Genomic DNA, 112,456 nt, shown 5'->3' on the forward strand with positions numbered 1-112,456 from the left:
TCATCCCTCAGATCGAACCCCGTCAGCTCGCCCAGATGCAACTCATCCCAAGCCGCATGCCCCGCCTCAATCATCTGAGGGATGACCCTCACCGGCCTGTCACGCGATTCGCTTTGTTCCACCTTCGTTCTGCTTTGTCAAGTATACAATGTCCAGGGTGCTTGACGCCCGCTGCGATGGATGACAAGGTGGCTTTACCAATTTGAAGGGGAGCTTGACTAATGTCATCCATCATCCAGGCGATCTGCTGGGCCGCCCTCATCCTCGGGGTGGCCTTCGTGGGCCGTGCCGAACTCCTGCCGCCGGAATCGGCACGAACCTTGACCATCGTTCTCCCCGCTCTGGCGGTGGTGACGATTCTCAAATCTCGCGACTGCGCCAAGCTCTCTGCGCAGCGAGACCGCGCATGACCAGCCCGGCAGACAGGGCTTCGGGCCGATCGCCGGGGTTCTGGGCGGGCCTCCTGCTCGGAAGCCTGGCTGCAATCGCCGGTCTCGCTCTGAGCGACGCGATCGGTCCGGATACGACGCTGCTGCTCATGCTGCTGCCGGTCGCCCTCACCGTCCCGCTGATGCGCGCCGCCGGACGCCGAGCTCCCGGCGGGTCATGCGTGGGCAAGGGCGCGGCGCAGAAGCGCTATGTTAAGCGCATTGCGCTGTTCACGGCCCTCTATCTGCTGTCCTTCGGCGTTCTCACCTTCGTCACCGCCGAAAGCGAGCCGGCGTTTGCGCTGCGCTCGGTGCTGGCGGTGCTGCCCGGGCTGGCGGTGATCGGAATATTCTGGGCGGTCGGGCGCCTGATCGTCGAAGAGCAGGACGAATTCATCCGGATGCTGGTGGTGCGTCAGTCGCTTATCGCCACCGGACTGGCACTGAGCGCCGCGACCGTCTGGGGCTTCCTCGAGTCGGCCGATGTGGCGCCGCATCTCGATGCCTATTGGGTCGCAGTGGCGTGGTTTCTCGGCCTCTTCGTCGGGGGACTGTCCAACCGGATCGAATACGGCTCGTGGGGTGCGGTATGAAGAACCGCCTCAAGGTCCTGCGCGCCGAGCGCGGCTGGAGCCAGCAGGCGCTCGCCGACCGGCTCGAGGTCAGCCGCCAGAGCGTCAACGCGATCGAGACCGGGCGCTACGATCCCTCGCTGCCGCTCGCCTTCCGGATTGCCGATGTCTTCGAGATGCCGATCGAGGCGATCTTCCTGCGCGATTGACTCATTGGCGCGGTCGGCTTGACTTGGCCGGGGCGCACATCGACAATCATCCCCGCGAACGGATCGGGGGGTCGGACAATTTCAAACTATCGAGGGGCGCAGCAAGCCGAAAGCGCCTTCGGCTTCGACGGCAGCTGGCGCGAATTCGCGCCGATCGCATTCACCAATCTCCTGCTCACCATAGTGACATTGGGCATCTATCGCTTCTGGGCGACCACCCGCGAGCGGCGCTATCTGTGGTCGCGCAGCCGCTTCGTCGACGAGCGGCTGGAATGGGCAGGCACCGGAATGGAGCTGTTCATCGGCTTCCTGCTGGTGCTGGTGCTGTTCGCGCTGCCGTTCTTCGCTCTGGGTCTGATAGCGGAATCGCTGGTCCTGCGCGGACAGGAGGCGCTGGCGGGGGTACTGACGCTCCTGTCCTTTGTCGTTCTGTTCTATCTCACCGGCCTCGCGCGCTTCCGGGCCTTGCGTTATCGCCTGTCGCGGACCCGCTGGCGGGGGATTCGGGGCGGCTCCGACGACAAGGGCTTCCGCTTCGGCCTGTCCTATCTGGGTAAGACCTTTCTCGGCTATCTGCCCGCCGGCCTGTTGATTCCCTGGTCGATGACCAGCCTGTGGAACGAACGCTGGGGCAAGATGAGCTTCGGGCCGCACGCCTTCGCCGCCGAGGCCAAGTCGGGTCCGGTGTTCGGGCGTTTCCTGCTGTTCTACCTGGCGCCCGTCGTGATCTTCATCGGCGGTGTCGCGCTGGCGGCGACCGGCGCGTTGGTCGGTTATGGCATTGGCGGCGAGAACGGCGGAATGATCGGCGGGTTCATCGGCATCATCGGCTTGCTGCTCTTTTTCTATCTCGGCCTCGGACTGATCGCGGTGGCCTTTTTCGCCGCCTTTTATCGCGAAGCGGTCGGATCGACGCGGTGGGGCGACATTGGCTTTTCGTTCGAGGCGTCCACCCCGGACTGGATCCGCCTGCTGCTCGGCGATGCCGCTCTGGTCGTTCTGACGCTTGGCATCGGGCTGATCTTCCTCTCCTACCGCCACTGGAAGTTCTTCATGATCCACCTCGAGGCGCGGGGCGAGATCCTGCTCGACGAGCTGACCCAATCCACCACCGCGACGGCCGGGCATGGCGAAGGACTGCTCGATGCCTTCGACATCGGCGCGATCTGACGTGACCGACGAGGCGTTTCGAGTGCCCGTCACCTGGTATGACGGGATGACCGCACTGCGGCGCGAGGGCGCGGCTTCCTGGAGCGGCGATCGACTGATTCTGGATGAAGCCGACGGCGCGCAGCACGCGGTGCCGTTCGTCGATCTGCGGTTCGTGGAAAGCCTTCCGGGCGAGCGGGTCTACGGTCGCGACAGCGTGCCAGATTTTCGCCTGCGCCTGCCCATCGCCCTGCCGCCCGGATTCGAACGTCACCTCCCTGAGCAGGGTCGCTACGGGGGATGGATAGATCGCCTCGGTCTGGGCAAGGCCGTGGTGATCTTCGGGATCGCAAGCGCGGCGGCGGTGGCGCTGTTCATGACCGCGCCCAATTGGCTGGGGCCGCGCGTACCCGAAAGCTGGGAAGCCCGTATCGGCGAGGCGATGGTCGGCAATTTCGGGAACCGGCTGTGCTCGACGCCGCAAGGCGATGCCGCCCTCGCCAAACTGCTCGATGCGGTCGATCCCGCAGGCCGCCAGGTGCTTGCGGGCATCGCCAATATCGACATGGTCAATGCGGTGGCGCTACCGGGCGGGCGGGTGTTGCTGTTCGACGGTCTGGTGCAACAGGCGGAAAGCCCCGATGAGCTGGCCGGCGTGCTCGCTCACGAGATCGGCCATGTCCGCGAACGCCATGTGATGACCGCGCTGCTGCGTCAGTTCGGCCTTTCCATCCTGCTGTCGGGCGCCAATTCGGGGTTCGGAGACACCGTTTTCGGGCTCGCCGCGATGAGCTATTCGCGCGATGCCGAGCGCGAGGCGGACGAGTTTGCGCGCGAAAGGCTGGCGCAGAGTAGGGTTTCGCCGCTGGGCGCGGCGCGGTTCTTCGAACGGATGGCGGAAGAGTCCGGCTCGGATGCGGAGGCCGGAAGCGATATCACCGGCTGGATCGCCAGCCATCCCTCCGCCGGCGAACGCGCCCGCGCCTATCGCGAGGCCGCCCGAGCGGGGGCGGATTACGCTCCCGTTCTATCCCCGCAAGAGTTCGCGGATTTGAAGGCGATGTGCGAGGCAGACCCCGATGTCGAGGAATTCGAACTGTTCTGACGGTTGCATTCGCCGCCAGCGAGCCCGAAATGGGAATGGCAATGACCAGCGCCACCCAATTCCACGAACTACCCGATGGCCGGCGGATCGCCTATCGCCTGCATCGCGGCAGCGGGCCGGCACTGGTCTTCCTACCCGGTTACATGTCCGACATGAGCGGCAGCAAGGCGACCGCGCTATATCAATGGGCGAGTAGCCGGGGGCGCAGTTGTCTGCTGCTCGACTATTCCGGCTGTGGGCAAAGCTCGGGCAGTTTCGCCGCGGGAACGCTCTCGCGCTGGCGCGACGAGGTCATCGGCCTCATCGAAGCTCTGCTCGAGGATCAGGTGATTGTGATAGGATCCTCGATGGGCGGCTGGCTGATGCTGCTGGTCGGCAAAGCGTTGGGGGCGCGTCTCGCGGGGCTGGTCGGCATCGCTGCGGCGCCCGACTTCACCGAGTGGGGCCGTTCCGCATCGGACAAGGTCCGCCTCGGCGCCGGCGAGACCCTGTTCGATCCCAATCCCTACGGTCCGGAGCCGACGCCGCTGCATCCCGGTTTCTTCGCCGACGGGCAGGCCAATCGGCTGCTCGACGCTGAGATACCGCTCGATTGCCCGGTCCGTCTGTTGCACGGTCAGCGCGATCCGGATGTACCGTGGGAGATCAGCCTTCGGCTGGCCGAAGCGCTGCGTTCGGACGACGTACAGGTCACCTTCGTCAAGGATGGCGATCACCGCCTGTCCCGCGATACCGACGTCGCACTACTGCTGGAACAGGTGGCAACACTGCCAGCCGAAGGGACTTAATCGTGAGCATCGCCGCCGCATTCCTGCTTGCCATGCAGGTGGGACCCAACCCCGCCGCAACCCCGCCGAGTTCCGTTCCACCGGAGCTCGAAGAGCAGCGCGCGCGCACCGCGGCTTCCGCCGCAAGCCAGAGCCCGAGCCCGGCTTCGCGGCTGATCGAATGCCTGCGGCTCGCAGCGAAGGATGCCGAGGCGGCCTATGACAGCGCGGCCAGCTGGCGCGCCAATGCGCGTGACGCGGAACGCCCGCAGGCGGCGCATTGCCAGGGCCTCGCGCTGGTGCGGATGGAGCGCTATGCTGAGGCGCGGGACACCTTCGCGGTCGCGCGCGGCGAGGTGGGCGACGACAATCCGACCTATCGCGCGCGGCTCGGCGCCATGGCGGGCAACGCCGCGCTGGCGGGCCGCGAGGCCGCCGCCGCCATTCCGCATTTCGAGCTGGCGATCGCCGATGCCAACGAGGCGGGGCAGGGCGACATCGCCGCGGGGCTGGAAATCGACCTCGCGCGGGCCTTGGTCGCCGCAGAGCGTCCCGAGGAAGCCGACGCGGCGCTCGACCGGGCGCGCGAGGCTGCCCCCGGCGATTCCCGCGCCTGGCTGCTTTCCGCCAAGCTGTCGCGGCAATTGGGGCGGTTGATGGAGGCCCAGCGACAGGTCGAACAGGCTGCTGCATTGGCCCCGCGCGACCCCGCTGTCGGGCTCGAGGCGGGGGTAATCGCCGCGCTCGCCAACCGGCCGGAAGACGCACGACGCAGTTTCGAATCGGTCCTGCTGGTGGCACCCGATGGCCCCGAGGCGGACCGCGCGCGCGCCTATCTCGCACAATTGTCCGATGTCGGGGCACCGCAACAATGACCGATTTTTCCATTCTCGATCTTGTGCCCGTTCGCGAGGGGGGATCGCTCGAGGAGGCCTTTTCCGCCGCCGTCGATCTGGCGCGCACCGCCGAGAAGACGGGCTGCACCCGATTCTGGGTCGCCGAACATCACGCCATGCCTGGGATCGCCGGGGGTGCGACCTCGGTCGTCCTCGCGCATATCGGCAACGGGACGTCGACGATTCGGATCGGCTCGGGAGGGATCATGCTCCCCAACCACACCCCCTTCCAGATCGCCGAGCAGTTCGGCACGCTCGCGGCGCTGTTTCCGGGGCGGGTGGATCTAGGGCTGGGCCGCGCGCCCGGTGCGGGTCCCGAACTCCAGCGCGCCTTGCGCAAGGATCTCCACCGCGCCGCGGAGATGTTCCCGCAGGACGTGGTCGAATTGCGCGCCTATCTGGACGGGGATCCTGGTCTGCCGATCCAGGCGACCCCCGGGCAGAATGCCGATGTCGAGCTGTGGATGCTGGGCTCCAGCCTGTTCGGCGCGCAGCTCGCCGCGCGTCTCGGGCTGCCCTACGCCTTCGCCAGCCACTTCGCGCCGGATCATCTCGATGCCGCGCTCGAACTCTACCGCAGCAGGTTCGAGCCTTCCGCCAGTCTCGACCGGCCGCATGTGATGGCGGCGATGAACCTCTTCTGTGCGGAAAGCGAAGCCGAGGCCGAGCGCATCGCCAGCTCGCAATTGCAGGCCTTCGTTCGGTTGCGCACCGGTTCGCCGGGCAAGCTGCCGCCGCCGATCGAGGGCTATCGCGACACGCTGCCCGCCAATGCGCGCGCGATGCTCGATCATATCGGGCAGGCGAGCGCGGTGGGCACGCCGGTGCAGGTGCGCGAAGCGATCCGCGGCTTTGTCGATCGCACCGGTGCCGACGAGATCATGCTGGCCGGCGCGACTTACGATCCCGCCGCGCGCACCCGTTCGCTGGAACTCGCGATGGATGCGCTGAACGGCTGAGATGCCTCAGCGGGCGCTGGCGCAACCCGTCTCGTTTGGCGAACGCCGCGCCCCTTTCCCGCAAGCGACCGGCCAAGCCCCTGTCTGGGCCGCTTGCGGCAGCACGAGGAGAGGACTAGGGGCGACTGGTCGGACGCGGCGAACACCCGCGCAGCAGTCATTCCGGGCCGATGAGAGAGGGCCCGCTGAGAGGATACATGGGTTCGAACAAAGCTGCCGCAGGGCAGAAACCCGCCATTCCCGCCGGAGTGGTCGAATCGCTCGCCGCGCGCATGGAGGAATCGCTCCTCCCCGGCGACGGAGACCTGTCCCGCGAGCGGCTCGTCGAAGCCGCCCGTTTCGTGGCCGAGACCGGTCTCCAGCGCCAGCCCGGGCGCGCTTCGATCGTACTCGAATCGGCCAACGAAGAGCGTCGGTTCATGCGCATCGCGCTGGTCAACGACGACATGCCCTTTCTGGTCGATTCGACCGCGAACGCCATCGCCGCAACCGGACTGGCGATCGATCGGCTGGTTCACCCGGTGGTTCCGGTCGAGCGCGACAGCGACCATCAGCTGACGACCATCCTCGATAGCGATCCCGACGACGCGGCTTACGAGTCGATGATCTACATCGAGACCTCGCGCGTCGATGCCCGCCAGCGCCGCGAATTGCTGGCGACCCTGCGCGAGACGCTCACCGATGTGCGCGCTGCGGTGAACGACTGGCCGCAATTGCAGGATGCGATGCTCGCCGACGCCGGGCAGCTGAAGGACGCGGAATCCACCGCGCTGCTCGAATGGCTCAACAACGGCATGCTGACCCAGCTCGGCCATCTCGAGCGCCACCGCGACGGGACCGCCAGCGCCGCGTTTGGGATATGCCGCAAGAGTGCGCAGGACCTGCTCGCCGACACCTCCTACGACCGCGCCTTCGCCTGGTTCGACGATCCCGATGAAGCTAGGGCGCTGCTGATCATCAAGGCCAATCGGCTGGCGCACGTCCATCGCCGGGTGCCGCTCGATCTGTTTATCGTTCCTCGCCGCGAAGGCGGCAAAACCGTTGCGCTGTCGATCCATGCCGGTGTCTGGACCAGCGCCGCGCTGGCCGCGCCGCCGCGGACGGTCCCGCGGCTGCGGTCGCAGGTCGAGGCGATCATGGAGCGGCTCGATTTCGATGCCGGCGGCCATGCCGGCAAGGCGCTCGTCCATGCGCTGACGACCCTGCCGCACGATCTGCTGATCGGGTTCTCCGATCACGATGTCGAACGCATTGCCACCACGATGATGGCGCTGGTCGATCGCCCCCGCCCCCGCCTCGCGCTGGTCGAAGCCCCGCTCGCGAGACACCTGTTCGCCTTCGTCTGGCTGCCACGCGACATGCTGGCCACGCAGGTCCGGCTGCAAATCCAAGCACTGCTCGAAGAAGGCGCTGGCGCGAAACTGCTCGACTGGAGCCTCGAGGTCGAAGGCGGCAATCTCGCGATGCTGCGCTTCGTGCTCGACATCCGCGACGGCAGCGAAACTCCCGACGAGAAGGCGCTCGACGAGCGCTTGCAGACGATGCTGCGCGGCTGGGGCGAAGGCGTCGAGAGCGAGCTGTCGGCTCTGGGGGAATCAAGCCGCGCGGCTGCCATCGCATCGCGTTGGGCCGAAGCTTTTCCGACCGCCTTTCGCGCCCAGTTCGGAGCCGCCGAGGCGGCGATCGACATAACCCGCTTGCGCGCGCTTGGCGTCCACGCCGAGGGCGGCGATCAGCGGCAGCGGGATGCGCGCATCTATCTGTGCCAGAACAGCGACGAGCAGTGCCTGCGGTTGAAGCTCTATCAGGCCGAAGGCAGCATGCCGTTGTCCGATGCGGTGCCGGCGCTGGAGAATTTCGGGTTCCACGTCGACACAGAAATGCCCACCGTGCTCGATCAGGGTCGGCTCGGCACGATTCACGATTTCGCGCTCAAGCTGTCCTCGTCCGTCGAGGCGGAAGCGCTGGTCGAGCGAGCGGAGGAGATCGAAAGGGCCGTCGCCGCCGTGCTCAATGGCGAGGCCGAGAGCGATCCTTTCAACCGCTTGGTACCCGAAGCCACACTGACCGCGCGCGAGGCGGATTGGCTGCGTGCCTTCTACCGCTATCTGCGGCAGGCGGGCATGGGCTTTACCATCTATACCGTGGTCGATGCCCTCCGCGGCGCACCCGATGTCACCCGCGCGTTGATCGCGCTGTTCACCGCCCGCCACGACCCCGGCTTCGGCACGGGACGAGAGCAGGCGACTGAGGAGGCCCGCGAGGCGATCAGGCTCGGGCTCGCCAAGGTCAAGGCGATCAACGACGATCGGCTGCTGCGGCTCTACCAGTCGCTCGCGGATGCAATCCTGCGCACCAATGCCTTCGCTCCGGCGGGGGGTGAGGCGCTCGCCTTCAAGATCGAATCGGCGCTGGTCCCCAACCTGCCGCGGCCCATTCCCTGGCGCGAGATCTTCGTCTATTCTCGCCGTCTCGAGGGTATTCATCTGCGCGCCGGCGCGATCGCCCGCGGCGGCTTGCGCTGGTCCGACCGGCGCGACGATTTCCGCACCGAGATCCTCGGCCTGATGAAGGCCCAGCGGGTCAAGAACGCCGTGATCGTCCCGACCGGCGCCAAGGGCGGCTTCTATCCCAAGCAATTGCCCGATCCGGTCACCGACCGCGACGGCTGGGCCGCGGAAGGCCAGGCCAGCTACGAAGTCTTCATCCGCACGCTGCTCTCGATCACCGACAATATCGTCGACGACGAGGTGGTCCATCCCGAAGGCGTGATGATCCTCGACGGCGAAGATCCCTATTTCGTCGTCGCCGCCGACAAGGGCACCGCGCGGTTCTCCGATGTCGCCAACGCGATCGCCGAAGAGCGCGGTTTCTGGCTCGACGACGCTTTCGCCAGCGGCGGCTCGCACGGCTATGACCACAAGGCGATGGGGATCACCGCGCGCGGCGCATGGGTTTCGGTCCAGCGCCATTTCCGCGAGATGGGCATCGACGTCCAGACCGACCCAATCGATGTGGTCGGCTGCGGCGACATGTCGGGGGATGTGTTCGGCAACGGCATGCTGCTGTCGAAGACCATCAAGCTGATCGCGGCCTTCGACCACCGGCACATTTTCATCGATCCCGATCCCGATGCGGCGGCAAGCTGGCAGGAGCGCCAGCGCCTGTTCGACCTGCCGCGGTCGAGCTGGGATGATTACGACAAGGACATAATCTCGCGCGGCGGCGGCGTGTTCCGGCGCGATGCCAAGAGCCTCAAGCTGTCCAAGGCGGCGCAAAAGGCGCTCGGCATAGATCAGAAGGAGATCGACCCCGAAGCGCTGATCTCGGCGATCCTCAAGGCTCCGGTCGATCTGATCTGGTTCGGCGGGATCGGAACCTATCTCAAGGCTACGTCCGAGAACAACGTCCAGGTCGGCGACCCGGCCAACGACGCGGTCCGCGTCGATGCGCGGGAGGTCCGCGCGCGGGTGATCGGCGAAGGCGCCAATCTGGGGGTGACGCAGGCGGCGCGGATCGAGTTTTCGCTCAAGGGCGGGCGGATCAACACCGATTTCATCGACAATTCGGCCGGGGTCGATTGTTCGGACAATGAGGTCAACATCAAGATCGCGCTGGCCGCGGCACGCCGCGCCGGACGGATTTCCGAAGCCAAGCGCAATGCCCTGCTCGAGGACATGACCGAGGAAGTCGCGCGCCTGGTGCTCGAGGACAACCGCCTCCAGGCGCTCGCGCTGTCGGTGGCGGAGATCGGCGGCGCGCGCTCGGCCGAAGCGCAACTGCGGCTAATCGAGACGCTTGAGGAAAGCGGTAAGCTCGACCGCAAGACCGAAGGGCTGGCCGATCACGAGGTGCTCGGTCGCCGTGCCGGCGAGGGACTGGGGCTCACCCGCCCCGAACTCGCTGTCCTGCTGTCCTCGACCAAGCTGGCTCTGCAGGACGCACTCGAAACGGGGCCGCTGACCGAAAATGAGGCGCTCGAGCCGATGCTGCTCGAAGCGTTTCCGGCGCCGATGCGCGAACGCTACAAAGCGCAGATACTAACCCATCGACTGCGCCGCGAACTGATCGCGACCAAGCTCGCCAATCGCATCGTCAACCGCATCGGCCTCGTCCACCCCTTCGAGCTTGCCGAAGAAGAGGGCGCTACGCTGGACCAGGTCGCCAGCGCTTTCGTGGTTGCCGAGCGGCTGTTCGAACTCGATTCGCTATGGGCGGCCATCGATGCTGCGGACATGCCCGAAAGCGCGCGGCTGCTGCTGCTAGACCGCACCGCCAAGGGGATGCGGATGCAGATGGCGGATCTGCTGACAGCGGGTGTCGGCACCGCCGATCCCGCAGCAAGCCTCGACGCCTTCGGTCCGGGTGTGCGCAAGCTGTCGGGGGCGACCGCGACCCTGCTGGCCGAAGAAAGCAAGCAGCAATCGGTGCGGCTGACGGACGAGCTTTCCGATGCCGGTGCGCCTGCGGATCTCGCCGCGCGAGTTGCGCATCTGTTCGAGCTGGATGGCGCAGTCGGACTCGCCAAGCTCGCGCGCGAGCATGAGATCGATCCACTCGACCTGACTAAGGCTTTCACCGGACTGGGTGCCTCGCTCGGACTCGACTGGGCACAGGCGACTTCGGCGATGATGAACCCTGCAGACGTCTGGGAGCGCCTACTGGTCGCGGGTCTCGCGCGCGACTTCCAGCAGATGCGGCTCGATTTCCTGCGCAAGCTTTCGCGACGCAAGGGTGCCAAGGACGACATGCCGGCGATGGTCGAGAAATGGGCGGCGGAGAATGCAGTCGCGGTGCGTCAGTTCCGGACGATGATCGGTCGTGCGCAGGCGCAGACCCCGGTCGCGCCCGCCGTGCTCGCCCAGGTGGCGAGCATGGCGCGCAACCTGCTGTGCCGGTAGGCTCGGCTTGACCGACCTGCGCATAACCGCGAAGCGTTGCGGTCATGGATAGCGCCGATATCGTTATCGTGGGATCGGGCCATGGCGCCGCGCAAGCGGCCGTCGCCTTGCGCCAGCATGGCCACGACCAGTCGATCCTGATGATCAGCCGCGACCGGACCCCGCCCTACGAGCGTCCGCCGCTGTCGAAGGAATATCTCGCGGGCGAAAAGCCGCTCGAGCGGATCATGATCCGCAAGCCGGAATTCTGGGCCGAGCGCGGGATTGCGCTCGAACTCGGTGCGAATGTTTCCGAGGTCGATCCGCTGGCGCATGAGGTCGTGCTCGGCGATGGACGCCGGATCGGCTACCGCAAATTGATCTGGGCGGCGGGGGGCGATCCGCGTCGCCTGTCCTGCCCGGGTGCGGATCTGGCCGGGATTCACGCCATTCGCAGCCGCACCGATGTCGACACACTCCGCGGACAGATCGAGAAGGGCGCGCGGCGCGCAGTGGTGGTCGGGGGCGGCTATATCGGGCTCGAGGTGGCGGCGGTGCTGCGCAAGCTGGGTTGTTCGGTGACGTTGCTGGAAAATCAGGACCGGGTGCTGGGACGCGTCGCGGGAGAGGCGCTGAGCGCTTTCTATCTCGACGAACATCGCCGGCAGGGCGTCGATCTGCGGCTCTCGACCGGGGTCGAGCGGATCGAGGGCGAGGACGGTCGGGTGACCTCGGTGCTGGCCGACAATGGCGAGAGCTTCCCCTGCGAGATCGTGGTGGTGGGCATCGGCATCGTCGCGGCGGTCGGCCCGCTGATCGTTGCGGGTGCCGCAGGGACCAATGGGGTCGATGTCGACGAATTCTGTCGCACCTCGCTCGACGACGTCTACGCCATTGGCGACTGCGCGGCGCATGCCAATCCCTATGCGGAGAACGCGGTCATCCGGCTCGAATCGGTTCAGAACGCCAACGATATGGCCTCCACGGCGGCCAAGGCGATTATGGGCGACAAGCAGCCCTACGAAGCGGTGCCGTGGTTCTGGTCCAACCAATACGATCTGCGGCTCCAGACCGTGGGGCTGTCGATCGATCACGATGCGGCGGTCGTCCGCGGCGATCCGGCACAGCGCAAGTTTTCGGTCGTCTATCTGCGCGAAGGCCGGGTGATCGCGCTCGATTGCGTCAACGCCACCCGCGACTACGTCCAGGGGCGCAAGCTGATCGAAGCGCGCGCGTCGGTCGATCCTGCACAATTGGCCGACACCGAAATTCCGCTCAAGGACATGCTCTGAGACGCGCGGCAGCCCAATCGGCTGCCTCGGCGACCACCGCGTCCGGATCGGCGCGCAATTCTTCCACTCGCGCCAGCAATTCGCGCCGCCCGCTGTTGCCCGCCGCATAGAGGCAGTTGCGCACGAAACGGTCGCGTCCAATCCGCTTGATCGGGCTGCCCGAGAACAGCTGGCGAAACGAAGGGTCGTCGAGTTCGAGCAGCCGCGCCAGATCCGGCGCGACCAGCTCCTCGCGCGGCAGCAGTCTGGCGTGGGCTTGTGCGGTCTGGGCGAATTTGTTCCACGGGCACACCGCCAGGCAATCGTCGCAGCCGTAGATGCGATTGCCCAGCGCGGCGCGGAATTCTTCCGGTATCGGCCCCTTGTGCTCGATGGTGAGGTAGGAAATGCACCGCCGCGCATCCAGCCGATAGGGTTCGGGGAAGGCATCCGTCGGGCAGGCGTCCTGACAGGCGCGGCACGAACCGCAAGCGTCGCGATGCGCCGCATCGGCGGTGAAGGGCAGCGTCGAATAGATCGACCCCAGGAACAGCCAGCTGCCATGCTCGCGACTGACCAGATTGGTGTGCTTGCCCTGCCAGCCGATCCCCGCCGCTTGCCCGAGCGGTTTCTCCATCACGGGTGCGGTATCGACGAAGACCTTGAGCTCGCTCTCGGGTTCGCGCGCGATCAGCCAGCGCGCCAGCGCCTTGAGCGCTTTCTTGACGACGTCGTGATAGTCGCGCCCCTGCGCATAGACCGAGATCCGCGCCTTGTCTGGTACATCGGCAAGCGCCAGCGGATCGTTGGGCGGGGCGTAGCTCATGCCCAGGGCGATCACGCTGCGCGCCTCGGGCCACAGGCCCTGCGGCGAGACCCGCTGCGCCTTTCGCGCCTCCATCCAGTCCATCGAGCCGTGGCGGCCCTCGTTCAGCCATTGCTCCAGCCGCTCGGCGCGAAACGGCTCCCCGGCCGCTCCCGTAAAGCCGCAGGCGACGAAGCCCAGCCGCCGCGCCTCGACCCGCAGATCCTCCTGCAGGGCGGCGATATGCTCGGGCTGGGACAAAACTAGCTGTTGCTCCTGTTGACGGGTCGCGGGTAACCCATGGTCATGCTTACCCAGACCGAGGCGCCCCCGCGAGGCGGAACTTCTGCGATTGCGCAGCGCCCGCCCCGCGAACGCCCGCTGGCGATCGAGGCCAATGGGCTGGTCAAACGGTTCGACGGCACGCTGGCGGTGGATGGGGTCGACATAGCGGTTCCCGAGGGTGCGATCTACGGCATTCTCGGGCCCAATGGCGCGGGCAAGACGACCACCTTGCGGATGCTGCTCGGCATCATCGATCCCGACGAGGGCGTGCGGCGCGTCTTCGGGCATGACCGTCCGCACGATATCGCCCGGCTGATCGGCTATCTTCCGGAAGAGCGTGGACTTTATCCGACGATGAAATGCGACGAGGCGATCGCCTTCATGGGCGCGCTGCGAGGACTGTCGCTCGAGGAAGGGCGCCGGCGCGGTCGCGAACTGCTCGAGACGCACGGGCTTGGTTACGCGGTCGATCGTCAGATCCGGCAATTGTCCAAGGGCATGGCGCAGACGGTTCAACTGCTCGGCACCCTGGTGCACCGACCCCGGCTCGTGGTTCTCGACGAGCCCTTTTCGGGCCTCGACGCGATCAATCAGGGCAAGTTGGAAGCGATGATCCGCGATCTCGCGGCCGAGGGGACGACGGTGATCTTCTCGACCCATGTCATCCACCACGCCGAGCGCCTGTGCGACGATGTCGCGATCATCGCCGGCGGGCGCGTGCCCTATGCCGGCTCGGTCGATGCCGCACGCGACAGCATCCCCGCGCAGGTCCGGCTCGAAACGCGCCATGGCGACGGGCACTGGCGACGCGCCCTGCCCGATGATGCACGGCACGATATCAAGGCCAATGGCGCGCATTTCTGGTTCTTCCCCGTTCCCGCCAGCGGTATCGAGGCGCTGCTCGAGCAACTGATCGAAGGCGGGGCAGGCGTCCTATCGCTGTCGATCGAACGCGCCGGGCTGCACGACGCCTTCGTCGAGATCGCCGGAGCCGCCGCCGCTCGCGCACTCGAGGAAGACAATGAGGCCGGAGCCGAGGCATGAACACTACCGACAAGAGCCGCTTGTCCTTGTGGCAGGCCGCTTGGGTGGTGGCGCGCCGCGATTTCCAGGCGATCCTGTTCAGCAAGGCCTTCCTGCTATTCCTGCTCGGTCCCATCTTCTTCGGCGCGATCAGCATCGGGGCGGGCATGCTCGGCGCCAAAGCGGCCGACAGCGCCGAGCCGCCGCGGCTGGCGGTGATGCTGCCCGCCGCGCAAGCCGACGCGCTCGTTCGTGCGCATCGCGAACTCGACGCCTTGATTTCAGTCCCCCCGATCGAGCGCGTCACCATCGGCGCATCCGAACCCGCAGCCTTGCTGTCGGATCGGACGCGCAATTTCGGTGCGGTGCTGACCGGCACACTTGCGCAGCCGCGGCTGATCGGCACCGGTGAACAGATCGAACGCTGGCAGGGCCGGGTGGCGGTGATAGTCGCGCGGGCACAGGGACCCGACACGACCTACCCCGCAGTCGCCCTCGAGCAGACCCGATCGAGCATGGCGAGCACCCGCAGCGCGCAGACCGGGACCGCCACCGCCGGGATCACCCTGCTGTTCCTGCTGACCATGCTGCTGGCGGGAATGGTCCTTTCCAATCTGGTCGAGGAGAAAGCCAACAAGATCATCGAGATCCTCGCGGCGGCAATCCCGATGGATGCGGTGTTCGTCGGCAAGCTGTTCGCCATGCTCGCCATCAGCTTCGTCGGGATCGCGGTGTGGGGCAGCCTGGCGCTGATCGGGCTGACGTTCGGTCCGGGGACGGGTGCCTCGCTGCCGATGCCCGCAGTCGGCTGGCCGCTGTTCGTCGCGCTGTTCGTGCTTTATTTCGCGCTGGCCTATCTGCTGATCGGCTCGGTGTTCCTGACCGTGGGATCGATGGCGGCGACGGTGCGCGACGTGCAGACCCTGTCGATGCCGGCCACGATACTACAGCTCGCGGTGTTCTTCCTCGCGACCTTTGCGATGACCGACGTCGGCTCTGCGGTGGAGCTGTTCGCGGCGATCTTTCCGCTGTCCTCGCCTTACGCCATGGTCGGGCGCGCCGCCCAGTCGCCCGAACTGTTGCCGCATCTGTTCGCCATCGCCTGGCAAGTCGCCTGGGTGGCGATCTTCGTGCGCAGCGGCGCTTCGCTGTTCCGCCGACGGGTGATGAAGTCCGGCCCGGCCAAGAGGCAGGGCAAAAGCAGATTCGCCTTGGTCCGGCGGTCGATCCGGCAATAGCGGAACGGTTCGGTCCCTTTTTGCAACGCACTATTGACACACTTGTCAGTTAGGCGGGATAGTGAAGTATGACGGAGGCGACCGGAACGAGTCGCCCCAAGCGGGAGAGTACCATGGCCACCATCGCCGCCGAAAAGCCCCAGTTCCGTACGGCGCCCAGCGCTCACGAGGCACTCAAGGAGCATTTCGAGAAGCATCCCGACCAGCGGATGAGCCATCCGCACAAATGGGACGTCAGCCGCTCGGATATTTATGCCGAAGATCGCTGGCAGCCGATCTTCCGCGAAATGCGCGAGGCCGGGCCGCTGCATTACATCCCCGAGAGCCCCTTCGGACCCTATTGGGCGGTGGTCCAGCACAAGGCGATCCAGCATATCGAGGCGCTGCCCGATCTGTTCTCGTCGAGCTGGGAACATGGCGGGATCACCATTCTCGAACGCGCCGAGGACATCCCGGAGGAGGAACGGCTCGAACTGCCGATGTTCATCGCCATGGACCGGCCCAAGCATACTGGGCAGCGGCGCACGGTCGCGCCTGCCTTCACTCCGGGCGAAATGAAGCGGATGGAAGCGGATATCCGGCAGCGGACGGGTGAATTGCTCGATTCGCTGCCGCGCGGCGAGGTCTTCGACTGGGTCGACAAGGTCTCGATCGAACTGACCACCGGAATGCTCGCGCTGCTGTTCGGCTTTCCCTGGGAAGATCGCCGGCTGCTGACGCTGTGGTCGGACTGGTCGGGCGATACCGAGCTCGCCAGCGTGCGCGAACTCGACCAGCTGCGGCGCAGTTTCCTGCACGAGATGGCGGCCTATTTCCAGATGCTGTGGGCCGAGCGCGCGCAGCAGGATCCGCAGCCCGATCTGATCTCGATGATGATCCATTCCGAGGCGATGAACCAGCAGAGCCCCGAAGAATTCATGGGCAACCTGATCCTGCTGATCGTCGGCGGCAACGACACAACCCGCAACACGATGAGCGGGATCATCCACGGCTTCGACACCTTCCCCGACCAGCGAAAGCTGTTCGAGCAGAACCCCGAGCTCATCCCCAATGCGGTCCAGGAATGCATCCGCTTCCAGACCCCGCTGGCGCATATGCGGCGGACCTGCACCGAGGATACCGAGCAGTTCGGTCAGCAGATCAAGAAGGGCGACAAGGTCGTGCTGTGGTATCTGTCGGCCAACCGCGACGAGCAGGTGTTCGAGAACCCCGACAAGCTCGACATCACCCGCGAGAACGCCAGGCGCCACCTCGCTTTCGGCTACGGCATCCACCGCTGCGTCGGCGCCCGTTTGGCCGAATTGCAGCTGCGCATCTTGCTCGAAGAGATGCACAAGCGTCGAATGCGCGTCCATGTGGCAGGCGATGTCGAGCGGGTCCGGGCAAACTTCGTCCACGGCTTCCGCAAGCTAGAGGTCGAGATCACGGCATTCTGATGCCGCAGCGATAGAGGCCGGGTGCCGTTCCGGTCCTATTCAGGGGATGCCAGCTAATGCGGCCGGCATGGAACATCGTCACGCTTCGCCCGGCCCGTGTGCGCTCGACCGCAGAGGTTTGCTGGGGCTGTTGGGTGCAGGCGTCGCCTTTTCCGCGCTCACCGCCTGCGGTCCCGGTGTGGCGGAGGCCAGGGCCAAGTCCTTCCCGATCAAGCGGACGCAGGCAGAGTGGCGCAAGGCGCTGAGCCCCGCGGAGTTCAACGTGCTGCGGCAGGAGGGGACCGAGCGCCCCTACTCCAGCTCACTCAACAAGGAAAATCGCAAGGGCCTGTTCGCCTGTGCCGGTTGCGGCAACAAGCTTTACGCCTCGCGGACCAAATTCGACAGCGGCACCGGTTGGCCCAGCTTCTGGGCGGCTTTGCCAGGTGCGGTCGGGACGAGCCGAGACCGCAAGCTGGGCTATGCCCGCACCGAAGTGCATTGCGCCGATTGCGGCGGGCATCTGGGGCATATCTTCGACGATGGTCCCAAGCCGACCGGCAAGCGCCACTGCATCAACGGCGTGGCGATGGACTTCCATCCGGCATGATCCGCCAGACCCGAAGCGGTCCTTTGGTGAACCCGGCGATCGGTTGCAGCCAGCCGGGCGTTTCGCCGCGCATCAGCCGCGCTGCCAGCCCCTTCGGGCGCGCCTGCGCATAAGCCTCCGCTTCGGAAATATCCGTACAGATCAGCAGATAATCCGCCCCGCGGCTTTGCGCCACCATCCGCGCTTCTTCGGGGTCCGAAAGATAGGTATTGAGTGCATCGGCCATCGCCGGTCCGGCGCGGTGATGGCCGGTGGCGGTGACCCTATGGTGGGTGTGCATCAGGATGGCGGGCCCCCGATCGAAGAGCGACAAGATTTCACCACGGGGTAGCCCATTCAAACGCGCCAGTTCGCGAGAATCGCTGCAATCGTTCTTCGCCCCGGCCTGCAGGGGGCCCGTTGCACCAGCTTGCACCACGTAGGCCGGCTCTGGCCGGAGCCGCTCGGCAACCGCGAAGCCGAGCGAGGGCATCAGCACGAGCACCAGGCCGGCCAGCGTGACGAGTTTCGGGACAAGACCCTCGAACCGTTCCAGCCGTGCGAGCACATGCGCGACGAACCACCCGAGCGGCAGCGTCGCCAGGATACCCGCGAATCCCATTGATCTCCAGGTGATGAGGCCGAGCACGAGGCTTGCCGTGAGCAGAACAGCGTAATGTCGCCAGAACCATCGGCTCGCGCCCGACCCGCGGGTCGCGAGCAGACCGGTCGCCGCCAGGGCAAGGGCGATCTGGATAAGCGGCGGCACCGCAACCTCCGCAGACTGTTCCCACGCCGGGCGTCCTTCGAGGACGAGCAGGTACCAATAGTCGCGAACGACCGGATCGAGCGATGCGAAGGGCGAACCGAGGCATTGCGGCGCAAGACCGGCAAATATGGCGACACCTCCCGCTCCGGCCACGCCGAGGAGTGCGCCCAGCACGAGCGGGGAGAGCAGCGGGAATCTCGCTACGGCCGTAACCGCCAGAGCAACGAAAGCGAAGAACGCCAGATACGCCGGGCCGATTGCATCGCAATACTGCTTCAAATTGGGGCCGAGTGCGATGGCGAAGGCGAGGATCAATCCACCGGCCAGCGCCTGCAGATAGCCGACCAGTTCCCAGCGCTGCGCAGAATCCTCGAGCCAGCGCAGAGCGAAATAGCCAGCAAAGGCGGCGGAAAGCGGCACCATCTCGAGCGAGATGGTGCACCCCAGCGCCATCGCCATCCCCGCCAGCCAGGCGCCTTTGCGGGTGCGCAGCGCCAGACCCAGAACCGCGGCCGCCGTAGCCGCCAATTGCCAGCCGTGATGGTCGAGCCGGGTCGGCTGAAGCTGAAACAGCACCGGCGAGAGCAGACCGATCGTTAGCGCCGCGAAGCCTGCCGTCCGCAGGTCAAAGAGCCGCGAAGCCGCGCATCCCACGAAGGCGATCGTCGCTGCGAGAGTCAGGAGCGGGACGATCACCATGGCAGCGATCTCAGCGTTTGTCGCACCGAGGAGCGGCGTCAGCACGAGCAGCACCGCCGCGATAGGCCCATCGACAAGCCGCGACCAATGCATCGGCACCCCTTGCGGCGGGTCGATCCGGTACTGGTGGAGGTCGAACCACGGCTGGCCACCGATCAGGTCGCGCACCTGGACCAGCCGGAGCGCGTCGTCGCCGCGGAGTTCGAGCGAGAGCAGCCGCTCGAGCGTGAAAGCCAGCGTCAGGGCCGCGAGCATCGCCCAGACGAGCAGCAGCCGCCGCGCGAGCGGGCCAGAGTGGACCCTATCCGGCAACTGCATTGCGCGCAGTCCGCCTGATGAAGACGATCCGGCTGCGGATCATCCATGTCGCGAAGAAGCTGGCGGCGATTGCCACAGATTTGGCGACATGGGGGTCGATACCGACATTCGCACCCAGGCCGACGATAGCTGCGGTAATCCCCAGGCCGACCAGCGCCGAAACGGCGAAGAGACTCTTCTGCCACATCCGCGCGCGCCCCGCTGGAGCGACCGTGCCGGTGAAAACTTGGCGGCTGGACAAAAACCAATGGACGAGAATGCCCGCTGCGTATCCGATCGTCGCCGCCAGCATTCCCGGGATTTCCAGCGCCAGCAGAGCGGTGAAGCAGACGATATCGACCACCAGGGCGCCGCCGCTGGCAAGCGCGTAGCGCAGGAAGCGAAAACCTCCGATCCTGGCGAGCAGCAGGGCCATTTCCGTTCCGCGTCCTCCGCCGCGTCAGGCCGCTTCGCGATCCGGCTTTGCGAGGCGCCGGGGTACGGCACGGATCGAGGAGAGCGCCGCCTCCTGATCCTCGTTCAGCGGTTCGGCGTCTTTGGGTGGCAGGCTCTCGTACGCGCCCTCGGCGCCAGCCTCGTGATATTCGGCATCCTCATTGACGCACCAGGTGTCGTAAACCCGCTCACCGGCGAGGATGTTTTCGACCGTCAGCATGGCGGTCATCATGGCGTGATCCTGATTGTTGTAGCGATGCATGCCGTTGCGACCCACCAGATGGAGCGTCGGATGCCGGTCTTCCAGCTCGAGACGCATCGCCCGCGCGTTGGCGGCATAGTCCTCGTCATACACGGGATACGCCTTCTCCTGCCGCACCACGGTGCCGCCGATCACGTCGGCGGGATCGCAAAGGCCGAGGATCGCCATTTCCTCCTTCGCGAGTTCCACCAGATCGTCGTCCGCCATCGACCACAGCCCGTCCCCTTCGAAGCAGAAATATTCCAGTCCGACGCAGGCGACATCCGCTTGCGGGACCATTTCGGGTGACCAGCTGCGGAAATTCTGCACCCGGCCGACCTTCACCTTGCTGTCGTGAATGTAGATCCAATTGTCGGGGAACAGTTCATCCGATCGAATCTTCAGGGCGACGGTGAGAAAGTCGCGATAGTTGAGCGCGCTCGCCTGCAGCGCTGAGGCAGGAAGCGGATGCAGCCTCCGCGCCAGCTCGCGCATCGGGGCCGAACTGATCGCGTGATCCGCCTCGATCGTCAGATCGCCCTCGGCGCCCGAAGCGGTCATGCGCCATCCGGTCCTACCATCGGAGGCAAGCTGCTTGAGATCGTGCCCCATGACGATGTGGCCCTTGCCGGTGGCGAGAATCCGGTCTCGCGCGGCTTCCCACATCATCCCGGGCCCGAACCGCGGATAGCGAAAGGTTTCGAGCAGGGTCTTGGCGGCCATGCCGTCGTTGGGCTTGCGAAGGAGGCCGAGCGACCGCTTGAGCCCATCGCTCACCGCGCCCCACAGCGACAGCCCCTTGATCCGCTGCGCCGCCCAGTCCGCGCTCATCTCGTCGCAGGGCATGCCCCAGACTTTCTCGGTATAGGTTTTGAAAAAGATCGAATACAGGCGCCTGCCGAACTGATTGGTGGTCCAGTCCTCGAAGCTTTTCACCTCGCGAATGGGAGAGAGCCGCGCGCGCAGATAGCTGATCATGCACGCCGTCGAGCGCAGCACGCCCAAATTGCGCAACGCCTCGAAAGCGCGCAGCGGATAGCTGTAGAATTTGCCTTCGTAGTAGATGCGACTCATCCGCGGGCGCTGGATGAAATCGTCGGGCAGGAGCTCGTTCCACAGATCGACCACCTGCCGGCTCTTCGAGAAGAAGCGATGTCCCCCGATATCGAACCGGAAGCCTTCGTGCTCCACAGTTCGACTGATGCCGCCGACATAGACCGGGTCTTTCTCGATGACGGCGACCGATTTGCCCTGCTTGGTCAGGAGATAGGCGGCCGTAAGACCGGCCGGACCGGCTCCGATGATCGCCACATCGACTTTGAGATTGACCGGCCTGGAGATGGTCATTCTTTCCCCCCGTTTGTCGTCCTGACCACGGGTGAAGGAAAATGGTTAGACAGGAGTTAACGGCTGGCGGCCGAACGACTGGCGCAAGCCGGAGTCAGGCAGTCTCGTCACGCACAAGCGCCGGACATTGCATCTTTGCGGCCATGATCGCGAAGTCGCGCAGGGTGAAGGTGTTGTCGAACACCAGGCCATAGCTATTGTCTTTGCGCCAGCGCACCTTGGCGCGAAGTTCGGGCATCTGCGGAGCCTGGATACGGACCGTCTGGTCGAGCGCGAAGCGCGCGTCGCATTCGATTGATGCGCCCTGTTGCGAGAGGTTGAAGGTAATCGCCTCGCTCTTGCCGGTCAGGCTCGCGACGCTCAGCGGGATGGTGAGATTGAGGCGCAGCTGCCGCTTGGGATAATTCCAGTTCTCGCGGATCAACTGCTCGACTTCGACCTCATCGGCAAAGGTAAAGCTTGCCTCCCGGCCCTCGGCACGCACCATGCGCAGCTCGAAGCTGTCGCCGTTCTGGAGCTCCAGCCCCATCGCCTCGTCCGACGGAACGTCGTGGAACATGCGCAGCGAAATGCCCTGGCTCGAGACGTCGCGGATCACGCACACGAACTCACCATGCGCGGACACCAGTTTGGCCGCACGGATGAGCGACGTATAGCGTTTTGCCGCGCGCTGATCGGCATGGGCGGCTTCGCCGCACCCAGCCTCGCTGTCGACCGACAGTGCATCCATCGCGAACCACCTTCCAAGCGCAGACGGGGCCCGTCCTCATGGTTTCCGACGCCCAATCGCAGCATGCAGCTACAAGCCCAAGGGTTAAAGGCACCCTAATCGGCCCCAGAGAGCGCCGATTTTCGCACGGGTGGCTTGGGTTTGGTGCGGGTGGCGGGACTCGAACCCGCACGATCAAGGATCAGGGGATTTTAAGTCCCCGGCGTCTACCATTCCGCCACACCCGCTCGGCGCCAAGCGAGTTAGCCAGAGGCGGGCCGGGCGGCAATAGCGTCGCTGGTCGGACCGGCGGATCGCCTGCTGCGTGTGCGGGGGCTTCAGTCCTCGGCGTTGAGCAACCGCCGCATTTCCTTGCCGGGACGGAAGTAGGGTACCCGCTTGGCCGGGACGTCGACCTGCTCGCCGGTACGCGGATTGCGGCCGTTGCGAGCTTCGCGCTCGCGAGTCGAGAACGCCCCGAAACCGCGCAGCTCGACGCGGCCACCCTCTGCGAGTCGCTGACTGATCTCGTCGAAAAAGATGTCGACCACCTGTTCGACCTCCTCGGCGCGGAGGTCCGGATTGTCCTTCGCCAGCGCTGCCAGCAGTTCGGATCGTATCATGTTGCTCTCCCGATCGCCGGTCCGGCAGATCAGCTGAATTCCAGTGGCGCGAACCCGTGGTTATTCGGCGCGACCCCTATCCTGAACCAGATCCCTGCGTGCCAGAAAGCGCCTATCGCAGCAAGTTAACAAAAGAAAGGAAATCAGACAAAGGCCAAGGGGGCAGGTCCGTCATACGCGCGCGAGCAAGTCCCCGGCATCGAGACCGAGACGGGCGATCCGCTCGCGGATCATGGGCCATTCGTCGCGAACGAACTGTTCGCGCTCCCGGTGGCGCAGGCGCTCCGCGGCACCTTTGACCACATACATACCCACCCCGCGCTGCACCGCGACCAGGCCATCGGTCTGGAATTGCTGGTAGGCCTTTGCCACCGTCAGCGGATTGGCGCCCTGTTCCGCTGCGAGTGCTCGCACCGAGGGGAGCATCTCGCCTTCGGGATAACGTCCGTCGATGATGGCCGCGGCAATCATGTCGCGCAGCTTGAGATAGACGGGCTTGGACTGTTGGCTCATGGATTTCCTCGCAGACTACTGCGTCAGTGTCATAATACGGCGCGGCGCGCAAGGTTCCCCCTGCGCGCGCTTCCGGCCCGGTCGAAGCGGTCGCGCATGTAACTAATGCTTCACATGAGCGCCCGACTCGCTAGGGTACGCGGCTTCGGGAGACCTGACGCGGGAGATCAGGTCAGCATGCAAACGGTTGGGGTTTATCCATGGTCGAGGGTCTCTTCTTCACATACGGTTCCGCATTCGAGATGTGGGCCTTCAGGGTAGCGGTGATCGCGCTTGTGTCGTTCCTGATCGGGGGAATGGTGCTCGTCACCCGTCCCCAGGCGGAAGTGATCGGGCATCCCAAGGGCCTGTTCCTGCTGTTCATGGCCGAGATGTGGGAGCGCTTCTCCTATTACGGCATGCGCGCCCTGCTGATCTTCTATCTGGTCCAGCACTGGCTGTTTTCCGATAGCGAGGCTTCAATCATATACGGGGCCTATACCGCGCTGGTTTATATCACCCCTGTCGTCGGCGGCTATCTGGCCGACCAGTATATCGGGCAGCGCAAGGCGGTGCTGTTCGGCGCCGTGCTGCTGACCTTCGGCCACTTCTTCATGGCGTTCGAAGGCGGCGGCGGTCAGGGCGATCCGATGATCAACGTATTCTGGCTGGCATTGGCCTTGATCATCGTCGGTTCGGGTTTCCTCAAGGCGAATATCTCGGTCATCGTTGGGCAACTCTATTCGCGGACCGATGTTCGCCGCGATCCTGCCTACACCATCTTCTACATGGGCATTAACGTCGGCGCAGCGACCGCCTCCATCATCTGCGGTTATCTCGGGCAGACATACGGCTGGCAGTACGGTTTCGGGCTCGCCGGTTTCGGCATGCTGATCGGTCTGGTGTTCTTCGTCATCGGCAAACCGCTCCTGCTCGGCAAGGGCGAGCCCAAGGATCCTGAGAAGATCAAGGGTTTGAAAGAGTGGGGCATCTATGGCGCAGGGCTAGCGATGGTCCTGCTGTGCTGGGCGGCGATCCAGTACCAGGCGCTGGTCGGCTACGTCGTTGGCGGGTTCGGCGGCGGCCTCGTGCTCTATGTGCTGTTCACGGCAGTGACCAAGCTGTCTCCCGAAGAGCGCGACCGTATATTTGCGGCGATGTTCCTCATCCTGACCTCGATCGTGTTCTGGGCGCTGTTCGAACAGGCCGGTTCATCGCTCAATCTGTTTACCGACCGACATGTCGATACCCAGGGCGTGAACGCTTCGATGTTCCAGTCGATCAATGCGATCTACATCGTCCTGCTCGCGCCGGTCTTTGCCTTCGCCTGGCAGAAGCTTGCGCAAAAAGGCGCAGAGCCTTCCACGCCGCTGAAGTTCGGGCTTGCCGTCATCCAGGTGGGGCTGGGCTTTCTCGTGCTGGTCTGGGGTGCGGAAAGCGCAGGGGTGAACGTTCCGACCCCGGTCTTGTTCATCTTCCTCGTCTATCTGCTGCACACCACCGGCGAGCTATGCCTGTCGCCCGTTGGTCTGTCGGCCATGAACAGGTTGAGCCCGGCGCACATGGCCTCGCTCATCATGGGCACATGGTTCTTCGCTTCGGCGACCGGCAATTTCGCCGCTGGCCTGATCGCCTCGGCGACGGGCGGCGAGGGGGTCGGTGAAGAGGCCGGCAAGCAGGTCGTGCTCGACGTCTACAGCACGGTCGGCTGGTATGCGGTGGGTATCGGTGTCGCGGTCATGGTGGTCAGCCCGCTGATCAAGAAGCTGATGCATCTCGACACGCTGGCGGACGATGATGTCGGCGATGATCTCGAAGGTCAGTCGCAGGCGGGGATCGAGGCGCAGGAAGCGGGCGTTCACCCGGCCACCTCGCCGCAGGCTCCCGGCAAGCACGAACAGAACCGCTGAGCACCAATCCAACCGGAGGCCGGGGCGCATCGCTCCGGCCTTTGTCTTTCGAATACGACTGCCACATCCCAAGAATGAGGGGCACGATGCGACTTCCAGCCAAATTGACGGCATGTATTCTGGCGACCGGGGCGCTCGCCGCCTGCGCCACGACCGATAGCGCTGCCGACCGCAGCACCGCTTCCGCCGGTTCGGCGACCGAGCTCGGGACGCCCTATGCGTCGACCTACCGTCCCTATCCCGGACGCCCCACGGCGCTGGTCGGCGCGACGGTGTTCGACGGCACGGGCGGTCGGATCGACAACGGCACCGTGCTGTTTCGCGATGGCAAGCTGGTCGCGGTTGGCGATGCCTCGCTCTCGACCGAGGGTTACGACCGGATCGACGGCACCGGCAAGTTCGTCACGCCTGGCGTGATCGACATCCACTCGCACCTCGGCGATTATCCGACCCCGAGCGTGGACGCGCATTCCGACGGGAACGAGGCGACCAGCCCGACGACTCCCGAAGTCTGGGCCGAACATTCGGTCTGGCCGCAGGACCCCGGCTTCTCCCGTGCGCTCGCCAATGGCGGGGTGACCAGCCTGCAAATCCTGCCGGGTTCGGCCAACCTGACCGGCGGCCGCTCGGTAACGCTCAAGAACGTCGCAGCGCGGACGGTGCAGGGGATGAAGTTCCCCGGCGCGCCCTATGGCATGAAGATGGCCTGCGGCGAGAACCCCAAGCGCGTCTACGGCGGCAGGGGCAGGATGCCCTCGACCCGCATGGGCAATTTCGCGGTCAACCGGCAGATGTGGCTCGATGCCAAGGCCTATGACGGCGAAAAGCGGGACCTCGGCAAGGAAACGCTCAAGGGCGTGCTCGACGGCGAAATCCTCATCCACAATCATTGCTACCGCGCCGACGAGATGGCGCTGGTGATGGATATGGCCAAGGAGATGGGCTACAAGGTCACCGCCTTCCACCACGCCGTGGAAGCCTACAAGATAGGCGATCTGCTGCGCGAGAACGACGTCTGCAGCGCGATCTGGGCAGATTGGTACGGCTTCAAGATGGAGGCCTATGACGGCATCCTCGAGAACGCCGCGCTGCTCGACCAGGCTGGCGCCTGCGTGGTCATTCATTCCGACGACGAGAACGGTATCCAGCGGCTCAACCAGGAAGCCGCCAAGGCGCAAGCCGCCGGCCGCCGGATGGGTATGGAGATTTCCGATGGCGACGTGATCGGCTGGATTACGCTCAACGCCGCCAAGGCGATGGGTATCGCCGATCAGACCGGCAGCCTGGAAGCGGGTAAGATGGCCGATGTGGTATTGTGGAACGGCGATCCGCTGTCGGTCTATTCGCGTCCCGAAAAAGTCTGGATCGACGGCGCGCTGATGTTCGACGCGCTGGACCGCAAGCATCGGCCGGTAAGCGATTTCGAGCTTGGCCAGCCGGGCGAAGGAGACGTGAAATGATCAAGCGCACTCTGCTCGCCGCTGCGGCTGCCTGCGCCTTCGCCGCTCCTGCCGCCGGGCAGGATTTCACCATCACCAACGCCACCGTGGCAACCGGCGACGGTAGCGAGCCGATCGAGAACGGCCATGTCGTCGTGCGCGGGGGCAAGGTCGTGGCGGTCGGCGCCGGAGCTCCTCCTGCGGGTGGAACCGCGATCGACGCAGAAGGCCGCTGGGTCACCCCGGGGCTGTTTGCCACGGTGACCTCGCTTGGCCTGTGGGATGTCGGTGCGGTCGAAGAATCGAACGACACAAGCGCTCGAACTTCCACGTTCGGCGCCGCGCTCGACGCTGCTCCTGCAATCAATCCCAATTCGCAGCACATCCTGGTCCATCGCGCCGCCGGCGTAACTCGGGCGGCGAGCGTCACCATGCCGGCCAGCTCGATCTTCGGCGGGCAAGGCGCGGTCATTGATCTGGGCGCCGATCCGCAGGCGGTGGTCCGACCGCGCGCCTTCCAGGTGGTCGCGCTCGGCGAAAGCGGAGCCAGGCTGGCGGGCGGCAGCCGCACCGCGACGCATGCGCTGCTGCGCAATGCGCTGCGCGAGGCCAGCCAGTTCGGCGACGACGCCAGCATCCCCGGTCGCTCCTCCCGGCCCGCCGAATTGCGGACCGGCGACGATCTCCCGATCGATCCCCGCCTAGTCGGCGAGAATGCGATGCGCGGCGACGATGCTCTGCTGACCCGGTTCGATGCCGCCGCGCTGGTTCCGGTCGTGCGCGGCGAGCAGCCGCTGTATGTCGCGGTGGAGCGGGCATCGGACATTCGCAGCGTGCTTGCCCTGCGCAGCGAGTTTCTCGGTCTCGACCTGGTCCTCATCGGTGCCAGCGAGGGCTGGCTGGTGGCGCGCGAGATCGCCGCGGCGGGGGTCCCGGTCATCGCCGATGGGCTCGACGATCTGCCCGAAAGATTCGAGCAATTGGCCAGCACGCAGTCGAACATCGGTCGGCTCGTCGCTGCCGGGGTCAAAGTGGCGATCAACGCTTCCGCGATGGAGAATCCGCGCAATCTCAACCAATATGCCGGCAATCTGGTGGCTCTGAGACGCATCCCGGGTGCCGACGGACTGAGCTGGGGCCAAGCCTTCGCGGCGATCAGCTCCATTCCGGCCGAGATCAGCGGGATGGGCGGACGCGCCGGTGTTCTCGCACCCCATGCCGCTGGCGATGTGGTGATCTGGGACAATGATCCGCTCGAGCTGGGCGCCATGCCGGTGCGGGTGTTCATCGACGGCGTCGAGCAGCCGCTCGACAACCATCAGAGCCGCCTCAAGGAACGCTATCGCGACCTCGACGAGAGCTCTCTGCCGAAAGCCTACGATTGGTGACGGCGTGAAAGAGATGCGGACCACCTTTGTCGCCCTCGGCATGGCCTTTGCGGCGGTCGGCTTCTACGCCGCGACCGCGCAGGACCAAGCACCGGACCGGTCGAACGACCTCGCCTGGCACAGCGCGCAGCAGGCCTATCTCGGTGGGCTCAAGGCCGCGGACGGGTGGCACTGGATGGATGGTGGCCTGCGCTGGCGCCGCATCGCGGGCGAGGGTGCCGGTGCGAAGCCGACCGTGGCCGATACGGTCACGGTGCATTACGAAGGCCGGTTCATCGATGGCGGTGTGTTCGACAGTTCCTACGAACGCGGCGAGCCGGCGAGCTTTCCGCTGGGACGGCTGATCCCCGGCTGGCAGGTGGCGATCCCCCAGATGGGTGTGGGCGATACGATCGAGATCGCGGTTCCGGCCGATCTGGGGTATGGTCCCGTCGGCAAGGGACCAATCCCGGGGGGAGCGACACTGCTGTTCAAGGTCGAGCTGATCGATATCGAAGGACGCTGACGAGAACACGATAGACGCGGAGGGAACGGGCTATGGCAGGTGAGCTGGTCTTGCACGGAGCGGCGTCCGAGCCGCTCGATCCCGCCCTTCTCTCGCTGATCGCCGCCAGCCTGGCGTTCGTGGGCTTCCACCTGGTGATGTCGCATCCGCTGCGGCCCTGGCTGGCCAGGCTGGGGCAGGGCGGCTTCATGCTGGTCTACAATCTTGTGATCATCGCCGCCTTCGTGTGGATGATCATCGCCTTCCGCGCCGCGCCCACGGGCGATCTGGGCGGCAGCGGCGAGCTCGGCTGGCTGCTGGCCAGCGCGCTCACCCTGCCGGCGCTCGTCCTGTTTCTCGGCTCGCTGACGCCGCGCAATCCCTCGATGCCGAGCCCGGGAGCCGAGGCCGCTGCGCGCGCCGGGCCGGGCGGCGTGTTTATCGTCACCCGCCACCCCATGATGTGGGGCTTCGCGCTGTGGGCGATCGCGCATCTTATCCTGTGGTGGAGCTGGCGAACGACCATACTGGGGTTCGCGATCCTGGTGATGGCGCTGCTCGGATCGCATCTGCAGGATCGCAAAAAACGCCGCCTGATGGGCGAGGCGTGGCTGCAGTGGGAGGCGCAGACGAGCTATTGGCCGCGCTGGAGCAGGCTTGGGGCGGCGGGCTGGAGAGGCTGGCTGGCGGCGTTGCTAGCCTGGGCGGTGTTGACTTGGGTCCATCTACCGTTGGCCGGAATCCCCGCGGGGATCTGGCGCTGGATCGGCTAGCCTAGCGGCCGGTAAACCGCGGCGAGCGTTTGTCGAGCAGGGCGTCGACGCCTTCCATGTGATCCTCGGTCAGGTGCATCAGCGCCTGTGTGTTGGCGGCCATCTCGAGCGCGGTGTCGTAGCTGGTGTCGCGCCCCTGCCGCATCAGGTTCTTGGCATGGCGCAGCGCGTGCGGGGGCATGGCGGCAATCCTCCCGGCAAGCGCGTTCGCTTCGTCCATCAACGCTTCGGGTTCGACCACCCGGCTGACCAGCCCCCAGGCGCAGGCGGTCTCGGCGTCGATCACCTCGCCGGTGTAGAACAGCTCCGCCGCGCGCGCCTCGCCGATGATCCGCGGGAGCAGCCAGGTGCCGCCATCGCCGGGAATGATGCCCAGCTTGAGGAAGGTGACCCCGAACTTCGCCTTGGCCGAAGCAATCCGAATATCGCCCAGGCAGGCGAGATCGCAGCCCAGCCCGATCGCGGGGCCGTTGACCGCGGCGATCAGCGGCACCCGCAAGCCGTAGAGTGCGCGCAGGATACGGTGGATATTGTTGCGGTAATTGTCCGAGAGGCCAGGCGCGGTTCCGCCGAAGGAGCCGCTGCGCTGCTTCATCGCCTTGATGTCGCCGCCCGCCGAAAACGCCCGCCCGGCGCCGGTCAGGATGACACAGCGGATATCGAGATCGCGGTCGATCACATCGCAGGCGGCGACGAAGGCATCGCCATCGCCCGCGGCGCCCAGCGGGTTCATCGTCTCGGCGCGATCGATCGTCAGAGTCGCGACATGGCCTGCGCGTTCGATCTTCAGCAGGTCCACCGGGTTCAGGCCCGCGCTTCTTCCACGCCGGTGCTGTTGTGCTGCAGCGCACTCAGGACCTTTTCGACGATATGTGGGGCGTTGAGTCCGGCTTCGTCGTATTGCTTGCCGGGATCGTCCTGATCCTGAAACACATCGGGCAGGCGCATCGTGCGAATCCGCAGCCCGCTGTCGGTCAGACCGGTATCGCTGGCATGGGTGAGCACATGCGCGCCAAGGCCGCCCACGGCGCCTTCCTCGATAGTGACGACGACATCGTGGCTGCGCATCAGCCGATCGATCAGATCGGTGTCGAGCGGCTTGGCGAAGCGCATGTCGGCCACGGTGGTGGAGAGGCCGCGCGCGTCGAGCTGGTCGGCGGCCTTTCTGGCTTCCGCAAGCCTTGCTCCGAGCGAGAGGATGGCAACCTTGCTGCCTTCGCGGACGATCCGGCCCTTGCCGATCTCGAGCTTCTCCGGGGTTTCCGGCAGATCGACGCCCACGCCATTGCCGCGCGGATAGCGGAAGGCGATCGGGCCGTCGTCATACTCGGCCGCCGTGTAGGTCATGTGCACCAGCTCGGCTTCGTCCGCTGCCGCCATCACGACGAAATTGGGGAGGGTGGCGAGATAGGTGACATCGAAGCTGCCGGCGTGGGTCGCCCCGTCGGCGCCGACCAGCCCCGCGCGGTCTATCGCAAAGCGCACCGGCAGGTTCTGGATCGCGACATCGTGGACCACTTGGTCGTAGGCGCGCTGGAGAAAGGTGGAATAGATCGCGGCGAAGGGCCGCATGCCCTGCGCGGCCAGCCCGGCAGCGAAGGTCACCCCGTGCTGTTCGGCAATGCCGACGTCGAAGGTGCGTTTGGGATGCGCCTTGGCGAAGCGATCGATGCCCGTGCCGCTGGGCATGGCGGCGGTGATCGCGCAGATCCGCGGATCGCCCTCCGCCAGCTTGGCGAGCGTATCGCCGAAGACGTTCTGATAGGCGGGCGGACCTTTTGCGGATTTCGCCTTCTCGCCGGTCACGACGTCGAACTTGGGGACGCCGTGATATTTGTCGGCGCTGTTCTCCGCCGGGGCGTAGCCCTTGCCCTTCTGCGTCACGACGTGAACCAGCACCGGCCCTTGATCGCTGTCGCGGACATTTTCCAGCACGGGGATAAGGTGATCGAGGTTGTGTCCGTCGATCGGGCCGACGTAATAGAAGCCCAGTTCCTCGAACAGCGTTCCGCCGGTGACCATGCCGCGAGTGTATTCCTCCGCCTTCTCGAGGCTGGAATGCACCCGCTTGCTCATCTTGCGCACCACTTTGGAGGCTAGGCTGCGCAGGCCGAGATACTCGCTGCTCGACACCATCCGCGCGAGATAGGCGGACAGTCCTCCCACCGGCGGGGCGATCGACATGTCGTTGTCGTTGAGGATCACCACCAGGCGATTGCCGGCCTGTTCGGCGTTGTTCATCGCCTCATAGGCCATTCCGGCGCTCATCGCGCCATCGCCGATCACCGCGATGCCGCGGCCTTTGCGGCCCTGCATCTTGTTGGCCATGGCGAAGCCCAGAGCGGCACTGATCGAGGTCGAGCTGTGCGCTGCGCCGAAGGGATCGTATTCGCTTTCGGTGCGCTTGGTGAAGCCCGACAGCCCGCCACCCTGACGCAGGGTGCGAATCCGGTCGCGTCTCCCGGTCAGGATCTTGTGCGGATAGCACTGGTGGCCCACGTCCCAGACCAGCCGGTCGGTCGGGGTGTCGAAGACGTAGTGGATCGCCACGGTGAGCTCGACCACGCCGAGCCCGGAGCCGAGATGTCCGCCGGTCGATCCCACCGCGTCGATCACCTCGTCGCGGAGCTCGTCCGAGAGCTGGCGCAATTGTTCCTTGCCGAGTTTGCGAAGATCGACAGGAAGATCGACCGTATCGAGCAGCGGCGTCGTGGGTTTCTGGCTCATAGGCTTAATGCCTTACACGCGGTTTCCACGCGTGTCGATGAACGGCTCAACCCATTCAGGCGGCGCAACTTTCGCACAATCCGCGCAGTTCCACCACTGGGCGCACCGCAGCGAAACCGGCGTCATGTCCTGCGGCGCGCAAGGCATCTGTCACGCGGCGGTCGTCGAGATGGCTGGCCTTCCCGCAATCGTCGCAGATCAGGAAGATGCAATCGTGGCGGCAGCCCGGATGGGTGTTGACCAGATAGGCGTTGGCGCTCTCGATCCGATTGGCGAGATTGGTGCGCACGAACAGGTCGAGAATGCGATAGACGCTGTTGGGGGCGACCCGCTTGCCGCGCGAGGCCGAGAGATTGTCGGCGATGTCATAGGCGGATGCGGGGCGTTCGTGGCTGGCGAGTTCCTCGAACACCGAGGCGCGCATTCCGGTCCATTGCTCGCCAGCGTCGGTCAGCGTCCGCTGCGCCGCAGCGGTCAGATCCTCGCCCGAATGCTCGGCGTGCTGATGTATCTGAGTGGCCATGCCGCCAAGGTAAGCCGGGCGGTTCCGGCTTGCAAGCTGGCAGGCGGTTCAGCCGGTCCTGAACTGCTTGCGGAACACGCCGGGATAGAGCCGCTCGAGCGCTGCCACCTTGGGCGCATCCCAGCGCTGGATATAAGGATGGCGCGGGTTCTTGGCTGCGAAATCCTGATGCGCGGCTTCGGCGGGGTAGAAGGTTTTCGCCGCCGCAATAACGGTCACGATCGGCGCGTCCCATTTGCCGCTCTGCTTCATCTGCGCGAGATAGGCCTTTGCCACCGCGCGCTGTTCGGCGGAGAGCGGCACGAGTTCGGCATTGTAATGCGCGCCGCGGTCGGGACCCTGGCGATTTTTTAGCGTCGGATCGGCGACGACCGAGAAGAAGATGCGCAACAGCTGGTCGTAGCGGATGACCTTGGGATCGTAGACCACCTTCACCGCTTCGACGTGGTCGGTGATCCCGCTCGACACCAGCTTGTAGCTCGCCTGGCGCTTGGTGCCGCCGTGATAGCCGGAAACGGCACTGCTGACGCCCTTCACATGGCTGAACACCGCCTCCACGCCCCAGAAGCAGCCGCCCGCGAAGATTGCGGTCTTGAGCCCCGAGCCTTCCTCTGCGGCGCGCGCGGCAGACGGGGCGGAAACCACCCGTTCGGCGGCGACCAGCGGCTGCTGGCAGGCCGAGACGGTGAAAACGAGTGCGGCGGCGAAGGGGAGTATCTTCCGCAAGTTACGCGAGCACGCTGGTGAGCGTTGCGTTGAGCTCTGGGTTGCTCAGCACCACGGCGAGGCCGCCGATCAGGAAGCCGAGTGCGAAGTTCAGGTAGATATTGCTGGAGGAGAGGGTCATGGCGAAGCTTTCTTCTGCTGCTTTCCCGATGGCCTACACCACTCCGGTTTGCCCCGGGGTTAATGCGGCTGTTGCCCTGCGTTCAGGCCCGGTATCAGTGGCGGAAGTGGCGCATTCCGGTGAAGACCATCGCGAGGCCCGCCTCGTCGGCCGCCGCGATGACCTCGTCGTCGCGGATCGAGCCGCCGGGCTGGATCACCGCGCTGGCGCCCGCCTCGACCGCGGCGAGCAGCCCGTCGGCGAAGGGGAAGAACGCGTCCGAGGCCACGGCGGAACCCTGCGTGCGCGGCTCGGCCCAGCCGTAGGTCTCCGCCGCCTCGCGCGCCTTGAGCGCCGCGATGCGCGCCGAATCGCGGCGGTTCATCTGGCCCGCGCCGATCCCCGCGGTCGCGCCGTCCTTGGCATAGACGATGGCGTTGGACTTGACGTGCTTGGCCACGGTCCAGGCGAAGAGGCAGTCGGCGAGCTCCCGCTCGGTCGGCGCGCGCCTGGTCACGGTCTTGAGCTGCGCCGCGGTGATCAGCCCGTCGTCGCGCGACTGCAGCAGCGCGCCCCCGGCGATGGTACGCAAGCTCATCCCGCCGCGCGCCGCGTCGGGCAGATCGCCGGTCAGGATCAGCCGCAGGTTCTTCTTCTTCGCGAACACCGCTTTCGCCGCATCATCGGCAGCGGGCGCGCAGACGACTTCGGTGAACACCTCGCCGATCGCCTCGGCGGTCGGCCCGTCGAGCGCGCGGTTGACCGCGATGATCCCGCCGAAGGCCGAGACGCTGTCGCATTGCAGCGCGGCCTCATAGGCCTCGATCAGGCTCTCGCCGCTCGCCACGCCGCAGGGGTTGGCGTGCTTGACGATCACCACCGTGGGCGGGCCGTCGCGAAACTCGGCGACCAGTTCGAGCGCGGCATCGGCGTCGTTGAGATTGTTGAACGACAGCTCCTTGCCCTGCACCTGCTCGTGATCCGCGAGCGAACCGTTGGGCGCGAAGGCGGGCAGGTAGAGCGCCGCCTTCTGATGCGGGTTCTCGCCATAGCGCAGCGCCTGGCCCTTGCGGAACGGCACGGTGATCCGCTCGGGGAACATCTCGCCCTGATCGGCGAGCGCGAACCAGCTGGCGATCATCGAATCGTATTCGGCGGTGGCGGCATAGGCCTTGGCGGCCATGCGGCGACGGAAGGCGAAGGAGGTCGCACCTTTCCTGGTTTCGAGCTCCGCGGTCAGCGCATCGTAATCCGTGGGATCGGTGACGATGGTAACGAAAGCGTGGTTCTTGGCCGCCGAGCGCACCATCGAGGGCCCGCCGATATCGATATTCTCGATGATCTCGGGACGCTCGGCGCCCTTGGCGACGGTGGCGGCGAAGGGGTAGAGATTGACCACCACCAGATCGATCGCGCCGATCCCGTGCGCGGCCATCGCCGCGGCGTGTTCGGGATTGTCGCGCACCGCGAGCAGCCCGCCATGGACCTTGGGGTGCAGCGTCTTGACCCGCCCGTCCATCATCTCGGGAAAATCGGTCAGATCGGAGATGTCGCGCACTTCCAGCCCCGCATCGCGCAGCGCCTTGGCGGTGCCGCCGGTCGAAACCAACTCGACCCCGCGCTGCGCCAGCGCGCGGCCCAGTTCGACCAATCCGCTCTTGTCGGACACCGACAGCAGCGCCCGTTCGATTTTCACTTCGCTCAACGCACTTATCCCATTTGTTTGAGCAGCCAGGGGAATCGTCCCCCGCTGCGCGATGCCAGGCCCTCGACGACCAATTGCTGGATCGGTTGCGGGCGACCCTGCCCGTCGACCCAGAGGCTTTCCTCGATCGCGAGTTCGCCTTCCTCGCCGCCCAGCCGCAGCTGCCAGTAGCTGCCGTCGGGAAGCGCGAGCCCCGCACCGCGGCGGTCTTCCGAAAGCCCCAGCTCAATCCCGGGACCGATGTGGAAGCGAATCGCAAAGCCGATCTTGCCGCGCTGGCCGCGCTTGCCCGCCGGGTCGAGCACATCCTCGCCACGCAATTCGCGGCCATCGTCGGAGAGCACCAGAATACGGCGGTGGATCAGCGCGAAACGCGAGGCATAGCCATCGTGACACGCTTCGAGCCGTGTGCCCTTGCGCCCCGCCTGGCCGCTGCGGCGCGCGGGCTGTTCTATCACCGCGCGGGTGATGTCGACTTCCTCGACCCCCTTGCCGATCTCGCCCTTAATCAGCACCGCGGTGGAATTGGCATCGTCGAGCACCAGCGTCGAATGCGCAGCAGTCGCGCGCAGCCCCTGTTCGATCCGCGCCGGCACCTGCCCGCCGGCGAGCGCTGCGCCGCCGCAATTGACGATGATCCGGTGCTCCCCTTGCGAGAATTCGAACGCAAGCGTCGAGGCGCAGCCGAAGCGTGCATGGCGACGGCGCGGCGGCGGCGCGGCGTCGAACTGGAGTACCGATTTGCCGTGCGCAACATGCTGATAGCCCCATTGGCGCATGTCCTTGCCCGGACGCGCGCGGACCCCGCTGGCCTCGACCAGCGCAGCCAGAGTGGCGGCTGATGTGGCGCCGGCACCCTGCCACGACCCCAACCCGCCGTCGCCGTGACGCAGCGCCAGCAGCGGCGGCATCAGCAGCGTCAGCATCGTCTCGAGCGCGCGAGGCGGGGTGCGGTCGACCGCTTCGTAGCAGGCGCGCAGATCGATCAGCAGCGCGATCGTTTCCATCTGCGCCAGCGGGCTGCGCGACAGCACCCCGCCATCGTCGCTGACCGCTTCGCCGAGCGCGCGCAGCAGCCCGGCCTCGCCGAACAGGCGACGCGGGCGACCGTCGGGAAGCAGCAGTCCCGCCGCGACGATGGCGCACCAGCCGGCGAGCGCGCCGAGCCCGTCCTCGGCGCCTTCGACATGGCGATCGAGCCAGCGCGCGGTGGCGGCGATCGCTTCGAGCACCCGCGGCCGCAGGCTCTCGTTCTCGCCCGACAACACCAGCGGCGCATGGACCAGCCAGGCGAGCAAGCGGTGGCCTGCGTTTTCCACGCTCCAGGCGGGACCGCGGCCCGTGTTGAGGAAGGGTGCGCCGAAATCCGCCACCGCGCCAACCCCGCGGGGCGCGGAATTGGCGTCGAGCCAGGCATGGATCACGCGTTCCGCGGCGGGGACGCCCTGTTCGCGGGAGGCCGCGCTCGACAGGTCGCGCAGCCAGGAAAAGCCGTGAACGACGCGCGCAAAGGGCGGGGTCAGTCGGGCCGAAGAAGCGAATTCCATCTGCGCGATCGGCGCGCGCACGCCATGGACCAGGAAATGCCCTGCACGCAGCGCCATTCCCGCGGCGCGGTCGCCCTCGAGCGGCGATTCTACGGTGGCGAGCAGCCGCAGCTTCGCAGGCTTGCGAAACGGTGCGGCAAGCAGCGAGCCGGGCACGCCGATGCGATAGGCCCAGCGCAGCGCGGCATCCACCGGGCCCGAGGAGACCGGCGCAAAATCGGCCAGCGCCAGCGCCCGCGAATTGTCGAGCGGAGCGGTTTCGGTCAGCGTTCCCTCGTCCGCCGGAAGCACCGTGGGCTCCTGCTCGGCGCCCAGCGGGAAGATGCTGCCCGCCCCCCGCACTTCGCCGTGCTCCCGCTCATCGGACTGCGCCGAAGAGGTCCCGAGCGTGCGCAGTCCGCTCTCCATCAGGCGCCCCTCAGCGCGGCGATGTTCGCCGCATAGCGATCGGGGCCGCCCTTGAAGGTCGCCGAGCCGGCCACCAGCACATCGGCTCCGGCCTCGACGCATTGGCGCGCGGTTTCGGAATTGATGCCGCCATCGACCTCGAGATGGATCGCCCGGCCGGTGGCATCGATGCGCTTGCGGATCGCCTCGACCTTGGCGAGCTGCGAGGCGATGAAGCTCTGCCCGCCGAAGCCGGGGTTGACGCTCATCACCAGCACGAGATCGACCAATTCCATGAGGTTGTCGAGCGCCTCGACCGGGGTGCCCGGGTTGAGCACCACGCCAGCCTTTTTGCCCAGCGCGCGGATCGCCTGCAGCGTGCGGTGGATATGCGGCCCCGCCTCGGGGTGCACGGTGATGTGATCCGCGCCGGCTTCCGCGAAGGCTTCGAGATAGGGATCGATCGGCGCGATCATCAGATGGACGTCGAACGGTTTGGCGCTGTGCGGGCGCAGCGCCTTGATCACCTGCGGCCCGATGGTGATATTGGGGACGAAATGGCCGTCCATCACATCGACATGGATCCAGTCCGCGCCCGCGGCGTCGATCGCACGCACCTCTTCGCCCAGCCGGGCGAAATCGGCGGAAAGGATGGAGGGGGCAATCAGCGGTGTGGTCATGGGCAAGGGTGGACCGTGGCGTGGGACCGTAGCGAGGGTCGACGTCGCCGCGTTACCGCCCCCATAGCGCGGTTAACAAGGCGGGGGGCACGTGTTTTCCCCGATTCCCCGACGCCGTGTTCCGCAGCGGGACAGGCATCGACGCAAGCAAGCGCCCCACTACACTGTTCGGCATCTACAGGCCGTCAGCTCGGCGAACTCTCCAATTCAGACGCAATTCAGGCCGAAGATCGTATCGGGAATGCAAATCGGGAGGCGAGCCTTCCGCACGAAACGGGACACAATCGACATGAACAGGACTTTCATCGCTCTTGGCGGCACGCTTGCTATCGCGTTGGGCGCGACGGCCGGTGCCGCGCAGGCGCAATATCGCCAATCCATCGCGCACAACCCGGCGCAATGCGCCGCGGGTGCAGGGCCCGCAGTGATGGTGACGATCAACGGCGTTTCGCAGAGTCGCGGAATCCTGCGGGTGCAAAGCTATCGCGCGACGGATCAGGATTGGCTGCAGAAGGGCCGCTGGATCAACCGCCTCGAGATGCCGGCACGCGCGGGCACTATGCGGGTCTGCATGCCGCTACCCGCTGCGGGTCATTACGGCATCGCGGTGCGCCACGACGTCAACAACAACGGCAAGACCGATCTATCGACCGATGGCGGCGCTATGTCGAACAATCCCAGCATCAATATCTGGAACCTGGGCAAGCCCAGTTACAAGAAGGTCGGCTTCGACGTCGGCTCCGGGGTCGAGCGAATCTCGATCGACATGCTCTATCGCTGAGCCGCACAGCCTGGGGCAAGGCTAGCCGCGCCGCGCCCGTTGCGACGAACGGCGGCGTGCACGCCATAGCGCCCAGGCTGCGCCGGGCATCGCAAGCAGCGGGTGCCGCTTGCGAAACGGGGTAACTTCCAGCGTCAGCCCGGTGTGCCGTTCCAGCTTCCACGCACCATAGGATGCCGCGCCCTCGAAAGTGGTGGTCGCTTTGGCAAGCCGCAGGATGTTAAGCGGCTTGCCTGCGCGGCGACGCAGGCTCCACCAGCGCAGTAGGCTGCGGCGTTCGGACTCCGGGAGATGCGGGCGCAGCAGCGTGCCTTCGCGGGTAAATTCCAGCCCCTGCGCCTCCCACACCAGCGGCAGCAAGCCTTCGAAATGCGCCGGATCGGCGGTGAGGATCGAATTCTCGCGGCCGGGCTTCTCGATCCGGAACTCGGCGCGATAGGTGGCGCGGAACAGCGCGCGCCAGAACTCCTCCGCCGTGCCGGAATCGGGACCCAGCGCCGCCGCCAGCCGGGCGGCAGTCTTCGCTGCTTCGGCAATCGCCGCCCATACCTGCAACCGCGCGGCATCGTCGGCCGACCAGACCAGCGCGCTCGGCTGGACGAAGCGGGCCCAGATCGTCGTGTCGCGCGAGCGCCCGGCGGCCGCGCGGGCGAATTGCTCCAGCGACAGCGCGGCGATCTTGGCGCGCAGCACGATCCCACCATGCGTCCATTCGCGATAGCTCACCCGCGGCCAGATCCGCTCGCGCTGCGGCCCCGGCAGCAGCAGGTAGAAATCTAGTACGCCCTCGAGCGATCCGGTCCGCAAATTGGAGCCGTAGAACAGCACCGCATCCGCCCCGGCCTCAGCCGCCAGCATCCGCGCGAAAGCGACCACCTCCGCGCGGGGCGATTGCCCGGCCATGGCGGCCACGCGATCTGAGAGCGTCGCGCTCACGCGGTGACGAAGGTGAGTTCCGGCCCCTGCGAGACGAGATAGCTGCCCGCGGGAAAGGCCTCGCCATCGAGGATGAACTGGTCGTCGATGATCATCTCGAAAGCGTCGGCCTGACGCCGATGGAGCCCCGCCTGCTCGAGCCAGCGCGGCTGCCAGCCGGCCAGGATCGCGGGCATGCAGGCCATCAACCGGCGCGCGGGGCGATCCATGACCGCCAGCTTGAGACCAACGCGCAGATCCCCGAACAGCTTGATCCCCAGCGGCATCCGGCGCAGCGTGGAAGCCAGCAGCAGTTCGCGGCGCGCGGGATCCCCGTGTCCGGAGTGCGGCAGGCTTCGCCCCTCGGGAAGCAGGCGCAGATCCATGCCGACGCCGCGCCGCCAGGGGTTTCGATCGCTCCCGAAAACCACTTGCAGCACTCCCCAGGCTGCGGTCATTCCCACAGCGAAACTGTCGAAGAAGCCGTATCGGTGCGCATCCTGTCCGGCGCGGATGCCCAGCGTGAAGGCGCCCGCGCCGAGGATGAAACCCCGCAACGGTGCGCTCTGGCCGTCGAGTGCGGCAATCTCGACCGGACGGCGGGTGACGGTGGTTCCGCTGGTGAAGGCGTCGATCGCATCGCGCAGCGACCAGTCCGCGGGCGCGCCGAGATCGACGTTGAGCGCATTGGTCTTGCCCTTGGGCAGCACCGCCAGCAGCGGCCAGTCGTCGCCGAAAACGCCGTGCCCGCAAGTGAGGACGTCGCGCACCGTCCCGTCGCCGCCGTTGATGATCAGATAGTCGATCCCGCTCGAGGCGAAATCGGCCAGCGCCGCAGCGATCTGGCTGCGCTTCTCGGGCGTCGCCACCATCACGTGATGGCGCTCGCCCAGCGCCAGATCCTGGCCCTTGTTGCGATGGCTTCGCGGGTTGTAGATCACTCCGATCCGCGCCCGGCGCGAACTCAGCCGCCGCGAATCCGAACGCTGTCGACGCCCTGCACCCGATCGCGACGCGGGTTTGGACGCAGGCAGATCGGCGAATTCGTATATCGAGCTGTTCATACGCGCCTCGACGCTGACCCTTTCCGCTGGCTGGTGGCCACGCGATATAAGAGCGCTGTAGGCGATTGCGAGGCGGTTTGTAACCCAATCGTCATGAGCAGCCATCGATGGCGGCGAGGCCACGGTCCGTCGTGAATCGGGTTGGCTGAGCGAACTCGCCTGCTAGCGGGGGGCGTTCAACCGATAACCCACCATGACAGAGAGAATTGTGATGAAATATCAGATTGCCACCGCCGCAGCTCTGGCCCTTGGCGTGGCTGCCCCCGCGCTGGCACAGCAGCCCGCCACTCCTGCGGCCACCGCTCCCGCGCCCGCCGAGATCGCAGTGGGGACGCAGATCTTCGGTTCCGATGGCGCGGTGATCGGAACCGTGGCACGTATCGAGGGCGATGTTGCGCTGGTTGCCGTGGGCGAGCGCGGCATTCCGATCCCCGCCGCCGCCATCGTCGCCGCGCAAGCCGGTCCGACGGTCAACATCACGCGCAGCGATCTGGTTACCCAATTCGACCGGCAGATGGCGCAGATGGAAGCCCAGCTCGAAGCTGAACTGGTTGCGGGCGCAGCTGTCCAGACCGCCGACGGTCAGCCGCTCGGCACGATCCAGTCCCGCGAAGCCGATGCTATCGTCGTCGCCGGGGACATCGGCCAGATGACGCTGTCGAAGCCTATGCTGGCGCTGGGCCCGCAGGGCACGCTGGTCGTGCGGGCGACGATGGAGCAGATCCGGCAGGCGATGGCGCAGAGTGCCGCCGAGGGCTGATCCGGAGCCGTCCAAGCGAAGGGGCCACCGGCGCGAGCCGGGGGCCCCTTTCTTTGGCCCTGCATTCGCGGAGCTGCGCAAGCAGTCGCAGAGCTGGCTCGCCGTCCGGCTATTTCAAGACGGATTTTGCGGCTTTCCAGCCCAGGAAAACGAAGATTAGGCTCAGCACGAGAGCGATCACGAAGATGATGATCGCGATATCGGCCAGCGCCCCGGCGATGCCGCCGAAACCGAGAATGGCCGCGACCAGCGCGATGATAGCCAGGGTGATTGCCCATCCGAACATGAGATCGTCTCCGATAGGCTGCGGTCGATCGCACCCCTTCGATTGATGCAACCGGGCGGCAGGAGGTTCGTTCCGGTTCTCGGCTATGGGCCCGGTTCTCGGCTATCCGCGCGTTCGCTCACATCGGATTGCCGTCGCGGTCGCGGAAGATTTCGCGGCGGCCGACGTGGTTGGAGGGGCCCACCAGCCCTTCCTCCTCCATCCGCTCGATCCATTTGGCGGCGGTGTTGTAGCCCACGCCCATCTGGCGCTGGAGCCACGAGCCACTGGCCTTCTGGTTCTCGAACACGATCTGGCAGGCCTGGCGGTATTTGCGCTCCTCGGGATTGTCGCTCGCGGTCAGCTCGTCCTCGAAGGAGAAACCGCCGTCCTCGTTTTCCTCGGTGACCGCGTCGACGTATTCGGGCTTGCCCTGCGCGCGCCAGTGCCCGGCGACCCGTTCGACCTCCTCGTCGCTAACGAAGGGGCCGTGGACGCGGACCATCGCTCCGGTATTGGGCTTGTAGAGCATGTCGCCCTTGCCCAGCAGCTGTTCCGAACCCTGCTCGCCCAGAATTGTGCGGCTGTCGATCCGGCTGGTGACCTTGAAGCTGATCCTCGTGGGGAGGTTGGCCTTGATGACGCCGGTGATGACATCGACCGAAGGCCGCTGGGTCGCCATGATCAGGTGGATGCCCGCCGCGCGGCTCTTCTGGGAAAGCCGCTGGATCAGCACCTCGATCTCCTTGCCGACGGTGACCATGAGATCGGCCAGCTCGTCGACGATCAGCACGATCTGCGGCAGCACCTGATAGTCGAGCTGCTCTTCCTCGTAGAGCTCCTCGCCGGTCTCGGCGTCGAACCCGGTCTGCACCCGGCGGCCCAGCGGAGTGCCCTTGGCGGCGGCGCTGCGGACCTTCTCGTTGAAGGCGTTGATGCTGCGCGAGTTGACGCTCGACATCATCCGGTAGCGGTTCTCCATCTCGCCCACCGCCCATTTGAGCGCGCGCACCGATTTGTGCGGCTCGGTCACCACCGGGCTGAGCAGATGCGGGATGTCGTCGTAGCTCTTGAGCTCGAGCACCTTGGGATCGATCAGGATCAGCCGGCACTCGGCGGGGGTGAAGCGGTAAAGCAGGCTCAAGAGGATACAGTTGAGCCCGACCGACTTGCCCGAACCGGTGGTGCCCGCGACCAGCAGATGCGGCATCGCCGCGAGATCGGCGACGATCGGTTCGCCGGCGATGTTCTTGCCCAGGATCATCGGCAGATTGCCCGGCGCATCGGCGAAATCGGCGGAGGAGGCGAGCTCCTTGAAGGAGATCGTCTGACGGTCGGCGTTGGGGAGCTCGATGCCGATCACGGTCTTGCCCGGGATCGGCGAAACGCGCGCCGAGATCGCGCTCATGTTGCGGGCGATATCCTCGGCCAGCCCGACCACGCGGCTGGCCTTGATGCCCGGCGCGGGCTCGAGCTCGTACATGGTCACTACCGGCCCGGCGCGCACTGCGGTGATCTCGCCTTTGACGTTGAAATCGTCGAGCACGTTTTCGAGCAGGCGGGCGTTGCGTTCGAGCGCCATCTTGTCGAGCTTGACCACGCTCTGCTCGGGGATGTCCTCGAGCAGTTCGAGCCCGGGCAGGTTATACTGCGCGAACATGTCGCGCTGCACCGGGGTGGCGGGCGAAGCGGCCGGTCGCGGCGAGGCGGCGGGATCGGGGATATCGGGGGCGCGGCGTGGCGCTGTCGGCTCGGCGATACTCTCGGCCCTACCCTCGGCCCTACCCTCGGCGGTGTCCTCGGCACGCTCGCGACGCGGCTTGCGCCTTGGCAGCGGGAAATTGTCGCGGTCGGCAAGGCGGGGCGCGCGACGGAGGAAATCGGGCAGGGTGAGGAATTGCGCCCAGTCGATCGCGAAGACGCGCGTGACCAGCGCGATCCCGCCGCCCAGGCTCAAAAGCGCCACCGCTCCGGTGATCCAGCCCCGGCTGCCTTCGGGGAAGCGGCCCGCGACGGCCTCGATCCCTCCGGCGCCGAGCAGGCCGAACAGCCCGCCATAGCCTGCGGGCAGCGCGCCGCCGCTCTCGTCGAAGCTCAGCGCCAGCACGCTCGCCAGCAGCACCATCGCCAGCACCAGCAGCGCAAAGGGCGTCCACCAGCCGGACTCGCCGCCCTCGCTGTCGGTCTCGACATCGCGCCAGAGCCGGCGCGCGGAAATATACAGCAGCGGCAGCAGCAGCACGGTGGGCAGGCCGAAGAAATAGAGCGCGCGTTCGGCGGCCCAGGCGCCGCTCGCGCCCATCCAATTGGCGATATCGGTGCCCGCGGCGGCGGTCGAGGGGCTGGGATCGGTCTGCGAATAGCTGGCCAGAGCGAGCGCCAGGAAAAGCGTCGCCAGCGCGAGCAGCGCCGCGCCCGAGATCTGCACGGCACGGCGCAGCGAGCGGCGGAACACCGCCCGCCAGTCCGATTTCGCGACCGCTCGCGTAGCCATGCTGTGCCTTTCCGTCGAATGCCCTGGCTGCGTTATGTCTCGCCGGCGAGTCCCCCGTCAAGCGTTCCCCGGTGTGTCGACTGCGGTGGTCAGCCCATCGATGGCGGCCCAGCGGGTCCAATCGAGTTCGCGCGCGCGCTCCGCATCCATCCCTCCCAATGCGATCACCGGAATGGGCGAGCTGCGGGCGAGGGCGTGAAATTTGGCGGGACCCAGCGCCGTTCCGTCCGGATGCGAGCGCGTGGCGAAGACCGGCGAGAGCACGACCGCGTGGGCGCCGGACCGGACCGCTGCCGCGATTTGGGTGCGGTCATGCGCAGTCGCAATAAGCAGCGCGAGGCCCTGCGCCGAGGCGATGCGTTCAGGCGGGCCATAGATTCCGTCGGCGTCCCAGGCCTGCGCGCGCACCGCGTCGTCGGACAGCACGACCCGATGGCCGTGGTCGCGCGCCACCGCCGCCAGTGCAGCGAACCGTGCGCGGCGCTCCTCCTCGCCGAGGTGGTAGTGTCGAAAGACGAAGCCCGAGCCCGCCGGCAGCGCGGCGAGGCTGCGTTCGAGAGCGGCATCGTTGCGCGCGTCGGACAGCAGCCACAGGAGGGGAAGGCTCGGCGGGGTCTGGGTCTGGTCAGGGGCCACAGCCACGCTATAGCGCGCCGCCATGGAGACGCCACAGACCCCACCCGCCGAAAGCCCGCTTGCCGAAGTCCAGTCGCGCATCGCCAAGGCCTGCGCCATCGCGCGGCGCAAGCCCGAAGACGTGACGCTGGTCGCTGTCAGCAAGACGCATCCGTCGGCACGGATCGAGCCGCTGCTCGAACAGGGCCAACGCGTCTTCGGCGAAAACCGCGTGCAGGAGGCCCAGGACAAATGGCCGGGCTTGCGCGAACGCTTTCCCGATGCCGAGCTGCATCTGATCGGTCAGCTGCAGTCGAACAAGGCCGAGGAGGCGGTGATGCTGTTCGACTGCATCCATTCGCTCGATCGGCCCAGCCTGCTCAAGGCCTTGGCCAAGGCGTTCGACAAGACCGGTCGCCGGGTGCCCTGCTTCGTTCAGGTCGATGTCGGCGAGGAGGAGCAGAAGGGCGGCTGCCCGATCGCCAGTCTCCCTGAACTCCTCGCCCAGGCACGAGCCGCGGATATCCCGCTCGCCGGGCTGATGTGCCTGCCCCCGCAGGATATCGAGCCCGCGCCGTTCTTCGCGCTGCTCGACAAGCTGGCGCGCGATTCCGGGCTGCCCGAGGAACGGCCGTGGGGCCGCAGCATGGGGATGAGCGGCGATTTCGAAGCCGCGATCCAGCTCGGCGCAACCCACATTCGCGTCGGCAGCGCGCTGTTCGGCGCCCGCGGGACCTGAGCGGCTCCCCTTCCGAGGATAGAACCCGCAAACGAAAAGGGACGCCCGAGAGCGCCCCTTTCCCATGGTCTTTTGCCGGTGTGGCTTCAGAACCTGCCGCGAACCGTGATCCCGTAGGTGCGCGGTTCGGCGAGGAAGGCCGAATAGGTCTGCTGCGGCGCGACGAAGGGGGTGTTGAAAGCGACCTGGGTGTAATCCTTGTCGAACAGGTTCGACACCCAGCCTTCGATCGCGAAACGATTGGCGATGTTGGTGACGCCGACGCGGCCGTTGACGATCACGTAGCCGTCCTGTTCCTTGCCGTAGAGGAGGTCGGACCCGGTGTTGTAGTCGCTTGTCATGCGCGCGTTGAGGAAGAACAGGCCTTTCATCCCGCTGGTGCCGATCGGCGGCGTCCAAGTGACCGATGAGGTCGCCACCAATTCGGGCGCGTTCGACAAATTGTCGCCGGGCAGCAGGCGCAGCGCCGGGTCGAGCGGCGTGCCGGTGTCGTCGCCGATCAGCTCGTTCTCGTAGCTGCTGTCGACATAGGTAAGTCCGAGCGAGAAGTTCAGATCCTGGATCGGCGAGAGGTAGGCTTCCATCTCGACGCCCTGCGAGATGACGCCCGGCACCACGTTGTCGGTAGCGCAGGCGCCGGTAGCGGCGCTGGCATCCATGTCGGCTCCGCCAAGCGAAGCGCTGCAGGCGTTGACGTTCTGCACCAGGAAGACCGAACCGTTGAAGGTATTCAGCTGGAAATTCGTGAACTCCTGCCGGAATCCGGCGAGGCTGACGCCGAATTCGCGGGTCGCGTATTTGGCGCCGATTTCATAGGCGGTGACCGTTTCCTCGGCGAACTGGAGCGAGGAGGGGTCGATCGCGGCGACGCTGAAGGTCACCGGATTGCCCAGTGCCGAGCGATCGAGATTGAAACCACCCGCCTTGTAGCCGCGCGCATAGGACGCGTAGGTCAGCAGGTCGGGGGTGGGCTTCCAGCTCAGGATCGCCGTGCCGGTGAACTCATCCTCGTCGCGGGTATCGGAGATGGACACGCCGTTGAGTTCCGCGGTCGAATTGCCCTGGCAGGACAGCGCGATCAGGCCGCCCGCCAAACCGCCTAATGGCCCGGCCAGCAAACCGCTCAACAATGCGCGGTTCTGCGGACAGATCACATTGTCATTGCCGAAGGTGGCGTCGAAATCCTTGGTTTCGTTCGTGTAACGAAGACCAAGCGTCAGATCGAGCGTATCGGTCAGATGGACGATATTGTGCGTGAATAGCGCGAAGTTCTCGCTGGTCTGGTTGTAGACGTCGCCGGTTCCGCCGAGATCGTTGACCTGCGACAGATTGTTGATACCCGCGATGATCAGCGGCGTTGCCGGGCCGAAGGCACCCGCGCCGGCATTGGCTCCCGTGAGCGCGGCGACGTTGGGGCCGAGGCAGTTCTGCGCACTGGGATTCACCAGCGCCGGGTTGATGGCGATGGCGATGCGGCAGCTTACGAAGGTGCCGTATTGCGTGCCGAACCGCAGATTGTCGCGGACCTCCAGCTTCTCATTGGCGTAGTAGCCGCCCACCAGCCAGTCGAGCTTGTCGTTGAAGGCCGTGCCGGCGAGGCGCAGTTCCTGGGTGAAGGTCTTGAAGCCGCGGGCACCGGCATTGGAGCCCGGCGAGCGGTAGAGGATGTCGACCTGCGTGTAGTCGGTATCCGACCCTTGCGAGTTGTCGTATTCGCGATAGGCGGTGATCGAGGTCAGCGACATATCGCCGAAATCCCAGCTCAATTCGCCCGACACGCCGTAATCCTCGGTCTCGCCTTCGTAGCTGCGACCCGGGGTGACGTAAATATTGCGGTTGAAGGTGCTCTGGTTGAGCGATGCCGGGTTCTGGCCGAGACCGATCAGGACCGGGATAATCGGATTGGCGGTGCTGGTCAGCGCGGGAGCGCCGGGCTGCGGCCGGGCGAAGGGATCGAGGCCGGGAGAAACGCGTGCCAGCGGGGCGAAATCGGGCTGGATGAAGGTGGCGGCGCAGCAGGCCTCGTCCTTCTTCGAATAATCGCCGACCAGACGGAAGCTGATATCCTCGTTCGGCTCGAACAGCATCTGCGCGCGAACGAGGTAGCGGTCGCGATTGTTGATGTCGGTGTTGTTGACGACATCGTTATAGAAGCCGTCGCGCTTGAAGTAGACGCCGTCGACGCGCGCGGCGATCGTGTCGCTGAGCGGCGCGTTGAGGCCCGCCTCGACGCGGATCGCGTCGAAATTGCCATAGGTGAAGGCGCCATAGGCTTCGAACCCGAATTCGGGTGGTGCGGTGTAGATGCTGATCAAGCCGGCGGAAGCGTTGCGACCGCCAAGCGTGCCCTGCGGCCCGCGCAGGATTTCCACCCGGTCGAGCGGGCCGAGTTCGGACAAGGCATTGCCCGATCGCGACCGATAGACGCCATCGACGAACACCGCGACCGAGCTTTCGAGGCCGGGGTTGTCGCCCACGGTGCCGATGCCGCGAATACGCGCGGAGCCATTGGCTTCGTTGCCGGTCGAGGACACCAGCAGCGACGGCGCGACCTGGGTCAGTTCGCGAATATCGCTGGTGCCCGAATTCTCGAGAGTATCGGCGGAAATCGCCGAGACCGCAACCGGCACATCGGCCAGCACCTGCGAGCGGCCCTGCGCGGTCACGACGATGACGTTGCGGTCCACGACATCGGCGTTCTCGATCAGATCGTTCTCGGTCTGGTCCTGCGCCAGCGCACCGGTCGGGGCGAGCGCGGCGCCCGCTCCGAGAATGGCGAGCACGCGCAGCGATGCGAAACGGGTTTTCATGGGCTTCTCTCTCCTGGTTCGACTTTTTTGGCTTATTTTTATATTGTGCGATCGTAGCTGGACGCATGGAAGTTGCAAGAGTCGCCCGACGAACTGGTGTTACGCTTCTTCCAACCGTGCCTGTAATGCATCACTTCCCGCTTCGAGCAGGGCGTTCTCGATCCGCCCAAGCCGCGCCTCCCCGGTGATTTTCGAGCCGGTAACGTCGGTCACGTAGAAGGTATCGACGGCGCGTTCGCCGTAGGCGGTGATGTGCGCGGAATGGACCACCAACCCTTCCTCGAACAGCGTCCGCGCCAGCCGGTTGAGCAGTGCCGACCGGTCGCGCGCATTGACCTCGATCACGGTGAAGCGGTTCGAGGCCTTGTTGTCGAACACCACCCGCGGATCGACATCGAATGCCTTGGAGCGGTGGTGCGGCAGCGGGCGCTGCGCCAGCCGCGGCTCGAGCGCGATGCGGTTGGCGAGGGCATCCTCGATCGAGCGTTCGATCCGTTCGAGCTGGTCGGCTTCGCGAAAGGGGCGCCCATGCGGATCCTGGATCAGGAAATTGTCGACCGCCCAGCCCGACCTCGTGGTGTGGATCCGCGCGTCGATGATGTTGGCGCCGGCCAGATGGATCCCGCCGGCGATCCGGTAGAAGAGGCCGGGATGATCGGCGGCGATCACCGTCACCAGCGTAGCGCCGCGCTCCTCGTAATATTCGCAATGGATCGACAGTCTGTGATCGGCGGTCCGTGCCGCTCCGAAATGGACCAGATTGAGGGCAATGATATCGGGCGCTTCTGCGATCCAATAGGCATCGTCGAACCGCGCGCCGACGCTGTCCGCCAGCTCGGCGCGGTCGCCGAGCAGGTCGGCGACTTCTTGGCGCTTGGCGGTCACCCGGATCTCGCGCCCATGCCGGGCGTGGCCCAGCCGCAGCCGCTCCTGTGCGCTGTCATAGAGTTCGCCCAGCAACTGACCCTTCCAGCTGTTCCACACGCCCGGCCCGACCGCGCGGATATCGACCGCGGTGAGGATCGCGAGATGGCGCAACCGCTCGACCCCTTGGACCCTGGTGACGAAATCCTCGATCGTCTTGGGATCGGTCAGATCGCGTTTGAAGGCGGTGGCGCTCATCAGCAGATGCTCGCGCACCAGCCAGGCGACCAGAGCGGTTTCGGCGCTGGACAGTCCGAAGCGCGGACACAGCTCCAGCGCGACCTCGGCTCCGAGCTCGGAATGATCACCGCCGCGGCCTTTAGCGATATCATGAAGCAGCGCCGCGACATAGGCGACGCGGCGGCTGGCGACCTTGTGGATCAACTGCGACGCCCGCGGATGGTCCTCCTTGAGTTCGCCCTTTTCTATCCGGGCGAGCAGGCCGATGGCGCGGATAGTGTGCTCGTCCACCGTGTAATGGTGATACATGTTGAACTGCATCTGCGCGTTGACGCGCCCGAAATCGGGCACGAAACGGCCCATAACCCCGGCCTCGTTCATCCAGCGCAGCACGGTTTCGGGGTCGTTGCGACCCGCCAGCAACTCGAGAAACAATGCATTGGCGCGCGGGTTCTCGCGCACCGAATTGTCTATCAGCCCGCTGTCGCGGCTCGCCTGGCGCATGGTTTGAGGATGGATCTCGAGCTGTTCGGCTTCGGCCAGCTGGAACAGTTCGATCAGTCGCACCGGGTCCTTGCGGAACCAGTCGTCCCCAGGCGCGGCGATCTTGCCGCCATGGACGCGGTAGCCCTTGACCTCGCGCGGGCGGGCGCGGAACCCGGCGAAAAAGCCGCTGCGCTGGCTCGTCTGCGCGAATTGCTCGTCGATATGCGCCAGGAACACGCCGGTCAGGCTGCCGACGCGCTTGGCCTGGAGGAAGTAGAACTGCATGAAGCGTTCGACCGCGCTCTTGCCCGGCCGGTCGGCGAAATTCATCCGCTCGGCGATTTGGCGCTGGAAATCGAAGGTCAGCCGGTCCTCGGCGCGCCCGGTGATCTGGTGGAGATGACAGCGCACGGCCAGGAGGAAGCGCTCGGCGCGGCGGAAGCTGCGGTATTCGTCGCGGGTAAACAGGCCGACATCGACCAGTTCGGAGGCGCTGCGGACCTGGTGGATGTATTTGCCGATCCAGTAGAGCGTCTGGAGATCGCGCAAGCCCCCCTTGCCTTCCTTGACATTGGGCTCGACGACATAGCGGCTGTCGCCCATCCGCCGATGGCGGGCATCGCGTTCGGCCAGCTTCTCGCGGACGAACTGGCGCCCGGTGCCATGCGCGACCTCGGCCCAGAAGCGCCGCGCGGCCTCGTCGTAGAGCGCTTCGTCGCCCCAGATGTAGCGCGCTTCGAGCAGCGCGGTGCGGATCGTGAGATCCTCGCGCGCCAGCCTGGTGGCTTCATCCACCGATCGGCTCGAATGGCCGACCTTGAGCCCCAGATCCCACATCAGATAGAGCATCGCCTCGATCACCTGCTCGCACCAGGCGGCGCTGCGCCGCGGGGTGAGGAAGGCGATATCGACATCGGAATGCGGCGCCATCTCGGCGCGGCCGTAGCCGCCCACCGCCATGATCGCGAGCCGTTCGGCGGTGCTGCGGTTGGCGGCGGGGTAGAGATGGGTGGTGACGTGATCGAACAGCACCCGGACGAGCTGGTCGATCAGGAAGGCGTGGCCATTGGCGCAGGCGTGGCCTGCGGATGGTTGCTGTTCGAGCCGGCGCCCCAGCTCGACGCGGCCCGCCTCGAGCGCCTCGCGCAGCGCCTCGACGATCTGCGGTCGTGCCTGCCCGCCTTCCGCTTCCGCCAGCGCCGCGATCCTGGCGGCGAGCTTGCGCCGGTCGATGATCGCGCGCTGGTCGGGAAGCCGGACCGCCGTCACGCGTCCACGTAGTCCTTGGCAAAGGTCGCCCGCACGGTGCGCTTGTCGACCTTCTGCGTGCCCAGCCGCGGCAACGTCTCCTCGGCCACCCAGATATGTTGGGGCTGCTTGAACGGCGCGATCCTGTCCTTGAGGAAGTCGCGCAGGTCGTCCGCGGTCAGACCGCTGCCCGGCTTGGGCAGGAACACCGCCGCGGGGATTTCACCATAGCGTTCGTCGGGCAGGCCGAAGACCGAGCATTCGGCGACATCGGGATGCGCGTAGATGGCGTCCTCCACCTCGATGCAGGTGATGTTCTCGCCGCCGCGGATGATGATGTCCTTCTTGCGGTCGACTATATAGAGATAGCCATCCTCGTCGAGCTTGCCGAGATCGCCGGTGCGGAAGTACATGTCCTTGGTGAAGGCCGCCTCGGTCGCCTCGTCATTGTTCCAATAACCGATGAAATTGCATACCGAGCGGATGCAGACTTCGCCGACATCGCCCTGGGCTACGGCATTGCCGTCGTCGTCGAGGATCGCCAGATCGACCAGCGGGCGGCTGGGCTTGCCGGTGCTGGTCGGCTTGGCGAGATAGTTCTCGTTGAAATTGCCGCAGCCCACGCCGTTGGTCTCGGTCAGGCCGTAGCCCAGCAGCGGGAATCCCGCGGGAAAGGCGTCCCTGATCTTGGATACGTGCTCGACCGGGCGGGGCGCGCCGCCCGCGGCCAGACCGGTGCAGCTCGACATGTCGAACTGATCGCGCTCGGGATGGCTGGCCATCTCGTAAGTCATCAGCGGCACTCCGGCGAAATAGCTGACCTTTTCCTTTTCGATCAGCCGCATCGCCTCGCGCGCATCCCATTTGGGCATCAGCACGATCTTGCGGCCCAACGCGAAGCTCTGGAGGAACAGCGGCACTTCGCCGGTGACGTGGAACAGCGGCACCGCGAGCAGCGCGCAGGCCTGGCTGGTCGGCGCGCCACCCGACGCGTTGAGATAGCTGAACGCCATCAGCGATTGCAGCGCATAGCTCATTGCGCCGTGAACCACACCACGGTGGTCCGAATAGGCACCCTTGGAGCGGCCGGTCGAACCCGAGGTAAAGAGAATGGTCGCCAGATCGTCGGGGCCGACCTCGGGCAGAGTGACCGCCGTGGGATCGCCCCAGATTTCGGCAAGCCCCTTGGACGGCGGCTGGTCGTGGCGGATGCGCACCAGCTCGGCCTCGAGTGCGACGCCCTCGAGCCGCTTGAACCGCGCGCCATCGGCGAGCAGCAGCTTGCTTTCCACCAGCGCGACCTGCTCGGCCAGCTCCTCGCCGGTCGAGAAGCCGTTGAGCAGCGTGGCGCAACCGCCCGCCATCAGCACGCCGATATAGGTGATGATCCAATTGGCCGAATTGCGTGCGCCGATCGCAACGCGGTCGCCCTTCTGGACGCCGTGATCCTTGATCAGCCCGGCAGCGACATGGCGCGCCATGGCGAAGGTCTCGCCGAAGGTCAGGCGGTGATCGCCATCGACCAGAAAGACCGCATCCTTATGCTCGTTGCAATAATGCGCGATGTAATGGACCATGCTCGGCGGCGCGTTCTTGAGCGCCGGCATCTCCACGCCATTGCGGGTGAACGGCACCGTCTCGGCCGGGGCGCCGGGGGCGGTGAGCGTGTCCATGATCGTGTCGAGTGTCGTGTCGAGCGCGGTCGGCATGGGTATTCAGATCCTCTCCAGTAAGGGCCAATGCATCATCGCATTTCGCCCGCGGCAAAGTGCCTCGGCATGCGCAGGCTTTCCCGAAACCGCGCGCTATGCCACAAGCCGCGCCGCACGGGTTCCATGGGCGGACTCGGGCGCGGTGTCTAAGGGGATATCCATTTGTTGTCACTACTCGCCGCGACCGGCGCCGAGCCGATCCAGTGGGCCGAACTGGGGCTGAGGCCCTACCTGTTCTCGATCGGCTCGTTCCAGCTGCGCTACTATTCGCTCGCCTATCTGGGTGGCATCCTGCTGGGCTACTGGCACCTCTCGCGCATGGTTCGCGCGCCGGGCGCGCCGATGGCGCAGCGTCACGTCGACGATCTTTTCTTCTACTGCACGCTGGGGATCATTCTGGGGGGGCGGTTGGGCTATGCCGCCTTCTATCGCCCCGAACTGTTCGGCAGCCTCGAACTGTTCGCCCTGTGGACCGGCGGGATGAGCTTCCACGGCGGGGTACTCGGCGTGCTCGCGGCGATCGCGTTCGTGTCGTGGCGCGGGCAGCTCCACTGGCTGCGGGTGTGCGACTATATCGCGGTCAACGTGCCGTTCGGGATGTTCTTCGGGCGGTTGGCCAATTTCGTCAATGGCGAGCTCTACGGCCGCCCGACCGATGTGCCGTGGGCGATGGTGTTTCCCAGCGATCCGCTGGGGCTCGCGCGCCATCCGAGCCAGCTCTACCAGGCCGCGCTCGAAGGGCTGCTGCTGATCGCGATCCTGCTCCCGCTGTTCTGGTACACCCGTTCGCGTTTCCGCCCAGGCCTGCTGGTGGGCGTGTTCACCGTCGGAGTCTCGGCGGCGCGGTTCGTCAACGAGTTCTTCCGCGAGCCCGATGCGCACCTCGCCTATGTGGTGGTCGAATCCGGCCTGTCGCGCGGTCAGTGGCTGTCGCTGCCGATGATCGCGGTGGGGCTGGGGGTGATCGGTTACAGCCTGATGCGCAAACCCGAAGATAAGCCATCGGCGCCGCGCAAGCCGGCGTGACGGACGGCGGTCGGACCGATCTGGCCGAGGCCTTCGCCCGGCTGATCCGCAGCGGCGGGCCGATTCCGGTGGCGCGCTTCATGGGCGAGAGCAATGCGCGCTATTACGCCGCGCGCGATCCGCTGGGCGCGACGGGCGATTTCGTCACCGCCCCCGATATCAGCCAGATGTTCGGCGAGATGGTAGGGCTGTGGCTGGCGGACCTGTGGGTCCGCGCCGGGCGCCCCGCCGATGCCGTTTATGCGGAGCTCGGACCGGGGCGCGGCACGCTGGCGCGCGATGCGCTACGGGTGATGCGCGGGCAGGGGCTCGAGCCGCAGGTGCATCTGGTCGAGGGTTCGCCCGCGCTGCGCAAGATCCAGGCCGAAGCGCTGCACGAAGCGGTGTTCCATGACGATCTCGGGAGCCTGCCCGAGGATCGCCCGCTGCTGCTGGTGGCCAATGAATTTCTCGATGCGCTGCCGGTGCGCCAGCTGGTGCGGACCGAGGCGGGCTGGCGCGAGCGGATGGTTGCACTGGCGGGGGAGGATGCCGCGGAGGGCTTCGTCTTCACTGCGGGGACGCAGCCGATGGATGCTGCGGTGCCCGAAGCGTGGCGCGATGCGCCCCCGGGTACCCTGGTCGAGACCTGCCCCGGGGCCGCCGCGGCGTTGGCGGAGGTCGCGCGGCGGCTGACCGCGCAAGGCGGCGCGGCGCTGTTCGTGGATTACGGTCATCTCGCGGCGCGCAACGGCTCGTCGCTGCAGGCGGTCCGAGAGCATGCCAAGGTCGATCCGCTAGCTTATCCCGGCACGGCGGACCTTACCGCGCATGTCGATTTCGCCACTCTGGCCGAGATCGCGAAGGCTGGCGGGGTGCCGTGGATCGGGGGGACCACGCAAGGATCCTTTCTGTCCGCGCTCGGGATCGACGCCCGCGCCCGGGCGCTGAGCGCCGCGGCGCCGGACCGTGCCGAGGACATCGCCGTCGCGCTGCGCCGCCTCGTTCATGTTGACGAAATGGGCAAGCTGTTCAAGGTTCTCGCGCTGTCCGGGGGCGGATGGCCGCCGGGCGCCGGATTTCTCCCTGCTAGGTGAGACGACGCGAAACGCCCCTGCAGCAACCCAGAAGGAACCGCCGATGAAATTCGCTGCCACCGCCCTGGCCGCCACCGCCGCGCTCACCGCCGTGCCGGCGCTCGCCGCCGCACCGATCGCCGGGAACTGGATCACCGAGGAAAAGGATGCGGTGGTTGCGGTGGGCAGATGCGGGCAGAGCCTGTGCGGCAAGATCAGCCGCTTTCTCAAGCCGCCGCCCGAAGGCGCGGGCCAGCGCGACGTCAACAATCCCGACCCCGCCAAGCGCAGTCGCCGGATCCTCGGCCTGCCGGTTCTGACCTCGTTCAGCGAGGATGGCGACGTCTGGCGCGGGCGGATCTACGATCCCAAGAGCGGCAAGGATTACCGTTCGGTGGTGCGCCGCCTCTCGAGCGGCAAGCTCGAGGTCAAGGGCTGCCTCGGTCCGTTCTGCCAGACGCAGGTCTGGACCAAAGCCGACTAGCGTCCGATTGCGCGCGCCAGCTCGCGCGCAGCCTCGGCCGGAGAGCGCTTGTCGGCCTCGCGATCAACCGCGAAATTGGCCTCGCGCATCGCCGCGACGTCGATCGCGCCCAGCAGCGGCTCGAGCGCGGCGACCAGCCTCGGATCGGCTTGCGCCTCTGGGCTAAGCAGGATCAGTGCATCGTAGCTCGGCAGTGCCTCGCGCGGATCGTCGAGCACCACCAGCCGGTCCGCCGCGATCCGCCCGTCCGAAGTGTAGGCGCTGATGACATCGGCGCCGCCCGAGCGCAGCGCATTGTACATGAAGGTGGGCGAGAAATTGCGCTGCCGAGCGAAATCCAGCCCATAGGCCCCGCGCACCGCCGCCCATTCGGGGCGCTCGAAGAATTCGGGATCGCCGCCCACGGTCAGCCGAGGTGCGACGCGTGCGAGATCGGCGAGGTCGCGGACTCCGAGCTCTTGCGCCCGGTCCTCACGCATGGCGAAGGCATAGGCGTTCTCGAACCCCAGCCGACCGAGCACGCGCGCCTCGCTGGTGTCGCGCTTCCAGGCGACGATCGCTTCGTACATCGCCTCGCGGCCGGGATTGTCCTCGCGCCCCATCTGGTTGGTCCACAGCGTGCCGGTGTAGTCGATCGCAATGTCGATCGCCCCGGTGGTGACCGCGCTGTGGACCACCGCCGAGCCCAGACCGTCGCGATATTCGACCGCATAGCCTGCGTCCTCCAGCCGCTGACCGATCAGCCGGGCGAGGACATATTGCTCGGAAAAGGATTTTGCGCCGATCACCACCGTGTCGCGGGCATCGCCGCGCAGCGCCGGAGCGAACTGCGCCGCCAGTGCCGCAGCGATCCCCACCAGCACCGCCCCCATTCCGCCCAGCCACAAAGCGCGGCGGCGCTGCGCGAAACCGCGCTCGATCAGCCCGAGCAGCAGGTCGGCGCTGAGCGCCAGCCCGGCCGAGGCGAGACAGCCTGCCAGCACCAGCGCCCAGTTCTGCGTCTGCAGCCCGGCGAAGATCGGATCGCCCAGGCTCTGCTGGCCGATCGTGGTCGAAAGCGTGGCAGCGCCGATGGTCCAGACAGCGGCGGTGCGGATTCCCGCCATGACGAAGGGTGCGGCGAGCGGCGCCTCGACCAGCCGCAGCTTCTGCCACGCGCTCATTCCCACGCCATCCGCCGCCTCGATCACGCCGGGATCGAGATTGGCCTGCGCGGTCACCGCATTGCGCAGGATCGGCAGCAGAGCATAGAGCGCCAGCGCCAGCAGCGCGGGGAGAAAGCCCAGTGTCGGCAGGCCTTCGCCGAAGACCGCGCGCAGGCTCAGCAGGATCGGGAAGAACAGCGCCAGCAGCGCCAGCGCGGGGATGGTCTGGACGAGGCTGGCGAAACCCAGAGCCGCGCGCGATACGCTTTGCGAACGGCCCGCCCAGACCGCCAGCGGCAGCGCCATGGCGATCCCCAGCCCGATCGCCGCCGCCGAGAGCAGGACATGCGCCCCCAACTCGTCGCCGAGGCTCGTCAGGAGCGGCCAGAAATCGCTCATGCGGCACCGTCGCGGGTCATCTGCGCCAGCCGCCCGGCCTGCTCGCGCGGCACTGCCACCAGACCTTGCGCTATTTCGCCTCCACCACCGGCAAGCAGCGCCTGGGGCGTTGCGTCGGCGACGATCCGCCCGGCATCCATCACCAGCACCCGGCTGGCGAGCAGCAGCGCTTCGGCCATGTCGTGCGTGACCATCACCGTGGTCAGCTCGAGCCGGTCGTGCAATTCGCGCACCTTGTGCCCCAATGCGGCGCGGGTAATCGGATCGAGCGCGCCGAAGGGTTCGTCCATCAGCAGCAGATGCGGCTCCCCGGCCAGTGCGCGCGCCACGCCGACCCGCTGGCGCTGCCCGCCCGACAGGGCTTCGGGCAGGCGACTGGCCATCGCCGGTTCGAGCTCGACCAGCTCGAGCAATTGCGCGATCCGTTCGGCCGACAGTTTCTCGCCGGCGACCCGCGGGCCGATGGCGATATTCTCGCCCACGCTCATATGCGGGAAAAGGCCGATCCCCTGAAAGACGTAGCCGATCTTGCGGCGCAACGCGGCGGGCGGGAGCGATGCCGTGTCCTCGCCCTCGAACAGCACGGTTCCGCTATCGGGGATCACCAGCCGGTTGACCGTCTTGAGCAGCGTCGACTTGCCCGAACCCGAGGCGCCGACCAGCGCGACGAACTCGCCCGGTGCGATGCTCAGCGACACCGCGTCGACCGCACGGATCGCGCCATAGCGCCGGCCTACCAGGTCGAATTCGAGCGCGGCCGGTGCGGGGATCACGAAGCGTCGGCCGGCTTCGCTGCCTTGTCGCCCTCGGCTTCGTTCTCGTTCTCGCCGTCCACCGGGAGTTCAGGCGGGCGATACTCGACGCTTTCGAGCCGCACCCGCCGTCCGCTGCTGCTGGTGACGATCATCTGGCCGCTCGGGTCCATCCGCTCCGGACGCCAGCACTGGCCCAGCGAACTCTCCGCATCGGGGGTGAAGCAGATCCGCTCTTGCGCGTCGTATTCCCAGGCGCCTTGCTGCCAAGGGTCGCCGTTGCGCAGGTCGCGGTAGCGGCCGCCGGGATCGAGGAAGGTGGTATAGAGCGCGCCCTCCTCCCCGCGCACGCGCCAGGCGGTGCGCGAGAACTCGTTGGGCAGCGCGGGCGGTTCGGGAGTGGGGGTCGCGGCCTCGGCGCTGTCGCCTTCGACAATGGCTTGCTGCGGCGTCTCGAGCGGCGCATTCTGATCCGATCCGTCGCTGCAGGCGCCGAGCAGGGCGAGGCCGACGAGGCTGGCGATGGCGGATTTCATGCAGTTCTCCCTGGGAGAATCCTGCATAGGAAACCCGATGGCGAAACGCGACCCCTCACACGTCTTCAGGCATTCGTCGTCAGGCACTCGAAGTCTGGCGCTCGCCCTCGGGGCGATTGTCAGTCGCCCGCTTCCACCGCCGCCCGCGACAGAGTCAGCGCGACATGCAGCGCATCGGCTTCGAAGCGGCGCTCGAACTTGCCGTCCAGCTGGCCCTCGACCGCCATGCGCAGCAGCCGCGAGCCGAAACCCTCGCGGGCGCTGTCGCGCTCGCCCGGGCTCAGCCCGCGTTCGAACCAGTCGGCGGTGATGACATCGCCGCTGCTGGCGATATCGACCGAGACCGAGCCTGCGGCATCGCCGAGCGCGCCGTATTTTGCCGAATTGGTCGCCAGCTCGTGGAAGATCAGCGCCAGCGGAGTCGCCGCTTTTTCGCCGATGGTGCAGTCGTCGCCATTGACCGCGACCCTCCCGCCCCGGGCATCCCGGTAGGGCTGGAGCAGGTCCTCCAGCAGCCCGTGCAGGCTCGAGCCCTTGCGCCCCTCGAAGGGGCGGACATAGTCGTGCGCCCGGCCCAGTGCCCGGATCGTCGCCTGCAACTCGTCGGCGAACTCCCTGGCGTGCGGCCAGGCGCGCGCGCGCACCGCCACGAGGCCGGAAACCACCGCGAAGATGTTCTTGATGCGGTGCGACAGTTCGCGGGCGAGCAGATCGCGCGAATCGGACAGACGGTGGAGATCGTCGATATCGACCGCGGCGCCGAACCAGGCTTCGGGAGGCTCGTCGCCCATCGTCACCGGCCAGGCGCGCAGGATCATCCAGCGATAGATCCCGTCGTGACGCATGACCTGCGCGCGGGCCTCCCAGCGCGACGCGGTCTCGCGCGAGAGTCGGCGCGCCGCGGCCACTTCTTCCAGATTGTCGGGGTGGATCAGGGTGGCGAAATCGATCGCCGCCAGATCGTCGGTGCCGCAGAATTCGAGGAACGGCTGGTTGGCGTAGTCGATGTCGCCCGCCGCATCCGCCGCCCAGGCATAGACCGGGAGATGCTCGGCGAGTTGGCGGACCCGCTGTTCGCTGCGGCTGAGGTGGGCGTCGGCGGCGCGCGCCTGCCGCTCGAAAGTCAGCCGCCGCATCACCGCTTCGGCGAGCACGCTCAGCCCTTGCAGCTGAAGCTCGGACAGCCCCTCGGGGCGCGGCTCGAAATCGATCGCGCACAGGGCGCCCAGCGGAGTGCCCTCGCTCGAAACCAGCGGGGCGCCGGCGTAGAAGCGGATCCCCGGCTCGCCGGTGACCAGCGGGTTTTCGGCGAACCGTGGATCCTTCGTTGCGTCGGGCACCACAAGCGGGGCGGCTTCGAACATCGCATGACCGCAGAAACTGGTCGAGCGCGGGGTTTCGCGCTCAGCGAAGCCGGCGCGCGCGAGGAACCGCTGGCGCTGTTCCTCGACCACGGTGACCAGCGCGACGGGAACGCCGCACAATTGCGCGGCGAATTCGACGATCTGGACGAGTTCGGGATCGTCCTCGACCGCTTCGATTCCATGCGCGGCGATCACCCGGGCACGGTCGCTCTCTTCCGATCGCGCGGGATCGGCGGGTTTGCGACCGGGCCAGAGGGGAAGTCTTGCCATCGTCATGGGGCCGCAGGGCCATAGCGCAAGGTCCGGAGAAGGCAAGGATTTCGAATCGCCGCGGGGCCCGTGGCGGCTTGCCGTTTGCCCGCCGCCCGCAACCCCGCTATCGCGCCCCGACAAAGCGAGCGGCCGGAAAAGGCCCGCAAGAGGAGCAGATATGCGCGCGACCCCCGATTTCGATTTCCAGCTCGGCGAGAGCGGCGAGATGATCCGTGAGACGGTGGCGCGCTTCGCCGACGAACAGATCGCGCCGCTGGCCGAAAAGGTCGATCGCGAGGACTGGTTTCCGCGCGAATTGTGGCAGCCGATGGGCGAACTGGGGCTGCACGGCATCACCGTGGCCGAGAAAGACGGCGGGCTGGGTCTGGGCTATCTCGAGCATGTCGTCGCGGTCGAGGAAGTCAGCCGCGCCAGCGCCTCGGTCGGGCTGAGCTACGGCGCGCACTCCAACCTGTGCATCAATCAGATCGCACGCTGGGGCAATGACGAGCAGAAGGCGAAATACCTGCCCAAGCTGGTCTCGGGCGAGCATGTCGGCAGTCTGGCGATGAGCGAGGCGGGCGCGGGCTCGGACGTCGTCTCGATGAAGCTCAAGGCCGAGCAGGTGCAGGGCGGCTATGTCCTCAACGGTACCAAGTTCTGGATCACCAACGCCCCCTATGCCGACACGCTGGTGGTCTATGCCAAGACCGATACCGAGGCGGGATCGCGCGGGATCACCGCCTTCCTGATCGAGAAGGACATGCCCGGTTTCTCGATCGGCCAGAAGATCGAAAAGGTCGGGATGCGCGGCTCGCCCACCGCCGAACTGGTGTTCGACGATTGCGAGGTTCCCGAGGAAAACGTGATGGGCGCGGTCGGCGGCGGGGTCGGGGTGCTGATGAGCGGCCTCGATTACGAGCGCGTGGTGCTCGCCGGGCTGCAGCTCGGGATCATGCAGGCCTGCCTCGACACGGTCATCCCCTATCTGCGCGAGCGCCAGCAGTTCGGCAAACCGATCGGCAGCTTCCAGCTGATGCAGGCCAAGGTGGCGGACATGTATGTCGCGCTGCAATCGGCGCGCGCCTATACCTATGCGGTGGCGAAAAGCTGCGACAGCGGCCAGACCACGCGATTCGATGCGGCGGGCGCGATCCTGCTGGCGAGCGAGAACGCCTTCCGCGTCGCGGGCGAAAGCGTCCAGGCGCTGGGCGGCGCGGGCTACACGCTCGACTGGCCGGTCGAACGCTACATGCGCGACGCCAAGCTGCTCGACATCGGCGCCGGCACCAACGAGATTCGCCGCATGCTGATCGGCCGCGAGCTGATCGGGGCGGCGGGGTGAGGCCATGAGCGCGGACGACGACTACGTCTACGACGAGGCGAGCGGCGAATGGCTGCCCGCTTCGGAACTGGCGGCAAGGCAAGCGCCTGCCGATACGGTCGAGGTGCGCGATGCGGTGGGCAATCTGCTGTCCGATGGCGATCAGGTGACGCTGATCAAGGATCTTCAGGTGAAGGGCGCGGGACAGACGCTCAAGCAGGGGACCTTGATCAAATCGATCCGGCTGACGGGCGACGATCAGGAAATCGACTGCAAGTATCCGGGCATCAAGGGGCTCGTCCTGCGCGCCGAGTTCGTGAAGAAGCGCTAGCAGGGCCCATCCAACTTTGCAGCGCGATGGATTGCCGTTAGACGGCTGGCCATGACCGCACCTCAGCTCACTTCGACCCTCGACCGCGACGCGCCCGATGCCAAGGCGCGGTTCGACCATAACAAGGCGCTCGCCGACGATCTGCGCGAGAAAGTCGCGCAGGCGGCGCTGGGCGGGCCCGAGCGCAGCCGCGAGCGGCACACCGCGCGCGGCAAACTTCTTCCGAGAGAACGCGTCGAGCGGCTGCTCGACCCCGGCTCGCCCTTCCTCGAAATCGGCCAGCTCGCCGCCAACGGGCTCTATGGTGATGACGAGATCCCGGGCGCAGGGATGATCGCCGGGATCGGCCGTGTCTCGGGGCGCCAGTGCATGATCGTGTGCAACGATGCCACGGTGAAGGGCGGCACCTATTACCCGATGACGGTGAAAAAACATCTGCGCGCGCAGGAGATCGCGCAGGAGAACCGGCTCCCCTGCATCTATCTGGTCGACAGCGGCGGCGCCAATCTGCCCCACCAGGCCGAGGTCTTTCCCGACCGCGACCATTTCGGGCGCATCTTCTTCAACCAGGCCAATATGAGCGCGCTCGGCATCCCGCAGATCGCCTGCGTAATGGGCAGCTGCACGGCGGGCGGCGCCTATGTCCCCGCGATGTCCGACGAGAGCGTGATCGTCCGCAATCAGGGCACCATCTTCCTAGCCGGACCGCCGCTGGTGAAGGCCGCGACGGGCGAGGAAATCTCGGCCGAGGATCTGGGCGGTGGCGATCTGCACGCCAAGAAATCGGGCGTGGTCGATCACCTCGCCGAGAATGACGAGCACGCGCTGACCATCGTGCGCGACATCGTCTCGCATCTCGGTGAAAATCCGAAAGAGGCAAGGGCTATCAAACTGCTCGAGCCCGTCGAACCGCTGTTCGATGCCGAGGATCTCTACGCCCTCGTCCCCGACGACGTCCGCGCGCCCTACGACGTCCACGAGGTGATTGCGCGGCTGGTCGACGGCAGCGAGTTCCACGAGTTCAAGGCCCATTACGGCAGTACGCTGGTGTGCGGCTTCGCGCATATCTGGGGGATGCCGGTCGCGATCCTCGCCAACAACGGCGTGCTGTTCTCCGAAAGCGCGGTCAAGGGCGCGCATTTCATCGAACTCGCCTGCCAGCGCCGTATCCCGCTATTGTTCCTGCAGAACATCAGCGGCTTCATGGTCGGCGGCAAATACGAGGCCGAGGGCATCGCCAAGCACGGTGCCAAGCTCGTCACCGCAGTCGCCACCGCGAGTGTGCCCAAGCTCACCGTGGTGATCGGGGGCAGCTTCGGCGCGGGCAATTACGGCATGTGCGGGCGCGCCTATGGCCCGCGCTTCCTGTTCACCTGGCCCAATGCGCGGATCTCGGTGATGGGCGGCGAGCAGGCGGCCTCGGTGCTCGCCACCGTCCACCGCGACGCCGACAATTGGAGCGAGCAGGAGGCCGAGGCGTTCAAGGCGCCGATCCGGCAGAAATACGAGGACGAGGGTAATCCCTATTACGCCACTGCGCGGCTGTGGGATGACGGGGTGATCGACCCCGCGCAGACGCGCGACGTGCTCGGCCTCGCACTCGCCGCGACGCTCGAGGCGCCGATCCCCGAGCGGCCGCAATTCGGCGTGTTCCGGATGTGAGCAGGATTGCAGCGCTGCGCCTCCACGGCACGCGCAGGAAAGGACACGCGAGATGATCATCGAGGCACTGCTGGCCAATGCGGCGATCCTGTTCGGACTGGCGCTGATCCTGTGAGTGGTGGCGCTGCAGCTGGACGATGTTTCCTTCGTCGAGGCTTTCCGGGGCGGCGGGATTGCGCTCCTGGCACTGCTCAGCTGGCTGCAGCTGGCCGAGCCCGGCTCGCTCGCGACGCTGCTGATGGTGATGACGGTGGTTTGGGGGGTGGGGCTGGCGCTGCATCGGCTGCTGTGCTGGCGGCGCGATGGCGAGGATCCGCGCTATGCCGATCTGCTGCGCACGGACCGCACCGAGGGGCGTTTCGCTCTGGCCGCGCTGGTCAAGGTATTCCTGCTCCAGGCGCTGCTGATGTTCGTTGTTTCCAGCCCGGCGCAATATGGCATCCTCGAGGCCGGCCGGGTTCAGGGGATCAGCGGGTTGGCACTGGTCGGTCTGGCGCTGTTCGTCCTCGGGATCGCTCTGGAATGGACCGGCGAGTGGCAGCGCGCGCGTTCCGGGACCCGCCGCACCGACCTGGGCGCGGCGCGCGAAAGAGGGCTGCGGCGTCTGACCCGCAGCCCCGTCCCTACCGGGCAAGCCCTCGTCTGGTGGGGTATCTGGATCGCAGCGGCATCGGCGGGGTGGTGGGTCGCCGCCGCGACCGCGATCGGACCGATCGTCGCAACCGCCATGCGCTCGATCGACCGGCGGTAGGCGGCCGGCGGTAGGATTGCCGACGCGCTGCCTTTAAACCTTCGCATGCTTGGGCTAAACGGAAGCGGCGATCGAGGAGGTGCGCTAAGAGTGACAAGGGAAGACAGGACCCGCGAACGCGCGCGGCTTGCGCAATTGGCGATCGAGTTGACCGCCAAGCGCGGCGCCGAGATCACCCCCGAGGTGCTCGCCGCCGAAGCCGGCCTGTCGCGCGCGCGGATCGACGCGCTGTTCCCGCAGGAAAGCGATCTGTTCGACGCCACTGCCGAGCGCTGGTTCGCGCCGCATGTCGAGATGATGGAGGACGTGGTCTCGAGCGACCTGCCGACGATCCGCAAATTCTACGAATTCTTCGCTCGCCGCTTCGTCCATCATCGCAAGGAATACCGCCGCGACCCCGAGACCTTCGCGCTGCTGTGCGAACTGGGCTCGCGCCGCTTCGAGCGGGTGCGCTCCTACATCGATCTGGCCGATCACTATCTGTGCGAGCTGATCGCACAGGCCCAGGCCGACGGGTATTTCGAGGGGCTCGAGATCGATCAGGCGCTGTCGCTGATCAACCAGATGGTGGTCGCCTATACCCAGCCCGAAGTGCTGATGATGCTCGACGAACGGTTGAGCGAGCACAAGCTGGCGGTCATCGTCGAGACAATGTTCGCAGGGCTGTCGGGCAGGGATCGCGGCGCACGCGGCGTCTCGGGATTGCGCGCCGCCTGAGCCAGGCCGGTCTTCAGCCTCAGCGGTGCGGGCCGCCGTCTTCGGCGAGCGCGAATTTGAGCGCCGCTCCGACCATCGCCCCCGAGATCGCGACGATCACGATCGCCCACAACCAGTAGGGTAACCACAGCGCTTCCTCGAGCGCACCGGTATCCGAGAGCATCGGACGCCCGCCGATCACCGCGCTGTAGGAAAAGAGATAGTGCCAGTCGCGCAGCATGCTGAGCGCGCCGAGTACGCCGAGAAACTGCACCGCGAACCGCACCAGCCCGGGGCGCGCCCTGAGCGCAATCCCTACCAGCGAGGCGGCGATCAGCGGCAGAACCAGAAAGCCGACCGTGCTGCGGACCCAGATCAGCGTCGAGAGCAGGATCATTCCCGCGAGCGCATAGAGTGCGGGCCGCCACCATCGGGCGTGGCGGGTGGCGGCGATCAGCGCGGCGCCGATGGCGCTGGGCCCCAGCGGCCCGCCCAGGCTGATGAGTGCGGTCGCCAAGACCCCCGGCTCGCTGGGCGCGTAGCTCTCGGCATAGCCAGAGCCGTCGGGCAGCAGCACCAGCCGCTCGAACTCCCATCCCAGCGCCAGTCCGGCCAGCCCGTGCCCCATCTCGTGGAACCAGGTCGTCAGGATGGTGAAGGGGTAAAGCACGTAATTTCCCAGCGGCAATTGCGGCAGGAAGATTACCAGCGCGCCGGCGATGATCAGCTGTCCGACCTGTTGCTGCTGCGTCATAACGTGGCGCTGCGGGGGAAAGGAGGGGGGCTGCCAGTTCATCGCGGGGTCGCGGGGGGCGTCCCGGGGCCGATGTCAGGGGCGATGCCAGGGCCAGTCGCGGGGGTCGCGCCGGAAGCCTTCTCGCGCTGTTCGCTCAGGATCGACCAGCCCGCGATGAACAGTCCCGCGGCGAGCGGCCCGAGGACGATTCCCGACAGCCCGACCAGCGCCAGCCCGCCCAATGTGGTCACCAGGATCATCCAGTCGGGAATGCCGGTGTCGCGACCGACCAGCACCGGTCGCAGCAAATTGTCGGAAAGGCCGACCACGGCCACTCCCGAAACGACGACCACCACGCCCTGCCAGACCGCTCCGGTCGCGAGCAGATAGACCGCCACCGGGACCCAGATCAGCGCCGGACCCACCGCAGGGAGCAGCGAGGCGATCGCCATCAGCAGACCGAGCAGCAGCGCCGAAGGAAAGCCGATGATCCAGAAGGTGATCGTGCCGAGCGCTCCCTGGACCAGTCCGACAACCCCCGAACCCTTGATGGTGGCGCGCACGATGGTCAGGAAACGGTCGGCCACCCGTTCGGCGATCGCGCGTTCCATCGGCAGCGCCCGGACCACCGCATAGCCGATCGCGCGGCCGTCGCGCAGGAAGAAATAGGCGACGTAGAGCGCCACGCCGAGCGCCAGGACGAAGCCCGCGACGCTGCCGCCAATGGCCAGCGCCTGGGTTGCGATTAGCCCGGCCGATTGTTCGACGAAGTCCTGAATCCGGGCCTGCACCGCGCTCAGATCGCCCCAGCCCGATTGCGCCAGCGAGGCTTGCACCCGTGCGGGCAGCACGTCCATAAGCTGTGCGAACCAGCTCGCCACGTCGATCCGGCCCTCCTGGAAGGCGACCACCACCCCGATCGCCTGCGCGACGATCGCCATACCGATCAGCACCGCCGGCAGGACGACTGCGAAAGTCACCACGATCATTGTTGCCAGCGCGGCCTGGTTTTCGTGACCGGGGCGCCAGCTCAGAATGCGGCGATAGAGCGGCTGGAAGATGATCGCGGCCAGCGCCGCCCACAGCACCGGTGCGGCGAAGGGCCAGGCGATCGCGAGGAACGCCAGCGTCACCAGCGCGAGGAACACCAGGAAACCGCCGCGCTCGACGCGCTTATGCGCGGCGGAAGCCTCCCTGGCGTCGCCGGTCAGCGACTCGGCTCCGTCGCCGTGCAGCGGCTGGTCTCCGGCCACGCTCATCCGCGATCAGACATCGAGATTGGCGACGTTGAGCGCATTGTCCTGGATGAATTCGCGGCGCGGTTCGACGATATCGCCCATCAGCCGGGTGAAGATCTCGTCGGTCACGTCGGCATCCTCGACCTTGACCTGGAGCAGCGCGCGGTTGTCGGGATCGAGCGTGGTCTCCCACAATTGCTCGGCGTTCATCTCACCCAGACCCTTGTAGCGCTGGACCTTCTGGCCCTTGCGTCCGGCGGCCATGACCGCGTCGAGCAATTGCGAGGGCAGCGTGATCGCGCTGTCGTCGGCGATCGCGGGGGCATCCGAATCGGTCTCGTCGGCGCTGTCGGGATCGACCGGTTCGGCCTCGTCCTCGCTGCCTTTCACCAAGTGCACCGGGCTCTGATAGACCTCGGCGTGCTCGCCCGCGACGCGGTGGAGCTTGCGCGCCTCGGCGCTGGTGAGGAAGGCCGCCTCGATCTCGTGGACGTCGGTCACCCCGCGCCACAGCCGGCGGAAACGAACCAAGCCGTCCTCGCCGATATCGGCGCTCCAGCGCGCCTCGGTGTCGCCCATCTGGAGATGCGCCGCGGCCTTGTTCAGCGCCTCGCTGCGGTCGGTCAGCTCGGGGTCGAGTGCGCCGGCCAGCGCCATCGCCTCGATCAGCGCGTAATTGTATTTGCGCGGCACGAAACCGAACAGGTTGCGCAGCCGCAGCGCGTGCTCGACCAGTCCGGCCAGCTCGGCGCCGCCGCGCGTCCCGCCGGCGGTCTCGAGCAGCCGGCCGTCCAGCCCCGTCTGGACCAGGAAGCGATCGTAGGCGGGCTGATCCTTGAGATAGACCTCCGACTTGCCCTTCTGGATCTTGTAGAGCGGCGGCTGGGCGATGAAGAGATGCCCCGCCTTGATGATCTCGGGCATCTGGCGGTGGAAAAAGGTCAGCAGCAGCGTGCGGATATGCGCGCCGTCGACATCGGCGTCGGTCATGATGACGATCTTGTGGTAACGCAGCTTGTCGAGCGTGAATTCGTCGCGCAGGCCCGTGCCCATCGCCTGGATCAGCGTGCCGACTTCCTTGGACGAGATGATCCGGTCGAAGCGCGCGCGCTCGACGTTGAGGATCTTGCCCTTGAGCGGGAGGATCGCCTGCGTGCGGCGATCGCGGCCCTGCTTGGCCGAGCCGCCGGCCGAATCGCCCTCGACCAGGAACAGCTCGCAGTTCTCCGGATTGCGGTCCTGGCAATCGGCCAGCTTGCCTGGCAGGCTGGCGACGCTCATCGCGCCCTTGCGGCTCATCTCGCGCGCGCGGCGCGCGGCCTCGCGCGCGGCGGCGGCGTCGATCACCTTCTGGATGATCGATTTGGCGTCGGCGGGGTTTTCCTCCAGCCATTCGCTCATCTTCTCGCCCATCAGCGCCTCGAGCGGCTGGCGGACCTCGGAGCTGACCAGCTTGTCCTTGGTCTGCGAGCCGAATTTGGGGTCGGGCAGCTTGACCGAGACGATCGCGGTCAGGCCTTCGCGCATGTCCTCGCCCGAAAGCGTGACCTTCTCCTTCTTCATCAGCCCCGAGCTCTGCGCGTAATTGTTGAGCGTCCGGGTCAGCGCGGCGCGGAAGGCGGCGAGATGCGTGCCGCCGTCGCGTTGCGGGATGTTGTTGGTGAAGGCGAGGACGTTCTCGTAATAGCTGTCGTTCCACTCGAGCGCGACATCGATGCCGATCCCGTCCTTCTCGGCCGAGACCGAGATCGGATCGACGAACAAGGGCTGCTTGTTGCGGTCGAGATATTTGACGAAGGCCGCGATCCCGCCCTCGTAATAGAGATCGTGCTCGGCGACTTCCTCGTGGCGCCTGTCGCGCAGCAGGATGTGGACGCCCGAATTGAGGAAGGCGAGCTCGCGATAGCGGTGTTCCAGCTTGTCGAAATCGAACTCGAGCACGTTCTTGAAGGTTTCGGTCGAGGGCAGGAAGGTCACGCGGGTGCCCTTCTTGAGGCCGTTCTCGTCGCCCGAACTCGCGACCGGCGGCGCATCGCCGGTGATCTCGAGCGGCGAGACCGCATTGCCGTGCTCGAAGCGGATCCAGTGCTCCTTGCCGTCGCGCCAGACCTTGAGCTCGAGCCATTCGCTCAGCGCGTTGACCACCGAGACGCCCACCCCGTGGAGCCCGCCCGAGACCTTGTAAGCGTTGTCGTCATTGGTGTTCTCGAACTTGCCGCCCGCATGGAGCTGGGTCATGATGACCTCGGCCGCAGAGACGCCTTCGCCCTTGTGCATGTCGACCGGAATGCCGCGACCGTTGTCCTCGACCGAGACCGAGCCGTCGGGGTTCAGTTCGATCAGCACCAGATCGCAATGGCCCGCCAGCGCCTCGTCGATCGAATTGTCGGAGACCTCGAACACCATGTGGTGCAGGCCCGAGCCGTCGTCGGTGTCGCCGATATACATGCCCGGGCGCTTGCGCACCGCGTCCAGGCCCTTGAGAACCTTGATCGAATCCGCGCCATAGGCGCCTTCTTGGCGGACCCGCGCCGGTAAGCCGCCGGATTCCACGGGGGCGGTTTCGGCCAGGATTTCGGGGGTATTTTCGGGGCTGGTTTCGGGTGTGTCGTTCATGGTGATTATATAGGCGCAAAGCCGCAGATTTCCAAAGTTTTACCGGCGATCTTTCCCACAGATCGCAGCGTGGACAAGACCATCGCGCCGCCAGAGCGTTGGTTTCGCCTGCAACCGCTTGCTTTGCGCGGCGCAGGAGGCCATCTCGCCAGCCATGCTTTCGGTGCTCGACATCTTCCGGATCGGGATCGGTCCCTCCTCCTCGCACACCGTGGGACCGATGCGGATCGGACGCATGTTCCTGCGTGCGCTGAAGAAATCCGGCAAGCTCGAGCGGACGGCGCGGGTGACGGTCGAACTGCAGGGGTCGCTGGCGCTGACCGGAATCGGCCACGGCACGCCGGACGCCGCGGTTCTCGGGCTGATGGGTTTCAGCCCCGAAAGTACCTGCCCCGACAAGGCGGCCGCGGCGCTGGAGGCAATGCGCGAGAGCGGTCGGCTCGCGCTGGCGGCCGATCACGAGATCGCTTTCGATCCGCGCGGCGATATCGATCTCGCCGGGCACATCATCCCCGAACTCCATCCCAACGGCATGCGGCTGGCAGCCCTCGACGACGCGGGTGCAATGCTGTTCGAGCGGACCTATTATTCGACCGGGGGCGGGTTCGTCGCTTCCGAGGCACAGCTCAGGAAGCGGCCCGCGAACGATCGGGTCGCGGCGGGGACCGCAGTGGCGCACCCCTTCGGGTCGGCGGAGGAACTGCTGGCGCAATGCGCGCGCACCGGCCTGGCGATCGCCGAGCTCACGCTCGCCAACGAGGACAGTTTCCGCCCGCGCGAGGAGACGCTCGCCGGGCTCGACCGCGTCGCGGAAGCGATGGACCAGTGCATCGAACGCGGTCTGAGCCAGCGCGGCGTGCTGCCCGGCGGGCTCAAGGTCATCCGCCGCGCGCCCGATCTGTGGGACAAGCTCTCCGCCGCTCCGCTCTCCAACGAGCGCGAAGCCTTGTTCGACTGGCTCAACTGCTTCGCCATGGCGGTGAACGAGGAAAACGCCGCCGGTGGCCGCGTGGTCACCGCCCCGACCAATGGCGCGGCGGGCATTATCCCTGCGGTGATCCGCTTCTATTGCAAGAATGCCGAGGAAGAGCGCTGCGAGGAGAGCCGCCGCACCTTCCTGCTCACCGCCGGCGCGATCGGGCTGCTCTACAAGCAGCGCGCCTCGATCTCCGGCGCCGAAATGGGATGCCAGGGCGAGGTCGGGGTCGCCTGTTCGATGGCGGCGGGCGGGCTCGCGGCGCTGTGGGGCGCCAGCCCCGACCAGGTCGCGAGCGCGGCGGAGATAGGGATGGAGCACAATCTCGGGCTGACCTGCGATCCCGTCGGCGGCCTCGTCCAGGTCCCGTGTATCGAGCGCAATGCGATCGGTGCAGTGAAGGCGGTCAACGCCGCGCGGCTGGCGCTGCACCGGACCGCGGCGGAAAGCTGCGTCAGCCTCGACCAGGTGATCGAGACCATGCGCCAGACCGGGCTCGACATGTCGACGAAGTACAAGGAAACCAGCCAGGGCGGTCTGGCGGTCAACGTCATCGAATGCTGACTGCCTAATGCTGACTGGACATGAGGCGCGGGGCGGATAGTCTCGCGCGCCATGACCGAAACTCCCCCCACACCCGCCGATCTCACCGCCGAATTCGGCACTTACGACACCATCCTGCGCCGCTGGGCCGCGGTGCAGCCGGCAGCTGTCGCGCTCCGCGACGATCATGGCGAACTGAGCTGGCGCGAAATGGACGAACGGCTCGACCGGATCGCGGCGCGGCTGGTCGAGACCGGGCTCGAAAGCGGGCAATCGGTCGCGATCCTGGGCTATTCCTCGGGTCCCTATGCGCTGGTCTTCCTCGCCGCGGTGCGCGCAGGGGGGGTCGCGGCGCCGCTCACCACCAGCGCCAGCCCCGTACAGCTCGCGGGCATGGCCGCGGACAGCGGCGCGCGGCATATCTTCATCGACCGCGCCAAGCTCACCGAGCTGGGCGAGGGCTGCTTTCCCGGCATGGAGCGGATCGTGCTCGACGAGGAGCTGGAGAGCTGGATGGCACCCGCGGGCGCCACCCCGCCCGCTTTCGCACCCGAGCCCGGCGATCCGTTCAATATCATCTATTCCTCGGGCACCACCGGCACTCCCAAGGGGATCGTCCATTCGCATCTGATGCGCTGGCGGCAATTCGCCACCACCGCCGCCAGCTATCGCGCCAGCGAGGAGCCGGTGCGGGCCCTCGCCTCGACCCCGCTCTATTCCAACACCACCATGGTCGCCTTCCTCGCGCCGCTGCTCGCCGGGGGCACGGTCACGGTGATGGGCAAGTTCGACGCGCTGCGCTGGCTCGCGATCGCGCAGGAGCAGGCGATCACCCACACCATGCTGGTTCCGGTGCAATACCGCCGGCTGATGCAGGAGCCGCGCTTCGACACATTCGACCTCTCGGCACTGCGCTACAAATACTGCACCTCCGCACCCTTTTCCGCCGAGCTGAAGGCCGAGGTGCTCGAGCGGATGCCCGGCGCGCTGATCGAGATCTATTCGATGACCGAAGGCGGGGTGGTCTGCCTGCTCGCCGCGCATGAGCATCGCGACAAGCTGCACACCGTCGGGCGGCCCGCGCCGGGGAGCGAACTGCTGGTCCTCGACGACGAGGACCGGCCGGTGCCGCCGGGAACGCCGGGCAATCTCGTCGGCATCGGTCCGGCGATGATGGCGGGCTACAAGAACCAGCCGGGCAAGACGCGCGAAGGCTACTGGACCCACCCCGAGACCGGGCAGGTGTGGCAGCGGATGGGGGATATCGGCCGGCTCGACGCCGACGGCTTTCTCGAACTGGTCGGGCGCGCCAAGGACATGATCATCTCAGGCGGGTTCAACATCTTCCCGGTCGATCTGGAAGACGCGCTGATGGCCGAGAACGATGTGACCGAGGCGGCGGTGATCGGGGTGGCGTCGGAACAATGGGGCGAGACCCCGGTGGGCTTCGTGGTGCTGGCTAAGGGCGCGCGCGATCCGGAGGCGATTCGCGAGGCGGTCAACGCGCGGCTGGGCAAGACCCAGCGGCTGGCGCAATTGCACGCGGTGGACGACATGCCGCGCAGCCATATCGGCAAGCTGCTCAAGACCGAATTGCGCGAGGAAGCCGAGCGCCGCGGTCTGCCCGCCTGACCCGACGGCTGGTTCTCGGAGGCGCCCCGGCGGCGGCGGGTGCTTTCGAGACGCGGCCACCATCGGGAGGGTGGGAGAGGGAGAAGGGGGCCGCGTCTCTACTCGCTGCCATATCGCCTTGCGGGACCGGTCGCCGATCAGCGGGGGAGAGGATCGCAAAGGTGCGACCGGTCTCACCGCAAGGAAGGCCGAAAGCCGCAGCGCGACGTCGCGCATCGCGGCAGCTTCCGAACGTGTCGACCGGGAGGGGGGACATCCGCTGGTCGACTGTGAGGGCTGCAATAATGTTGCGAACTTGCGAACGAAAGTGAGAAAACCTTAAATCTAGTTGCGTTTCGCGCAACACGTTTTCGCGCGGCTTAGGGCGCGCCCGTTCCGGGCTCTGCATTTGGTTAACCATTTGCAGTCATGGGTTTCTCGACGTCCAGCAATGCAGAGGATCCAGGCGGTGGGCCGACCCAGTGATGATCGAGAGGATACGCTCGCGCTTCTTTATGAATCGGGCAACGGCGGTCGGGGCGATACGGTGGCGAAGCGCGCGTTGCGCGCGATGCGGCGGCATCTGGATTTGCAGGTCGCCTATGTCTCCGAATTCGTCGGCGACATGGCGGTCTATCGCGAGGTCGACGCGCCCGGACTCGAGCATTTGATCAAACCGGGCGACGAACGCTCGCTCGATGAAGTCTATTGCCGCCACATCCTCGCCGGGCGGCTCCCGGAACTGATCCCCGACACCGCCCGCTTCCCGCTGGCGGCCGCGATGCCGATCACCGCCGCGATACCGATCGGCGCGCATATCAGCGTCCCGCTGATGATGCCCGATGGCGAGACCTACGGGATGTTCTGCTGCCTTGGACCCGAAGCGGACGAGAGCCTCAACCCGCGCGATCTGGCGATGATGAAAAGCTTCGCCGAACTCACCGCCTTCGAAATCGCCCGCGAGCGCCAGTCGTCGCGCAAGCTGGAGGCAACGCATGCCCGGATTCGCGCGGTGATCGCGGACGAACAATTTGCCATGGCGTTCCAGCCGATCTGGAGCCTCGCGGCGGATCGCCCGATCGGTTTCGAGGCGCTGTCGCGATTCGCGCCCGAGCCGGTTCGCTCGCCCGACGTCTGGTTCGCCGAAGCCGAAGCCGCCGGCCTTCGCAACGACCTCGAACTTGCGGCGATCCATCGCGCACTCGACGAGAGCCATGTGCTGCCGGCGCACGCCTATATCGCGCTCAACGCGTCGCCGGCGACCGTGGCCGCGGGCAATCTGGGCGATATCGTCGCGCGGGCGCGGGGTCGCCAGATCGTGCTGGAGATCACCGAACACGCGCATATCGAGGATTATGCCAGCTTTGCCGAGGCGCTCGCACCCTTGCGGGCGCAGGGCGTACGGCTTGCCATCGACGATGCCGGCGCCGGCTATTCGAGCCTGCGCCACATTCTTCAGCTGACCCCCGATCTGATCAAGCTGGACCGCGCGCTGGTCGCGGGAATTGGGCTCGATCGCAGCCGCCGCGCCATGGTCGCGGCGCTGCTCGCCTTTGCCCGCGAGACCGCCGCCGATATCGTCGCGGAAGGGGTCGAAACCGCCTCGGAGCTGGCGATGCTGCGCTCGCTCGGGATCGATCTGCTGCAGGGCTATCACCTGGGTCGCCCCGTTTCGGGCGCGGAGACTTTCCTCAAGTTCGGGGACCGGGACCCCGCCGGCGGTGCCCGTGCAAGCGATCGCGCGGCGCGCTTGAACAAGCGCGACGCCGCCTAGCCCGGCGTCTCGCCCTGGCGACTTGTCCTATCGACTTGGCGGCGCGGCCCATTTAACGCGCCGCCATGACCATTCAGCCCTCCGACTCCATCCTCATCGTCGATTTCGGCAGCCAGGTGACCCAGCTGATCGCGCGCCGCGTGCGCGAGGCCGGGGTCTATTCCGAAATCGCCCCCTACACGATGGCCGAGGCGGCCTTCGCGCGGATGAAGCCCAAGGGCATCATCCTCTCGGGCTCGCCCGCCAGCGTCCCCGACGCAGGCAGCCCGCGCGCGCCGCAGGCGCTGTTCGAGGCGGGAATCCCGATCCTCGGCATCTGCTACGGCCAGCAGGTGATGACCGAGCAATTGGGCGGCGAGGTCCGCCCCGGTCACGAAACCGGTGAAGGCGGCGAATTCGGCCGCGCCTTCCTCACCGTCACGCAGCCCTGCGCGCTGTTCGACGGGTTGTGGGAAGTCGGCGAGCGCCACCAGGTGTGGATGAGCCATGGCGACAAGGTCACGCAATTCGCGCCCGGTTTCGAGATCGTCGCCACCAGCGACGGCGCGCCCTTCGCGGTGATCGCCGACGAGGCGCGGCGCTTCTACGGCATCCAGTTCCATCCCGAAGTCGTCCACACCCCCGATGGTGCGAAGCTGATCGCCAATTTCACCCGCCACGTCTGCGGGCTGGCGGGCGATTGGACCATGGCCGAATTCCGCGCCACCAAAATCGCCGAGATCCGCGAGCAGGTCGGCGACGGCAAGGTCATCTGCGGGCTTTCGGGCGGGGTCGATTCGGCGGTCGCCGCGGTGCTGATCCACGAGGCGATCGGCGAGCAATTGACCTGCGTCTTCGTCGACCACGGCCTCATGCGCCAGGGCGAGGCCGAACAGGTCGTCTCGCTGTTCAAGGGCTCCTACAACATCCCGCTGGTCCACCGCGATGTCGAGGAGCTGTTCCTTTCCGGCCTTGCCGAGGTCACCGACCCCGAAGCCAAGCGAAAGTTCATCGGCAAGACCTTCATCGATGTCTTCGAGGAGGAAGCCAAGGCGATCGGCGGCGCCGATTTCCTCGCGCAAGGGACCCTCTATCCCGATGTCATCGAAAGCGTCAGCTTCACCGGCGGGCCTTCGGTAACGATCAAGAGCCACCACAATGTCGGCGGCCTGCCCGCGCGGATGAACATGAAGCTGGTCGAGCCCTTGCGCGAATTGTTCAAGGACGAGGTGCGCGAGCTGGGCCGCGAACTCGGACTCCCCGAAGCCTTCGTCGGCCGCCATCCCTTCCCCGGCCCCGGTCTCGCGATCCGCATCCCCGGCGAGGTCACCAAGGAGCGCTGCGACATCCTGCGCAAGGCCGATGCGATCTACCTGGAGGAAATCCGCAACGCCGGGCTCTACGACGCGATCTGGCAGGCCTTCGCGGTGCTGCTCCCGGTCAAGACCGTCGGCGTGATGGGCGATGCGCGCACCTACGACAGCGTCTGCGGGCTACGCGCGGTGACCAGCACCGACGGCATGACCGCCGACGTCTATCCCTTCGACGCCACCTTCCTCACCAATGTCGCGACCCGCATCGTCAACGAGGTGCGCGGCATCAACCGGGTGGTCTACGACTACACCAGCAAGCCGCCCGGCACGATCGAGTGGGAGTAGAGCGGCCGCCGGAGTGTCGCAGATGAGAGCGGGTGCCGGCAGCGACTGAGATGCAACTCCCTCTCGGCCCCGATCCGCGCACCGAGACCCTGCGGCGGCTCCAGCCGCTGCTGGTCCAGCGATTCGGGCGGATCGAGCGCGCCGCGGCGCAGTGGCGGCGGCCCGAATGGGTGCTGGTGCAGGGGCTGATCGGCGCGCGGACCAAATCGCCGATCTCCAACGCCGCGGCTGACCGGCTGCTCACGCGCTACGGTAGCTGGGAGGCGGTCGCCGAGGCACCGCTCGACGAATTGCGCGAACTGCTGGCGACGCAGACCTATCCCAATGTCGCCGCCGAGCGGCTGAAGCGCGCCTTGCAGGCGGTGGTGGCGGAGCGCGGCGCGGTCGATCTGGCGCATCTCGAGCCGCTCGACACAGCTGCGGCGATGGCCTGGCTCGAGACGCTGCCCGGCGTCGGGCGCAAGATCGCCGCCGGGGTGGTCAACGCCAGCACGCTCGACCGCAAGGCTTTGGTGCTCGACGGCCATCACACCCGCATCCTCCAGCGGATGGGGCTGGTGCCGCCAAAGGCCGACACCGCGCGCGCCTATGAAGCGATCATGCCCGCGATGCCGCCCGAATGGAGCGCCGCCGATTACGACGAGCATGATCTGCTGATGAAGAAGGTCGGGCAGACAACCTGCCGCCCGAGCCATAGGGATTGCCCGATCTGTCCCGCAGAGGCGCTGTGCAGGACCGGGCAGGGCCGCACCGGCCAGGCGCGGACCGGGCCCGCGCCCCCGGCCGGCGCCTAGCGCCCCGCCATGCTGCGCGCGCTGAGGATTTCGACCCAATAGCCGTCGGGGTCCTTGATGAAGGCGATGTGCTTCATCATCCCGTCCTCGGGGCGCTTCTGGAACTCGACCCCGTGCTTGTCGAAATGCGCCACCGCGGCGGCGAGATCGGGGACGTCGAGCGCGATATGGCCGAAGCCCTGCGGCGCTGCATTGCCGTCGTGATAGACCGGGCCGTCCTCCTCCTCGGTTCCCCAATTATGCGTGAGTTCGAGCACGCCCTGGCGCGAGAAGACATATTCCGTCGCATCGGCGTCGCCCGTGGGGACTTCGTCGTCGCTACCGGTGAACCCGAGGAAATAGAGCGAGAACTCGCCCGCCTCGATATCGGTCTTGCGCAGCAAGGTCATGCCCAGCACGCCGCAGTAGAATTCGAGGCTCTTCTCCGGATCCTTGACCCGCAGCATGGTGTGGTTGAGCGTGAAGCCGTGCGGATTGGCGGTCATCGGGGTGTCTCCTTGTGGGTTCCTGTTCGGGACGCGAAGCTTGCGCGCGCGCCGTTTCTGAACGATCTGGGCACGCAATACGCGAATTGAAGGACGTGCGACACATGAGCTGGGACGATTATTTCGCCGAGGACGCCGGCGCGGCGGAGGCCGAGGGGCGCGGCAAGAAGCGCAATGTCACGGTCGGCTGGACCGTCCGCTTCGCGCAAGGCAACGCCATCTGGGGGGCGCCCAAGAGCTTCTCGCGCAGCGATCCCAAGGCGACCAGCGCCAAATCGATCCAGGTCTGCCCCGCGGCGATCGACTTCGACCGGCGGCATTACGTCATCCCCTGCCCGGTCGATCTGACCCTCGCCTTCGCCCGCGATGCGCAGGGCAGGCTGCAGCTCACCGATGCCGATGGCGAGGCCTCGCAGATGCGGCCGCAGGGGCGCGCCAATCTGTTCCAGCTGCAGCCGCAGAACGAATGGCGCCACCCCGAGCGTCCGATCCTGCAATTCACCGCGCCCTATGTCTTCGTCGCGGACGAGCCGTGCTACGTGGTCCAGTCGCCGCCCTATCTGCACTGGTTCCCCGAACAGCGCCCGGGGCTGGCGATGGGGGGGCGGTTTCCGATCCATATCTGGCCGCGCCCGCTCGCCTGGGCCTTCGAATGGTACGATCTGTCCAAGCCGCTGGTGCTCAAGCGCGGGGACCCGTGGTTCTACGTCCATTTCGAGACCGAGAATCCGTCCGCGCATGTCCGGCTCGTCGAGCAGGAGATGACCGGCGAACTCGAGAAATATCTCGATTCGATCATCGATGTCTCCAACTACGTCAACAAGACCTACGGCCTGTTCGGCGAGGCACAACGCATCCGTCCCGACCGGCTGCTCAAGCCCAAGGGCTAAGGCCCGGGCTGAGGATGCGGAAAGCGGCTACCAGCTGAACCCGGCGTCGATCGCGCGCTGTTCGGCTGGCGTGGTTTCGCGACCCAGCACCGCGTTGCGATGCGGGAAGCGGCCGAAGCGCGCGATCATCGCGTGATGCGAGCGCGCGAAGGACAGCGATGCGGGCGCGTGGCGCACGAACAGCGCCAGGCTCAACCGCTGATCGGCGATTGCCTCGCTGTGCATCAGCGGCATCAGCACGAATTGTTTTGCGGCTGACTGCAGGCCTTCGTGCCAGCCGAGCGCAAGCACGCCATGCGCCAGCGCCAGCGCCAGCGGATCGCAGGCGAAGGCCTGCGCGCTGCCGCGATAGAGATTGCGCGGAATTTGATCGAAGAGGAGGATGGCGGCGCGCGCAGTGGCGCGATCGGTCAGGAATTCAGCCGCAGGTCGGTGGCCCAGCGCGTGGAGCCAGCGTTCGAACCGTTCGCGCAACAGCAGGTCGACCGCCTCGGAGCCGCCGAACCAGTCTTCGGGTCCCAATTGCTGGAACCAGATATGGAGCAGGTCGGCGGCCCAAGGCCTTTGCGCCAACGTCATCGAGCGGGTGTCACCGTGCCGGCATTACTGCGCCAGCGTCATGCGCCAGCGTCGTCGCGTCAGCATCATCGCGTCAGCATCAACGGGGGCAATCAGCCTTCGAGCCGATAGGGCACGAAATCCTGAAGCATGATGTTGCCGGTGTAGTAATCGCCATGGCGGGCATAGGTGGTGACCTGATCGAGCCGGCACAGCTGCGAGGCGCTGAACTTGCGGATCACCATCCGGTCGTTGTCGTCGAGCGACTCGGGGTTGGCGGTGCGGTTGACCCAGACGGTGTTGCCTTGTTTGGCGACCAGCGCGGTGCCATCGATGATGGTAAGCGGATCATTGCCCATCAACCGGATGCAGCGCTCGGGCTCGCCCGCGACGCGGTTTTCGAGCAGTTTTGCCAGCTTGGCTTCACCCTTCGGGCGTTCCTCGGCGGTCGCGGGTGCGGCGAGCAGGCCAAGCGCGGCCGTGGCGGCTGCGATTGCGGTAAGCTTGTTCATAGCGTTTCTCCTTCGCCCATCATGTAGCAAACGACCGCTGAACCGAGGATGAGCGCCCTGGGTTCCGCCTTGCCCTCGCCACTCCCTCTTCAGCCGGTCCCGCCCACCGTCAGCCCGTCGATCAGCAGCGTCGGCTGGCCCACGCCGGCGGGCACGCTCTGGCCTCCCTTGCCGCAGACCCCCACGCCTTCGTCGAGCGCCAGATCGTTGCCGATCCCGCTCACGCGGGTGAGCACCGAGGGGCCGTCGCCGATCAGCGTCGCTCCCTTGATCGGGGCAACGATCTTGCCCTTCTCGACCTTGTAGGCCTCGGTGCAGGCGAACACGAACTTGCCCGAGACGATATCGACCTGCCCGCCGCCGAATGCGGTGGCATAGATCCCGTCCTTGACCCGCGACAGCAGTTCGGCGGGATCGTCGTCGCCACCGCGCATGAAGGTGTTGGTCATGCGCGGCATGGGGGCGTGCTGATAATTCTCGCGGCGGCCGTTGCCGGTCGCCTCGACCCCCATCAGCCGTGCGTTGAGCCGGTCCTGCATATAGCCCTTGAGAACGCCGTCCTCGATCAGCACGGTCTCGCGCGTCGGGGTGCCCTCGTCGTCGATGCTGAGCGAGCCGCGGCGTTCGGCGATCGAGCCGTCGTCGACCACGGTGACGCCGGGCGCGGCGACTCGCTCGCCGATCCGGCCCGAGAAGGCGCTGGTGCCCTTGCGGTTGAAATCGCCCTCGAGCCCATGGCCGATCGCCTCGTGGAGCAGCACGCCGGGCCAGCCGGGGCCGAGCAGCACGGTCGTCTCGCCCGCGGGCGCGGCGACGCTGTCGAGATTGACCAGCGCCTGCCGCACCGCCTCGTCGATTCCGCGCATCCACTGCCCTTCGTCGAAAAGGCGGTCGTAGAGATAGCGCCCGCCCATTCCGAAACTGCCGCGCTCGCGCCGCCCATTGGCTTCGGCGACGATGGCGATGTTGAGCCGCACCAGCGGGCGGATGTCGCGCGCGACGAAACCGTCGGGGCGGACGATCTCGATCGCGCTCCAGCTCGCCGACAGGCTGGCGGTGACCTGCGCGACGCGCGGGTCCTTGGCGCGCGCCACCGCGTCGATCTTCTCGAGCAGCGCGACCTTTTCGGCGAAGGGCACCGCGTCGAGCGGGCTGTCGGCGGTGTAGAGATGGCGGTTGCTGCGCTGCGGCGGCGCGGCGAACGGCCTGCTGGTGGGATCGAGCAGCCGCAGCGTCTCGCCCGCGCGCGCGATCGCGGCGGCGCTGAGCTCGTTGGCATGCGCGAAGCCGGTCATCTCGCCCGAGACACCACGCAGGCCGAAGCCCGAATCGCGGCTGTAATCGGCGGTCTTGAGCCTGCCGTCGTCGAAGGCGAAGGATTCGGACGCGAGGAACTGGAGGTAGAGCTCGCCATCGTCGCAGGACGAAAGCAGCTTGGCGGTGAGCGACTTGGCTTCATCCGGGGAGAGCGTGGTGCCGTAAAGCAGTGCGTGCGGATCCGTGGTCTGGTTCATCCAGCCTATGTAGGCGTTCGCCGGGCGCTGCGAAAGGTTGCGGCGGGGATCGTGCGCTCAGCGGTGCCGCTCAACGCTGGTGCTCAACGATGGCCCGGATCGGCGCCTTCGGAGATATCGCGCAGGCTCGCCTGGTCGGCGCCGTCGGCGGGGCCGCCGCGCAGCACGAAGCGGCGATCGCAATAGCCGCAATCGACATAGCCGTGCTCGTCGATCTCGAGATAGATCTTGGGGTGGCCGAGCGCCGCGGGGCGGAAGTTGGGCCCGCCGCGGATGTCGGTGGCGCCGTCGCACCACACGCGGCGCAGGTCGACGAGGATGGTTTCGGGCGGGGCGATGCTCATGGAGGCAGCCGATAGAGGCTGCGCGGGCCCTGTGCAACGGGGCAGTGACGGCCGCAGCGAGGCGTTCCTGCCGCTTGCCTTGTGGCGCGCGGCTACCTAACCGCCGCAGCATGGCACCACCCCCCGCGATCCGCATCGACAATCTGGCCAAGCGCTACGCCCCGGGCAAGGGCGAGAGCGGCGAAGGCAAGCAGGCACTCAAGGGGGTCAGCTTCGATGTCCCCCAGGGCGGCATCTTCGGCCTGCTCGGCCCCAATGGCGCGGGCAAATCGACGCTGATCAACATCCTTGCCGGGCTGGTCGACAAGACCGGGGGCAGCGCCGAGATCTGGGGGTTCGACATCGATCGCAACCGCCGCAACGCCAAGCGCGCGATCGGGATCGTGCCGCAGGAGATCGTCTTCGATCCTTTCTTCACCCCCTTCGAGGTGCTCGAGAACCAGGCCGGCTTCTACGGCGTCCCCAAGGCGGAGCGTCGCAGCGAGGAACTGCTGCGCGCGGTCCATCTGTGGGACAAGCGCGACGCCTATGCGCGCACGCTGTCGGGCGGAATGAAGCGGCGGCTGCTGATCGCCAAGGCGATGGTCCATTCGCCCCCGATCCTGGTGCTCGACGAGCCCACCGCGGGCGTCGATGTCGAGCTGCGGCGGCAATTGTGGGAGCTGGTCGCCGGGCTCAACGCGCAAGGGGTGACGGTGGTGCTGACCACGCATTACCTCGAGGAAGCCGAGCAATTGTGCGACCGGATCGCGATCATCAACCATGGCGAGCTGATCGCCAACAAGCCGACGCGCGAACTGATCGGCATGGCGCGCGAGAAGATCGTCTCGGTCACGGTCGACAAGGATCTCGCCGGCCCGCCGATGGACGAGAGCTTCCTCAAGGCCGAGGTGATCGAGAGCCGCCGGCTCGACATCACCTACGACCGCGACGCCACCACCGCGGGCCAGGTGCTCGCGCTGGTGCAGAGCCACGGCTACGCGATCGAGGACGTCACCACCCGCGAGGCGGATCTCGAGGATGTCTTCGTCAGCCTCACCGGCGGGGGGTGAGGGCGGTTTTGCTGCTGTCAGAGCCATCTTCCCCCCTCCCGCTTGCGGGAGGGGTCGGGGGTGGGCAAGAAACAGGAATGCCCGAGTGGAAAACCCGCAACACCCAGCGCGCCCGCGACTTGCGCAATGCCGCAACGCCCGCCGAACGGATGCTGTGGACCCATCTCTCCCGCTCGCAACTCGGAGCGAAATTCAGCCGCCAGATGCCAGTCGGACCCTATTACGCCGATTTCCTCTGCCGCTCGCATCGGCTGGTCGTCGAACTGGACGGACACTCGCATGAGATGCAAACCGAGCACGATGGTTTGCGCGACGCTTTTCTGCACCGTGAGGGTTATCGCGTGATGCGGTTCACCAACGACGAGGTTCTGAACGATATGGAAGGTGTGGCGATCGCTATTCAGGTAGCGCTGAAAGACAGGCCCACCCCCGACCCCTCCCGCAAGCGGGAGGGGGGCTCGTGACTCACGACGTCCTGATCATCGGTTCGGGCGCAGCCGGGCTGACCGCGGCGCTGGCGCTGGCCGAGACCCGCACGGTGCTGGTGCTCGCCAAGGGGACGCTCGACGGCGGCTCGACCGCCTGGGCGCAGGGCGGGATCGCCGCGGTGCTCGATGCCGGCGACACTTTCGAGGATCACATCCGCGACACCATGGTGGCGGGGGCGGGGCTCAACGACCTCGAGACGGTGGAATTCGTCATCGAACGCGCGCCGCGCAGCATCGAACGGCTGCGCGAGCTCGGCGTCCCCTTCAACCGCGGCAGCGACGACAGGGGAGGCGATCTCCACCTCACCCGCGAGGGCGGGCACAGCCACCGCCGCATCGTCCATGTCGACGATGCCACCGGCTGGGCGGTACAGGAGGCGCTGCTCAAGGCCGCCGCGGCCCATCCCAACATCACCCTGCTGCCCGGGCGCGCTTGCATCGATCTGATCACCGGGCGCAATGCCGAGCGCTTCTCGGGCGACGGCCATGTCTGGGGCGCCTATGCGCTCGACGAGGCCACCGGCAGGGTCGAGGCGCATGTCGCGCGCGCCACCATTCTTGCCGCAGGGGGCGCAGGGCGCTGCTACCGCTTCTCGACTGCGCCGCGCGGCGCCACCGGCGATGGCATCGCGATGGCCTGGCGCGCCGGAGCGCGGGTTTCGAACATGGAGATGATGCAGTTCCACCCCACCTGCCTCTACAATCTCGAGGTCAAGAACTTCCTCATCACCGAGGCGGTGCGCGGCGAGGGCGGGAGGCTCTACAATCCCCGCACCGGCAAGCGCTTCATGGAATTCTACGATCCCGAGCGGATGGAACTCGCCCCGCGCGACGTGGTCGCTCGCGCAATCGATTCCGAGATCAAGCGCTTCGGGCTGGATTTCGTTCATCTCGACATCAGCCACCAGCCGACTGAGTTCGTCCGCCAGCATTTCCCCACCATCGACGAAAAGCTGTCCGGGCTGGGGATCGACATGACCACGCAGCCGATCCCGGTGGTCCCGGCGCAGCATTACACTTGCGGCGGGGTGGTGGTGGACCTCGCCGCGCGGACCGATCTGCCCGGCCTGTGGGCGGCGGGCGAATGCACCGAGAGCGGGCTGCACGGCGCCAACCGGCTGGCGTCCAATTCGCTGCTCGAATGCTTCGTCTTCGGCGAGGCGGCGGCGCGCGACATCCTCGCTAATTGGGACGACATGCGCGATCCCCCTGCGATCCGCGAATGGGACGACACCAAGGTGACCGATTCCGACGAGGAGGTGGTCATCAAGCAGAACTGGACCGAAATCCGCCGCTTCATGTGGAATTACGTCGGCATCGTGCGCACCACCAAAAGGCTCGAGCGCGCCGCCCACCGGATCGCGCTGCTGCGCCGCGAGGTGGAGGATTATTACGGCAGCTTCCGCGTCACGACCGATCTGATCGAGCTGCGCAATCTCCTGGAATCGGCCGATCTGATCGTGCGCAGCGCGCTCAGGCGCGAGGAGAGCCGGGGGCTGCATTTCATCCTCGATCATCCACAGACCGACCCGGTGGCGCGCGATACCGTGCTGGTGCCCTGAAGGCGAAGGCTGCGCCCCGTCGCGATTGGGGTCCGCCCGGACGCATGCGCGGCGATTTCGCGGATAGAACGCCGCCTCCGCTCGTAGATCGGGTACACCCCCTACGAGGAGATATTCTATGTCCGCCCCCAAGAATCTGGCCGATTGCTACGCCCATGAACTCGCCGACAGCTGGTCCGCCAACGACCAGATGGAAAAATGCGTCCGCGATCTTGCCAATGCCGCGGGCGACGACAAGCTCAAGCAGCGGCTGACCAAATCCGCCGAGGGCATCACCAAGCACACGCAATCGATCAAGAAGCTGCTCGAGGATTGCGGCGGTTCCGAGAAGGAGCATTGCAAGGGCATGGAAGGCCTCGTGAAGGAGGCGAACAAGCATGCGCTCGAAGCCGGTATCGAGGACGAGGATGTCCGCGACGTGGTCATCATCTCGCAGTTCCAGCGGATGTGCCACTACGGCATCTGCGGCTTCGGCACCGCCAAGGCCTTCGCCGAGGCGCTGGGCAAGAGCGACCATGTCTCCGAACTCGATCGCATCACCGCCGAGATCTACGACACCGACGACAACATGACCGATCTGGCCGAGCGCAGCGTCAACCTGCAGGCCAAACACGCCTGATCCGGAAGAGCTGAAAAGCACAAAGGGCGGAGCGCGCAGGCGCTCCGCCCTTCTTGCGCCGGTTCGTCGGCAGCGGTGCCCGCCCGGAGGCGAATGGCGAATGCAAGCGAGCCGGGTTCAGCTACCAGGCGGGGGTTGCGTGAACCCTTTCCTGTCGTCCTTCGTCACGGCTGTGCGCTTCTGCGGCCAACGCTCTCGAGATATTCTTCGACCGGTATTGCGTCTTCGTATCCTTCGTCGCCGGGTGCGAGACAATCTCCCGTCATGCTGACGGTCCCGAACATCCCTCCGCGAGACACATATTCTCCGGGCACCACCCGGTTGTCTGCACCTTTTTCGACGCATACTCTGGCGAATTCCTTGCCGACCTCCTTTTTCGCGACAGCCACGCAGCCGCCTAGTCCGGCAGCTGCCACCAGGCTCACCAAGAAGGCTGCGTGCTTCATCAATTCTCGTCCGACCAACTGCATCATTCATCCTCGGTAGTAGCGTAAAATTGCTAGAGAAAGCGGTTTTCCTTCTTGGCTGATGTGCAGCCGCTCTAAAGACCCAGCAGGCGTCCGATCAGGATCAGCGCCATTGCCCCCAGAATGCTGCTCAGGCATCCCGGGCGGTCGAACCCTCCGCGTCCGCGATGGAACGCCAGTCCCGCCAGCAGCGACCCGCCTACGCCCAGCGCGATGGTGGTCAGCCAGCCCATTTCGACCTCGCCGGGATAGAAGAAGCGCGCCAGCGCCCCGATTATCAGCCCTGCCACGATGGCGCCGATGATGTTTAGCATTGGACATTCTCCCCCGGGTGCGGCGTATTGCGGGCAATCGGTTGTTTGCCGCGCAATGCATGCAAACCGCCGAACAGACAACGCATCAGGGAGGCTGCCTTGCCCAAGACTACCGCGAACGGCGTCGAGATTCATTACGAGGAACAGGGGGATCCGGCGAACCCGGCGATGCTGCTGATCATGGGGTTCGGCGCGCAGCTGACGCTGTGGCCCGACGAGCTGGTCGAGGGGCTGGCGGCGCGCGGCTTTCGCGTGATCCGCTACGACAATCGCGATGTCGGGCTGAGCCAGAAGTTCACCGGCCACAAGCCGCCCAGCCCCGCGCGGCAGGTGCTGATGGGCAAGATCGGGTTCAAGCCCAAGGTGCCCTACACGCTCGCCGATCTGGCCGACGACGCAATCGGTCTGCTCGATGCGCTGGGCATCGCCAAGGCGCATATCGTCGGGGCGAGCATGGGCGGGATGATCGCGCAGCATGTCGCCGCGCGGCATCCGACCCGCTGCCTGTCGCTCACTTCGGTATTTTCCACCACCGGCAATCCCAGGCTGCCCTCGGCCAAGAAGGAAGCGCTCGAGGCGCTGACCAAGCGGCCCGAGAGCACGGATGAAGCGGTGCTGGTCGAGCACGGCAAATATCTCGCCCGCACGATCGGCTCGCCCGCCTATCCCACGCCCGAGGATCGCCTCCACGCGCGCACTCAGGCCTCGATCCGGCGCAGTCTCTATCCCGAAGGCCCGACCCGGCATCTGGCGGCGATTCTCCACGATGGCGACCGTCGCAAGATGCTGCGGACCATCGATCTGCCGACGCTGGTGCTCCACGGAGAGGCCGATCCGCTGGTTCCGGTCGAGGGCGGGCGCGACACCGCGGCGACGATACACGGCGCGCGGATCCGGACGATCCCCGGCTGGGGTCACGATCTGCCGCTCGAACTGGTCGACGACATCGCCGATGAGATCGCCAACCACGCGAAGCAGGCGGTACCCGCCTAGGGTATGAAAATTGCGGGCGGCGATTCGATCGCTTCAAGCGCTGCGCCAGGCGCTTTTGCCCGCAAAAATTTTTTCCCGGATTCATTTTGGCTCTTGCGCCGGAGCGAACCCCAGCTTGGTCCACGCGTCGCGGCGTTGCAGCGCTATAATACAGTCCGTGCGGATCGGCCCGGCCCGGCTTAATTCGGCATTCACCCTCTTGCGCGGACCTCGCTTCCGATTCAGTATCTAGTGGTTGGAATACGGGGGGTACCCACAAGACCTAGCGAAGGCGCGGTGCAGCACCCATTTCGGGTCATGCCCCGTCCGGGATCCGGTTCGGGGGACAAGACGGGGATAAGTTTTGATATCCCGGCGGTCCCGAACTGCTAGGCTGGGGCCTCTCGCCGAGTCGAACACGAGTCGAACACAAGCGGAACGGATCGCACCCTTCCGCAGCATGAAACGGTGGGGCTGCAATGGATTTCAGAAACGGGAACGATGGCGCGATGAACCTCGATGGCGAGACGCAGGAATTCGACGACGCGCAGGTTTCCGCCAACGCCGGTGCCAACGCTGACGCCGACACTGGCGCCAACACAGGCACCCACGCAGCCAACCACACAAGCACCAACACAGACGATGCGAAGCTATCGGGAAGAGCGGTCGAAATGGAACGAAGCGATACAGGCAGCGAAGCCCTGATCGAGGATGGCGCCAGCCGCGCCGTGGCCGGTGCGTTGGCGCAGGCCGCCAGGACCAACGCCGCGAACGCCGCCGAAGCTGCGGCCGAGCACGACAGCAAGAAGATCCTCGACCGCCGGTTCGACATCGTCACCGATTCCGCGCGCGATGCGGAGCTGACCGAGTTCGGCAAGGAAACGCTCAACGATCGCTATCTGCTGCCCGGCGAGACCTATCAGGATCTCTTCGCCCGCGTCGCCGACGCCTATGCCGACGACCAGGAACATGCGCAGCGGCTCTACGACTACATCTCGCGGCTGTGGTTCATGCCCGCCACCCCGGTGCTGTCCAATGGCGGCACCCACCGCGGGCTGCCGATCTCCTGCTATCTCAACTCGGTCGACGACAGCCTCGAGGGCATCGTCAACACCTGGAACGAGAACGTCTGGCTGGCGAGCAAGGGCGGCGGAATCGGCACCTATTGGGGCAGCGTCCGCGGGATCGGCGAGCCGGTCGGATTGAACGGCAAGACCAGCGGCATCATCCCCTTCGTGCGGGTGATGGATTCGCTGACGCTGGCGATCAGCCAGGGTTCGCTGCGGCGCGGTTCGGCGGCCTGCTACCTCGACGTCTCGCACCCCGAGATCGAGGAATTTCTCGAGATCCGCAAACCATCGGGCGATTTCAACCGCAAGGCGCTCAATCTGCATCACGGCGTGCTGCTGACCGACGCCTTCATGGAAGCGGTGCGCAGCGGCAGCGAGTTCGATCTGGTCAGCCCGCGCGATGGCTCGGTGCGCAAGACCATCGATGCGCGCTCGCTGTTCCAGAAGCTGGTCGAAACCCGGCTGGCGACGGGCGAGCCCTATATCGTCTTCTCCGACACGGTGAACCGGATGATGCCCAAGCATCACCGCGAGCTGGGGCTCAAGGTCTCGACCTCGAACCTGTGCTCGGAAATCACCCTGCCGACGGGGCGCGACCATCTCGGCAACGATCGCACTGCGGTGTGCTGCCTGTCCTCGCTCAACCTCGAGAAATGGGACGAGTGGCAGGGCGACAAGCAGTTCGTCGAGGACGTCATGCGCTTCCTCGACAACGTCCTGCAGGACTATATCGACCGCGCGCCCGAAGAGATGGCGCGGGCCAAATATTCGGCGATGCGCGAGCGCAGCGTCGGCATGGGCGTGATGGGCTTCCACTCCTTCCTCCAGCAGAAGGGCATCGGCTTCGAAAGCCCGATGGCCAAGGTCTGGAATTTGAAGATGTTCAAGCACATCAGCGCCAAGGCCGAGGAAGCCAGCATGGTACTCGCCAAGGAGCGCGGGCCGTGCCCCGATGCCGAGGAAACCGGCGCGATGGAGCGGTTCTCCTGCAAGATGGCGATCGCGCCGACCGCGTCGATCAGCATCATCTGCGGCGGCACCAGCGCCTGCATCGAGCCGATCCCCGCCAATATCTACACCCACAAGACGCTGTCGGGCAGCTTCATCGTCAAGAATCCCTATCTGGAGAAGATTCTCGACAAGAAGAGCAAGAATTCCAACAACGTCTGGAATTCGATCCTCGAGAAGGGCGGCTCGGTCCAGCATCTCGACTTCCTCACCGAGGAGGAGAAGGCGACCTTCAAGACCAGCTTCGAGATCGACCAGCGCTGGCTGCTCGAATTCGCTGCCGATCGCTCGCCCTTCATCGATCAGGCGCAGAGCCTCAACCTGTTCATCCCCGCCGATGTCGACAAATGGGACCTGATGATGCTGCACTTCCAGGCCTGGGAGAAAGGCATCAAATCGCTCTATTACCTGCGTTCCAAGAGCGTGCAGCGCGCGGGCTTCGCGGGCGGGGTCGAGGCCGACAACACTGCCGACGCGGCCAAGATCGAGCTGATGGCGGGGCTGGGCGAGCAGACCGATTACGAGGAATGCCTGTCCTGCCAGTGATGGCCGGCCAGTAGCGGCGGGGGGGCGACCCTCCAGCACGCAAAAACCCCGGCGGCACCGCATGGTGCGCCGGGGTTTTTCATGACCTGCCGATCCGTTAGGACCGGTGGTTTCAAAGTTCGGCTCGGGTCAGGCCGTCACGTTCGCCTTGTTGCCCAGGCCCGCGGGGATGACCGCGCTTTCCTTGAGATAGATGCGGTTGTCGTCGATCTTCTCGACGTCGTTCGTCGACAGATAGTGGTGCATGCTGTCGGCGGCATCGCTCTTGGTCAGCTTGATCTTGTCGTCCTCGACCTCGTCGACGGTTCCGACATGATCGCCCTTGGCGTTTGCGACTTCCATGTGTTCCTTGATGCGAATCTTCTCGAACATATATTCTCCAATCTTTTAAAGTGCTTATACCCTATCAACGGGCGAGCGGCGGACTCCGTTCCTCGCTTCGTCGGCGCTGAGCAACGGCTCGCGCGGCAAGCGCGGGACGGAGTGCCGAACGGGCGGTTCAGGCGCCGCCGAGCGGGCGTTTGGCGTCGGCCTGCGCCTTGCGCGCGGGCTCGCTCGAGGTTTCGCCCACGACCGCCCCATCCTTCGCAGCGCGCTTCCCGGTCGCGACGTCCTGCTCCGCCGTGCCCCGCTCGTTGCGGCTGTTGCCATAGCCGGTCTGCGCGCCACCCGAGCCAGGGCTGTTCGAGGCATCGTCGCTCCGCGGCTCTTGCCGGCGGGTCTCGCCTTCGCGCGGGCCGGTGCGGTCGGGCTCGCCCGGCGCGGTGTCGTTCGAGAGCGTGACGTTGCGGCTGTCGGTCGGTTCGTATTGTCCCATGGGTGCGTCTCCTTCACCCCATCAACGGCTCGCGGCCCCCGCCCGTTCCGCCATTCGTCGCAGGAAACACCCGCTTCCGGCCTGCTTCCGGCCTTCTACCGGCGCGCCCGCCTGCGCCGATCTGCGCCCATCCGAAGCCCGGCGCTTTTTCGGCTCCCATGTGCTATGCGCGCGCAGCCCGTTCGCTGCGAACGGCCAAGGTGAGGGGTTATCCCGATGCGTCCCGTTCCGCTTCGTGCCACGCTGGCCGCGCCCGTGCTGGCGCTGGCGCTGGGCGCTGCGCCCGCCTGGGCTCAGCCCCACACTGCCGCGATTTCGAATGTCGAAGCCGCCGGGGATGCATCGGATCATCCGGACGATGCCGATCTGCCCGCAGATCCCGCGGCGCAGATACTGGCCGACCGCATCCACCACGCATTTTCCACCCGCGACGCAGCCTTGTTGCTCAGCCTCGCCAAGTGGGACGGAGTGGACGAGGAGGTGCGCGAAAGGTTCAGCGATTTCGTCACGAGGCTGGTCGAACAGGACATCCAAGGCGTGGCGCTCGAACCGCTCGGCGACGATCCCGCCACGTTCGAACACCGGGGCCGGACATACGGCAAGAACGGCGAACCGCTCGGTCGGGTGACGATCGCCTTCGTGGTCGAACCGCCGACGGTTTCGGAACGGCTGCACTGGTCGTACGGCGTGGAGGACGGGACGGCGCTGATCCTGCTCGACGTGCCGGTGGCGGGCGCGCAATAGCCGTCGGGCTCCGCTCGCGATCAGCCGGTCCCGGCCTGTCCGAGCCGCAGCTTTGCGGGCGCGATGCGAGCCCGGTCACGATTTGTTCGCTTGACCGGGTCTTATCCCCGCCGAATCGAGCAGCTTTGCCTTCGAAAACCCGGCGCTTTTCCCTATATGAGTCGTTCACGCTGATCCGGAGAGACACAAGATGTCGTTGCTCGAAGCCCGCAAGACCTACAAGCCCTTTGAATACCCCTGGGCCTACGACTTCTGGAAACGCCAGCAGCAAATCCACTGGATGCCCGAGGAAGTGCCGCTGGGCGAGGATTGCCGCGACTGGGCGCAAAAGCTCTCCGATCACGAGCGCAACCTGCTCACGCAGATCTTCCGCTTCTTCACCCAGGCCGATATCGAGGTGCAGGATTGCTACCACGAGAAATACGGCCGCGTGTTCAAACCGACCGAGGTCAAGATGATGCTCGCCGCCTTCTCCAACATGGAGACGGTGCACATCGCCGCCTACAGCCACCTGCTCGACACCATCGGCATGCCCGAGAGCGAATACGGCATGTTCCTCGAATATGAGGAGATGAAGGCCAAGGTCGATTATCTCGACCAGTTCGGGGTCGATTCCGACGAGGACATCGCGCGCACGCTCGCCATGTTCGGCGGCTTCACCGAGGGGCTGCAGCTCTTCGCCAGCTTCGCCATGCTGATGAACTTCCCGCGCTTCAACAAGATGAAGGGCATGGGCCAGATCGTCAGCTGGTCGGTGCGCGACGAGAGCCTGCATTGCGAAGGCATCATCAAGCTGTTCCACGCCTTCTGCGAAGAACGCGGCTGCCTGACCAAAGCGGTCAAGGAAGACATCATGGACATGTGCCAGAAGACGGTGCGGCTCGAGGACGCCTTCATCGATCTGGCGTTCGAGCAGGGCCCGGTCCACGGCATGACCGCCAACGAGATCAAGCGCTACATCCGCTACATCGCCGACTGGCGGCTGGGCCAGCTCGGCCTGAAGCCGATCTACATGGTCGAAGACCACCCGCTCCCCTGGCTCGCCCCGCTATTGAACGGCGTCGAGCACGCGAACTTCTTCGAAACCCGCGCCACCGAATATTCCAAGGGCGCGACCACGGGCAATTGGCAGGATGTGTGGTCGAGCTTCGACAAACGCTCCAGCTCGCGCGCCAAGGCCGCGAACGAGGAGGAGGTGAGCACCGACGACGGGCCTGGGCTGTTCGGGGATTCGGGCGGTAGTGCAAGCGTGGCTGCGGAGTGAGGTAGTGTTCCGCGCCAAGACCGTCTTTGTCGTAGGAGCTGGCGCAAGTGCAGAGTTTGGCTTTCCCTTGGGGGCGGCCTTGCTTGATGACATTGCTCGGCGTGTTGATATCTCTTACGAATTTGGCCGCTTGAAGCGTGGTGATTACACCATCGTGGAGGCGCTACGAAATTCGCTTGATGCCAATGCGAACAACCAAAGATATAATGAACATCTACATTCTGCTTCGCAAATAGTTAAATCAAGTAAGCAGGGGCTTTCCATCGACAACGTTCTGGATGCACTTGAGGATGAAAAAGCGGCTCTTGTTGGAAAATTTGGTATAGTCAGGAGCATACTTGCTGCAGAGGAGTCATCCCCCCTCAGTCAGTGGATCGACCACTTCCCTGAACAGATTGATATTTCTAGTTTTTCAAATACTTGGCTCGATGGCCTCACAAAGATTCTAATCGAAGGTCGCAGAAAATCACAGATTGAAAACATATTCGAAAATTTAACGATTATAAACTTCAATTACGATCGAGTGATCGAGCATTACCTTCCGTTCGCCATATCGAATTTTTATGGCTTGAAAACTGAAGCCGTACGAGAGGTAATGTCCCGTCTTCCAATTTATCGGCCATATGGAAAGGCAGGTACTCTTCCGTGGGAAAGGTCAGATGGCGCGGTTAAGTTCGGACATTGCAGTGCAGACGATATGGCGGTTGCCACCAGTCAAATACTAACCTTCACCGAGCAAGTTGAAGATACAAATTTGGTTGACGGAATTCGCGGAGCGGTCAAAGCTGCAGATAGGATAGTTTTCGTTGGCTTCGGATTCCATCGGCAAAATCTAGATTTAATGGCTTGTGCGGCTTCAAAACACGTCGGCATATTCGGAACCTCTTTTGGTATGTCAAAGTCTGATACTATGACCGTATCGGAAGATTTGGAAAAATTGTTCGGATTAGACGAATACCAAACGCATCGCGATCACGACTATACGAAGCTTTACCCGCTCAAATGCAGCGACTTTGTCTCGGAAATCCGGAGGACCCTCACTTCATACGCAAGTGAAGATCCCACTTGGGAGCTTCCAGATTTTTCAGAGCCTCGAACACCAAGTATCCCTTCGCTCTCGTTTGGTAACAGATAGCGCGTGGTATCTTATCTTTCCTACGCGGCCCACCTTTACCCTTAGCTAACTCAACCAGCGCATACTGCGCCCATGAAAGCCGTGCTCGAAATCGGTGGCGCGCTCGTCGTGCTTGCGGTGGTGGGGATCGCCAAATTCGGCCTGCCCGATGTGCCGCTTGGTTTTCTCGGGTCCGACCCCTCGCCGCACCAATACACTTCCCCGGACAACCCCTGGGCCATCGGTGCCGAGCCCGAGACCAGCATCCGCCGGTCGCCAGACAGCGCTTTCGCCTTCCGTAATTGCGCCGAGGCCCGCGCGGCGGGCGCGGCGCCGGTCCGGCGCGGCGAACCCGGCTACGGCGCGCATCTCGACCGCGACAATGACGGCATCGGCTGTGAACCCCATCGCGGACAGTGAGTCCACGCCCGCCCAAAGCTCCGGGATTTACTGGCCTCCAGAGCGTGCAGCGTCAGAAATCAATCGGTAACCGCTCCCCCGCTATCACCCGCCGATGGACCCGCTCGCCCTCCTCACCCCGGCGAACATCGCGACCTATCTCATCGCGAGCAATTTCGTCGCTTTCGCGGCGTTCGGGGTCGACAAGATGTTGGCGGAAGCTGGTGCCCGCCGCATCTCCGAGGCCACGCTGCTCCAGCTTGCCTTCATCGGGGGAACGCCCGGCGCCTATGCGGGCAGGCGGCTGTTTCGCCACAAGACGCGCAAGCAGCCGTTCTCCAGCAATCTCCACACCATCGCCATGAGCCAGATCGTCGCTGCGGCAGGGCTGGGCACATGGGTCCTGACCGGGTGAGGGCTTTCCGGTTGCGGCCGCTCTAGCACCACTCCAGCCGCGTCCCGCCCCATTCCTCCGCCAGCCCCTCGTCCACAAGCACCGCGCCCAGGCTGGCGCCGTCGCGGGTGACGGTGCGCAGCAGGCGGCCGTAATGGTCGCGGTCGCGTTCGCCGTCCGGTTCCAGCGAAAACGCCCCCTCGTTGAGCAGCGCCAGCATCCGCTGCGTCGCGATTGCGCCCAGTTCGGCCTCGCGCGGGCATTCGGGGCGGCTGACCTCGGGGGTGTCGATATCGGCGATGCGGATCTTCTCGCCGCGGTACCAGATGGTGTCGCCATCGACGACGCAGGTCACCCGCCCGCGGCCCGTGCAGATGTCGAAGCGCGCGGCCTCGCGGTCGGTCGTGCCGGCGGAGGGGCCGGCGGACGGGCCGGCGGAGGGGCCGGCCCCGGAGCGCGCAGGTCCCGAGCGCGCGGGGGAGTCGTCGCCCGCCGCGCCGATCGCGCCGGGCGGTCCGTCCCAGAAGAACACCAGCGCGAACGCGGCGAGCGGCAGCGCGACCAGCAGCGGCGTTCCCGCTCCGCCGGATTTGCGCGGGCGGCGGAAGGGCAGAACGGGGGCGGAAGGGTGCGGCACCGCGCCATCATGCGCACCCGATCCTCACCGAAGGATTAAGCGCGCGACCGCACCCTCGCGAATCCGCCGCGCATAAAAAAAGGCCCCGCCGCAGCGAGGCCTTTCGGTAGTCTGTCGATCGACGATCTTACGGGCTGACGGCTTCGTCTTCCGAATCGGCGATGAAATAGATCGCCGCGACGATCGCGGCGAAGATGGCGACGCCGGCCACGGGCGAAACGCCCCCGACTTCGCTCTCGCCCTCGACGGGCATGCTGGTGCGCGCCTGAGCGGCGGCGAGCGGGGTTGCGGCGACGGCAGCGGCGGCCACTGCGGTCAAGGCGGTACGGATACGCATAGAAAACTCCTTCTGAGGCGGGAGGCTTGGTGCCCTCCGCCCGCTTCTCACGAAGAAAGGCACCATGCAACGCCTAACGCCCGAATTGCAACAGTCGATTTGAAACCGTGTGAATTTCGCAACGTGTGGCGGGTTGGTGGCGGACGTGTGGCGTGGCCGTGGCGGATTCGGGGCGGATTAGGGGCGGCGCCAATTCCATTTTCCTACACGCGCGCAATCTGCTCCATCCCGGGCGATGACGCCTGATCCGACTCCCGCTCCGGGGCCCGCTCCGACTCCCGCGCCGCTGCGCCGCCGCCGGCTGCCCGCCTTCCACCCCGTCCCCGTGGCGCCGCGCGCCGATGGCTGGACGCCGCTGCGGCAGGCGCACTTCATCGGCTTTCTGGCGCAGACGCGCTCGGTGGCGGCGGCGGCGCGCGCAGCGGGGATGGGCCGCGAATGCGCCTATCGCTTGCGCAAGCGCGCCGGCGCGGCGGGGTTTGCCGCGGCCTGGGATGCGGCGCTGGGAAAGCCACACATCGCCGTCGATCTGGATTCGGCGAAAGCCACAGGTCTGAGCCCCGCCTATCGCTATCGCGCCGGGCTGATCCAGGTCCGGATGGATCACGGGCGCTATTGCGCAAGCTACCGGAAAGAGGACACAAATGCGCTGCTCGAGCATCTGTCGCAGCTCGATCGCGGCATCCGCAGACGGCCGGTTTCGGGCCCGCCGCCGGAGCGCTTACAACCCGCCGCTGTGTCAGACCAAACCGTGACCTTTGCCGGGCGCTAGCGGGGGGCGTTACTCATGCCCCGTTATTCATGCCCGGTTACTCATGCCCCCATGGCGCGGGCGGGGCGGGGATCGGCTGCGACAGGTCGAAGGCGACGCGGAAGTCGCGCGCATTGGCGCCCTCGCGGATCAGCCGATAGGCGAACACCGGCTCCTCTGCTCCCGCCGGATCGACCGCGACCTGCCAGACATTGGTCACCGAAACGTCGAGCCCCTCGCGCTCGAACAGCGCCACGCTCTCGGCATCGACCGGGAACTCCTGCACAAGCGCGGTGCCCGCGCTCGCGGTGTCGCCGCCATACATCGTGACCGCGTCCTCGCTGCCGTCCTCGTGCCGGTGGTCGTGCTTCAACCGCAGGCCATCTGCGGTGCGGGTGATCAGCCAGGTGCGGCTGCGGTCCCAGCTCCCGTCCGCCTGGCGGATGTGGAAGGGGATCGCGATCCGCTCGTCCGAGCACTCGCGGACATGCATCGCCATTTCCATGCCCCGCATGTCGGCGTCGGCTTGCTCGGTGCTGGTCAGGGCGCCGGGATAGGCCTTGCCGCAATGGCTCGACAGCGCCTGCCAGAACGCCTCCTGCGGCGCGGGCTCGGCAGCGGCCCGTTCGGCGGAATGCGCGCAGGCGGCGAGCGCGAGAGAGGAGGCGAGAGCGAAGCAGGAAGCGATGCGGTTCATCGCGACGGCCTGCCACAAGCTCTGCTGTCTGACCAGCCGGGCCGAGTATTTGCGCCCCGGCCCTTTGCGGTTGCTCCGACATTGGCTAAGCGCCTGCCTTGCAGCGACGGGAGCAGGCGGTTTTCCATGAGCGAAGGCGAGACGAACACGACAGGCCTGCACGCCAAGGCGGAAGTGCTGATCGAGGCGCTGCCCTATTTCCAGCGCTATGCCGGGCGCACCTTCGTGGTCAAATACGGCGGCCACGCCATGGGCGACGAAAAGGCCGCGCGCGAATTCGCCAGCGATATCGTGCTGCTCAAAGCGGTCGGGATCAACCCGGTGGTGGTCCATGGCGGCGGTCCGCAGATCGGCGCGATGCTCGAGAAGCTCGGGGTCGAGAGCAGCTTCGTCGACGGGTTGCGGGTCACCGACAAGGCCACCGCCGAGATCGCCGAGATGGTGCTGTCGGGCGCGATCAACAAGCAGCTGGTGGGCTGGATCGCGGGTGCCGGCGGACGGGCCATCGGGCTGTCGGGCAAGGACGGCAACCTCGTCACCGCGACCAAGCTGACCCGCACCCGCAAGGATCCCGGCAGCCTGATCGAACAGGCGCTCGACCTCGGCTTCGTCGGCAGCCCGACGCATGTCGATACGACGGTGATCGACACCGTCAGCGCCAGCGGGATGATCCCGATCGTCGCCCCGATCGGCGCGGGCGAGGACGGCCACACCTACAACATCAACGCCGACACCTTTGCCGGCGCGCTGGCCGCGGCGCTGGGCGCGGCGCGGCTGTTCCTGCTCACCGATGTGGCGGGCGTGCTCGACAAGCAGGGCGCGTTGTTGTCCGATCTCACCCCCGCCGACATCGCGCGCTTGCGTGCGGACGGGACGATCAGCGGCGGGATGATCCCCAAGCTGGAAACCTGCGTCCACGCGGTGGAGGCGGGCTGCGAGGCGGCGGTGGTGCTCGACGGGCGGGTGCCGCATGCCATGCTGCTCGAATTCTTCACCGCCAGCGGCGCGGGCACGCTGATCAGGACCGCGGCCAATGGCGGCGGCGCGGGGCAAGAGGGCAGGACTTGAGACTACCGGACTTGAGACTACCGACTTGAGTCTGGCGCCGATCGTCTCGGCTCGATAGGACGGGCCGCAACTCACAAACGGCCCAAAAACGGACGGAACACGATGCAGGCGCTCTACACGATCTACGAAATCATCGCGATGCTGACCAATGTGCTGGTGATGCTGATCATCATCCAGTTCGTGATCGGCCTGCTGTTCGCCTTCAACGTGGTGAACAGCTCGAACGAATTCCTCGCCAGCTTCTACAATGCGATCAACCGCCTGCTCGAACCGGTGCTGCGCCCGATCCGCAATGTGCTGCCCAGCACCGGGGCGATCGACTTCTCGCCGCTGGTGCTGATCATCCTGCTCAACATCGTGTTGATCATCCTCGGCTCGTTGCTGAGAGGCTGACGATGGCCGCCGAACGGATCGACGGGAAGGCTTTCGCCGCCGGCTTGCGCGAGCGGGTGGGCGCGCAGGCGGCGGAATTCGCGCGCGCTGCCGGGCGCAAGCCTGGGCTCGCGGTGGTGCTGGTGGGCGAGGACCCGGCGAGCCAGGTCTATGTCCGCAGCAAGGGCAAGGCCACGACCGAGGCCGGAATGAACGGCTTCGAGCATCGGCTCGAGGACAGCGTCGGGCAGGACGAATTGCTGGCGCTGGTCGCGGCGCTCAACGCCGACCCGGCGGTGGACGGCATCCTCGTCCAGCTCCCGCTGCCTGCGCATATCGACGAACAGGCGGTGATCGCCGCGATCGATCCCGACAAGGACGTCGACGGCTTCCATGTCATCAGTGCCGGGCGGCTCGCGGTCGGGCAGGAGGGCTTCGTCCCCTGTACCCCGCTGGGCTGCATGATGCTGCTCACCGACCGGCTCGGCGATCTGTCGGGGCTGGAAGCGGTGGTGATCGGCCGCTCCAACATCGTCGGCAAGCCGATGGCGCAGCTCCTGCTCGATGCCAATGCCACCGTCACCATCGCGCACAGCCGCACGAAGGACCTGCCCGATGTGGTGCGCCGCGCGGATATCGTGGTCGCTGCGGTGGGCCGCCCCGAGATGGTCAAGGCGGACTGGCTCAAGCCCGGGGCGACGGTGATCGACGTCGGGATCAACCGCCTGCCCCCCGGCGTGAGCGAGGGCGGGGGCGAGACCAAGGGGCGGCTGGTCGGCGATGTCGACTACGCCGGTGCGGGCGAGGTTGCGGGCGCGATCACTCCGGTGCCCGGCGGGGTCGGGCCGATGACGATCGCGGTGCTGCTGCGCAACACGCTGGTCGCCGCTTACCGCAACGAGGGGCTCGACCTGCCCGAGGGCACGCTGTGATCCGCGTCGCGGGCCTCGTCCTCTGCCTGACGCTCGCCGCTTGCGCCGGTTCGCCCCCGGTGCGCTATTCCGAGGGCTTCATGCGCGACGTCCGCAACACCGCCAATCCCAGCGACGTGGTCGCCACCGAAATCGCCTTCGCACGCGCGGCGCGAGAGGACGGGCAATGGACCGCCTTCCGCCGCTTCCTCGCCGATGGCGGGGTGATTCACGGACGCAACGGCGTGATCGACGCGGCGGGCTTCCTCGCCACGCAGAGCGATCCGCCGGTTCCGGTCCAGTGGACGCCGCTGGCGGTCTGGTCGAGCTGCGACGGGCAACTCGCGGTCAGCCAGGGCAAATTCGCCGAACCCGGTGGCAGCTGGGGTTATTACGTCACCGTGTGGGAACGCCAGCGCGATGGGACCTATCGCTGGACCTACGATATGGGCGCGCCCGACACGGCACTGACGCAGCGCGAGAACCGCGACCGCGAGCCCCAGACGGAGGACGAGTCCGTGATCGTCGTCCAGGCTATCCCGATGATCCAGGGCGAGGTGGCGGATTGCCGCACCGCCGACGCACCGCCGGCTGACCCTGCATGGTCCGATGCCCCCGGCGCAGCCTCGGGCGGCGGCATCTCGCGCGACGGGACCCTGACCTGGCGCTGGCAGCAGCGCGCCGACGGTCGACGCCTGTTCGCGGCGCAGCATTGGCGCGGCGGACAATGGCAGCCTGCGCTCGACTTCGCGGTCACCGCCGATGGCAGGTTCGACCCGCAATGAACGAACTCTTCGTATCTGCCTTCATCACGCTGTTCGTGGTGATCGATCCGCCGGGATGCGCGCCGATCTATGCCGGGCTGACCAAGGGCGCGAGCGCGGCCGAGCGGCGCAACATGGCGATCCGCGCGAGCGTGATCGCGCTGGCGATCCTGCTCGGTTTTGCGCTGTTCGGCGAACAATTGCTCGGCGCGCTGCATATCCAGCTCGACAGTTTCCGCATCGCCGGCGGCTTCATGCTGTTCTGGATCGCCTTCGAGATGGTGTTCGAGAAGCGCACCCAGCGGCGCGAGGAACGCGCGGAAAAGATCGCCGCCTCCGAAGTCGAGGATGTCTCGGTCTTCCCGATGGCGATGCCGATGCTCGCGGGTCCCGGAGCGATCGCGGCGATCATGCTGCTGATGAACGAAGCGGACGATCTCAACGATCAGCTGATGGTTCTGGGGGCGCTGGCGACGGTTCTGGTGATCACCATGGTGGCGCTGGTCGCCGCCGGACCGCTGATGCGGCTGTTCGGAGACCGCGTCGAGGCGGTCGTCACCCGGCTGCTCGGTGTGCTCCTCGCGGCACTGGCGGCGCAATATGTGATCGACGGACTGAAGGGCAGCTTCGGGATTTAACGCATTCCCGGTCCATTCAGGCTTCCTCTCCTAGAGCTGCGCAACCCGTGGGAGTTTGTGCTTATGGTCCGTCTCGTTCTCCTGGGCATGGCGATCGCTTTGGGACTGCCTCTTCAGCCGGCGCTGGCCCAGCCTCTGGAACGTCTCGACCCCGCTGAATTGGAACGCGCCATCGGCGCGGGCAGGCTGGGCAGGATCGTCGCTCTCGCCGCAGAGCAGGGAGGCAAGACGGTCTATCGCAAGCGATTCGACGAAGGTCGGTTGGGAGATCCGGTCGACATCCGCTCCGCCGGCAAATCGATCACCGCGCTCGCGGTGGGAGCCGCGATCGCGGATGGGCATCTGGCGGGAACGGATGTCGCGGTCTGGCCCTATCTCGGGCACAAGCGCGGGGAGCCTTTCGACTCCATCACCGTCGCGGATTTGTTGGGCATGTCCTCGGCGCTCGATTGCAACGACTGGGATCGCAAGTCGCCCGGGCAGGAAGAGAAGATGTACCGCACGCGCGCTTGGCGCGAATTCGTACTGGCGCTTCCTTCGAGAGCATATTCGCGGGACGAGCACGGTAGCGGTCCCTTCTCCTATTGTACCGCCGGAGTGTTCCTGCTCGGCCAGGTTGTGGAACAGGCGACGCAAGAAGCCTTCGATGGCTATGTTCAGCGTCGCCTCTTCGATCCGCTGGCCATCACGGGCGTCGTCTGGCGGCGTTCGCGCAGTGGCGAAGTCCAGTCGGGCGGGCAATTGACGATCGGGGACGACGCGCTGCTCCGCCTCGGTCGGCTCGTCCTCGAGAGGGGCGAGAGCAACGGCGAACGCATTCTCCCCGCGAACTGGATCGATACCATTCTGACGCCGCGGCACCGCATGGGAGAACATGTGTATTACGGCGATTTGTGGTGGTTCACACCGATTCCGACACCGGAAGGCTATGCCGGTGCGTGGATGATGAAGGGCAATGGAGGCAACATCGTCGCCATCGTGCCCGATTACGATGCGGTGCTCGTGGTGCAGGCCAGGAATTACAACGAGGACAGTGCCGAGCGGAACGCATTCGTGGCGCTGGCATCCATGCTATCCGCGATGGAACCGCGGACCGATCGCTCGCAGGACTGATCGCCTCACTGCAAGGTCACCTTGTCGTCGCCGCCATCGCGCAGCGCGAAGAACTGCATCAGCTGGATCAGCAGTTCGCAGCGCTCGGAGAGATTGTCCGCCTCGAGCAGCGCCTGCTTGGCGGCGACGTCGAACGGCGCGATCTGCGACACCCCGTTGATCAGCGCTTCGTCGTCGAGCCGTTCGACCGAATCCCAGTCGACGCTGTAGCCCTGAATGTCGGCGAAGCGGCGCGCCTCCTGCTCGAAGCCGGCGCGCTCGACGCTGGAAAGATAGGCATCGCGGGCATCGACGATCGGCTCGCCCTCGACCTGGCGAAAAGGTGTGGCGACATCGAGCTCGTGGAGCAGCCGGAAGCGGCTCTCGCCTTCGAGGATGAGATTGTAGCGTCCGTCGTCGAGCGCCTCGACCTCGCCGATCTTGCCGATGCAGCCGACCGAATAGAGCGGCGAACGGTCACCGCCGCGCAAGGGCTGGATCAGCGCGATCCGCCGGTCGCGCGCCAGCGCATCGCTGGTCATCGCGCGATAGCGTTCCTCGAAAATATGCAGCGGCAGTTGCAGACCCGGGAACAGGATCGCACCGGGAAGCGGGAAGATGGACAGCCGCATGCGCGCCGCTTCGCTCAGCCGAACAGCAGGCGCGAGAGTCGGCGACGGGTGGCGACCACCCACGGATCTTCCAGACCCACCGCCTCGAAGATCTGCAGCAGCTTGGCCCGCGCTGCGCCTTCGTTCCACTCGCGATCGGCTTCGATCATGGCGAGCAGCTCGTCCGCGGCGGCATCGCGCTGGCCGGCGGCGAAAGCGGCTTCGGCATAGGCGAGCCGGTCTTCCATCGCGCCGCCCTCAGCCTTCTCGCGCAGTGCGGCGAGCTCGCCTTCGTCGGGGGCATTGGCGGCCAGTTCGAGCGCGGTCTTGGCAGCGCCGAGCTGGGCATCCTCGACCAGCGCGGGGTTCTGTTCGGCGGCGGTCAAAGCGAGGCGGGCTTCGTCGAGCCTCCCGGCTTCCACCAGTGCGCGGACCAGTCCGGCCTGCGCTGCGCCATTGTCGGGCGCCATCTCGACGACCTGCGCAAAGATGCCCGCCGCACGCTCGGCATCGCCATCGGCCAGCACCTGCTCGCCCATGGCAACGAATTGCGCCACGTCCTGCTGCTGCTTTGCTGCAGGATCGCCTGCGCCCTCGCCCAGCGGCAGCTTCTCCAGAAGCTGATCGAGCATCTGCTTGAGCTGGCTCTCGCCGCGCGCGTTCGTCAGATCGGCGACCGGCTGGCCCTGGAACATCGCATAGACCGTGGGGATCGAGCGGACCTGGAACTGGCTGGCGATGAACTGTTCCTCATCGACATTGACCTTGGCCAGCACCACCCCCTTGTCGGCATATTCGCCCGCGACCTTCTCGAGCACCGGGGTCAGCGCCTTGCACGGCCCGCACCATTCGGCCCAGAAGTCGAGGATGACGAGTTTCGACATCGAGGGTTCGACCACTTCGGTGCGGAACCGGTCGACTGCCTTTTGTTCGTCGATGCTCAGAGCCATGCTCGCCACGTGCGCGTCCTTTCGAAAAGCGGGAATTTCCTGCGCCCCATGTGGGGCCTCGCGCGCCAATGTGAAGCCCGCAGGAAGGAAGGGCAAGGACGCGATTTTTGCCTTGCGCGGGTGGGGCACCGCTGCTAATCGCGCGCCTCCCACCGACGGTTCGACCGTTCGGAAGCGTCAGTGAGCGGGCGTAGCTCAGGGGTAGAGCACAACCTTGCCAAGGTTGGGGTCGGGCGTTCGAATCGCCTCGCCCGCTCCATCGACTAGCCGGAGACCAGCCCGATCCGGGTGTGGTCCGGCCCCGGTCCGGGACCGAACCCGGGACCGAACCTACCCGGTTCAGCTTTCCACAGCGAAACTCAGCGCGGCACGGCTCTCGAGCCGTTCGACCAGCTTCTTGCCCAGGAACGAGCCCGCCGTTCCGATGCCACCTTCGCCGGGGTTCTCGAGCAGCGCCATGCCGGTTTCCGCGATCATCCGGCTGGTCGAGCCATAGCCCGGATCGTAGCGGCCCTTCACCCCGTAGCGGATCGAGGATCCGTCGGGGAAATCGCCGACCAGCAACACGTCGTAGGAGCCGTTCTCGCGTTCCTCGGGCGTCGGGCCCTCGCCGGGCTTGGGCGGCTTGGCGCCGAACGGGTTCTTGAGCAGCTCGAGCATCGCGTCGGCGGCCTTCTTGCCCGCTTCGCCCGGGCTGGTCAGCACCATCTCGTCGTAGCGGAAATCCTCGCCATAGCGGTGGCCGAGCAGGAAATTGGTGCGGTGGACGTTCTTGGTGTTGATCGCGGCCATCACGAAGGGCGCGGCCCATTTGCCCAGGTCCTCCTCGTAATGCGGCACCATGCCCGAAGGCTGGTCGGGCCCTTCGAAACCCGGGGTGAGCGCGAAGGGCGAGCGCAGCAGGCCGATGATCTTCGGATTGGTCGCGGCGGCCTTCATCGTCGCGGTCAGGCTCGCCGCGGTGCCGCCCGAGAAGGTCCCGTTCATCGACCGCACCCGCCCGCGGATCCGCGGCGCGGGCGAGCCGCGGGTCGCCAGCGCATGCTCCTGCAGCATCAGCACGCCCAGATCGAAAGGGATCGAATCGAAACCCGAGGAGAAGCAGATCCGCGCCCCGCTGGTCCTGGCGGCCTCGTGGTGGAGGTCGATCTGCTCGCGCATCCAGGCGGGCTCGCCGCACAGATCGGCATAGTCGGTGCCGGTCTTCACGCAGGCCGCGACCAGCGCGTCGCCATGGATCTGATAGGGTCCGACCGTGGTGAGCACGACCCTGGCCCGCTCGCACATGGCGATCAGCTCGCCCTCGTTCTCGGCATCGGCGACGATCAGCGGGGTCGAGGCAGGCGCGCCGATCTCGTCGCGCACCTCTTCCAGCTTGGACAGGCTGCGGCCCGCCATCGCCCATTTCGGCGCCTCGGGGCCGGTGCCATATTCGCGCACGAAATGCTCTGCCACCAGCCGCCCGGTGTAGCCGGTGGCTCCATAGACGATGATGTCGAACTCGGCGGTGCTCTTGGTCATGGCGTTCTCCCGTTGCGCGCAGAATGCGCGCGCCGGGAGGCGCTGTCAAAGCCGCAGCGTCACGGCGGGTTTGCCGGAGCTTGGCCTAAACTTTGCCTAAACTTTGGCCGCGAGCCTGTCCCGGGGCCCAGGCCTACAGCTTGGGCAGGGTCACCCCGCGCTGGCCCATATATTTGCCGGCGCGATCCTTGTAGCTGGTCTCGCAGCGCTCGTTGCCCTGCAGGAACAGGAATTGGCACGCGCCCTCGTTGGCGTAGATCTTGGCGGGGAGCGGGGTGGTGTTGGAAAACTCCAGCGTGACGTGTCCCTCCCAGCCCGGCTCGAGCGGGGTGACGTTGACGATGATCCCGCAGCGCGCATAGGTCGATTTGCCCAGGCAGATCACCAGCACGTCCTCGGGCACGCGGAAATACTCGACCGTGCGGGCGAGCGCGAAACTGTTGGGCGGGATCACGCAGACATCGGTCTTGCGATCGACGAAGCTGTTGGCGGCGAAATCCTTGGGATCGACCACGGCCGAATCGACATTGGTGAAGATCTTGAACTCGTCCGCCACCCGCGCGTCGTAGCCGTAGGAGCTCAGCCCGTAGGAGATGCAGCCGTCGCGCCGCTGCGCCTCGGTGAAGGGTTCGATCATGCCCTCGGCCTGTGCCTTGGAGCGGATCCATTTGTCGGAGAGAATCGCCATGCGCCGGACGATCCTTCACCCGGCTGCGGCGCGCAAGCCTCGGACCCGGGCTTATCCCTAGTCGATCTGCGGCGCGCGCAGCTGCGGGTTCCGACCGGTGATGTGATTGAGCCATTTCTTGGGGCGGCGCAGCATGTCCTCGGGGTAGGTCACCCGCACCCCGACGATCTGCGCGATCGCGCCGACGAAATGGATGCAATTGCGCGTGGCGAGGTCGTAATATTTCCCCGGCGCATCGCGCCAGCGCGCCACTTCCTTGCGGATCGCCCAATATTTCGCATCGTCGATCACGACGGTGAAATGCCGGTTGGTCCGGTCGATCCATTTGTCCTTCTCGACCATCACGATATGCTCGACCGGACCCGCCAGCACGGCGGGCGAGGCGCTCTTGGCGGAAAAGCCGTAATTCTCCTTGATCGGTGTCCCGTCCGCGAGTTCGCCTTCCATCGACACGAAGGCGTGAGGATAGCGCCCGAACAGCACCGAGCCGTCGAAACTGTGGAAGGTCACCCGGACTTCCGCCGAGGCGGCGGCGGCCCAGAAGAAGGCGGTGAGCGCGAGTGCGAGTTGAAGAAGGCGTCCCATGGCGAGCCCCCTAACCCACAGCCGCTCGAAGCTTCAATGAAAACTCCCGCTCACCCGCCTCATCCGGCGAGCAGAGTGGCATTGCCCCCCGCCGCGGTGGTGTCGATGCAGACGACGCGCTCGGTCGCGAACCGCGCGACATAGTTCGGTCCGCCCGCCTTGGGTCCGGTTCCCGACAGGCCTTCGCCGCCGAAGGGTTGGCTTTCCACCACCGCGCCGATCTGGTTGCGGTTGACGTAGAAATTGCCCACCCGGGCGCGCGCCTCGACGAACTGGCGCGTCGTCTCGATCCGGCTGTGGAGGCCGAGCGTCAGTCCGTAACCGGTGGCGTTGATGTCATCCACGACCTTCTCCAGTTCCTTCGCCTTGAACCGGGCGACGTGGAGGACGGGGCCGAAATTCTCGCGGCGCAGGTCCGAGATCGATTCCAGTTCGATGATGGTCGGAGCGACGAAACAGCCATTGGCCACGCCGCGCGGCAGCTTGCGGCGCCACACGGTGCGCCCGTTCTTGCGCCGGCGCGCCACATGGCGTTCGAGCGCGGCCTTGGCATCGGGATCGATCACCGGGCCGACATCGGTGGCGAGATCGCCCGGATCGCCGATTACCAGCGCCTCGAAGGCGCCGCGGATCATCGCCACCATCTCGTCGAAGACCTCGTCCTGGATGTAGAGCATCCGCAGCGCCGAGCAGCGCTGGCCGGCGCTCTGGAACGCCGAGGCGACCACGTCGCGAGTCACCTGTTCGGGGAGCGCCGAGCTGTCGACGATCATCGCGTTCTGCCCGCCGGTTTCGGCGATGAAGGTGGCGATGGGTCCGTCGCGCGCGGCCAGCGAGCGGTTGATCGCATGCGCGGTCTCGGTCGATCCGGTGAAGGAGACGCCCGCTATGCGCGGGTCGGAGGTGATGAACTGGCCGACCTCGCCGGCGCCGGGAAGCAGCTGGAACACCTCGCGCGGGATGCCCGCGCGGTGGCACAGCTTCACCGCCAGCGCGGCGATCAGCGGGGTCTGTTCGGCGGGCTTGGCGACCACGCTGTTGCCCGCGGCAAGCGCGGCGGCGGCGGGGCCGATGAAGATCGCGAGCGGGAAGTTCCACGGCGAGATCGTGGCGAAGACGCCGCGCCCGGCCATCGTCAGGCGATTCTCTTCCCCGGTCGGGCCGGGCAGGGCGAAGGAACCCGAGAACAGCCGCCGCGCCTCTCCGGCGTAGAAGCGCAGGAAATCGACCGCCTCGCGCAGTTCCAGCACCGCATCGGGCAGGGTCTTGCCCGCTTCGCGCTGGCACAGCGAGAGGAACTCGTCGGTGTGTTCTTCGAACAGGTCCGCCGCTTCCTCGAGCAGCAGCGCGCGCTTCTCGCCGCCCAGCGCATTCCAGCCCGGCTGGACCGCATCGGCGATCCGGATCGCCTGTTCGACCTCTTCGGGCAGCGTGTCGCGCCGCGTGCCGACCTCGATGGTGAGATCGTGCGGCTTGGTGATCGGCGCGACCTCGCCCTCCTGATCCTCGAACAGGAAGGTGGGCTCGGCATGCCAGCGGCGGGCACGCAATTTGTCGAGCCGCTCGATCAGCGGTTCGCGCACCAGCGGATCGCCCAGATCGACCCCGGCGCTGTTGCTGCGATTGGGGAAGATGTCGCCAGGCAGGGGAATCTCGGGATTGCGCTTGGTCTCGAGCGACGCGAGTTCGGCGACCGGATCGGTCGCGAGGTCGGCGGCGGGTACGCCGGCATCGGCCATGCGGTTGACGAAGCTGGAATTGGCGCCGTTCTCGAGCAGGCGGCGCACCAGATAGGCGAGCAAATCCTTGTGGCTGCCGACCGGCGCGTAGATCCTCACCGGAGTCCGGGCGTTGCCCTCATGCTTGGCGAGCGCGCCGTAGACGTCCTCGCCCATGCCATGCAGGCGCTGGAATTCGTAGCCGCTCTCGCGCGACTGGCTCTGCGCGAGCGCCTTGACCGCGCCGATCGTATAGGCGTTGTGGGTGGCGAAGGCCGGGTAGATCGCCTCGCCCGCCGCCAGCAGACGCTCGACGCAGGCGAGATAGGAGACATCGGTGGCGACCTTGCGGGTGAAGACCGGGAAGTCCTTGTAGCCGCCCACCTGGCTCAGCTTGATCTCGGTGTCCCAATAGGCGCCCTTGACCAGCCGGACGAACAGCTGGCGATTGTGGCGGCGCGCGAGCTTGGCGGTCCAGTCGCACAGCGGCACGGCGCGCTTCTGATAGGCCTGGATCGCGAGGCCGAAGCCGGTCCAGCCGCGCGCGGTGCCGTTGGCGAACAGCGTGTCGTCGGCGACCAGCGCCTCGAGGATATCGAGCGAAAGTTCGAGCCGCTCGGCTTCCTCGGCATCGATCGTGAAATGGATATCGGCATCGCGCGCCTTGCCGGCGAGATCGCGCAGGATCGGCACCAGCGCCTCCACCGCCGCCTCGCGGTGGAAGAAGTCGTATTTGGGATAGAGCGCGGAGAGCTTGACCGAGATCCCCGGCGAGCCGTGGACGCCCGCGCCGGCTTCGCTCGCCAGCCGCTCGATCGCGCCCTCGTAGGCGATCCGATAGCGTTCGGCATCGGCGTAGGTCATCGCCGCCTCGCCCAGCATGTCGAAACTGTGGGTCAGCCCGCGCGCCCGTTCGGGCGCCGCCCGCTTGAGCGCTTCGTTGATGGTCCGCCCGAACACGAACTGCCCGCCCAGGATCCGCATCGCCTGCAGGGTCGCCTGGCGGATCACCGGTTCGCCCAGCCGGTTCATGGTGTTCTTGAAGGTGCGCGCCATACCGCGCTGCTGTTCCAGTGGCCGTTCGAGCACCTCGCCCGTCAGCATCAGCGAGAAGGTCGCGGCGTTGACGAAGGTCGAACTCGAGGCGCCGACATGTTCGGACCAGTCGATATCGCCGATCTTGTCGCGGATCAGCGCATCGGCGGTGCGACCGTCGGGTACGCGCAGCAGCGCTTCCGCCAGACACATCAGCGCAATGCCTTCTTCGGTGGCCAGACCGAACTGGTGCAGGAAGGCGTCGAGACCGCTCGCCTTCTGGCGCCGCGCTCCTTCGACCAGCGTGATCGCCAGCGCCTGCGCCTCGTTGTGGAGGGCAGCGACCGGGCGCGCCTGCGCCAGCCGCTCGGCGATGCAATCCGCTTCCTCCTGGCGATAGGCGAGGCGCACGGAGTGGCGGTCGAGAAGGCTATTGGGGTCGTTGCGGGCCATAGGGAGGAGACTCGGGGGTTCGATTTGCGACGTCGGTTGCGATAACGGGCGGCCCTTGGACCCGCTCGCACGGGCGATCAAGCGAAGTCGCCGCCCTGCTCGTTCAACCAATCCGCGACGCGCCGTTCCGTTTCCGCAGGGAGGTGCAGTCCGAGCTTGCTGCGACGCCAGAGGATGTCCTGCGGGGTGCGCGCGAATTCCTCTTCCACGAGGTAGCGCAGCTCGGATTCGTAGAGATCGCCGCCGAAATGATCGCCCAGCCGGTCGAGCCCGTCGGCGGTGCCGACGACCTTGTCGATACGGGTGCCGTAGGCCCGCGCCAGCCGCAGCAGCATTTCCGGTGGCATCCACGAAAAGCGTTCGCCGGCGCGCCACAGGAAGGCCGCGAAATCCTCCATCTCGCCGCCCGGCAGCGGTGCGGTGCGGGTCCATTTAGGGCCCATGGGAAGCTGCGGCGCCAGCCGGCCCAGCGCATGTTCGGCCAGCTTGCGGAAGGTGGTGATCTTGCCGCCATAGACCGACAGGATCGGTGCGCCGCCCTGCGTGTCGAGCTCGAACGCATAGTCGCGGGTGACGGTCGAATTGCGGGCGGAATTGTCTTCGTAGAGCGGGCGCACGCCGGCATAGGTGGCGACGATTTCGTCCTCGGCGATGCCGCTGCGGAAATACTCGCCGGCGGCTTCCCGAAGATAGCGCACCTCCTCTGGAGAGATCGTCACGCTGTCGAGTTCGCCTTCGAACAGTTGATCCGTGGTCCCGATCAGCGTGAAGTCGCGCTCGTAGGGGATCGCGAAGACCACCCGCCCGTCGCCGTTCTGGAAGATGTAGGCGTGCTGGCCGGGATATTTGCGCGGGACGATGATGTGGCTGCCCTTGACCAGCCGCAACCTGGCGGGCGGGCCTTGCCCGAGCGCTTTTCGCGCCACCTCGTCGACCCAGGGCCCCGCCGCATTGGCGAGCGCGCGCGCCTCGACGGTGCGCTCGGTGCCGTCGCGGCTGCGCAGGGTCGCTCGCCAGTGAGTTGGGTGGCGTTCGAGCGCCACGCATTCGGTGCGCACGAGGATTTCCGCGCCGCGATCGCGCGCATCCATCGCGCACAGCACCACCAGCCGCGCATCCTCGACCCAGCAGTCCGAATATTCGAACCCGCGCCTAAGCCGGTCCTGCAGCACGCCGCGGTGCGGCGGCTTCGTCAGATCCACCCTGCGGCTGCCCGGCAGGCTGCGCCGCCCGCCGATCGTGTCGTAGAGCGCCAGCCCGATCCGCAACATCCAGGCGGGGCGCAGCCCTTTGTCGTGCGGCAGCACGAAGCGCAGCGGCCAGATGATGTGCGGTGCGGCCTTCAGCAGCACCTCGCGTTCGCGCAGCGCTTCGGCGACCAGCCGGAATTCGTATTGCTCGAGATAGCGCAGGCCGCCATGGATCAGCTTGGTGCTCGCCGAGGAGGTGTGCGAGGCGAGATCTTCCTTCTCGCACAAAGTGACCGACAGTCCGCGCCCGGCGGCGTCGCGGGCGATGCCCACCCCGTTGATGCCGCCGCCTATGACCAGCAGATCCTGCAAATCAGCCCCGGTCCTGCGCGAACAACCGCCCGGCGACGGCATCGAGTTTGGTCATCAGCCCGCGGTCGCGCTGCTCGGGCGCGGTGATGACCGCGAAATCGAGCGCGCGGTCGATCGGCGAGGACTCGCGCCGCGGCGGGAGTGAACGGATCAGTTCCTCGACCGCCCGGCGCGCGAGATCGCCGTTTGCTGCCATCTGCGCGAGGATCGCACCGACGTCGACCGCCGCCTCGCCGTCGCGCCAGCTGTCCCAATCCGTTACCATAGCCAATAGCGCGTAGGGCAGCTCGGCTTCGCGCGCGAGCTTGGCTTCGGGCATGCCGGTCATCCCGATCACCTGCGCGCCCCACTGGCGGTAGAGCTTGCTCTCCGCGCGGGTCGAGAATTGCGGGCCCTCCATCGCCAGATAGGTGGCGCCGCGGTGCGGCTCGCCGCCGGCCTGCGCGACCGCTGCGGCGGTGAGCTCCGTCAGCCGCTCGCACACCGGATCGCCCATCGCGACATGCGCGACGAAGCCGTTGTCGAAGAAGGTCGAGGGGCGGCCTTTGGTGTTGTCGATGAACTGGTCGACCAGGACGAAGCTGCCCGGCGGCAGATCCTCGCTGAGCGAGCCGACCGCGGAGATCGCGAGGATATCGGTGCAGCCTGCGCGTTTGAGCGCGTCGATATTCGCGCGCGCGTTGAGCCGGCCGGGAAGCACGCGGTGCCCGCGGCCATGGCGCGGCATGAAGCGGACCTGGACATGGCCGATCCGCCCGCAGAGGATCTCGTCCGAGGGTTCGCCCCAGGTCGACTGGACCGCGATCCACTGCTCGTCCTCCAGCGCCTCGATGGCGTAGAGACCCGAACCGCCGATAATGCCGATGACCCACTCGTCGCTCACTGCAATCCCCGTTCGCCGATAGTGCAGGGACGGGGGTTAGCGGCTTATTGCGCCGCTGCAAGCGCAGGCAGGACTGCGCCCGCCTATTGCCGCACCTTCATCAGCATGTCGGTGAGCGAACGCGCGGTCCGGCGCAACATCCCGCGCATCGCGAACTCGACCACATGCGCCGCCCTGGTCTGATACTCGAGGATCAGATCGCGCAGGCTGAGCACCGGAAAGCCCCAGATGAAGCTGATCAGCGGGCGGACTCGAACCCGCTTCGCGACGATTTCGATCACCAGCGGCTCGTAGGGTCCGAAGGGTTCGATGATTTCCACATTGGCGGCGAACAGCAGCAGTCTGCCGGGATGGCTGTCGTCCATCTGGAACAGCGCGCCGGGCTGCGGGTCGACGAAAGGAGCGAGCAGCGGCTTGACCAGTTCGATCGCCGTGGCCGGGTCGGTCGCGCGATCGGTGTAATAGAGCCCGATCGTCACCTTGCCGACCGGCTCGAGCTTGGCCCCGCGGGCGTGCTCGTATTGGGCATGCAGCGCCGCGGCGAGGCTTCCACCGATCGCCATCTGCAGTTCGAGTTCGCTCTGCTGGTCGAAGATCGAGTCCGCGTAGAGCGCACGGATCAGCGCGTCGATCGCCTCGCGCTGGGTTGCGATCAGCGCCGCCCGGCCCGCGACATGCGCCTGCAGCCGGTCCGACAGCCACTGACCGAAGCCGATCGCATCGGCCATCGGCGTGGCATCGACCGACAGCCTGAAACGGGCGAGGGCGTTGTGTTGGGAAAGCGCTTCGGCCTGGGGCATCCATTCGACGAGATATTCGGCAAATTGGGCGGCGAGCAGCGGCTCGAGCTCCATCTCGTAGGCGGTCGCAAACTGATCGAGCAGCTCGATCAGTACGTAGTGCAGCGGCTGTCGCGCCGGGGCAAGCTGGCTTGCGGCGAAGGCGGCAACTGGCTGGGCGGCGATCTGCAGAATGCCGTTGGGGATGCGCTCGTAGGCATGGAGAATCGCGATCGCGGCGCCGTCTCTCGCCATGAGTTCGGCGAGTCGCTCGATCCGCTTGTGCGCCTTGGCCTGCGCGCGCGGTTCGCCGGCGAAGAACTCGCGCACCATGGTGAGATATTCGTCGATGTAATAGGCAAAGCCGGGGATCGGCATGCCGTCGGTCGGGCGGATGATATCCTGCGCCAGCTGGACCCATTGCTCGCGGCATTCGATAGTGTCGCGGCGCGGCATTCCCACATCGATCAGCTCGGCCTTGCAGCTCCGGCTGAACGGCGCCTCCTCGTCTTCCAGATCGCGCTGGGTTGAAGGCGTCTCGGGCAGTGATCCGGGATCGGGGGCGGCATCGGCGAAGGGATCGGCCGCGATGCCGATCGGCAGCGGCAGATGGATGAGCTGCGCCGCATTGGCGTTGAGCAGCGAGTAGAATTCGGCCTTCTTGCGCATCAGCGCGACAAGCAGCCGGTTCGAGACTTTGCGATAGACCGCGTACCATTCGTCGGCGGGCAGGTCGGGATCGATCAGCACCTGGCTGTCCCAGTCGTTCGCGCCATCCTGAGGTCGGCCGAACAGATAGGCCAGCGCCCGCCCGCCTTTGAGGAAGAAGCGGACATGGGGCTGCACATCCGGGTTCATCACGACCTGCTCGAGATCGATCATCGCATGCGCCAGCCAGTCGGTCAGCCATTGCTGCCGGTTGAGCGTTGCGGTGAGCGCGCCGCTGGCATTTGCCACCTGATC

Annotated in this window: 104 protein-coding genes and 2 tRNA genes (1 of these 106 cut by a window edge); 55 read left to right on the forward strand and 51 right to left on the reverse strand. The window is 66.3% G+C overall.

Translation table 11 applies throughout. From position 1 onward, the window contains the following. Nucleotides 1-221 precede the first annotated feature (221 nt). The 10 genes from Q9K01_RS01120 to Q9K01_RS01165 all read left to right on the forward strand — a co-directional run bounded on the left by Q9K01_RS01120 (nt 222) and on the right by Q9K01_RS01165 (nt 12,257). On the forward strand, nt 222-410 hold the full coding sequence (locus Q9K01_RS01120) for a hypothetical protein (RefSeq protein ID WP_305928372.1): 189 nt from the start codon (nt 222-224) through the stop codon (nt 408-410). Next, nucleotides 407-1,021, forward strand: a complete 615-nt coding sequence (locus tag Q9K01_RS01125; protein WP_305928373.1) for a hypothetical protein — start codon at nt 407-409, stop codon at nt 1,019-1,021. The genes Q9K01_RS01120 and Q9K01_RS01125 overlap by 4 nt, the downstream gene beginning before the upstream one ends. Continuing rightward, nucleotides 1,018-1,209 (forward strand): helix-turn-helix transcriptional regulator, encoded by a 192-nt coding sequence (locus Q9K01_RS01130; RefSeq protein ID WP_305928374.1) that lies wholly within the window; start codon nt 1,018-1,020, stop codon nt 1,207-1,209. The genes Q9K01_RS01125 and Q9K01_RS01130 overlap by 4 nt, the downstream gene beginning before the upstream one ends. A gap of 78 nt (nt 1,210-1,287) precedes the next feature. Beyond that, a complete protein-coding gene (locus tag Q9K01_RS01135; protein WP_305929149.1) occupies nt 1,288-2,379 on the forward strand; it encodes a YjgN family protein in 1,092 nt (363 codons plus the stop codon). Continuing rightward, entirely contained in the window at nt 2,354-3,463 is a 1,110-nt protein-coding gene (locus Q9K01_RS01140) for a M48 family metallopeptidase (RefSeq protein ID WP_305928375.1), read from the forward strand. Before Q9K01_RS01135 ends, Q9K01_RS01140 begins: the two co-directional genes overlap by 26 nt. A 41-nt stretch (nt 3,464-3,504) precedes the next feature. Further along, a complete protein-coding gene (locus Q9K01_RS01145) occupies nt 3,505-4,251 on the forward strand; it encodes an alpha/beta fold hydrolase (RefSeq protein WP_305928376.1) in 747 nt (248 codons plus the stop codon). Nucleotides 4,252-4,253: 2 nt separating this feature from the next. Continuing rightward, nucleotides 4,254-5,105, forward strand: coding sequence for a tetratricopeptide repeat protein (locus Q9K01_RS01150; RefSeq protein ID WP_305928377.1), 852 nt, complete (start codon nt 4,254-4,256; stop codon nt 5,103-5,105). Then, nucleotides 5,102-6,085, forward strand: coding sequence for an LLM class flavin-dependent oxidoreductase (locus tag Q9K01_RS01155; protein ID WP_305928378.1), 984 nt, complete (start codon nt 5,102-5,104; stop codon nt 6,083-6,085). Before Q9K01_RS01150 ends, Q9K01_RS01155 begins: the two co-directional genes overlap by 4 nt. Nucleotides 6,086-6,282: 197 nt before the next feature. Continuing rightward, on the forward strand, nt 6,283-10,986 hold the full coding sequence (locus Q9K01_RS01160; protein ID WP_305928379.1) for an NAD-glutamate dehydrogenase: 4,704 nt from the start codon (nt 6,283-6,285) through the stop codon (nt 10,984-10,986). A gap of 44 nt (nt 10,987-11,030) precedes the next feature. Further along, the gene (locus tag Q9K01_RS01165) at nt 11,031-12,257 is read left to right on the forward strand and encodes an NAD(P)/FAD-dependent oxidoreductase (RefSeq protein ID WP_305928380.1); all 1,227 of its coding nucleotides are present in this window, start codon (nt 11,031-11,033) and stop codon (nt 12,255-12,257) included. Here Q9K01_RS01165 and queG read toward each other — a convergent pair. Then, nucleotides 12,241-13,302 (reverse strand): tRNA epoxyqueuosine(34) reductase QueG, encoded by a 1,062-nt coding sequence (gene queG / locus Q9K01_RS01170; RefSeq protein WP_305928381.1) that lies wholly within the window; start codon nt 13,300-13,302, stop codon nt 12,241-12,243. The two genes, Q9K01_RS01165 and queG, sit on opposite strands and share 17 nt — an antisense overlap. Nucleotides 13,303-13,347: 45 nt before the next feature. Between queG and Q9K01_RS01175 the strand changes: the two genes are divergently transcribed. The 4 genes from Q9K01_RS01175 to msrB all read left to right on the forward strand — a co-directional run bounded on the left by Q9K01_RS01175 (nt 13,348) and on the right by msrB (nt 17,612). Then, the gene (locus Q9K01_RS01175; RefSeq protein WP_305928382.1) at nt 13,348-14,370 is read left to right on the forward strand and encodes an ABC transporter ATP-binding protein; all 1,023 of its coding nucleotides are present in this window, start codon (nt 13,348-13,350) and stop codon (nt 14,368-14,370) included. Beyond that, complete coding sequence (locus Q9K01_RS01180) at nt 14,367-15,587, forward strand: ABC transporter permease (protein ID WP_305928383.1); 1,221 nt, start codon at nt 14,367-14,369, stop codon at nt 15,585-15,587. Before Q9K01_RS01175 ends, Q9K01_RS01180 begins: the two co-directional genes overlap by 4 nt. A gap of 113 nt (nt 15,588-15,700) precedes the next feature. Then, nucleotides 15,701-17,023, forward strand: a complete 1,323-nt coding sequence (locus Q9K01_RS01185) for a cytochrome P450 (RefSeq protein WP_305928384.1) — start codon at nt 15,701-15,703, stop codon at nt 17,021-17,023. Between the two features lie 67 nt (nt 17,024-17,090). Then, nucleotides 17,091-17,612 (forward strand): peptide-methionine (R)-S-oxide reductase MsrB, encoded by a 522-nt coding sequence (gene msrB, locus Q9K01_RS01190; RefSeq protein WP_305928385.1) that lies wholly within the window; start codon nt 17,091-17,093, stop codon nt 17,610-17,612. Here the strand turns inward: msrB and Q9K01_RS01195 are convergent. From Q9K01_RS01195 to Q9K01_RS01225, 7 genes are all read right to left on the reverse strand, one after another. Continuing rightward, the gene (locus Q9K01_RS01195) at nt 17,578-19,377 is read right to left on the reverse strand and encodes a hypothetical protein (protein ID WP_305928386.1); all 1,800 of its coding nucleotides are present in this window, start codon (nt 19,375-19,377) and stop codon (nt 17,578-17,580) included. The two genes, msrB and Q9K01_RS01195, sit on opposite strands and share 35 nt — an antisense overlap. Further along, nucleotides 19,361-19,792 (reverse strand): GtrA family protein, encoded by a 432-nt coding sequence (locus tag Q9K01_RS01200; protein WP_305928387.1) that lies wholly within the window; start codon nt 19,790-19,792, stop codon nt 19,361-19,363. The genes Q9K01_RS01195 and Q9K01_RS01200 overlap by 17 nt, the downstream gene beginning before the upstream one ends. Before the next feature lie 24 nt (nt 19,793-19,816). After that, a complete protein-coding gene (locus tag Q9K01_RS01205) occupies nt 19,817-21,400 on the reverse strand; it encodes an NAD(P)/FAD-dependent oxidoreductase (protein WP_305928388.1) in 1,584 nt (527 codons plus the stop codon). Nucleotides 21,401-21,494: 94 nt separating this feature from the next. Then, nucleotides 21,495-22,130, reverse strand: a complete 636-nt coding sequence (locus Q9K01_RS01210; RefSeq protein ID WP_305928389.1) for a PilZ domain-containing protein — start codon at nt 22,128-22,130, stop codon at nt 21,495-21,497. Nucleotides 22,131-22,272: 142 nt separating this feature from the next. Further along, nucleotides 22,273-22,357 (reverse strand) — tRNA-Leu (locus Q9K01_RS01215). A gap of 90 nt (nt 22,358-22,447) precedes the next feature. Continuing rightward, entirely contained in the window at nt 22,448-22,732 is a 285-nt protein-coding gene (locus tag Q9K01_RS01220) for an integration host factor subunit beta (protein WP_305928390.1), read from the reverse strand. A gap of 171 nt (nt 22,733-22,903) precedes the next feature. Beyond that, the gene (locus Q9K01_RS01225; protein ID WP_305928391.1) at nt 22,904-23,245 is read right to left on the reverse strand and encodes a GntR family transcriptional regulator; all 342 of its coding nucleotides are present in this window, start codon (nt 23,243-23,245) and stop codon (nt 22,904-22,906) included. Nucleotides 23,246-23,445: 200 nt separating this feature from the next. Here Q9K01_RS01225 and Q9K01_RS01230 point away from each other — a divergent pair, with 200 nt between their 5' ends. The 5 genes from Q9K01_RS01230 (at nt 23,446) to Q9K01_RS01250 (ending at nt 29,218) form a co-directional block, all read left to right on the forward strand. Beyond that, nucleotides 23,446-25,134, forward strand: a complete 1,689-nt coding sequence (locus Q9K01_RS01230) for a peptide MFS transporter (RefSeq protein ID WP_305928392.1) — start codon at nt 23,446-23,448, stop codon at nt 25,132-25,134. Between the two features lie 86 nt (nt 25,135-25,220). Next, nucleotides 25,221-26,594, forward strand: a complete 1,374-nt coding sequence (locus Q9K01_RS01235) for an amidohydrolase (protein WP_305928393.1) — start codon at nt 25,221-25,223, stop codon at nt 26,592-26,594. Then, on the forward strand, nt 26,591-27,961 hold the full coding sequence (locus Q9K01_RS01240) for an amidohydrolase family protein (RefSeq protein WP_305928394.1): 1,371 nt from the start codon (nt 26,591-26,593) through the stop codon (nt 27,959-27,961). Before Q9K01_RS01235 ends, Q9K01_RS01240 begins: the two co-directional genes overlap by 4 nt. Before the next feature lie 13 nt (nt 27,962-27,974). Beyond that, nucleotides 27,975-28,466 carry an FKBP-type peptidyl-prolyl cis-trans isomerase gene (locus tag Q9K01_RS01245; protein ID WP_305928395.1) on the forward strand — a complete coding sequence of 164 codons (492 nt, stop codon included), beginning with the start codon at nt 27,975-27,977 and terminating at the stop codon, nt 28,464-28,466. A 32-nt stretch (nt 28,467-28,498) separates the two neighbouring features. Beyond that, nucleotides 28,499-29,218, forward strand: a complete 720-nt coding sequence (locus Q9K01_RS01250) for an NnrU family protein (RefSeq protein WP_305928396.1) — start codon at nt 28,499-28,501, stop codon at nt 29,216-29,218. A gap of 1 nt (nt 29,219) precedes the next feature. Here the strand turns inward: Q9K01_RS01250 and Q9K01_RS01255 are convergent, their stop codons facing one another. The 7 genes from Q9K01_RS01255 to rpe all read right to left on the reverse strand — a co-directional run bounded on the left by Q9K01_RS01255 (nt 29,220) and on the right by rpe (nt 37,613). Then, nucleotides 29,220-30,017 (reverse strand): crotonase/enoyl-CoA hydratase family protein, encoded by a 798-nt coding sequence (locus tag Q9K01_RS01255; RefSeq protein WP_305928397.1) that lies wholly within the window; start codon nt 30,015-30,017, stop codon nt 29,220-29,222. 5 nt (nt 30,018-30,022) lie between these two features. Further along, nucleotides 30,023-31,945, reverse strand: coding sequence for a 1-deoxy-D-xylulose-5-phosphate synthase (gene dxs, locus Q9K01_RS01260; protein ID WP_305928398.1), 1,923 nt, complete (start codon nt 31,943-31,945; stop codon nt 30,023-30,025). Nucleotides 31,946-32,000: 55 nt separating this feature from the next. Then, on the reverse strand, nt 32,001-32,468 hold the full coding sequence (locus Q9K01_RS01265; RefSeq protein WP_305928399.1) for a Fur family transcriptional regulator: 468 nt from the start codon (nt 32,466-32,468) through the stop codon (nt 32,001-32,003). Between the two features lie 48 nt (nt 32,469-32,516). Beyond that, the gene (gene msrA, locus Q9K01_RS01270) at nt 32,517-33,194 is read right to left on the reverse strand and encodes a peptide-methionine (S)-S-oxide reductase MsrA (RefSeq protein WP_305928400.1); all 678 of its coding nucleotides are present in this window, start codon (nt 33,192-33,194) and stop codon (nt 32,517-32,519) included. 215 nt (nt 33,195-33,409) lie between these two features. Beyond that, a complete protein-coding gene (gene purH / locus Q9K01_RS01275) occupies nt 33,410-34,999 on the reverse strand; it encodes a bifunctional phosphoribosylaminoimidazolecarboxamide formyltransferase/IMP cyclohydrolase (RefSeq protein WP_305928401.1) in 1,590 nt (529 codons plus the stop codon). 5 nt (nt 35,000-35,004) lie between these two features. Further along, complete coding sequence (locus Q9K01_RS01280) at nt 35,005-36,954, reverse strand: heparinase II/III family protein (RefSeq protein WP_305928402.1); 1,950 nt, start codon at nt 36,952-36,954, stop codon at nt 35,005-35,007. Beyond that, a complete protein-coding gene (rpe, locus tag Q9K01_RS01285) occupies nt 36,954-37,613 on the reverse strand; it encodes a ribulose-phosphate 3-epimerase (RefSeq protein ID WP_305928403.1) in 660 nt (219 codons plus the stop codon). Before rpe ends, Q9K01_RS01280 begins: the two co-directional genes overlap by 1 nt. Nucleotides 37,614-37,902: 289 nt before the next feature. On the opposite strand from rpe, the gene Q9K01_RS01290 reads away from it, so the two are divergent. Beyond that, the gene (locus tag Q9K01_RS01290; RefSeq protein WP_305928404.1) at nt 37,903-38,394 is read left to right on the forward strand and encodes a DUF2141 domain-containing protein; all 492 of its coding nucleotides are present in this window, start codon (nt 37,903-37,905) and stop codon (nt 38,392-38,394) included. Between the two features lie 21 nt (nt 38,395-38,415). Here Q9K01_RS01290 and Q9K01_RS01295 read toward each other — a convergent pair whose 3' ends face one another. Further along, on the reverse strand, nt 38,416-39,330 hold the full coding sequence (locus tag Q9K01_RS01295) for a hypothetical protein (protein WP_422785273.1): 915 nt from the start codon (nt 39,328-39,330) through the stop codon (nt 38,416-38,418). Then, nucleotides 39,327-40,373, reverse strand: coding sequence for a diacylglycerol/lipid kinase family protein (locus Q9K01_RS01300; protein ID WP_305928405.1), 1,047 nt, complete (start codon nt 40,371-40,373; stop codon nt 39,327-39,329). Before Q9K01_RS01300 ends, Q9K01_RS01295 begins: the two co-directional genes overlap by 4 nt. A 211-nt stretch (nt 40,374-40,584) precedes the next feature. Here Q9K01_RS01300 and Q9K01_RS01305 point away from each other — a divergent pair, with 211 nt between their 5' ends. Beyond that, nucleotides 40,585-41,133, forward strand: a complete 549-nt coding sequence (locus tag Q9K01_RS01305) for a hypothetical protein (RefSeq protein WP_305928406.1) — start codon at nt 40,585-40,587, stop codon at nt 41,131-41,133. A 109-nt stretch (nt 41,134-41,242) separates the two neighbouring features. On the opposite strand, the gene Q9K01_RS01310 is transcribed toward Q9K01_RS01305, so the two are convergent. From Q9K01_RS01310 to Q9K01_RS01320, 3 genes are all read right to left on the reverse strand, one after another. After that, on the reverse strand, nt 41,243-41,419 hold the full coding sequence (locus Q9K01_RS01310; protein WP_305928407.1) for a DUF1328 domain-containing protein: 177 nt from the start codon (nt 41,417-41,419) through the stop codon (nt 41,243-41,245). Between the two features lie 118 nt (nt 41,420-41,537). Next, on the reverse strand, nt 41,538-43,892 hold the full coding sequence (locus Q9K01_RS01315; protein ID WP_305928408.1) for an FtsK/SpoIIIE family DNA translocase: 2,355 nt from the start codon (nt 43,890-43,892) through the stop codon (nt 41,538-41,540). 57 nt (nt 43,893-43,949) lie between these two features. Next, complete coding sequence (locus Q9K01_RS01320; RefSeq protein WP_340324245.1) at nt 43,950-44,534, reverse strand: thiamine phosphate synthase; 585 nt, start codon at nt 44,532-44,534, stop codon at nt 43,950-43,952. A gap of 16 nt (nt 44,535-44,550) precedes the next feature. On the opposite strand from Q9K01_RS01320, the gene Q9K01_RS01325 reads away from it, so the two are divergent. Continuing rightward, on the forward strand, nt 44,551-45,246 hold the full coding sequence (locus tag Q9K01_RS01325) for a YggS family pyridoxal phosphate-dependent enzyme (RefSeq protein WP_305928410.1): 696 nt from the start codon (nt 44,551-44,553) through the stop codon (nt 45,244-45,246). A gap of 86 nt (nt 45,247-45,332) precedes the next feature. Here Q9K01_RS01325 and Q9K01_RS01330 read toward each other — a convergent pair whose 3' ends face one another. From Q9K01_RS01330 to Q9K01_RS01340, 3 genes are all read right to left on the reverse strand, one after another. Beyond that, on the reverse strand, nt 45,333-48,056 hold the full coding sequence (locus tag Q9K01_RS01330) for a TonB-dependent receptor (RefSeq protein WP_305928411.1): 2,724 nt from the start codon (nt 48,054-48,056) through the stop codon (nt 45,333-45,335). Nucleotides 48,057-48,155: 99 nt separating this feature from the next. Continuing rightward, complete coding sequence (locus Q9K01_RS01335; protein WP_305928412.1) at nt 48,156-50,915, reverse strand: [protein-PII] uridylyltransferase; 2,760 nt, start codon at nt 50,913-50,915, stop codon at nt 48,156-48,158. Continuing rightward, nucleotides 50,912-52,603 (reverse strand): class I adenylate-forming enzyme family protein, encoded by a 1,692-nt coding sequence (locus Q9K01_RS01340; RefSeq protein ID WP_305928413.1) that lies wholly within the window; start codon nt 52,601-52,603, stop codon nt 50,912-50,914. Before Q9K01_RS01340 ends, Q9K01_RS01335 begins: the two co-directional genes overlap by 4 nt. 165 nt (nt 52,604-52,768) lie before the next feature. On the opposite strand from Q9K01_RS01340, the gene lgt reads away from it, so the two are divergent. From lgt to Q9K01_RS01355, 3 genes are read left to right on the forward strand one after another with little or no spacing between them, the layout of a single operon-like run. Then, on the forward strand, nt 52,769-53,632 hold the full coding sequence (gene lgt / locus Q9K01_RS01345) for a prolipoprotein diacylglyceryl transferase (RefSeq protein WP_305928414.1): 864 nt from the start codon (nt 52,769-52,771) through the stop codon (nt 53,630-53,632). Beyond that, nucleotides 53,629-54,708 carry a class I SAM-dependent methyltransferase gene (locus Q9K01_RS01350; protein ID WP_305928415.1) on the forward strand — a complete coding sequence of 360 codons (1,080 nt, stop codon included), beginning with the start codon at nt 53,629-53,631 and terminating at the stop codon, nt 54,706-54,708. Before lgt ends, Q9K01_RS01350 begins: the two co-directional genes overlap by 4 nt. A 43-nt stretch (nt 54,709-54,751) precedes the next feature. Continuing rightward, complete coding sequence (locus tag Q9K01_RS01355; protein WP_305928416.1) at nt 54,752-55,171, forward strand: DUF2147 domain-containing protein; 420 nt, start codon at nt 54,752-54,754, stop codon at nt 55,169-55,171. On the opposite strand, the gene Q9K01_RS01360 is transcribed toward Q9K01_RS01355, so the two are convergent. The 4 genes from Q9K01_RS01360 to Q9K01_RS01375 form a co-directional block, all read right to left on the reverse strand. Further along, nucleotides 55,168-56,715, reverse strand: coding sequence for an ABC transporter permease/substrate-binding protein (locus Q9K01_RS01360; protein WP_305928417.1), 1,548 nt, complete (start codon nt 56,713-56,715; stop codon nt 55,168-55,170). The genes Q9K01_RS01355 and Q9K01_RS01360 overlap by 4 nt on opposite strands. Beyond that, nucleotides 56,712-57,485 (reverse strand): ATP-binding cassette domain-containing protein, encoded by a 774-nt coding sequence (locus Q9K01_RS01365; protein WP_422785290.1) that lies wholly within the window; start codon nt 57,483-57,485, stop codon nt 56,712-56,714. Before Q9K01_RS01365 ends, Q9K01_RS01360 begins: the two co-directional genes overlap by 4 nt. Beyond that, on the reverse strand, nt 57,485-58,003 hold the full coding sequence (locus tag Q9K01_RS01370; RefSeq protein ID WP_305928419.1) for a hypothetical protein: 519 nt from the start codon (nt 58,001-58,003) through the stop codon (nt 57,485-57,487). The genes Q9K01_RS01365 and Q9K01_RS01370 overlap by 1 nt, the downstream gene beginning before the upstream one ends. 119 nt (nt 58,004-58,122) lie before the next feature. After that, entirely contained in the window at nt 58,123-59,637 is a 1,515-nt protein-coding gene (locus Q9K01_RS01375) for a sensor histidine kinase (RefSeq protein WP_305928420.1), read from the reverse strand. A 160-nt stretch (nt 59,638-59,797) separates the two neighbouring features. On the opposite strand from Q9K01_RS01375, the gene Q9K01_RS01380 reads away from it, so the two are divergent. The 5 genes from Q9K01_RS01380 to Q9K01_RS01400 all read left to right on the forward strand — a co-directional run bounded on the left by Q9K01_RS01380 (nt 59,798) and on the right by Q9K01_RS01400 (nt 64,404). Then, a complete protein-coding gene (locus Q9K01_RS01380) occupies nt 59,798-60,964 on the forward strand; it encodes an acyl-CoA dehydrogenase family protein (RefSeq protein WP_305928421.1) in 1,167 nt (388 codons plus the stop codon). Between the two features lie 4 nt (nt 60,965-60,968). Then, the gene (locus Q9K01_RS01385) at nt 60,969-61,274 is read left to right on the forward strand and encodes an alkylphosphonate utilization protein (RefSeq protein ID WP_305928422.1); all 306 of its coding nucleotides are present in this window, start codon (nt 60,969-60,971) and stop codon (nt 61,272-61,274) included. Between the two features lie 51 nt (nt 61,275-61,325). After that, nucleotides 61,326-62,936 (forward strand): carboxyl transferase domain-containing protein, encoded by a 1,611-nt coding sequence (locus Q9K01_RS01390; protein ID WP_305928423.1) that lies wholly within the window; start codon nt 61,326-61,328, stop codon nt 62,934-62,936. A gap of 118 nt (nt 62,937-63,054) precedes the next feature. After that, on the forward strand, nt 63,055-63,687 hold the full coding sequence (locus tag Q9K01_RS01395; protein ID WP_305928424.1) for a DUF1295 domain-containing protein: 633 nt from the start codon (nt 63,055-63,057) through the stop codon (nt 63,685-63,687). 90 nt (nt 63,688-63,777) lie between these two features. Beyond that, a complete protein-coding gene (locus Q9K01_RS01400; protein WP_305928425.1) occupies nt 63,778-64,404 on the forward strand; it encodes a TetR/AcrR family transcriptional regulator in 627 nt (208 codons plus the stop codon). Nucleotides 64,405-64,423: 19 nt separating this feature from the next. On the opposite strand, the gene Q9K01_RS01405 is transcribed toward Q9K01_RS01400, so the two are convergent. Genes Q9K01_RS01405 through gyrB form a run of 3 tightly spaced genes read right to left on the reverse strand, consistent with a single transcriptional unit; the run spans nt 64,424 to nt 68,973 of the window. Continuing rightward, complete coding sequence (locus tag Q9K01_RS01405) at nt 64,424-65,137, reverse strand: M50 family metallopeptidase (protein ID WP_305928426.1); 714 nt, start codon at nt 65,135-65,137, stop codon at nt 64,424-64,426. A gap of 38 nt (nt 65,138-65,175) precedes the next feature. Further along, a complete protein-coding gene (locus Q9K01_RS01410; protein WP_305928427.1) occupies nt 65,176-66,378 on the reverse strand; it encodes an AI-2E family transporter in 1,203 nt (400 codons plus the stop codon). Between the two features lie 6 nt (nt 66,379-66,384). Further along, entirely contained in the window at nt 66,385-68,973 is a 2,589-nt protein-coding gene (gene gyrB / locus Q9K01_RS01415; protein WP_305928428.1) for a DNA topoisomerase (ATP-hydrolyzing) subunit B, read from the reverse strand. Nucleotides 68,974-69,127: 154 nt separating this feature from the next. Here gyrB and Q9K01_RS01420 point away from each other — a divergent pair, with 154 nt between their 5' ends. The 5 genes from Q9K01_RS01420 (at nt 69,128) to Q9K01_RS01440 (ending at nt 76,308) form a co-directional block, all read left to right on the forward strand. After that, nucleotides 69,128-70,513 (forward strand): L-serine ammonia-lyase, encoded by a 1,386-nt coding sequence (locus Q9K01_RS01420; RefSeq protein WP_305928429.1) that lies wholly within the window; start codon nt 69,128-69,130, stop codon nt 70,511-70,513. Between the two features lie 51 nt (nt 70,514-70,564). Then, on the forward strand, nt 70,565-72,124 hold the full coding sequence (locus tag Q9K01_RS01425) for a class I adenylate-forming enzyme family protein (RefSeq protein ID WP_305928430.1): 1,560 nt from the start codon (nt 70,565-70,567) through the stop codon (nt 72,122-72,124). A gap of 448 nt (nt 72,125-72,572) precedes the next feature. Further along, the gene (locus tag Q9K01_RS01430; protein WP_305928431.1) at nt 72,573-73,877 is read left to right on the forward strand and encodes a sensor domain-containing phosphodiesterase; all 1,305 of its coding nucleotides are present in this window, start codon (nt 72,573-72,575) and stop codon (nt 73,875-73,877) included. A gap of 65 nt (nt 73,878-73,942) precedes the next feature. Continuing rightward, on the forward strand, nt 73,943-75,514 hold the full coding sequence (guaA, locus tag Q9K01_RS01435) for a glutamine-hydrolyzing GMP synthase (protein WP_305928432.1): 1,572 nt from the start codon (nt 73,943-73,945) through the stop codon (nt 75,512-75,514). 50 nt (nt 75,515-75,564) lie between these two features. Next, nucleotides 75,565-76,308: an endonuclease III domain-containing protein gene (locus tag Q9K01_RS01440; protein ID WP_305928433.1), complete on the forward strand. Its 744-nt coding sequence runs from the start codon at nt 75,565-75,567 to the stop codon at nt 76,306-76,308. Here Q9K01_RS01440 and gloA read toward each other — a convergent pair. After that, a complete protein-coding gene (gene gloA / locus Q9K01_RS01445) occupies nt 76,305-76,793 on the reverse strand; it encodes a lactoylglutathione lyase (RefSeq protein ID WP_305928434.1) in 489 nt (162 codons plus the stop codon). The two genes, Q9K01_RS01440 and gloA, sit on opposite strands and share 4 nt — an antisense overlap. Before the next feature lie 104 nt (nt 76,794-76,897). Between gloA and Q9K01_RS01450 the strand changes: the two genes are divergently transcribed. Next, nucleotides 76,898-77,683, forward strand: coding sequence for a hypothetical protein (locus Q9K01_RS01450; protein WP_305928435.1), 786 nt, complete (start codon nt 76,898-76,900; stop codon nt 77,681-77,683). A gap of 27 nt (nt 77,684-77,710) precedes the next feature. Here Q9K01_RS01450 and Q9K01_RS01455 read toward each other — a convergent pair whose 3' ends face one another. From Q9K01_RS01455 to Q9K01_RS01470, 4 genes are all read right to left on the reverse strand, one after another. Then, nucleotides 77,711-78,262 (reverse strand): DUF924 family protein, encoded by a 552-nt coding sequence (locus tag Q9K01_RS01455; protein WP_305928436.1) that lies wholly within the window; start codon nt 78,260-78,262, stop codon nt 77,711-77,713. Nucleotides 78,263-78,354: 92 nt separating this feature from the next. Then, nucleotides 78,355-78,753, reverse strand: coding sequence for a hypothetical protein (locus tag Q9K01_RS01460; RefSeq protein WP_305928437.1), 399 nt, complete (start codon nt 78,751-78,753; stop codon nt 78,355-78,357). Nucleotides 78,754-78,842: 89 nt separating this feature from the next. Next, nucleotides 78,843-80,267 carry a metalloprotease TldD gene (gene tldD, locus Q9K01_RS01465; protein ID WP_305928438.1) on the reverse strand — a complete coding sequence of 475 codons (1,425 nt, stop codon included), beginning with the start codon at nt 80,265-80,267 and terminating at the stop codon, nt 78,843-78,845. An 83-nt stretch (nt 80,268-80,350) separates the two neighbouring features. Continuing rightward, nucleotides 80,351-80,611, reverse strand: a complete 261-nt coding sequence (locus tag Q9K01_RS01470; RefSeq protein ID WP_305928439.1) for a zinc-finger domain-containing protein — start codon at nt 80,609-80,611, stop codon at nt 80,351-80,353. Nucleotides 80,612-80,721: 110 nt separating this feature from the next. Here Q9K01_RS01470 and Q9K01_RS01475 point away from each other — a divergent pair, with 110 nt between their 5' ends. The 4 genes from Q9K01_RS01475 to Q9K01_RS01490 all read left to right on the forward strand — a co-directional run bounded on the left by Q9K01_RS01475 (nt 80,722) and on the right by Q9K01_RS01490 (nt 84,332). Continuing rightward, nucleotides 80,722-81,663, forward strand: coding sequence for an ABC transporter ATP-binding protein (locus tag Q9K01_RS01475; RefSeq protein ID WP_305928440.1), 942 nt, complete (start codon nt 80,722-80,724; stop codon nt 81,661-81,663). A 77-nt stretch (nt 81,664-81,740) separates the two neighbouring features. After that, nucleotides 81,741-82,127: an endonuclease domain-containing protein gene (locus tag Q9K01_RS01480; RefSeq protein ID WP_305928441.1), complete on the forward strand. Its 387-nt coding sequence runs from the start codon at nt 81,741-81,743 to the stop codon at nt 82,125-82,127. Further along, complete coding sequence (nadB, locus tag Q9K01_RS01485; protein ID WP_305928442.1) at nt 82,124-83,713, forward strand: L-aspartate oxidase; 1,590 nt, start codon at nt 82,124-82,126, stop codon at nt 83,711-83,713. The genes Q9K01_RS01480 and nadB overlap by 4 nt, the downstream gene beginning before the upstream one ends. 118 nt (nt 83,714-83,831) lie before the next feature. Then, nucleotides 83,832-84,332 carry a ferritin-like domain-containing protein gene (locus Q9K01_RS01490; RefSeq protein WP_305928443.1) on the forward strand — a complete coding sequence of 167 codons (501 nt, stop codon included), beginning with the start codon at nt 83,832-83,834 and terminating at the stop codon, nt 84,330-84,332. A gap of 164 nt (nt 84,333-84,496) precedes the next feature. On the opposite strand, the gene Q9K01_RS01495 is transcribed toward Q9K01_RS01490, so the two are convergent. Both Q9K01_RS01495 and Q9K01_RS01500 read right to left on the reverse strand, forming a co-directional pair. Beyond that, complete coding sequence (locus Q9K01_RS01495) at nt 84,497-84,805, reverse strand: hypothetical protein (protein WP_305928444.1); 309 nt, start codon at nt 84,803-84,805, stop codon at nt 84,497-84,499. Between the two features lie 68 nt (nt 84,806-84,873). Next, nucleotides 84,874-85,113, reverse strand: coding sequence for a GlsB/YeaQ/YmgE family stress response membrane protein (locus Q9K01_RS01500; RefSeq protein WP_305928445.1), 240 nt, complete (start codon nt 85,111-85,113; stop codon nt 84,874-84,876). A gap of 99 nt (nt 85,114-85,212) precedes the next feature. On the opposite strand from Q9K01_RS01500, the gene Q9K01_RS01505 reads away from it, so the two are divergent. After that, nucleotides 85,213-86,106, forward strand: coding sequence for an alpha/beta fold hydrolase (locus Q9K01_RS01505; RefSeq protein ID WP_305928446.1), 894 nt, complete (start codon nt 85,213-85,215; stop codon nt 86,104-86,106). A 458-nt stretch (nt 86,107-86,564) separates the two neighbouring features. Further along, nucleotides 86,565-88,709 (forward strand): ribonucleoside-diphosphate reductase subunit alpha, encoded by a 2,145-nt coding sequence (locus Q9K01_RS01510; RefSeq protein ID WP_422785274.1) that lies wholly within the window; start codon nt 86,565-86,567, stop codon nt 88,707-88,709. 129 nt (nt 88,710-88,838) lie between these two features. Here the strand turns inward: Q9K01_RS01510 and Q9K01_RS01515 are convergent, their stop codons facing one another. Both Q9K01_RS01515 and Q9K01_RS01520 read right to left on the reverse strand, forming a co-directional pair. Beyond that, nucleotides 88,839-89,081, reverse strand: coding sequence for a DUF2171 domain-containing protein (locus tag Q9K01_RS01515; RefSeq protein ID WP_305928447.1), 243 nt, complete (start codon nt 89,079-89,081; stop codon nt 88,839-88,841). Nucleotides 89,082-89,208: 127 nt separating this feature from the next. Then, on the reverse strand, nt 89,209-89,526 hold the full coding sequence (locus tag Q9K01_RS01520) for a hypothetical protein (protein ID WP_305928448.1): 318 nt from the start codon (nt 89,524-89,526) through the stop codon (nt 89,209-89,211). Between the two features lie 216 nt (nt 89,527-89,742). On the opposite strand from Q9K01_RS01520, the gene Q9K01_RS01525 reads away from it, so the two are divergent. The 5 genes from Q9K01_RS01525 (at nt 89,743) to Q9K01_RS01545 (ending at nt 93,462) form a co-directional block, all read left to right on the forward strand. Further along, nucleotides 89,743-90,270, forward strand: a complete 528-nt coding sequence (locus Q9K01_RS01525) for a hypothetical protein (protein WP_305928449.1) — start codon at nt 89,743-89,745, stop codon at nt 90,268-90,270. Between the two features lie 190 nt (nt 90,271-90,460). Further along, the gene (locus Q9K01_RS01530) at nt 90,461-91,534 is read left to right on the forward strand and encodes a ribonucleotide-diphosphate reductase subunit beta (RefSeq protein ID WP_305928450.1); all 1,074 of its coding nucleotides are present in this window, start codon (nt 90,461-90,463) and stop codon (nt 91,532-91,534) included. A 4-nt stretch (nt 91,535-91,538) separates the two neighbouring features. After that, complete coding sequence (locus tag Q9K01_RS01535; protein WP_305928451.1) at nt 91,539-92,669, forward strand: hypothetical protein; 1,131 nt, start codon at nt 91,539-91,541, stop codon at nt 92,667-92,669. 72 nt (nt 92,670-92,741) lie between these two features. After that, nucleotides 92,742-93,068, forward strand: a complete 327-nt coding sequence (locus tag Q9K01_RS01540) for an excalibur calcium-binding domain-containing protein (RefSeq protein WP_305928452.1) — start codon at nt 92,742-92,744, stop codon at nt 93,066-93,068. A gap of 94 nt (nt 93,069-93,162) precedes the next feature. Beyond that, on the forward strand, nt 93,163-93,462 hold the full coding sequence (locus tag Q9K01_RS01545; RefSeq protein ID WP_305928453.1) for a DUF1294 domain-containing protein: 300 nt from the start codon (nt 93,163-93,165) through the stop codon (nt 93,460-93,462). A 22-nt stretch (nt 93,463-93,484) separates the two neighbouring features. On the opposite strand, the gene Q9K01_RS01550 is transcribed toward Q9K01_RS01545, so the two are convergent. Next, nucleotides 93,485-94,078, reverse strand: a complete 594-nt coding sequence (locus Q9K01_RS01550; protein WP_305928454.1) for a thermonuclease family protein — start codon at nt 94,076-94,078, stop codon at nt 93,485-93,487. A gap of 127 nt (nt 94,079-94,205) precedes the next feature. Beyond that, entirely contained in the window at nt 94,206-94,415 is a 210-nt protein-coding gene (locus tag Q9K01_RS01555; protein ID WP_305928455.1) for a hypothetical protein, read from the reverse strand. A 235-nt stretch (nt 94,416-94,650) separates the two neighbouring features. On the opposite strand from Q9K01_RS01555, the gene Q9K01_RS01560 reads away from it, so the two are divergent. After that, nucleotides 94,651-95,187 (forward strand): helix-turn-helix domain-containing protein, encoded by a 537-nt coding sequence (locus Q9K01_RS01560; RefSeq protein WP_305928456.1) that lies wholly within the window; start codon nt 94,651-94,653, stop codon nt 95,185-95,187. A gap of 37 nt (nt 95,188-95,224) precedes the next feature. On the opposite strand, the gene Q9K01_RS01565 is transcribed toward Q9K01_RS01560, so the two are convergent. Further along, the gene (locus Q9K01_RS01565; RefSeq protein WP_305928457.1) at nt 95,225-95,863 is read right to left on the reverse strand and encodes a hypothetical protein; all 639 of its coding nucleotides are present in this window, start codon (nt 95,861-95,863) and stop codon (nt 95,225-95,227) included. A gap of 126 nt (nt 95,864-95,989) precedes the next feature. On the opposite strand from Q9K01_RS01565, the gene argB reads away from it, so the two are divergent. The 6 genes from argB to Q9K01_RS01595 all read left to right on the forward strand — a co-directional run bounded on the left by argB (nt 95,990) and on the right by Q9K01_RS01595 (nt 100,729). Further along, nucleotides 95,990-96,931: an acetylglutamate kinase gene (gene argB / locus Q9K01_RS01570; protein WP_305928458.1), complete on the forward strand. Its 942-nt coding sequence runs from the start codon at nt 95,990-95,992 to the stop codon at nt 96,929-96,931. A gap of 102 nt (nt 96,932-97,033) precedes the next feature. Further along, nucleotides 97,034-97,324, forward strand: a complete 291-nt coding sequence (locus Q9K01_RS01575; RefSeq protein WP_305928459.1) for a YggT family protein — start codon at nt 97,034-97,036, stop codon at nt 97,322-97,324. Between the two features lie 2 nt (nt 97,325-97,326). Continuing rightward, nucleotides 97,327-98,235: a bifunctional methylenetetrahydrofolate dehydrogenase/methenyltetrahydrofolate cyclohydrolase FolD gene (gene folD / locus Q9K01_RS01580; protein WP_305928460.1), complete on the forward strand. Its 909-nt coding sequence runs from the start codon at nt 97,327-97,329 to the stop codon at nt 98,233-98,235. Continuing rightward, entirely contained in the window at nt 98,232-98,999 is a 768-nt protein-coding gene (locus Q9K01_RS01585; RefSeq protein ID WP_305928461.1) for a hypothetical protein, read from the forward strand. Before folD ends, Q9K01_RS01585 begins: the two co-directional genes overlap by 4 nt. Continuing rightward, nucleotides 98,996-99,616 (forward strand): MarC family protein, encoded by a 621-nt coding sequence (locus tag Q9K01_RS01590; RefSeq protein WP_305928462.1) that lies wholly within the window; start codon nt 98,996-98,998, stop codon nt 99,614-99,616. Before Q9K01_RS01585 ends, Q9K01_RS01590 begins: the two co-directional genes overlap by 4 nt. A 63-nt stretch (nt 99,617-99,679) precedes the next feature. After that, on the forward strand, nt 99,680-100,729 hold the full coding sequence (locus tag Q9K01_RS01595; RefSeq protein WP_305928463.1) for a serine hydrolase domain-containing protein: 1,050 nt from the start codon (nt 99,680-99,682) through the stop codon (nt 100,727-100,729). A 5-nt stretch (nt 100,730-100,734) separates the two neighbouring features. Here the strand turns inward: Q9K01_RS01595 and Q9K01_RS01600 are convergent, their stop codons facing one another. Both Q9K01_RS01600 and Q9K01_RS01605 read right to left on the reverse strand, forming a co-directional pair. Further along, entirely contained in the window at nt 100,735-101,340 is a 606-nt protein-coding gene (locus tag Q9K01_RS01600) for an LON peptidase substrate-binding domain-containing protein (protein WP_305928464.1), read from the reverse strand. Nucleotides 101,341-101,354: 14 nt separating this feature from the next. Next, a complete protein-coding gene (locus Q9K01_RS01605) occupies nt 101,355-102,269 on the reverse strand; it encodes a tetratricopeptide repeat protein (protein ID WP_305928465.1) in 915 nt (304 codons plus the stop codon). A gap of 184 nt (nt 102,270-102,453) precedes the next feature. Between Q9K01_RS01605 and Q9K01_RS01610 the strand changes: the two genes are divergently transcribed. Then, nucleotides 102,454-102,528 (forward strand) — tRNA-Gly (locus tag Q9K01_RS01610). Between the two features lie 80 nt (nt 102,529-102,608). Here Q9K01_RS01610 and Q9K01_RS01615 read toward each other — a convergent pair. The 7 genes from Q9K01_RS01615 to Q9K01_RS01645 form a co-directional block, all read right to left on the reverse strand. After that, nucleotides 102,609-103,790: a saccharopine dehydrogenase family protein gene (locus Q9K01_RS01615; protein WP_305928466.1), complete on the reverse strand. Its 1,182-nt coding sequence runs from the start codon at nt 103,788-103,790 to the stop codon at nt 102,609-102,611. A gap of 133 nt (nt 103,791-103,923) precedes the next feature. Further along, the gene (dcd, locus tag Q9K01_RS01620) at nt 103,924-104,478 is read right to left on the reverse strand and encodes a dCTP deaminase (protein WP_305928467.1); all 555 of its coding nucleotides are present in this window, start codon (nt 104,476-104,478) and stop codon (nt 103,924-103,926) included. Between the two features lie 57 nt (nt 104,479-104,535). Continuing rightward, nucleotides 104,536-105,063, reverse strand: coding sequence for a hypothetical protein (locus Q9K01_RS01625; protein WP_305928468.1), 528 nt, complete (start codon nt 105,061-105,063; stop codon nt 104,536-104,538). A gap of 59 nt (nt 105,064-105,122) precedes the next feature. Next, nucleotides 105,123-108,269, reverse strand: a complete 3,147-nt coding sequence (putA, locus tag Q9K01_RS01630; RefSeq protein ID WP_305928469.1) for a bifunctional proline dehydrogenase/L-glutamate gamma-semialdehyde dehydrogenase PutA — start codon at nt 108,267-108,269, stop codon at nt 105,123-105,125. Between the two features lie 77 nt (nt 108,270-108,346). Continuing rightward, the gene (gene glpD, locus Q9K01_RS01635; RefSeq protein WP_305928470.1) at nt 108,347-109,873 is read right to left on the reverse strand and encodes a glycerol-3-phosphate dehydrogenase; all 1,527 of its coding nucleotides are present in this window, start codon (nt 109,871-109,873) and stop codon (nt 108,347-108,349) included. Next, entirely contained in the window at nt 109,833-110,714 is an 882-nt protein-coding gene (gene mtnP, locus Q9K01_RS01640) for an S-methyl-5'-thioadenosine phosphorylase (protein ID WP_305928471.1), read from the reverse strand. The genes glpD and mtnP overlap by 41 nt, the downstream gene beginning before the upstream one ends. An 83-nt stretch (nt 110,715-110,797) precedes the next feature. Further along, a protein-coding gene (locus Q9K01_RS01645) for a hypothetical protein (protein WP_305928472.1) crosses the window boundary here: on the reverse strand, nt 110,798-112,456 show its 3' portion. The gene runs 39 nt beyond the window's last position; 1,659 of the gene's 1,698 nt are visible here — the last part of the coding sequence; the start codon falls outside the window, past its right edge; the stop codon is at nt 110,798-110,800.

It is taken from the genome of Qipengyuania benthica (assembly GCF_030717865.1).
Lineage (GTDB): Bacteria > Pseudomonadota > Alphaproteobacteria > Sphingomonadales > Sphingomonadaceae > Qipengyuania > Qipengyuania benthica.

Excerpts from the sequence above, each read along its gene's own strand:
- Q9K01_RS01120 (WP_305928372.1), top strand. The coding sequence starts at position 222 with ATGTCATCCATCATCCAGGCGATCTGCTGGGCCGCCCTCATCCTCGGG.
- Q9K01_RS01125 (WP_305928373.1), top strand. The coding sequence starts at position 407 with ATGACCAGCCCGGCAGACAGGGCTTCGGGCCGATCGCCGGGGTTCTGG.
- Q9K01_RS01130 (WP_305928374.1), top strand. The coding sequence starts at position 1,018 with ATGAAGAACCGCCTCAAGGTCCTGCGCGCCGAGCGCGGCTGGAGCCAG.
- Q9K01_RS01140 (WP_305928375.1), top strand. The coding sequence starts at position 2,354 with ATGCCTTCGACATCGGCGCGATCTGACGTGACCGACGAGGCGTTTCGA.
- Q9K01_RS01145 (WP_305928376.1), top strand. The coding sequence starts at position 3,505 with ATGACCAGCGCCACCCAATTCCACGAACTACCCGATGGCCGGCGGATC.
- Q9K01_RS01155 (WP_305928378.1), top strand. The coding sequence starts at position 5,102 with ATGACCGATTTTTCCATTCTCGATCTTGTGCCCGTTCGCGAGGGGGGA.
- Q9K01_RS01160 (WP_305928379.1), top strand. The coding sequence starts at position 6,283 with ATGGGTTCGAACAAAGCTGCCGCAGGGCAGAAACCCGCCATTCCCGCC.
- Q9K01_RS01165 (WP_305928380.1), top strand. The coding sequence starts at position 11,031 with ATGGATAGCGCCGATATCGTTATCGTGGGATCGGGCCATGGCGCCGCG.
- Q9K01_RS01175 (WP_305928382.1), top strand. The coding sequence starts at position 13,348 with ATGCTTACCCAGACCGAGGCGCCCCCGCGAGGCGGAACTTCTGCGATT.
- Q9K01_RS01180 (WP_305928383.1), top strand. The coding sequence starts at position 14,367 with ATGAACACTACCGACAAGAGCCGCTTGTCCTTGTGGCAGGCCGCTTGG.
- Q9K01_RS01185 (WP_305928384.1), top strand. The coding sequence starts at position 15,701 with ATGGCCACCATCGCCGCCGAAAAGCCCCAGTTCCGTACGGCGCCCAGC.
- msrB (WP_305928385.1), top strand. The coding sequence starts at position 17,091 with ATGGAACATCGTCACGCTTCGCCCGGCCCGTGTGCGCTCGACCGCAGA.
- Q9K01_RS01195 (WP_305928386.1), bottom strand. The coding sequence starts at position 19,377 with ATGCAGTTGCCGGATAGGGTCCACTCTGGCCCGCTCGCGCGGCGGCTG.
- Q9K01_RS01200 (WP_305928387.1), bottom strand. The coding sequence starts at position 19,792 with ATGGCCCTGCTGCTCGCCAGGATCGGAGGTTTTCGCTTCCTGCGCTAC.
- Q9K01_RS01205 (WP_305928388.1), bottom strand. The coding sequence starts at position 21,400 with ATGACCATCTCCAGGCCGGTCAATCTCAAAGTCGATGTGGCGATCATC.
- Q9K01_RS01210 (WP_305928389.1), bottom strand. The coding sequence starts at position 22,130 with ATGGATGCACTGTCGGTCGACAGCGAGGCTGGGTGCGGCGAAGCCGCC.
- Q9K01_RS01220 (WP_305928390.1), bottom strand. The coding sequence starts at position 22,732 with ATGATACGATCCGAACTGCTGGCAGCGCTGGCGAAGGACAATCCGGAC.
- Q9K01_RS01225 (WP_305928391.1), bottom strand. The coding sequence starts at position 23,245 with ATGAGCCAACAGTCCAAGCCCGTCTATCTCAAGCTGCGCGACATGATT.
- Q9K01_RS01230 (WP_305928392.1), top strand. The coding sequence starts at position 23,446 with ATGGTCGAGGGTCTCTTCTTCACATACGGTTCCGCATTCGAGATGTGG.
- Q9K01_RS01235 (WP_305928393.1), top strand. The coding sequence starts at position 25,221 with ATGCGACTTCCAGCCAAATTGACGGCATGTATTCTGGCGACCGGGGCG.
- Q9K01_RS01240 (WP_305928394.1), top strand. The coding sequence starts at position 26,591 with ATGATCAAGCGCACTCTGCTCGCCGCTGCGGCTGCCTGCGCCTTCGCC.
- Q9K01_RS01245 (WP_305928395.1), top strand. The coding sequence starts at position 27,975 with ATGCGGACCACCTTTGTCGCCCTCGGCATGGCCTTTGCGGCGGTCGGC.
- Q9K01_RS01250 (WP_305928396.1), top strand. The coding sequence starts at position 28,499 with ATGGCAGGTGAGCTGGTCTTGCACGGAGCGGCGTCCGAGCCGCTCGAT.
- dxs (WP_305928398.1), bottom strand. The coding sequence starts at position 31,945 with ATGAGCCAGAAACCCACGACGCCGCTGCTCGATACGGTCGATCTTCCT.
- Q9K01_RS01265 (WP_305928399.1), bottom strand. The coding sequence starts at position 32,468 with ATGGCCACTCAGATACATCAGCACGCCGAGCATTCGGGCGAGGATCTG.
- Q9K01_RS01280 (WP_305928402.1), bottom strand. The coding sequence starts at position 36,954 with ATGGAGAGCGGACTGCGCACGCTCGGGACCTCTTCGGCGCAGTCCGAT.
- rpe (WP_305928403.1), bottom strand. The coding sequence starts at position 37,613 with ATGACCACACCGCTGATTGCCCCCTCCATCCTTTCCGCCGATTTCGCC.
- Q9K01_RS01290 (WP_305928404.1), top strand. The coding sequence starts at position 37,903 with ATGAACAGGACTTTCATCGCTCTTGGCGGCACGCTTGCTATCGCGTTG.
- Q9K01_RS01300 (WP_305928405.1), bottom strand. The coding sequence starts at position 40,373 with ATGAACAGCTCGATATACGAATTCGCCGATCTGCCTGCGTCCAAACCC.
- Q9K01_RS01305 (WP_305928406.1), top strand. The coding sequence starts at position 40,585 with ATGAAATATCAGATTGCCACCGCCGCAGCTCTGGCCCTTGGCGTGGCT.
- Q9K01_RS01310 (WP_305928407.1), bottom strand. The coding sequence starts at position 41,419 with ATGTTCGGATGGGCAATCACCCTGGCTATCATCGCGCTGGTCGCGGCC.
- Q9K01_RS01315 (WP_305928408.1), bottom strand. The coding sequence starts at position 43,892 with ATGGCTACGCGAGCGGTCGCGAAATCGGACTGGCGGGCGGTGTTCCGC.
- Q9K01_RS01325 (WP_305928410.1), top strand. The coding sequence starts at position 44,551 with ATGGAGACGCCACAGACCCCACCCGCCGAAAGCCCGCTTGCCGAAGTC.
- Q9K01_RS01330 (WP_305928411.1), bottom strand. The coding sequence starts at position 48,056 with ATGAAAACCCGTTTCGCATCGCTGCGCGTGCTCGCCATTCTCGGAGCG.
- Q9K01_RS01340 (WP_305928413.1), bottom strand. The coding sequence starts at position 52,603 with ATGCCGACCGCGCTCGACACGACACTCGACACGATCATGGACACGCTC.
- Q9K01_RS01355 (WP_305928416.1), top strand. The coding sequence starts at position 54,752 with ATGAAATTCGCTGCCACCGCCCTGGCCGCCACCGCCGCGCTCACCGCC.
- Q9K01_RS01360 (WP_305928417.1), bottom strand. The coding sequence starts at position 56,715 with ATGAGCGATTTCTGGCCGCTCCTGACGAGCCTCGGCGACGAGTTGGGG.
- Q9K01_RS01370 (WP_305928419.1), bottom strand. The coding sequence starts at position 58,003 with ATGAAATCCGCCATCGCCAGCCTCGTCGGCCTCGCCCTGCTCGGCGCC.
- Q9K01_RS01375 (WP_305928420.1), bottom strand. The coding sequence starts at position 59,637 with ATGGCAAGACTTCCCCTCTGGCCCGGTCGCAAACCCGCCGATCCCGCG.
- Q9K01_RS01380 (WP_305928421.1), top strand. The coding sequence starts at position 59,798 with ATGCGCGCGACCCCCGATTTCGATTTCCAGCTCGGCGAGAGCGGCGAG.
- Q9K01_RS01385 (WP_305928422.1), top strand. The coding sequence starts at position 60,969 with ATGAGCGCGGACGACGACTACGTCTACGACGAGGCGAGCGGCGAATGG.
- Q9K01_RS01390 (WP_305928423.1), top strand. The coding sequence starts at position 61,326 with ATGACCGCACCTCAGCTCACTTCGACCCTCGACCGCGACGCGCCCGAT.
- Q9K01_RS01405 (WP_305928426.1), bottom strand. The coding sequence starts at position 65,137 with ATGACGCAGCAGCAACAGGTCGGACAGCTGATCATCGCCGGCGCGCTG.
- Q9K01_RS01410 (WP_305928427.1), bottom strand. The coding sequence starts at position 66,378 with ATGAGCGTGGCCGGAGACCAGCCGCTGCACGGCGACGGAGCCGAGTCG.
- gyrB (WP_305928428.1), bottom strand. The coding sequence starts at position 68,973 with ATGAACGACACACCCGAAACCAGCCCCGAAAATACCCCCGAAATCCTG.
- Q9K01_RS01420 (WP_305928429.1), top strand. The coding sequence starts at position 69,128 with ATGCTTTCGGTGCTCGACATCTTCCGGATCGGGATCGGTCCCTCCTCC.
- Q9K01_RS01425 (WP_305928430.1), top strand. The coding sequence starts at position 70,565 with ATGACCGAAACTCCCCCCACACCCGCCGATCTCACCGCCGAATTCGGC.
- guaA (WP_305928432.1), top strand. The coding sequence starts at position 73,943 with ATGACCATTCAGCCCTCCGACTCCATCCTCATCGTCGATTTCGGCAGC.
- Q9K01_RS01440 (WP_305928433.1), top strand. The coding sequence starts at position 75,565 with ATGCAACTCCCTCTCGGCCCCGATCCGCGCACCGAGACCCTGCGGCGG.
- gloA (WP_305928434.1), bottom strand. The coding sequence starts at position 76,793 with ATGACCGCCAATCCGCACGGCTTCACGCTCAACCACACCATGCTGCGG.
- Q9K01_RS01450 (WP_305928435.1), top strand. The coding sequence starts at position 76,898 with ATGAGCTGGGACGATTATTTCGCCGAGGACGCCGGCGCGGCGGAGGCC.
- Q9K01_RS01455 (WP_305928436.1), bottom strand. The coding sequence starts at position 78,262 with ATGACGTTGGCGCAAAGGCCTTGGGCCGCCGACCTGCTCCATATCTGG.
- Q9K01_RS01460 (WP_305928437.1), bottom strand. The coding sequence starts at position 78,753 with ATGAACAAGCTTACCGCAATCGCAGCCGCCACGGCCGCGCTTGGCCTG.
- tldD (WP_305928438.1), bottom strand. The coding sequence starts at position 80,267 with ATGAACCAGACCACGGATCCGCACGCACTGCTTTACGGCACCACGCTC.
- Q9K01_RS01470 (WP_305928439.1), bottom strand. The coding sequence starts at position 80,611 with ATGAGCATCGCCCCGCCCGAAACCATCCTCGTCGACCTGCGCCGCGTG.
- Q9K01_RS01475 (WP_305928440.1), top strand. The coding sequence starts at position 80,722 with ATGGCACCACCCCCCGCGATCCGCATCGACAATCTGGCCAAGCGCTAC.
- Q9K01_RS01480 (WP_305928441.1), top strand. The coding sequence starts at position 81,741 with ATGCCCGAGTGGAAAACCCGCAACACCCAGCGCGCCCGCGACTTGCGC.
- Q9K01_RS01490 (WP_305928443.1), top strand. The coding sequence starts at position 83,832 with ATGTCCGCCCCCAAGAATCTGGCCGATTGCTACGCCCATGAACTCGCC.
- Q9K01_RS01495 (WP_305928444.1), bottom strand. The coding sequence starts at position 84,805 with ATGATGCAGTTGGTCGGACGAGAATTGATGAAGCACGCAGCCTTCTTG.
- Q9K01_RS01500 (WP_305928445.1), bottom strand. The coding sequence starts at position 85,113 with ATGCTAAACATCATCGGCGCCATCGTGGCAGGGCTGATAATCGGGGCG.
- Q9K01_RS01510 (WP_422785274.1), top strand. The coding sequence starts at position 86,565 with ATGGATTTCAGAAACGGGAACGATGGCGCGATGAACCTCGATGGCGAG.
- Q9K01_RS01515 (WP_305928447.1), bottom strand. The coding sequence starts at position 89,081 with ATGTTCGAGAAGATTCGCATCAAGGAACACATGGAAGTCGCAAACGCC.
- Q9K01_RS01520 (WP_305928448.1), bottom strand. The coding sequence starts at position 89,526 with ATGGGACAATACGAACCGACCGACAGCCGCAACGTCACGCTCTCGAAC.
- Q9K01_RS01525 (WP_305928449.1), top strand. The coding sequence starts at position 89,743 with ATGCGTCCCGTTCCGCTTCGTGCCACGCTGGCCGCGCCCGTGCTGGCG.
- Q9K01_RS01530 (WP_305928450.1), top strand. The coding sequence starts at position 90,461 with ATGTCGTTGCTCGAAGCCCGCAAGACCTACAAGCCCTTTGAATACCCC.
- Q9K01_RS01540 (WP_305928452.1), top strand. The coding sequence starts at position 92,742 with ATGAAAGCCGTGCTCGAAATCGGTGGCGCGCTCGTCGTGCTTGCGGTG.
- Q9K01_RS01545 (WP_305928453.1), top strand. The coding sequence starts at position 93,163 with ATGGACCCGCTCGCCCTCCTCACCCCGGCGAACATCGCGACCTATCTC.
- Q9K01_RS01555 (WP_305928455.1), bottom strand. The coding sequence starts at position 94,415 with ATGCGTATCCGTACCGCCTTGACCGCAGTGGCCGCCGCTGCCGTCGCC.
- Q9K01_RS01560 (WP_305928456.1), top strand. The coding sequence starts at position 94,651 with ATGACGCCTGATCCGACTCCCGCTCCGGGGCCCGCTCCGACTCCCGCG.
- Q9K01_RS01565 (WP_305928457.1), bottom strand. The coding sequence starts at position 95,863 with ATGAACCGCATCGCTTCCTGCTTCGCTCTCGCCTCCTCTCTCGCGCTC.
- argB (WP_305928458.1), top strand. The coding sequence starts at position 95,990 with ATGAGCGAAGGCGAGACGAACACGACAGGCCTGCACGCCAAGGCGGAA.
- Q9K01_RS01575 (WP_305928459.1), top strand. The coding sequence starts at position 97,034 with ATGCAGGCGCTCTACACGATCTACGAAATCATCGCGATGCTGACCAAT.
- folD (WP_305928460.1), top strand. The coding sequence starts at position 97,327 with ATGGCCGCCGAACGGATCGACGGGAAGGCTTTCGCCGCCGGCTTGCGC.
- Q9K01_RS01590 (WP_305928462.1), top strand. The coding sequence starts at position 98,996 with ATGAACGAACTCTTCGTATCTGCCTTCATCACGCTGTTCGTGGTGATC.
- Q9K01_RS01595 (WP_305928463.1), top strand. The coding sequence starts at position 99,680 with ATGGTCCGTCTCGTTCTCCTGGGCATGGCGATCGCTTTGGGACTGCCT.
- Q9K01_RS01600 (WP_305928464.1), bottom strand. The coding sequence starts at position 101,340 with ATGCGGCTGTCCATCTTCCCGCTTCCCGGTGCGATCCTGTTCCCGGGT.
- Q9K01_RS01605 (WP_305928465.1), bottom strand. The coding sequence starts at position 102,269 with ATGGCTCTGAGCATCGACGAACAAAAGGCAGTCGACCGGTTCCGCACC.
- Q9K01_RS01615 (WP_305928466.1), bottom strand. The coding sequence starts at position 103,790 with ATGACCAAGAGCACCGCCGAGTTCGACATCATCGTCTATGGAGCCACC.
- dcd (WP_305928467.1), bottom strand. The coding sequence starts at position 104,478 with ATGGCGATTCTCTCCGACAAATGGATCCGCTCCAAGGCACAGGCCGAG.
- Q9K01_RS01625 (WP_305928468.1), bottom strand. The coding sequence starts at position 105,063 with ATGGGACGCCTTCTTCAACTCGCACTCGCGCTCACCGCCTTCTTCTGG.
- putA (WP_305928469.1), bottom strand. The coding sequence starts at position 108,269 with ATGGCCCGCAACGACCCCAATAGCCTTCTCGACCGCCACTCCGTGCGC.
- glpD (WP_305928470.1), bottom strand. The coding sequence starts at position 109,873 with ATGCCGTCGCCGGGCGGTTGTTCGCGCAGGACCGGGGCTGATTTGCAG.